The organism is Amycolatopsis nivea, from assembly GCF_004522235.1.
Lineage (GTDB): Bacteria > Actinomycetota > Actinomycetes > Mycobacteriales > Pseudonocardiaceae > Amycolatopsis > Amycolatopsis nivea.
Window position 1 is genome coordinate 1 of sequence record NZ_SDLT01000041.1, and the last position, 92,053, is coordinate 92,053.

The window sequence follows — 92,053 nt, forward strand, 5'->3', positions numbered from 1 at the left end:
CAAGATGCCGCACCGGAGCCAATTCAACTTGCCGAAACCAGCGGCGCGAGAGATTCGATGAGGTCGGTGGGATCCGGTTCGGTGCGAGTCAAATGCAGTCGGCCGAGCACCTGCAGGCGCAGCGGCGCGGCCTCGCAAGCCCTCGGCTGGACGGAGACGGAGGCCGGTGTCCGCGGCATCAGGCGATCGTCGCCCCCTGACGTGGCACGCTCGCCGCCCTCCGACGTTTCGACTTGCTGCGCTGTGCTCACTGCGTGCGGCGCGGGTTGTGGTTCGCCCTTGGGCTGAAGGTCTGTGAGTTCGTGCGTGGCAGTGCGGGCCGGGGAGGGAACGTCGATCACGACACGCGCTGGCGGGGTTTCGGGCGCGGGTTCGTGTGACTCCGCGGTGACGAACTCATACTTGGTGCAGTGCTCCCGGCTGTCCGCGCTGGCCGCGCGAGTAGCTGCAGTTCGTTCATTGCGCCGGGGATCGTCTTCGGTCTGGGAAACTGAGGTGCTCTTGGTCGCGGGCTGGTCGAAGCCAGCGGGTTCTGCGGCATGGAGCAACGCGAGCAGCTCAGCGGTGTCGGTTCCGGGCAGGGTGAATAAGCGGGTGCCGGCCAGGGCATCGGTCAGGCTCGGGCTGGTCGCTCCGATCGTGCCGTCATCTCGGACCCGGGCGGTGCCGCCGGGGTGCCATTGGCCGAGCAGCACGCCAGCCAGGCCGAAACCTGCGCCGTTGTCGAGGATGGCTTGCATTCGCCGGCCGGTGTCTGGCGTTGGCGATGCGACCAGCACCGCATGCACGGGGCTGTCGTAGGTGCGCGGCGCAAGCTCCTGGTCGGCTTCGTCCTCGTCACGGACGCGTGTCAGGAGTTCTGCTTCCAAGACTGACAGAGCGGCCGGCAGGTCGTCGACGATGCGGAGCCGCGCAGGCACTCGTCGCGATAGGTCGGTTCCGAGCACAGCTTCGGCGTCAGCGGCTGGAATGACCACGATGGCACCTTGGCCGTCGTTCGCGGGCTGCGCGAGCAGGGCGACGATCAGCGCACGTGCAGCGGCGTAGGCACCGGGGCCGATGAGCCCAAGACCGTTACTGCGGGCGAGATCGAGCGCGACGGTCTGTCCCTCGCGGAGGCCGACCGCGGTCGTCTCTTGCGTGGACAGCAGTGCGCGGGCGGTGGCTTGGGCGCGGGCGCGCGTATCGAGGTCAGCCGGCCTCATATCCTGCGAGGCGGGAGAGGTCGCCTCTTCGTCGTGGGGCAACCTTACGGAGTCGTGCGCGATCCGCAGAGCACGTACGACCGGGGCCACGCCCGGATCGTCGGTTTCCACGGTGCCGGGCCGGTAACGGCTGCGGCGGCGCAGGCGCACGCTGATCATTGCGACGGTGATGAGCGCGGCAAGACCCAGGCCGACGAACGCACCGGTAGACAGCGAGATGCCGAGGGCAGGACTCGCTGTCGCAGTGGGAGGAACGGCTTCGGCTGGGGTCCCGGGAGCGGACGATTGTTGCTTTGACGGCGCCTGCGTGTTGGGTTGCTTGTCGGGGCCAGACGCCTGTGGCGGGACGTACGGAGCTGGGGGTGCTACGACAGGTGGCGACGCGGGAGAGCTGGGTGCCAGCACGGGCAGCCGTAGTTGCCAACCTGGTCGGATGAGACTCGGTGTGGTGAATACCGTCCCGTCGGTCTGCGTGGTACCTCGGTTCAGCTTCCAGATCTCCGGCCAGCGATTGCCGTCACCGAGGCAACGTTGCGCGACCCGCCAGAGGCTGTCGTGCACCCCGTGCTCAGGTGACCGCACGGTTTCCAGGCCCCGCGGGGTCGCCGTGGCGGCTCGAGTGTGCACTGCAGCGGTGACGATCCCCGGCCCATCCTCGGCCACGGTCGCCTCCGTCGACGTTTCGACGTGGTGGAGCGCCGTGGCGATTGTCGTGTGTCCGCCTGCGGAAAGCGCGGTCGTGGCAGCCTGGGTCGGCGTGACCGAGGTGGGTGTCCGACTGCTGAGGACGGAGAACACGATCGCTCCGACGAGCACGCCCGCTGCTGTGCGTAGCGGGCCATGGCGGACGTCGTGCGCTGAACGGTGCCAGGGCGTGGAGTGCGCTGTGTGCAAGATTACGGCCAGCACGTCGAACGCGAACCGGGCCCACAAGGGCCACAGCGCACAGGCCAGGACGTCGAGCAGGAACTGTGGTGACATCGGTGTTAGCAGGATGCTCCGGATCTCGTCCCAGGCAGGGATGTGGTCAGGCAATGGCCATCCGATGAAATGAACCAAGGCTGCGGGCAGGCCGACCATCAGAGCAAGCAGGACGACGACCGCGAACAGGGCGCGCATCACACGCCGGAGCACCCGAGCTACGGCGGCGAGGAGCGACCAATAGCAAGGACCAGTGCTGAACGATCGGTCCGTTTGCCGCTGCGCCAGGTCTGATGTTGCGGTCATGACGTGCTCGATTCCTTGGTGGTGCGGGCGATGTCAGGACGGCGCGAAGGTCAGGTCACCGTTGCAGACGTGCCCACCGAACTGGCGCTAGGTACTGCCACCTCTTGACGGGTCGCTGGCGTCTTCGTGGAAGCCGGCCGGTGGTCGGTGCCTGTCTTCGCAGCCGCCGCGCCGGCAGTCGATCGCTTCCGTTTGGCGCGGGATGGCTTCCGGCCATCGAACCATTGAGCCAGATCCGCGGCCGGCACATCAGTGAACTGCGCAAGTTCATCGATGCCAATAACGTCGTTGGCGGCGGCCAGGGTTTCGCCGAGTTCTCTTTCGATTTCGTTCAGCTGGTCGGCGACGCCGGCTCGCCGCTGCGCCAGGTCTCCGATCCGTTTCGCTGTGGCTGCACGCCTTGCGCTACGAGCAGAATCAGCTTCCACGACGCGGCGCTCGATCTCCTCGCTGGTGGCCATTTTCCTCCCCTCTCCGTTGACGCGCCGTACTTCCTGGCTTGACCAGTACGACATGTCGACAACCTCGCTGGCGGTCGATACCAAGGGGCTGCTGTCGCGCGCTCCTGGTCCAGGACAGGTCACTGCGGGCCCTTCTCTCATTGGGCTCTCCCCAGCAACGCGCTCACCGGCCCTGGGCCGATGCCGTGCCCGCAGCAAGTCGCTGCGACGCCACGCTGTTAGACCAGAACGATGCCGGTTGTTCCCATGGAAACTCTCCGGCATCGACCGTGTCGCGGGCGGCCGTGATGTAGGCGAACACTGTCTGCGGCAACGCTTCCGCCGCCTGCGGGAGCCGACGGACATCGCCACGGCCGGGCAGCACTGCGAGGGCAGCCTCTGCGCGGGCGGCCAGCTCGACGTGGCGGAGTTTCCCTTCCCAGGCCCTGACAAGCGCGATGCAGCAGTCCACATGCTGCGCGACCTCGCCGAGGGCGTCGTCGACCTCGGCGATCGCCGCACGGGCATCGGCGGCCAGCTCGCTGGCCGCGTAGTCGGGGTCGGCGGCGAGTTCGTCGGCCACGCGCCGGGCCGTACGAGTGTGGTCCAGCAATTCCAGTGCCTGCCAGACGATGCGGTGCACCTCGCGCGGAACGGCGGGGCCGAGCCAAGCACGAGCCGGGCTGCGGTGGAGTTCGTCCACGCCTGCGATCAGTGCCCGTACCGCAGTATCGGCACCGAGGCCAATGAGATCGCGTCGGCGGACGAAAAACTCTCCCCGCCGGACTTCCAGTCGGCACGACGATGCGTCATGATGTCCGTGCTCGGCGAGCAGCCCTGCGGCGCGCTCCCAGCCGACGATCGCACTAAACCCCACGACCAGGCCACCAACGCAGATCACAGCGACTCCCACCTCCGCTGTCACCGCAACGACCGTCCCCGCGATACCGCCCAGCACGCCGACTACCACCCACGGGCGCAGTGCCGCACACATACGCTCGCGACGCCATCGCGACGGCGCGACATCGGGGTTCAGCAGAATCGCGTCGGGTCCGTCCGGGAACGTAGCCGCGCGCACTGGTGTCGGCGTAGCGCATTGGTTCTGTTGTTTCATCGGAGGTTTCCTTTCGACCGCATCAGAATTCGCTGGCTAGCCGGAGGTGTCGGATATCCCTCGCTGTGGCCGGGCCTGTCCAATCCCTGTGACTGTGATCGAGCCGATTCCCACGAACCCGAGCAGTTGAGTCGATTGGCTGACGGTGACGGTCACTGTGACGGTGTTGTCAGCGACGGACACACTGCCGCCGTGGCCGGTAGCGGCGAGGTACTGGTGCGCCAGAGCGGTTGCTTGGCCGGGAACCAGGCGCAAGGTGCCATTGGAGCGATAGGCAGACAAATCGATGGCTTGCGCTCCGGCGCGGGCAGCTTCTTGGGCCTCACCGATCGCTCGAATTTTGCTTGCCAGGGCCAGACCGCCGTCCAACACCAAGCCGCTGAAGGCGATGACCGCCGTAACCAGCACGACGACGAACGCGGTGACTCGTCCGTCTTCGTCCTCGCGCAGTCGCCGCAGCCACGCCGGCAATGTGGCAAGCATCAGGAACCCCCTGCGTTCGCTGCGACGCCACGGTATGTGTCCACAGGGGACGAGAACGACGCGGAAATCCGGACACTTCCCGGCACGCCGAGAAGTGCAAGGTCCGACAGTCCCACCGTGCACCTGACTTCCACGCTGGCAACGGCACCTGGCCGGAATCCCGCCGTATTGACGGTGACAGCCAGGCCCTGACAGGTGATTCCGGCGTTGGCCAGGGCCGCGGACGCGGTGTTGCGCGCGTCGTTCTGCGCGTTTGTCATGCTGCGGGCGAGAGACGCGGCGCGTGCTGCTTGATGTGCGGCGTCTTCGAGCCGAAGGTTGGCGTCTGCCAATCGTCCGCAGAAGACGACGAACAGCAGCATTATGATCAAAGCCGGAGTAAGCAGTACCAGTTCTGCAGTGGCCGATCCTCGCTCGTCGTCGCGTAGCGAACGCCACCACTGTCCATATCGGTTCTTCTGAGCGCTCACGGCTGTGCTCCGCTGCGGAATCGTTCGACCGGTCCAGCCGCGTCGCCGTCGGCCATCAGCGTCAAGAAGGGAAGGACTTGGATCACGGCACCTTCCACGTGCACGGACGCTCGCTCCGGGCTACGGATTACGGTGACGTGCGGATCACGCAGCGGGCCGCGGCCCAACTGCTGAAGGATCTGATCGGCTGCGTTCTGTCCGCGCGCGGCGGTACCGCCTTGCACGCGTGTGGCCGACAGCGCTTGAGATGCGGCAGCCTGGGCGACGTGGGACGCGTGCATCCATAACGCGAACTGCGCGATCGACATGATGAGCAGCAGCAATAAAGGTGTCGCGAGCACGAGTTCTGCCGTGGCCGCGCCTCGTTCGTCCGCCATGAGTCGACGCAAGCCTGCGCGCGACACCAGTCGCGGCGTCGAAGGCGTCGTCGCGACCGGAGAGCCGGAACCATCGATAGCCATCGTCGAGTTCACATGTGGATGCTGTTGGCCTTGTCGGTGACCACTTTCACCAGCAGCGCGATCACGACCAAGGCCAGCGCGACGAGCGCGGCAGTGACGAGTACGGTTTCAGTGGTGTATCCGCCTTCATCCTCGCGCAAGCGCCGCACGTGCTCCTTGGTGAATGTCCACAACAGAATAATGGGCGTTAACATCATTTTCCTCTCATGAAATGTCCACTGTGGATAGATAAGTCAGAATCCTCCTAGCACTGCGGCCACAGCCGGGTAGCCGATGAACAACAAGAACCCGATGAACAGCACGATCACGGGCAAGCTCATCCGTTCCGTAGCGGCTTGAGCATCGCCTTCGGCATCGGTGAGCTCCCGTGTCCGCAAAGCGGAAGCCTTCGCCTGCAGGGACGCGCGGACGCGGGCGCCCTCAGTGCCCGCAAGGCTGACCGAGGAGGAGAGCTCGGCGAGTTCGCGGACATCGAGTTCATCGCCGAGCGCACGAAGAGTGGCCCACGGAGTAACGCGTGTGACCTTCGCGATGGTCAGCGCACGTCGGATCTGGTTGAACGAGCGGCCACGTCCGACTGTGGCGGCATCGGTGAGCGCGCCTTCCACTCCAGCACCTCCGGCGAGGGTGACCCGGATCAGGTTGAGATAGGCGCTCAGCGCGAGACGGAAGTCAGCACGACGACGGGCGGCATCGCGCCGAACCGTGATGTCCGGCAGCAGAAAGCCCATGAACGCTACGAGCAGGCTCGCGATCAGCGATGCCTCCCAGGCCAAGGGCATACCCAGCAGGGCTACTGCGATCGAGACGAGGGTCGGCAGAAGCAGTCCTGCGATCGCGAGTGCTGCTTTGTCGGCCAAGTGGGAGGGAACGGGTTTACCGGTGATAGCGAGGTCTCTGCGCAGGCTGGGGCTGGGCAGACCGAGTGCAGTCAGCAGCCTGACGAACGGCTTCCCCAGCGTGGCCGCCCATCCGGGCCGTTCCTGCGGCGTGATCGGTGGTGGCGCTGGCGTGTTATCAAGTTGCCTCAGTAGCGAGGCCAGTCCGGGGCGCGGCGGCACTGCCCACACGAAGATGGCCCAAATGCCCAGCCCGAACCCAACACCGATTACCAGCGCGGTGATCATGCTTGCACCTCCTCGGCAGACGCCGTTGCTCCGTCGTGGCTGTGCAGTGCGTCTAGGCCGGTCAGGAATCGGTCTGGGGTTTGGTAACGAGCCATGCGTGCGAGCCACAGGAAGGACAAGGTGAATAGCGCTCCGACCACGGCGAGCACGATCTGTCCGAGAGCGGAGTCGAAGGGAGCGAGGTAGCCGCGGTTGAGCACGGTCAGCCCCGTGGCGAATGCCATCGTGACGCCGACGATCATCCGGACGCTGGTCCGGGTGCGAGCGCGGCCGGCTTCGACCCGCAGCCGCATGGACACCTGCTCACGGGTCTCGGTCGCGAGTTCGCCGAGCAGCTCGGCCAGCTGGCGAGCTTGCTTCTCGGAGGCCAGAACGAGAGCACTGATGAGCAAGTCCGCCGTCGGATCGGCGAGCTGGTCGGCCAGGTGCCGGAGGCTGCGAGCGAGCCGGTCGCCGCGTTCGAGGCGGAACGTCAGCTCGTGAATCTCCGGGCGAATCGCCTCGGGCACGGTTTCTGCGGTGGCGACTATGGCTTGCTCCAACCCTGCCGCCGCGGCGAGAGTGTCGCGCAACATCTCGCTCCACGAAGCGATCGCTTCGATGCGCGCCACAGCTCGGGCGTGCTGCTTGTTCGAGCCGAGCACACGCGGCAGGCCCCAGGTCGCCATCGCCGCAAGGACGCCGCCGACGAGCCATCCTGTGCCAATGGCGACCATGATGCCCGCGGCCCCGGCCGCGAGCAGCCACCGCGCCCGGAGTGGATCGCGTCCGGTCTCTCCGCTGTTGCGTCCACCCCACCGGGGCCAGCGCATGGTGATGCCCCGCCAGCCGGCCGCAATCAGCAGCAGGCCGAGTCCGACACCAGTGCCGAGCAGCCCCATCAGCGCGGTGGTGGTGTTCACGGCTTCCACCACCCTTCCGCCCGGTCCAGCAGATCCGGGTCGAAGCCCGCGTCGATGAGCTCATCGACTGTGGCCGTGCGCAGCGGGACACCCGGAATCGCGCGGAGGTCAACTGCTGGACGCCACACCTCGTTCGAGATCACTTGAGTGCCGTCCGCGCCGACGACTTCGCGGATCGAGGACACGACTCGTTTGCTGTCCGCACCTCGCGGTTTCTCCAGGTGGACCACGAAATGCAGCGCAGAAGCGACCAACAGGTTCGTGGCTTCCAGCGACAGGCGTTCAGGCCCTTGGACCGCGTAGGCGGCGAGTTTCGTGAACACACCACTGGACAGGGACGAATGGAGCGTGCCCATCGAGCCGTCGTTGCCCATGGACATGGCGTTGGTGAGGGGGATGACGACCGGCCCGCGGACCTCGCCGACGATGACCCGGTCCGGGCTCATCCGCAACGACTGCCACACCAGCTCGGACTGTGAAATCTCGCCCTGGCCTTCGACGTTGGCTTCGCGGGCCTGCATCGCGACCACATCCGGGTGGCCGGGATCGTGATCCAGCCCCAGTTCGAAGACATCCTCGATGGTGACCAGACGCTCGTGCGGCGGGATCGCCGAGGCCAGCGCCCTCAGGAGGGTCGTCTTGCCAATCGCGACGCCACCGGTCACGAGTACGTTCTTGCGAGCCCGCACCATCGCGCCGAGAAAGTTCTCCAGCGCCAGGTCGAGCGTTCCGTTCTCCCTCAGTTCCCGCAACGTCACCCGGGCGAACCGATGGTGCCGGATCGACAGCGACGGCCTGGCGGTCACTGCCATCACTGCCGACGCGCGTTCCCCGCCAGGCAGGGAGAAGTTGACGATCGGACTGCCGCGGTCGAAGCGCCGTTCCTCCACGCCGGAGCGTGCGGCGAGGTCGCGGATCAGCTCTACGAGTTCGGCATCCGAGCCGGTAATCGGAGCCAGGCGTTCCCGCCTGCCCGAGGCGTAGCGGACGAATACCCGGTCTCCGTTGATGTTGACGTTCTCGATGTCCGGGTTGGCGAGCAGCGGCTCGAGGCCGGCCATGCCGAAAATCTCGTCCAACACGGCGGAAAGAACGCGACGCTCGACGTCCTGCGGCACCACTGCTCCACCGGTGTCGAGTTCGTGCTGCGCTTGCTTTTCTGCGGCATCAGCAAGAATCGCTTGAGCCATCCGGCGCCGTTCGCCCGCTTCCAGCGCGGGTCGGCCGGCATCGTCGTCAGCCTGGATGCGCGAGGACAACTGCTGAGACAATTCGCGGCGAAGACGAACACGCAGCCGCTCCATTGCCGCGGCCACGTGAGGATCGACGCCGGGAACACTCGCTGGCCCTGGAACGGAGGACGTGGACGGTGCCAGATCTGGTCGCATGACCGCACCGTTACGGGAAGCACGCTGGCCGGGTTGGATGTGTGGCGAGGTCATGGGCGCGTCCCGTCCGCCGACGACTGCCATTGCTGCGGAGGCTGCGGCGTGCCGACTGGCACATCGGGCTGATTTGCTGGTGCTGCGGCGGCCAGATGCCCGCCGACCCGAGGTGACGCGCTCGGCGCGCCATGCGGACGGTGCATGAAGCCGAGCCCACTCGCTAGCCGCAATGCCGCACGCCCCAGTGCTGAGTGGTCGGGACTCGGCCCGCTTCGGCGGTACCCGCACAGCACTGCGGCTCCCTTGGGATCGTGGGGAATCCTGTCCAAGACCCCGATGTGGAGTTCGTGCTCGACCTCGGTCGTGGGGTAGCCGTCACCGACCAGTACAAAGCCTGGTCGTGGATTCCAGGTTGCGGCGGTCCGGATCTTGCTAGCGACATGAGACAGCTCGTCGTCGCGGGCATGGGCAAAAAGCACCATCGCATCTGCAGCTCGGATGATCGGCAGCGTCGTCGAACCCGGGTCTACTCGGCCACAGTCGGCCAGGACCACCACGCCTGGCTGATCGCCCGCAGCGCGCAAGACCGATGTTCCCCGCGGTGCCAGAATGCCTAAGGCAGCGCGAGCTTGCTCCGCCCCAACCGGACCGGCGACAACTGTTAGGCCAGCGGGTAGCCGTTGGACGTGCTGCCACAGGACCGATGCTTCCATGCTCTTGCGTGCCGCGGCAGCCAAGCTCACCAGCCCCGGCGTCGAGGGCAATCGGAACCGCGCAGCCAGGTCACCGCCTGCAGGATCGCACTCGACTACGACCGGGGTCTGCTCGGCCGGCCACCGCGCTGCCAACGCGAGAGCGGTAGTCGTCACCCCAGGCGATCCCTTCAGGGAACACAGCGCAATCAACATCAGCCGCCGCCTCCGCTCAACGCGACGAGACTGATCTGACCCGCCGGAGCTGCAGCGAGCTGGCGTGCGTTCGCCTCCGGCAGTTGCAACGACACGACCGTGCTTTGCTGGTCCGCTCCAGCGCAGACGTCGCTCACCGTCGCAGTCCACTGCGCGAGCGGGGGCGCGACCTGCCCGGCGGTGCTCGGCGTCCCTGTCGCAGCTGCACCAGGTGACACCAGTACAGCGACCCGCGCACCGGGTGCGAGCGCTGGCGGGAACTGCCCGGCCTTCAGCGCCACTGCGGCGACCGCCTGGCCGGCAACCGGGATCGCGGGCGGCCCCAGCGAACCACGGGTCAGCAGCGCTCCAGCAGGCAAGCTGAACGCCACCGGGCGGCCGACCACAGTGGACGATTCTGCGGCCGGTACCGCGTCGAGTCCGACATCGGAGGAAACGGACAGCTGCCGGAAGTCCTGTCCGGACAATAGATGACCAACGGTCACCGGACGAGCCAACACCAGGACCGGCTGGCGGTTATCAAGCTGCATGGACACGATCACCGCCGCCGCTGCGCAAGCAATCACTAGTACGACGCCGAGCAGCAGGTACGGAACCCGGCGTGAGGGGCGAACGGTCTTCCAGCGCGACGGCGGCTCCTGTTTGCCGCTTCGCTGTGCCCAGGCGTCCGGCGGCGCGGTCGCCCTGTCAGCGGTGTCCGGGTGGGTCGAGACGGACGTGCTCATGGCCAGCCTCCCTTCTGGTTTCGGGCATGGGCCACCGCGCCGCGACGCCGTCTGCTGCGCGGTGGCTACACGGATTGAGTTCTGTGGTTGTCAGCGCAGGGGCTGCGCCCCATGCGAATCACCGTCTGCCGGTGTTCAGCGCCTGGCTTTCCGCTACCCGGAACGCCGCATTGGCTGCAGTCGTCATGTCAGGAAAGGTTCCGGATTGGTCGGCCCCAGACCATGAGATCGACCAGTGCACGGTGGCTGTCACCGGGTACGCGTTGTTCGGTTGCCCAGCCGAAGACGTCCGGTAGGTGTGCCCGCAATCCGGCGACGCCGCCTTCGGATCGCCTCCAGCCGGGAACGGAGTCCCGCCGTTTTCGCACGTCACTGTCGATCCGTCGCCCATGGACCACACGAGCGAAGTCGGCTTCGCGATCGCAGTCACTGAGACGCCGGGGACAGCGGCCGTGGCCGATTGCTGATCCCAACCGCTCGACAGCCACAACCACGTCGGCAGGGTCACCAGTTGGTCTCCGCGCGGGTTCGCCGCGATCGACGGGCTCGGCAACCGAAGCTGGCTGCGCGCCGCCTGCGCCAATTCTGCGGGCGACGGCGGCGGCACCGGCCCAGGTGCAGGTGCTCGTCCGTCGGGAATCCAGATCGGCGTCCGGTACAACGCGTCTGAGAAACCAGGACCGGAGCACTTGTACAGGTACCACGCGCCTGGCCCCTGACCCGGCTGTGCTTGCGCCGGCCAAGACCGCGCGACGGTGAGCGCCAACGGTGCAGTCCGTAGGCTCGCCGGGCGGAAGACTGCGGGCTGAACCTCAGTGCCTCGGTCATGGGTGGATGGCCGGTACGCGGCCGTGATGGTTCCTCCTGCCGGGGGCTGGTAATCCGAACGCTGGTATCCGCAGTCAGCGGTCTTATCGCTCGGTCCGATGACGCGGTCCCCGGCATCCGGCCGGTCGTCGCCCTGGTTGCCACCCCGCGGCTTCGGCTTCTTGCCAGGCGCCGACGGGACGCGCCCACGACCGCCGTCGGTGCCGCCTTGGCCCGCGCCGAGCTGGCACGCCGGGGACGGAGTCTGCTGGCAGTCCGCCGATCCCCAAGGACCGCCCGCCAGCGCCGGGGCTGCTCCTGCGAGCACCAGCGATCCCGTCGTTCCAGCGATCAGCGCGATTTTCCTCAGCATGATCCGACCTTGTGGATTCCGAAGTCGGTCACACGCCATGTGCCGTCTTGCTGCCGCTCGACAACGGCGTTGATCTGCCGGCGCCCGCTAGGGCCGTCGTTGGCCAACTGCCCGTTGTCCGCGCGATAGTGCTGCCAGTTGCTGTCGTCGCCGCAGTCGGCGACGATCACCTTTATCGGGGCCGAGGGTGGCTCGACGGACGACACCGTAGGTGAATTCTTGGGCTGTCCCTTGGTAACCAGGCCGTTTGCCTTGTCCGCGTATAGGCCGCGGGTGATGTTGGTCAGGGCGGTGGCAGTGGCGTGCTGCCCCAACCGCGCGTCCTGCCAGTTTGATGTCTCTGCCGCGACGGCCATGTCTTTCCACATCCCCAGATATGCCGAGATCGCACCCTTGCGCGCGACGTCCGCCGGTGATGTCGATGCCGGCGGTGCGCTCGCCGACGAAGACGCCTGAGCGGAATCCGCGGAGCTGGCAGGAGCAGGGTCAGACGGCGAGCCCGAGCTGCATCCAGCCGCCAGTACGGCGACAACGAAGCTCGACAGCGTCATTGCTGACCGGCACGTCCTTGTAGAGACCACTGACTCCACCCCTCACTCCACTCACCCGAACCGTTAATGGGTGCCTAGATCAGGTCTACCCCGTGATCCCATACCGACTGCAAGGTGTGAAAGCACCAACCGGAAGCCGGGATGGCAATTCCGCCCAATATTCACCTACTTGGCGTAAATTTTGGCGCGATTCCTCACCGTCGAGCAGCAAGTCTGGTAGTGCTGAAATGGCCTGTACCGAACCATTCGGCCGCCTCCTGAACCGCCAGAGTCCAAACATGACGAATTTTCGCAGAATGTGATTCTTATGCAGACCGCTACGGTCCTGGGCTGGGCGCTTGTCGGCGCAGCACTCGCAGTGGCTCTGCGCCCGTTCGTCGTCCGATATGCCGCCGCGACCGAGCCGGCTGCAGGACCGCCACCCTACGGTGTTCTCGAAGCCGCGACAGCCGTCGTGTTCGCCGCGCTCGCGTACCGCTTCGGCCAGTCCCTGGAATTGCTCGCGTACAGCAGCCTTGGCGGATTCGGCATACCCCTGGCGACAGTCGACCTGATCGCGCGCAAGCTGCCGAACATGCTTCTCGGCGGGGCAACCGGCGTTCTCGGAATCGCACTGGGGGCGGACGCTGCCCTCAACGCGCACGGAGGCGACCTGACTCGGGCAGCCATAGCTGCGGCCATCGCCCTGGTGGCCCACGGAGCCCTGTATGCCGCGGGCATGATCGGCGGAGGCGATCTGAAGCTGGCCGGGCTGCTCGGGGCTGCACTCGGCTGGATCAGCTGGGAAGCGACCTGGCTCGGCCTCTCGGCGGGCTGGCTCCTCGGAGGTATCACCATTGGAGTCGCGAGAATCGTGAAGAGTCGCGGAGCAATTCGGGATATCCCGCTCGGACCGTTCCTGTTAGCTGGAACTCTGTTATGCGTCGCGCTTTCCGGGTTTTGGCCTACTGCGCATTGACTGTTTTGACGCTTTTACCTGCTCTCGCGTGCCCGATGACATGCGGTTTCGGACTGACACGGGACGGAGCCCGACCATGCCGCCGCTCGTCGGCCACCGACTCTTGCAGCGCGGGAGAACCTTGCGACCTTCAGCGCTCGCTGTCGCCTAGGCTGTGCATCGTCGTTCACGGGAACGTCGGATGAGGTCAGCATGCTTGGTCGCCCAAGCGACCATCGGCATCATCGCGTCGAGAGCTTCAGCTGTCGCGGGGCTTAACGAGTACTGCACAGAAGGCGGGAACGCCGTGGACTCCTGGCGGCGAATGATCAATCCGTCAGCAGTCATTGTCTTGAGCGTGCGCGCGAGGACGCTTTCATGCAGAGTGCGGCGGCGCCCCTGAGCCTGTCCTGCGTCGGACAAGGTCCTGATCGTGTCGAGAAGCTCTGTGTAGTGTTTTGGCCCGGTGGCGAGAGCGACGATGACCGCGTGCATCCAGTCACCGCTGAAGAGCCGCTTCACATCCGACAGCTTGCGCAGCTGTTCGGCCTCCCAGCCCTCACGCCAGGCATCATCGTGCGGGACGCAAGCCGGAGCGTTCGCGTCACCGCGAGCCAGTCGGCAGTGCTTCACAGAGGACCGCATGGTGCGGCCGCGCACCAATTGGTTTTGTCCTGCCCGGTTCGACAGCTCGGTCATCGCTTCCTCCCGGCGGCTAGATCGCATATTCGATGACGGGCTTGCCCGTTCGTGCAGCCGGCCGGGAAGGGAGATCAGACCGCAGAACGCGCAACGTCCATAGAGCGAGCGTAGGCCCCTTCGAGCTGATCTTCAACTGTCAAAAAGACGCAGGCACGGTGAACTCTTACCTGAGTCTGGCGCAGCACGTGCCTCTCGGCAGGCCGCGGTCTCCCGCTATCAGCACGCGGTCCTTGCCGAACCGCTTTGCGCGCAACAGGTTTGAGTCCGCACGCCGGAAAAGGTCTGCAAGGTCGACGCCGCCGCGGAGGTTCAGGGCGACGCCGCCGACTGACGCGGCGAGGCCCTTGATGACCACCCGGCTGCCATCCGCCGACAGCACCTCGACGACCGCACTCCGTATTCGCCCGCAGATCCGTTCCGCGATCGCCTTCGCACACGCCTGGTCGGCACCGACAAGGAGCGCCATGAATTCGTCGCCGCCATACCGACCGACAATGTCCTCGCGGCGCACCGCGGCCGCGACCGTCGCGGCGACAACGCGAAGGACGGCATCGCCGGCGGGGTGGCCGTATCGGTCGTTGACAGCTTTGAAACGGTCAAGGTCGAGGATGAGCAGCGCGATGGAACGATCGAACAGCCCGCCGAGCGCTGACATGGCCCGGACGTCCCACCCTTCCCGGTTGAGCAGTCCGGTGTACTTGTCGATGCCCCACGAGCCGAGCGGCTGTCCGCATGCGGAGCAGCACTGGCCATGCCCAGCAACGGACGCCGAGGTAGATGCCATTGTCGATCTTCCTCCGAACGAGTGGCTTTGACTGACGTGAAGGCGTCGAGTTCGCTACCGTTGTTCTGGAGTTGAAATGACTATGGCCGCGAGTTTAGGCTGGTCGCGCGGACGAGTTCAACCAACATCAGGAGCACCACTCGTTCGGGTGTTCACCTGAGTGAAAGCAGTCGGGGTTGGAGGTCGCATGGCCACGCCGGCGTATCCGGACGGGCATCTTCCGGCGAGCCTGCCGGACAACTTCGCGGAGATCCTTGCCGCGAGATTGAACCGGCTGTTCGCGACGATGAAACCGCGCAGCGGCCAGGAGTACACCAACGACTTCGTCGCAGCGGAGATCAGCGCCACGGGCGTCGGGATCTCGGGGAGCTACATCTGGCACCTGCGCAAGGCGCGTAAGGACAACCCGACATTGCGCCACCTTTACGCCCTGGCAGCGTTCTTCGGCGTGCCGGCGTCGTACTTCTTCGACGACACGGTGACTGACCGGGTCGACGAACAGCTGCAGAAGCTGCAGGCCGCACAAGAGAGCCTGACCGCGATCGCGAACACAAGCGAGGCCAAGCTGATCGCGATGCGCGCAGACGCGCTTTCGCCCGAGCGGCGGCGTCTGGTGATGGACCTGCTCGACGTGGTCTATCGCGACGAGCAGGCCGAGCGAGGTCAATCACCAACGGGGTGAACACGGTGGAAGGCTCCGGAACAGTCCGGCACCGTTGTCGTAGGTGCCGTCTCGTCCTGAGCTTGGAGGGAGGGAGCAGGTGACGTCTGAACGGCAGCTGCGCCGTCGCTGCCGGCAGCTCTTGACCGACCTCGACATCCAACCTCCGTTGGATGTCGCCGAACTGTGCCGCCGTGTCGGGATCCAGCGCGGCAAGCCGATCAGGTTGCGGGCGCACCCGATCCCAGTCCCCGGCCCCTTCGGAGCCTGGATCTCCGCGGCATCAGCCGATTACATCTTCTACCAACAGGAAACGAGCAAGCCGCACCAAGACCACATCATCCTGCACGAACTTGGCCACATGCTGGCCGGGCACGACAGCGGTGAACCCGACAACACGCTGCTCGCAGAGCTGTACCCGGACTCGTCGACCGAGTCTCTGCGCACCGAGTACCCCGACCTTGCACCGGACGCGGTCCGGCGCGCACTCCGCCGCACCTCTTACGACACCGTCCAGGAATACGAGGCAGAAACCGTCGCCACCATCATCCTGGAATGGGCGTCTGTCCTCGACCGTGTCTGGACACCCGCCGCGCGCAGCAACACGGCACACCGGATAGAAACCGCGTTGAGCGACCGGCTGGGGTGGCTGTGACCTACCTCGTCCTCGCCTACGGCATCGCCGCCACCGCGGTGCTGGCCTGGCTGGGCTTGCGACTGAGCCGGACACCACAGAACCTTCCGCTGCGCGCCCTCACCGGGCTCGCGGCCTGCCTCGCTATCGCCTTCCCCTTCGGCCTCGCCGCCGACCGCGAGGCGACCGTGGTCGGACTCCCGCCGATGATGTCCCGCCTGATTCAGCACGGCGCACTGCTGATTGGGGTGACGTGCCTCGTTTTCTTCTTCCTCTTCTCTGCTCTCGAACAGCACAAGGCGTGGCCGCGAGCGCGCCGCTTCGCCGTGCCGCTCGTCGCGGCCGAAGCCATCTTGGTCGTCACGGCGGCACTCGCCCCTCCCAGCGTCCACAGCAGTTCATCGCCCGCGGGCGCGGTGTTCACCATCACTGCGGACCTGTATCTGGCCTTTGGCTTCGCCACAGCGTTCCTCTGGGCACGCCGCTACGCTCGCGAAGCCAACCCACGGCTCGCGCGCGGCTTGAAAATCGCTTCAGTCGGGCTCGCGGCAATCGTGGTCGCGAACTGCGTGTTCATCCCGGAGATCATCCTGCGCTGGGCAGGTGCATCGTCCCCCTCCGCGCTGGCTGAGACCAGCGGTGCCGCCGCCACCGTTCTCGGCGCGATAGCCGCAGCCGTCTTCCTTCTCCCGGGCGTGGTCATCTTCCTGGCCGGCATCATTTATCCCGCCGCAGCGATGCGCGTCACCGCCCTTCGGGTCTGGGCAGGCCACCGTCGCGTCTACCGCCAGCTCGGTCCATTGTGGACGATTCTGCACAAACACTTTCCCGACGACGAGCTGCGACGGGTCACCCCGAATCCTTGGCGCGACGTATTCCGGCTCCGCGGCATACACCGGCGCTACTACCGTCGTGTCGTGGAGTGCCGCGACGGCCTGGTACGCATCAGCCCGCACCTGCCGTCTCGCGTCCGCGAAGACAACCACCGCTACGAGGATCTCGCGCGCTCGCTGAAGCACGCGCTCGCCGCTCGGGCTGCGGGCCAGCCGGCCCGGTCGAGCCACGCGATGCCAGTCGTCGTCGCGACCGCGGATGGCCTCGACGCGGATGTCCGCGAACTCGTGTCCCTCTCGCTTGCCATGACTTCGACAGGAGACAAATGACCACGGCCTTGATCATCGGCGGGGGAATCGCCGGGCCCGTCACGGGGATGGCGCTGCAGAAAGCCGGGATCGACTCGACAATCTACGAGGCGTACCCGACCAGCGCGGACGGAGTCGGCGCGTTTCTCAGCATCATGCACAACGGACTCGACGCTCTCGCCGCCGTCGACGCGGCGGACGTCGTGCGCGAAAATTCGTTCCCCGCCAGCAAGGTTGAATTCTTCAACCACCGCGGCACTCGGCTCGGTGAAGCCCCAATCGGCGGGTCCGCTGGCGACCGCGGACCGCGAATGATCAAACGGTCCACGCTCTACCGCGAGCTCCTCGACGAAGCCAGCCGCCGCGGCGTCACCGTCCACCACGGCAAACGCCTCACCCACGCGACCACCACACCCGGCGATCCAGTCACCGCGGAATTCGCCGATGGCACCGAAGCGGAGGGCGATCTGCTGATCGGAGCGGACGGCATCCATTCCGTCACTCGCGCGCTCATCGACCCAGCTGCTCCGAAACCGCGCTATACCGGAGTCATCACGGTCTGCGGATACGCGAGCCACGCTCCGGCCACGACCGAACCCGGCACCTTTCGGATGACCTACGGCCGCAAGGTATTCTTCGCCTACCTCACCGCACCGGACGGTCAGACCTGGTGGTTCGCCAACCTCCCCCACCACAGCGCCGAACTCACCAAAGAACAACTCGCCAGCACCACCTCCGAGGAATGGCAACAGCGTGTCGCCGGACTCCTCGCACGCGACCGGACACCAGCTGCCGACATCGTCCGGGCCAGCGACAGGAGCATCACCGGTGCCAACGGCTACGACATCGCGACTACACCCACCTGGCACACCGGAGCGACAATCATCATCGGCGATGCCGCCCATGTCTCCGCACCCAATGCCGGCCACGGCGCCTCCATGGCGATCGAAGACGGCGTCATCCTCGCCCAATGTCTGCGCGATCTACCTGCTGCACAAGCCTTTAGCGCCTACGAACGCATTCGCCGCCCCCGCGTCGAACGGGTCGTCGCTACCAGTGCTCGCATGGGCGGCAACGCAACTCCCGGCCCCGTCAAACGGATGATCCGAGACGCCGTCCTCCCCCGGAAACTGAAGAAAGGGCCGCGCAACACCGCGTCCTGGCTCACTGACCACCACGTTGACTGGAATCAGTCCATCAGGCAACCAGACGACACCCGGGTCGAAACGCCGCCGCACCGTTCCTGAACGACGCTCGAGTTCATCAGCGACGCCGACGGCCGCCCATTCGTCTCCGCGCGGTTCACCGTTCCAGGCCGTTGACTGCCGTGGTGTCGTGCGTCACGATGGGAGCAACAAGAAGCAAGTTGCTCGAAACGGAGGCATGATGCACGTCAAGTTCCTCGGCAAGGACCCCGAATCGCAGGTCGACAACTCGCCGACGCTCTACGCCACCGACCGGACGGACCGCGTCACCTACATCGCACAAGGATGGAAGGTGACGGACCCGCAAGCGCTGGCCTCGATCGGCCCGGTCCCTGACCATGAGACCCTGATCGAGATCCCCGAAGACGTCCTGAAGTTCTATGCTCGTCGCTACGCGTCGGACAAGCCGGAGGAGGAGCACGCTGACTGAGCTGATCAAGCCGGGACCAGAGTTCAGGCAGCTCTTCCACACCTTCGAGCACACAGCTTTCCGCTTGGAGACCTTCGACCAGTACGACGCGACGTACGAGAACGAGTCGCTGCGCAAGTTCCTCGCCGGCGAGCCGGACGACCTGCCTTGGATGCAGAGCTGGCTCGACATGATCCGCGAGGCGAAGGCAAAGGGACGGATCTTCAGCCGTGTGCGCATCGTCTCGATGCCGCTCACGGACTACAGCCGCTTCGGCGTGTGGTGTTCGCAGTTCACCGGCGGGGCGGGCGAGGACATCCGCTACCTGCCGCGCGGCCTTGCCGACCGGTTGCCGAAGCACGACTACTGGTTGTTCGACTCACGCAAGCTGGTTCGGATGCACTTCGACGATGACATGGGATTCTTGGGCGGTGAGGTCGTCGAAGACCCAGAGCAGGTAGTGCACCATAACTACTGGCGCGATGCTGCCTGGCATCACGCCATACGGCGGGACGATTTTGCCAAGCAACAAAGCCTCTGACCCATCGAACGTCCATGAGGCGCGCATGGCGCTCGGCGGTCGGCTCCGTGAGCTGCGCGAACAGGCCGGCCTGACCGGCAGGAAGCTCGCGGAGTCGCTGTCGTGGCACTTCTCGAAGGTCTCCAAGATCGAAAACGGGAAGCAGAAACCCAGCGAGAGCGACATAACGGCCTGGACAAAGGCAACTGGGCACGAGGGCGAAGCACCGGCGCTGCTCGCCTCGCTCCGCACGCTGGAGGTTCAGCACGCCGAGTGGCAGCGAATTCTGCGCGGCGGCATCCGGCCGCGACAGAACTCGCTTGCCGAACTGGATCAAAAGACACAGCTGTTCCGGGTCTTCGAATCCACCGTGATTCCCGGGCTGCTGCAGACCTCCGAGTACGCTCGCGCGCGCTTCGCGGAAAGCATCCGCGTCTTCAAGCTTGCCAACGACATCAACGACGCAGTCGCGGGCCGCATGAAGCGCCAGGACATCTTCTACCGGCCGGACAAGCGCTTCCACTTCGTTCTCACCGAAGCTGCTCTGCGCTTCCGGCTGTCGTCTGTGCCGGTCATGCTCGGCCAGCTGGACCGCCTGGTCTCCATCTCCGCACTCCCCAACGTCAAGCTCGGGATCATCGGCTTCGACACTCAGTACACCGCGGCGCCGTGGCACGGGTTCTGGTTGTACGACGATGAAAAGGTCCTAGTGGAGACATACTCCGCGGCTCTCAATCTCGCCCAGCCCCAGGAGATCGAGCTTTACTCGAACGTCTTCGGCGAGCTGGCCGCCGTCGCAAGCTACGGCCGGGCCGCCCGCGCCGTCATCACGCGCGTCATGGACGACCTGGCAGGGCAGCTGCCCCAGGACTAGCGCTGAGTTGCACTGATAGGCGACGGTCTCGTTTGTTGCGAGCAACAATGAGCAACTTGCTTCCGTTGCGATCGTATCTCCTCCTACTCTCCCTGAGTCCGCCCCGGCCGACCTTGGAGACGAGCGACGTGATCACCCCAGTACCTCTGCTCAGCAAGGACCGGATAGACCAACTCTCCGACCGCGCACGCGAGGTGGTCGAATACCGCAAGAGCGGGCTGAGCCTGAACCACATCCAGGGATGCTCGCTGGGATGCGCCTACTGCATCCGGCATACCTACGGGTTGTGGGACAAGGATCAGCCGGTTGCGCTGATGTCCGATGCGCAAGCAGTGGAAGAATTGGTCCACCACCAGTATTTCCGGCCGCACGTCACGCCGGTCCAGTTGTTCAACCGGGCCACTGAGCCCTTCTTGCCGAGGGTCCGCCCGCACACCTTTGCGGTGCTTGAAGAGCTGGACGAGCGCGAACTGACCAATCACGTGCTGGTCATCACCCGCCACCAGCTCAAGCCCTACGACATCGACCGGTTGAACCAGCTTCGTCACCTCAAAGTGACGCTGCTGTTCACCTATTCAGGGATCGGCGACCCGAAGATCGAACCGTACCCTTCGCACGTCGCAGCCGAGTCGTTGAAGATGATGAGCGCGCCCGCATCGCGGATGTACCGGACGATCCTCTACTGGCGTCCGCTCGTCCCGGGTCTGAACGACACCGATCAGCATCTCGCCGTGGCCCGCGAATTGAGCACGCATGCCGACGCTACGGTGTTCACCGGGCTCTTTTACCGCGACCAGATCGCCGCGTACTACAAGGCCAACCGCCTCCCCGAACCCTACCCGGACACCGCACGACGCAAGATCGTGCCCGAAACGCTGGAACGTCGCGTGCTCGACGCGTTCGCCAGCTCGACTGCCTTGTTCCGCAAGACTTCCTGCGCCGTCTCGTACGTGCACGGCCTGCCCGACTACAACGGTCACTACGGCATCCGGGAGCTCTGCGACATCTGCCCGCTGTCCCAGCTCGAACTATGCGCCGGGGCGCACCGGGTGCCAAGAGCGGAAGACGTACACCGTTGCGCCAGCGTGTTGCCAGAGGCGGGCGGCGTCAACGTCGTAGACATCTCTGACCGGGCCGTCGTCGTGTCCGGTCTGGAAAACGAGCAGCCGCGGTACTTCCTGCAGCACGCGTTGGGATTCCAGGTGCACGACGTGAAGCATCCGCACCGTGCGCACCGGCACGGTCGCGCCGACATCGGATGGACAGGAGTTCCTGCATGACCGACTGGGCTGCGCTCAGCTACGTCGTCGTCGATGTCGAGGGCAACGGACAGCGACCGCCGGACCTGGTCGAGCTTGCAGCGGTACGGATTGAACACGGGCACCTCGGCGATCCCGCCTCGTGGTTGGTGCGGCCGCCCCGGCCGATCACGCCTTTTGCGAAGCAGATCCACGGGATCGCCAACGAGCACGTAGCAGCGGCTCCCGCGTTCGCCGAGGTCAGCGCCGAGGTGCGGAAAGCTCTGGACGCCCCAGCGCTCGTCGCCCACAACGCTCATGTTGACGTCGGTGTGCTGGAACGCGAACTCGGCGATTGGGAATGCCCTGAGGTGTTCGACACGCTCAAGCTCGCGCGACGCCTCCTGCCCGGCCGGCCGAGCTACAAACTCGGCTCGCTCGTCGAGGCATTCGGGCTTGACCACGGGCTGGCCGACATGCAGAAACCGCATCGCGCGGAGTACGACACGATCGTGACCGCTCGGCTCTTCGCTCATCTCGCGAGCAGCCGGTCACTCGAGGAACTCCGGGGCCAGTCGAAACGGGGAGGCGACGATGAACCGTCCCTCTTCTGATCCCCGTCGCGGCCTGCTCGTCAGCGTCGACGGCCCGGGCGGAGCGGGAAAGACGACGATCGTCCGGCATCTGGCACAGCTGCTCCTCGCGGAGGGCCGGCAGGTGCACGTGACGGCGGAGCCGTCGAGCGGTCCGATCGGGAAGCTGGCCGTCGAGCTGACGCCGACTGTTACCGGGCACGCGCTCGCGTGCCTGTACGCGGCTGACCGGTACCACCACGTGGAAACGGAGATCAAGCCGCGCATCCAGGCTGGCCACATCGTGATCTCCGACCGATTCCTGGCATCGGGGCTGGTCGTCCAACGCTTCGATGGCGTCGATCCGGTGTTTTTGTGGCAGCTCAACGAAGAGGTCGAACGACCGGACCTCGCGGTCATCCTCGATGCCGACCCCGACGTAATCGCCGAGCGGTTGGAAGCACGCGGGCCGCACAACCGATTCCAGCGCCAGCAAGGCAGCAGCCTCCTCGAAACCAGGTTCTACCGGCAAGCGCACGAAATGCTGGACGAGGCGGGTTTTCACACTCTGGCCGTGGACTGCTCCAACCGTCCGCCCGAGCGTTCGGCCGCGATCATCCGCGACGAACTGAATGCCCTGATCGAACCCGTTGACGCAGCAAACTGATCGGTGACGGCAATGTCCGGCTTCGACGCAGCAGCCACCCCGGCGGCCTCTTGCGCCTGCTGCACGGCGCGCACGCCTTCCGGGGACATCGGCGGCGGACGGGTGCGGTCGAGCCCGACGGCGTGCCCATTCTGCCCGTAGCAGCACGCCCAGGCACCCTCTCCCGTCCGCCGCCCCCTTTGCCGCGGCGGAGGCGGCTGACCCCGACCGGTCGCCTCCGCCGCGTTCCACCCTGAACGAGAGGTGTCCGGAATGGCCGGACCAGCAACACGACGCCTGTGGACCACGCCCTACACATGCGGGCGCGATGGCCTGCAGCACGAGATCACCGATGAGGCGTTTCGAGCCGCTCGCCAGCGCGGCGTCGCCCTCGTCGCCGTCTGCGGTCGGGAGTTGGAGTGCTCGCTTGCGATCTCGGCACCCGGTGCCCCGTGTGCGGCGTGCGCTCGAATCGTTCAGCAGTCGCGTGAACGGCAGTGCGAGATGCAGCGTGCCGTTCTGGTGCTCATCAAGGACGGGCAGGAAGGGCGGCATCGCCGGCCCCGGTCGATTCGCTGGCCACGCCGCGTTCACGGGCGAAGCCAGCATGCTTGGAGGGCGTCATGACCAACGGCGACAAGCCAACGCAGACCAACCGCGCACGCGAGACTGCCGCGCCGATTCTCGTTCGGGAGCGGGACTGCACCGCGGAAGGCGAAGCGAAGTTCCTGAAAATCCTCGGCAGGGCGCGGGTGTACAACGAGGCGACCACCGATGGCATCCTGGTTCTGGACTTGGCGGAATTGGCACGGTCCAGGCACCTGCTCGCATGTTGGGCTGATCTTCGGTTGCGGGAGCTTCCCTCGTACTCGACGGGCCGACTGCCCGTTAGCCTGCCCGCGCAAGACATGCTCGCCGAACTGTTCGGACGCAACAGGAACCGACTGCTCGCTGAGCTGAAGGCAGCCTGACATGCCCGGGACCAGCCCTCCTGCGGCGTCTTACAAGGTGTGTCTCGGGTTTCTCCCTTTCGTTCTTCGCCGCGAGGCAGTCATGCACAAGGTTTCGCAGAAGCTCCTCCGGATCCTGTGCCGCGGACACACCTGGCTCGGGACCAGCGAATGCGGAGTCATGTGCCTTGCCGACGGGGAGCCTCCCGGCGGCCTCGTTCCGATGTGGTGCATCAAATGTTTCCCGGCGGGCACTGTGCCCGCCTCGCGTAGGAGAGGAGCCAGCAGCCGTGACCGCCTGGCCCCATACCGCGCAGGACGCGGCACGAATTCCCCCAGGACGCGCAGAACCCCCGGGCCAACCGGACGAGATGGAGCTGCCCTCCGTGACGTGCCCGCGCCCTCTGGACGACTGGATTGCCACGGGGATCGCGTGGCCGGTCGGAGATTTCGACCTCCTGCCGGTCACCCGCTAACAGCGAGGGTTGCCTGCGCTGCGCCGAGGCCGGGGGCACCTGGAGATTTCGCGACAGGAACTCTGCCTCCTCCGTCCACAACGAGGAAGGCACCGGCATTCGTTCGTTTGCCCCAGGAATACGGGCGCTCGTACGGCTTCGTGCACCGGTTTTGTCCGAGTCCGGAATCCGCATGCGCAGCCGAGGCGGCGTTGTCCGCCAGCTTCGCCCGGACACACCTATCGGCTGAAGCCCGCACGACGTGATCGGAGACCAGTTATGCGCAACGACGCCATCCACGAGCATGGTCCGCGTGTCGTGGCCTATGCGCTGATCGGCCGTGAAGAAGACCTCCTGTTCATCACCGACGACACCGGCGCGCTCGTCTTGCCGGGCGGCCCGGTCCCCGACGGCGAACCAGTCGAGCACGCACTCCGCCGCACCCTGCGCGACCAGATCGACGGAACGATCGCCGGACTGGAATTCTGCGCCGTGATCGAACACGAAGCTAGCAAAGAGCCGCCCAATTCGTTGTCTGAGCTGGCGTTCTTGTTTGACGTGACGCTCGACGACACCGACCGCATCGCCGCTCGCCGGCCTCATGCGCATCGGTGGGCCGGCGAGACTGATGTCGCATTGCTGCGTCCGGCAATGATCGCCGACGCGCTCAGGTCCGGCGACCTATCCGCAGGCGCTCCCTGGCGGGCGTGGACACCGTGACCGCATCCAGAACCGTCTCCTGCCGTCGCTCACGGGCCGAGGCAGGACAACGGATTGCCCGCACTCAAGCACGCAGGAGGAGCCCAATTGACGTCACCTTCAGCGACAGGGAACCGTCGACGCACCGCCGCGACGGACGTCCTTCCGGACATCGCAAAGCTGACCCAGCTCAGCGACGAGCAACTGGAAGAACTGGTGCTTGCCAACCTCGGCCCGGACGCAGCCGGGCTGTGGGAGTCCCTGATCGCCCCACCGCTGCTCGGCCGTGTCCGGGCGATCTTGGTAGCGACACAGCACAGAATCGACAACGACCTCCGCACACGACGATCGAGACGCAGCGAACGGCGCAGCAAGCTGGGCCTCGACCTGACGTCGCCCTACGAACAGAGATACGACCAGTGGCGTGGCCGCGTCACCGTGTTCAAACGCCTCGTCGAGACCAGGCTGTCCCAGACACGCGCCGCCACGGCCGACGAAAACCACAGAGCAGCCGCTCTGAACCATCGGCACCGCAACGCCGTGCGGATGCTCGCCAAGGCCATCGACTGCCACCGCCGCGCCGTGGGCACCGCCTTCGATCCCGAGCCGGCCGATCGGGCGCTGTGGCAGGTCCTCGACGACGTCACCGTTCCCCTGGGGCCACAAGGAGTTTCGGTGCCAGTCCGCGACATGCTCGACACGTACTGGTCGTTCGACGAGAACCACCCGAGCCCGCCGCTCAACCTGTTCTCGCAACACGCGCAGAAGGACACGGCTATGGACTCCGCTGAGGACGACGGCCCAGACATGACCGAACCCCCAGCGCCCTGGCCGGAAGACCTGGAGGTATTCGCCGAGGCCGTCCGGCCGACGACGAATCCGGTGCGGGCAACCGACGGCAAGGACTAGCACGCTGCCGTCCGGACGGCAGCCGCTGGGCTGCTGTCCGTGCCAGATCCTGCGTGGCCCGCCGGAAAAGGACAGGAGGAGAGAAACCATTGCAGCCACTGGCAAAGACCGCCGGGACACGCCGTCTGCGCGACAGACACGATGTCCCGCGACAGGAAGCACTCGGTCACCGAAGGCCGGCAACGGCCAACGAGAGCCGACGGGACCCGCTGAACGCCTGCCGCTGCGGACTGCGCTCCTTGTCCCAGGAAATCAAGGCGGACGCGGAATCCGACCGCGCCGAACCCAGGACGATCCGGCTCGCCTACCTCGAGATCACCAGTGTCCACGGTCCGAACGGCTGGACGTGCAACACGCACCACAAGGAATTCTGCACCAACAACTTTGACGAACCCGATGCCTCGATCTCGTGCGCGTGCGGCCTCTACGGCCTCGGCGATGCCGCGCAGACAGTCACCGCGGTGTGGTCGCGCACGACCGACAGGGCAACCGGATGGAACACGACGGAACTGACCACCACAAGACACGGACTCACGAAATGCCCGACCAGTACACGCCGGATCAGCTGCTGATGGCCGATCACGGGACCCCAGTTGCGAGGGACCGAACCGCATCGCTGGCATGGCGACGGCTTTACGACGCTCCCGGCTTCGTCCACGAAACCCCCGACCATTGCGGACGAACATGGCGGATGTGGTTCGCCGACGCCGGCACGTCCCGCGACCCGCATCCCCGAGGATGGCGACTAGCCCCGCTCGCCGCGCTCGATCAGATCGCCTTCGTTCCGCACACCGGAGACGGCCGGGAATTCGACGCCGCCGCCGCGCTGATCAACGCGGACGCGCGCGACCGTGCGAGACCACCGCGGCGCGCCGGAGCGCGTCCCTCGACCGAAGCACGAATCCAACTGCTCAACGAAGCCGCACCGACCAGTCTGCACCGGCACCTCCCGGGCCGACAGCACGCCTCAGGCGTCGCGGTGACCCTGCACCTGGACACCGGCGACCTGACCGCGTGCATCGCCGAAGGAGACCTGCCGGACCGGACCGCCTGGTGGGCGATCCCGTGCGTGACCACCGCCGCCGCGAACCGCGCACTGCACGAGATCGCCGGCCTGGCACCACCGCTGCTCGCCGCTGACCCCGCAGAGCCGTACCAGGTCCGCGGCCCGGGCGAGCTGGCCCGCCGCCGGATCCGCGAGCACCTCGCGTCGGCTTTCTCCGACGACGACCTGGTGCTCGGCATGTACGCCGGCGACTGGTTCGAGAAAGACCCCGCATCCTCCGGAATCACCGCCGCAACCCGCAACGACGAGCTGACCGCGTGGGTCGCTGCCTACGAAGAAAACGTCGCTTCCGGACGCTGGCGGAGGTTCTTCCCACAGGGCTTGGACATCGGCGGGTGTCGGCACGTGGTGCTGCGCGGCACCCTACAGTGGGCCCGCACGCACCGGGACCTATTGCGCGAAGGGTCGCGCGCACCGCGACACCAGCCGTCGCGGGATCGCACCGAGGACCGGCTGCCGTGATGCCGACCCGTATCCCTGAGCGGCAGAGCCGTAACGAACAAATGGCGCAGGACTACCGGGACGGCAAAACGATCACGTGGATCGCCGCCGCCTACGGGCTGTCGCTGAGCTGGACCGGCCGGATCCTCCGGCAGCAGGGCATCGCCATGCCTCCTGTGCGACAAGGGGTGAAACGCAAACTCAACGTCGCGCAAGTCGTCCGCGACTATCAGCACGGAGCCACCATCCAGACCGTTGCGGATACCCACCACGCCTCCTACGGCACGATCCGCCGACTGCTCCTGCGCGAAAAAGTCGCCATCCGGCCCCACGGCGGACAAAACGCAATCACCCCGGCGGCACGGTGCCAGCCGCCTCCGCCGGTCGCAGGCGGCGAAACCGGTAAGCCGCACCGCCGCGGGACCGGCCCGCGCAAGTCCGACGTCGACAGCAGCGCAAGAACATGGACATATTCGTGACGAAGAGCCACAACACATCTCAGCCATCGCCGCGGCACCTGTTGCTCGGCGCCGTCCTGCACGCACAACGCAGCACGACCAGGATGACTCTGCGCGAGGTAGGGAACTTGATCCACAAACACCACGCGCAAATCGCGCAGTGGGAACTCGGCGTCCGCAAGCCCGACGCCGAGCACGTGGGAGGAATCCTGTGCGCCCTGCGCATCTGCCCAGACGACCATGCCTACATCTCCAGCCTCGCAAGGACCACCGACCCCAGCGTGGTCATCCTCCAACCGGCACACCACCGCCACCATGCCGAGGCACGAAAACACTTCAACCAACTCGCCAGGTCCTTCGTGGACTACCATCCCACGCTGATACCCGCGTCTGTGTGGACATCCGACTACGCACGCGCCGTCCTGAAAGACCACGGCGCCACCCCCGGAGAGATCGGGGAGTTCGTCAACGCCCAGGCGGCACAGCGACGGCTTCTGCAGACCCCGACCACGCAATCGCGCAGGAAACAAGTCGAGATCTTCATCGGCGAACCCGCCCTGTCCGGCCCCGCCCCGGCACCGGACATCATCCTCGGCCAGCTCCGATTCCTGCGCGCACTGGGAAACGCGAACCCCATGGTCAGGGTGCGCGTCCTTTCACCGGAAATCTGCGCCCGCCCGACGCTGGGGCACCCGTTCACCTGCTACGAGACATCCGCCGGCCCGGTCGCCTACTTCGCGCACCACAGCGCCGGCGTCTTCGCCCCCGACCACGGAGCCTACCGACGACTGACCGCAGACCTGCGCCTGCTCGCACTGTCCACAAACGACTCTCGGCAGGCGATCAACGACCGCATCCAGGAACTCGACACACCCTCCCCGGCGACAGAACCTCCCTGCACGCCCGCGGCGAGCGAGGCCCGCTCATGACACCCCGCTCCGCCGTCGGTGACACGGGCACACCGGATGCTGCTGGCGAACCGGTCGAGACAGCGGGAGCGTTCGTGCGCAGGCACCGGCAGGCGTTAAACCTGAGCATCGACGACCTCGCCGGCCGCTCCGGAATCAGCGCTTCCACCATCGGGATCCTCGAACGGGGTCGCACCCCACTGCGATCGCTGTGGACCACGGCCGCCTTGGCCTATGCCCTGAAAGCCGACCCGTACTCGCTCGTGATCGCCGCAGGCCGCGGTTTCCCGCCAGCTTCGCACTCAGACCGCGGCCGGGAACACCGCCCCACGACCGTGGCCGACATCGCGAGCCCGCGCCGATCCGCGGTCTGCTTCGGCGAAGTGCTCTACCTGTGGCGCACCAAGCACCATCGCACTCTGACCCACGTCGCCCGACTGTCGGACACCGACCGCTTACGGCTGTCACGAATCGAACGCATGACGGCCGCGCCGTCAATCCCCACCGTCGTGAAGATCGCCGACGCCCTGGACCTGCCGCGCACGGAGCTGCTGATCGTGGCCATGTGCGACCAGCTCCGCCGTGACCGGTACGCCCACGAAGGCAAGGCCTACACACCCCACGTGCGCGACCCGTACACCCGATCCGTGTGACGGCGGCACCAAACCCAAGCGCATCGCCGCCGGCCAAGGCACGCCGGGACCCTTGCGGACAACCGGAATCCTGTCCGCAGACTCGGTCTGTCTGGGCGGCCCGCCGACGCGCATTGCAGCACACGCGGATCCCGGGACCAGCGCAGCTGCCCGTCGCGGGCCCTCAACGTCAAGCTCGTCTACATCGCCGAAACCCTCGCCGACCCCACATCGACCTCCTGTCCGAGCACGGCGACTATAGGCTCGCACGACCGAATTCGAAGCATATCGCTCGATTGTGGTGTGCCTGCCACGCCTGCCAGGCTCGCCAGCCGCTCATCGACCTACACGGCCAGGAGGATCGGCCAGCGCCTGACCGGCGGTGGAATAGATCTCCAGGCGCCTTCGAGCCCGGACAGCTGCACTGGTCGCAACGCCGCCGACGAAGCAACAACGCGCACCCAAGTCCCCTCCTCTGCCCCGCTCTTTGCCTCGACCAGCAAGGTCAGCCCCGCCGAGCCGAAGAACGTCACCTCCTGTAAATCGATCACACGCGGTGCCGGACGCTCAGCCAGCGCCGCAGGAACGCTGCCTTGAGCTGCGGCATCGTCACATTGTCAACGTCGCCCGACACGCGCAGCAGCACAGCCCCCTCGATCCTCTCCAAGACAACTGGCATGTCGAACTTCGCCTCCGCCGGCCGGTCGTTGGGGAACGTCATCGGCCACAAAATGGCCTTCCGGGCAGCCATCCGCGACTAGAGCCGTCCTGGCGCGCCTACTGCCAGCGCCAATTGCCGGTGAGGCGGAAGACCGGACTTGCGGCGCGACTCCGGCACCGACCTGCTCGCGCCTCGCCTGAAGCCAGTAAAACTGAGCAAGGCCGTGAATATGACTGACAAGGCCCGTCGGGCGAACGGCGCGCCAACACATTCGCAGAAATGGCCCGCAAGGCGATTTAACTGTGGAAGCAGAACCTGCTCACCCTGATCCCAATGGCCCTCGTTCAGGACGAGTGGGAGCGGTGTGCTTGGCGGAGGACGGCGACAGCTTCGTCGCGCCAGGCTCGTGCGCTCGCCATCGTTTTCGTGAAGGGAGGGCTGATGTGGATGTGGCCTCGGCCGAGGGTGAATGTCGCGGGGACGCCGGCGTCGTTGAGGCGTTGTGCGTATGCTTCGCCGTCGTCGCGCAGTGGGTCGTATTCGGCGGACATGATGTGTGCCGGCGGCAATCCGGAGAGGTCGGGGGCCAGGAGCGGCGAGACGTACGGCGCGTTGATTTCCTCGGGGGACGGCAGGTAGTAGTCGAGCAGCCTCGTGATGTCGGCTGTGGTGAGGCCGTACCCGGTGCCGTTGGACCGGTGGGACGGCAAGCTGCCGGTGAGGTCGACGCACGGCACTTCGAGCAGTTGGAAGGCGATCCGCGGGCCGCCCTCGTCGCGCACCTTCAAGGTCAGTGCCGCGGCGAGGTTGGCGCCTGCGGAGCCGCCGCCGACGGTGATGAGGTCGGGGCGGATTCCGATTTCCTCGGCGTGCTCGGCGGTCCAGAGCAGTGCGGCGTAGCAGTCGTTGAGTTCGGTGGGGTATTTGTGTTCCGGTGCTTTGCGGTAGTCGACGGCGATGACGACGCACCCGGCGCCTGCGGCGCGTTCTTGTCCCAGGATGTCGATGAAGGGGTTCTTGGCGCTGCCGCCGATCCAGCCGCCGCCGTGGAGGTACAGGTGGGCGGGCAGGCGAGTGTCGGCGATGGGCCGGTGGATCACGAGGTCGACGGTTCCGCCGTCGACCGGGATGGTGACCTCGCGGCGTTCCTTGATCGGGGGCCCGGGTTGTGCGAGCTGCTGGGCGAGAGCGGCTGCTTGGGCCGCTTCTTTCGCGCGGAAGGCGGGGAAGTCGATCTGCTCCGGCAGCGGTTCGAGCGAGAGGAGCAGGGATTCAGCGAAGGGATCGAGCGGCATCGTGCCTCCTGGTCTCGAGCAGTGACAGGCGGTCCCGGACCGGGTTGACCGGGGTGAGGGATCCGTTGGCGCAGCGGACGCGGACGGGGTCGGACAGTTCGCCGGCGAACCGGCCCTCGCGGCGCTCGACGAAACCGAGGAGGCACCAGGAGCCGGCTGCGTCCTGCACGAGCCGGGGGGCGTACAGGTTGGGCACCGGCACCGGCCGGGCCAGCGACAGGTCCCACGGGCCGGTGACCGAGGCGCCGGGCACCGTCCACAGCAGCTGGTCGGCGTCGTCGCGTTCGGACAGGTTGCTGCAGAACAACAGCAGCGGCTGGCCGTCGACGACGGCGGCCTGGGGGACCTCGAGGTGGCCGAACCCGGCCGGTTCGGTCAACGGCGGACCGACGTCCCAGTGCAGCAGGTCTGCCGAGCGGGCGTGCCCGACGACGCCGCGGCTGCCCGGCGGGGCGTCCTTGGCGTGCGCGGTGACGAGCATGTGCCAGCCGTCTCCGGCGGGGTCGGGGAAGACCCAGGGGTCGCGCCAGGCCTCGCCGGCCCAGTCGCTCGCGTCGTGGTCCTCGTACCAGGCCGGGTCTGGTTCGACCAGCGGTCTGTTTCCGTGGCGGTGCCAGGTTTCCAGATCGTCGGAGATCGCCAGCCCGATGCGCTGCACGGCACGGTCGCGGGACTGGGTGACGCCGGTGTAGAAGAGGTACCACCGCTGGTCCGGTCCGCGGACGACGTTGCCGGTCCAGGTGGCGAGGTCGTCCCAGGCGGGTCCGTCGGACGGGACGAGTGCGTCGGCGCGCAGGTCCCAGGTGCGCAGGTCGTCGGACACGGCGTGGCCGATCGAGGCGCGCCGGTGGCGGCGCTCGGGATCGAGCAGGGCGCGAGAGGCGCGGAGGAAGAACGCGTGATGGCGTTCGTCGTCGTCGCGCGTGTACCAGCTGTCCCAGATCCACGAATCAGGCAGGCGCAGCATCGCAGTTCTCCTAGATTAATCGATTTAGCACAGGGGTGCGTGAGATCGGCAAGCGGCGGGCGGCGCAGCTCAGCCTGCCGGAGGGGCTACGGAGGAGCGTTCGCGCAGCGGCATCGGCACCCAGCGGATGCCTGGTTCGGGGTTCGCGTCGAGCACGAGCTCGGCCGCGAGCTGGCCCATTGCCTCATGGGGCAGCGCGGCGGTCGTGAGCCCGGGGCGCAACGCTTCGGCGATCGGGTCGTCGTCGAAGGACACGACCGAGAGATCGGCGGGGATGCTCAGCCCGGCTTCGCTGGCCGCGTTGTACGCGCCCACGGCGAGCCGGTCGTTCATGCAGATGACTGCCGTGGGGCGGTTGGGGCGGCGCAGCAGGGCGGTCATGCCGTCGAAGCCGCCGGGAACGTCCCAGTCCTCGGTGTACTCCGATGCGGCGAGCCGGTGGCCGTGATCCGCCAGCGCTTTCCGGATACCCTGCATGCGAAGTTTCGCCGCGAGGGACAGGTGAGCATCGCGTTCGTACGCCTCGTTGCGCCCGAGGACCGCCACGTTCCGGTGTCCCCGATCGAGGACTGCCGAGGTCACGGCGTAGGCCGCTTCCTCTTCGGCGGGCAGGACAGCGGGGAGTCGGCGGTTGCTGGTGGCGTTGAGCAGTACGGTCGGCAGCGTGAGCAGCTGGGGCGGCACGGTGATCCGCCTGCTGGACATCGCCGCGTAGATGACGCCGTCGACCTGCCGGTGCAGCATCGCGTCGATCGCGTCGCGCTCGATGTCGGGATCGCCCTGGGTTTCGGTGATCAGCACGACGTGGTCCCGTTCGCGGGCGGCGTTGAGGGCGCCGCGGATCATCGCGCCCGCGAAGCGCGTGGTGACCACCGTGTCCGAGATCAGCGCGATGGTCGCGGTCTTGTTCAGCCGCAGGCTGCGGGCCGCGGGATTGGGCCGGTAGCCGAGCTCTTTGGCCGCCGCGAGCACGCGCTGCCTCGCGTCCTCGGAGAGCCGGGTGCCCTCGCGTCCGTTGAGCACCCGCGAGGCCGCGGTGGTGGACAGCCCGGCCCGCTCGGCCACGTCCGCCAGCGTCACCCTTCGCTGAGCCATGCACCTCTCCGCCCTTGTCGTGCCCCGAGGTCGTGAATCCCGCACATCCTACGCGGGGTTGACATCCCGGTTCCCGACACGCATCCTTCTGCTAAATCCATTGCGCAAACCGTATCACGGCCCGCTACCGCGGGGCAGCAGCAAAAACGAAGGACTTTCATGGCCGCGAAGAAGTGGTCGATCGCAGTGCATGGCCGCCCGCCGGGAAGGCGGGCCGGGGCGGCTCGCCGCCGTCCGTCCATTGCGGACGGTCGTGTCTTCGTGTCGCGCGGCTCGTCCTTCCTCCGCCGTTGTCCGGTTGCCACCTGCGACCGGCTCGGGCACGACCCGGGGAGCCGGGGCTCAACTGTTTCAGCACCTATCTCGATGTGGAGATGACTGTGTCTGGTCTTCTGTCCCAAGGCGGGCGCCGAGTCCGCCGAACCCGGCTGGCCGCGGTCGCCTTGACCGCCGCCGTGGCACTGGCCACCGCTGCCTGCGGGGGAGGCGGGTCGTCGGCGAGCGGCAGTGCGGCAAGCGGCGAGCTCGTCTTCGGTTCCCCGCTGTCGCCGCCGAGCCTGAACCCGGCCGTCGGCGATCCTGCTTACGACGCCTTCTACCAGTGGGCTTACGACCCGCTCGTGGTGATGCAGCCAGACGGCACGTTCGGCCCCGGGCTGGCGGTCAAGTGGGGCTATGTCGGCGAAGGCAACCGCACCTACGAACTCACGCTGCGGGACGGGGTCAAGTTCAGCGACGGCACTGTGCTCGACGCGCAGGCGCTGAAGACCTTTCTGGACTACGAGCGGACCCAGAAGACCGGCTCCACGGCCCAACTGCTGGCCAATGTCTCCTCGGTCGAGGTGACCGGACCGCGGACGGTGCGGCTCAGCCTGAGCAAGTCCGACCCCAGCCTGACCTTCAACTTCGCGCAGGCGTTCGGGGCCGGGAACATCGCGAGCCCGAAGGCGGTGGCCGCTCCCGCGGCGCTCGACAAGGGCACCGCCGGCGCCGGCCCGTACATGCTGGACGCGGCGCGGACCGTGGCGGGGGACCACTACACGTTCGTGCCGAACCCGAACTATTGGAACAAGGGCCGCCAGCACTGGAAAACGGTGACGATCCGGGTCATTCCCAACCCGTCGTCGATGATCCAGGCGATGCGGGCCGGCCAGGTCCAGGCCGCCTTGGGCGACCCGACGACGTTGCAGGCCGCGAAGGGCGCCGGGCTCACCGTGCTGGCCCCGCCGCAGGCGATGACCGGGCTCAACCTGGCTGACCGGGCGGGAACGCTGGCCAAGCCGCTGAGCGACGTGCGGGTGCGGCAGGCGTTGAACTACGCGGTCGACCGCAAGGCGATCGCCAAGGCCCTCTACGGCGACGAGAACCTCACGATCAGCCAGTACGCCCTGCCCGGCCAGGCCGGCTACGACCCTTCGCTGAACAACACCTACCCCTACGACCCGGACCGGGCCAAGCAGTTGCTCGCCGAAGCCGGGTACGCCAACGGGTTCACGTTGCCGGTCGTGGATTCCACGCTCGTCGGGCTCGACAAGATGGTGCAGGCGGTCGGCGGCCAGTTGGAGAAGGTCGGCGTCAAGCTGCAGGTGACCACGAAGGCGACGGCCAACGACTTCTTCGTCGCGCTGCAGTCGGGACAGTTCCCGGCGACCGCCATTCCGTACGGGCTGGCGAACATGGCCTCGCTGTACGTCGGGTTCGTCAACCCGAAGGGACCGTTCAACCCGTTCCACACGGCCGATCCGAAGCTGGACGCGTTGTATCAGCAGTACTTCGCGGCCAACGCGCAGAAGGGCGCCGCGCTGGAAAAGCAGATCAACGCCTACCTGGTGCAGCAGGCCTGGACGCTGCCGGTGGTGGGTGCGCCGCTGAGCTACTACCTGGCCAAGGGCGTCACCGGTCTCGACGCGACGGCGGCGAATTCCGGCGTCCCGTGGCTGACCGAGCTGCGGCCGGGCGCCTGAGGCGGCCATGATGCTGAAACTCGTCGCACGCCGGCTGGCGTGGTCGGTGCCATTGGCTCTCGTGGCCTCCGTGGTCTCGTTCGTCCTGGTGGCGCTGCTGCCCGGCGATGCCGCCCGCTCGCTGCTGGGCCCGAACGCGACCCCGGAGCAACTGGACGCGGCCCGCCAGCAGCTGGGCCTGGACCAGCCGTTGTGGGTCCAGTACGGGAAATGGCTGTCCGGAGCCGTGCGGGGCGACCTCGGCAGCTCGCTGATCAACCGGCAGCCGGTGGCCGAGCAGCTGAACGACCGGCTCGGCCCGTCGCTGTCGCTGATCATCGGCGCGGTGCTGGTCGCCACGCTGGTGGGCGTCCTGCTCGGCGTGCGGGCCGCCCGCCGGGGCGCGCTGGGGAGGATCGTGCAGACCGGGGCCATCGTCGGGCTCGCGTTGCCGGACTTCTGGCTGGGCCTGATGCTGGTCGTGCTGTTCGCGGTCAAGCTGGCGGTGTTCCCGCCCACCGGCTACGTCCCGCTCGGCGAGAATCCGGCGGGATGGCTGAATTCGCTGGTGCTGCCGGTCGTCACGCTCGCGGTCCCGGCTACCGCGGTGATCGCCAAACAGACCCGGGACGCCGTCGCGAGCGCGCTGGACCAGACGTTCGTGCGGACCTTGCGCGCCGCGGGCGTGACGGAGTTCTCAGTGGTCTACCGGCACGCGCTGAAGAACGCCGCCATCCCCGTGCTGACCGTGATCGGAATGGTGTTCGTCGGCGCGCTCGGCGGAACGGTCGCCGTCGAGTTCATCTTCGCCATCCCCGGACTCGGCGGCACCGCCGTCCAAGCGACCTCCGCGCACGACCTGCCCCTGATCCAGGGCGTCGTCGTGTATTTCACGCTCATCGTCATCGCGGTCAACCTGCTCGTCGACGTGGCCTATGGCTACCTGAACCCGAGGACCCGCCGGTCATGACCACCACCCTCACCATGGACGTCCGCCCTGCCTCCTCCGGAGCGGGCCCGCACTGGCTGCGGCGCGCGCTGCGCCACCAGCCGCTGGGCGTGGCAGCGGTCGGCTACCTGATCCTGCTCGTGCTGGCCGGGCTGCTCGCCCCCGCGCTCGCGCCGTACGACCCGCAGGCGCAGGACCTCACCACTGTCCTCAGCGGACCGTCCGCCGCGCATTGGCTGGGCTCCGACAGCCTCGGCCGGGACGTGCTCAGCCGACTGCTGTACGGGATCGATCCTTCGCTGGTGAACACGGTCACCGCGCTGGTGGTGTTCCTGGCGCTCGGCGTCCCCTTCGGCATCCTCGCCGGTTACCGGGGCGGATGGATCGACGCGACGATCAGCCGGATCGCCGAACTGGCCCTCGGCATCCCCGCGATCATCATCGTGCTGGTCGTGCTCGCCGTGTTCTCCTCCAGCCCCACCGCTGCGATGGTGGCCCTCGGAGTGCTCGGCGCGCCCGGCCTGACTCGCGTCACCCGCGGCGTGACTCTCGTGGTCCGTGAGGAGCTTTTCGTCACCGCCGCCCGCGTGGCCGGCGTGCGGCCGTGGCGGATCATGAGCGGCCACGTGCTGCGCCGCACGCTCGGACCAGTGCTGGTGCAGGCGTCGGTGTTCGCCGGCATCAGCCTCGCCTTCCAGGCCGCACTGGCTTTTCTCGGCGTGACGTCCGGGGGCGACCGCCCGAGCTGGGGCGCGATGATCGGCGACGCCTCGACCGTGATCACCACGAACCCCTGGCTGCTCGTCCCCCCTGGTCTGGCGATCGCGTTCACCGTTCTGGCGTTCGGCGTGCTCGGGGACTCCATTCGCGACCTGACATCCGGAGAACCCGCGACCGTCACCAGGCGGACCGCCAAGCAAGCCCGTGATCCGAAGCCGAAGTTGTCTATTGTGGACGCGACGAGCGATGCCCTGCTGAACGTCCGGGGTCTCAACGTCTCCGCTGGGGCAGGCACCGCGCTGGTCAGCGATGCGACCTTCCAGGTTCGGGCCGGCGAGACGGTCGCGCTCGTCGGCGAGTCCGGATGCGGCAAGACGATGACCGCGCTGGCCGTGCTCGGCCTGCTCCCCGCCGCGGTGCGGGCGGACGGCGGGGAAGTGATCTTCGACAGCACCGACCTCGTGGCCGGCGGGCCGAAGGCGTACCGCGCGGTGCGCGGATCCGGCATCGCCTACATCGCCCAGGACGCGCTGGGCAGCCTCGACCCCACGCACACGATCGGCAGCCACCTCAAGGAAGTCATCGGCTGCCACGACCGGCTCTCCGCGCGGGACACCCGCGCCCGGGCCGTCGAGCTGCTCAACCAGGTCAACCTCACCGACACCGACCGCGTGCTCGCCTCCTACCCGCACGAGATCTCCGGCGGCATGGCGCAGCGGGTCAACATCGCGCTGGCGCTCGCCGGACGGCCCAGGCTGGTGATCGCCGACGAGCCGACCACCGCGCTGGACGTGACCGTGCAGGCGGAGATCCTGCGCCTGCTGCGCGAACTCCAGGAAGACACCGGCATGGCGATCCTGCTGATCACCCACGACTGGGGCGTGGTGGCCGACATCGCCGACCGCGCCGTCGTCATGTACGCCGGCGAGGTCGTCGAACAGTCCGATGTGGACACGCTGTTCCGAGCACCCCGGTTCCCTTACAGCGCGGCGCTTTTGGCGGCCGACCCGAACAGCGCGCCGGAGGGCGCGCGCCTGCCCACGCTGCCCGGTCGGGTCCCGCCGCCGGGCTCGTGGCCGTCCGGCTGCCGGTTCGCGGCACGGTGCGCCCACGTCCGCGACGTGTGCACCGCCGGAGAAGTTCCCCTGATCCCCGTCGGCGCTCACGCGGCCACCCGATGCGTCCGGGTCGACGACCTCGTCCAGGAAGGAGCGTTGCCCCAGTGACCGAGATTCCTGTCCTGGATGTCCGCAACGTCCATGTGGAATTCCGGCGGCGCCGCCGGGCCCCGGTGTTCCGGGCGCTCGACGACGTCAGCCTGGTCATCCCGCGCGGCAAGACCGTCGGGCTTGTCGGCGAGTCCGGCTCCGGAAAGTCCACTTTGGCCAAGGCCGTGCTCGGCCTGGTGCCGGTCCAGTCGGGGAGCGTGCACCTGCTCGGCCGGGAAATCACCCATATCGGGACCGCGGAGCGACGCAAGCTCGGACGGGTCCTGCAGGCAGTGTTCCAGGACCCGAACAGCTCGCTGAACCCGTCCTACACCGTCGCGCGGAGCCTCGCCGAACCCTTGCGCGCCCAGGGAACCCGCTCTCGCGCCGAACTCGCCAAGCGCTCCGCCGCCATGCTCGAGGACGTCGGCCTCGACCCCGCCGCGGCGGCCCGGTATCCCCGCGACTTCTCCGGCGGGCAACGGCAGCGCGGACGCTGGACTCCGGACACCCGCAGCGTCGTCTTCTCCGTCAGCAAGGGCGTCACCACCGTCTGCGTGCTGATGGCCGTCGAGCGGGGCCTGATCGAACTCGACGCCGCCGTGGCCAAGTACTGGCCCGAGTTCGCCGACAACGGCAAGGAAACCACGACCGTCCGGCAACTGCTGGCCCACCAAGCGGGTCTCGTCGCCCCCGAGGCGGACTTGACCGCCGACGACCTGCGTGCCTGGCACCCCGTCGTCGACCGGCTTGCCCGCCAGGCCCCTGCTTGGATACCCGGCACCACCTTCGCGTATCACGCGATCACCTTTGGCTGGCTCGCCGGCGAGGTGCTCCGCCGCGCCAGCGGACAGCGGCCGAGCGAATGGCTGCGCGACCACGTGGCCGGGCCCCTGAACCTGGCGATGACCTACGGCGCCGATCTGGCGGACCCGGACTTCTGCCCGATGCTTGAACCCCTGCCGAACACCGAGCCCGCCGAGGCTATCGACGAACTGCTCGCACAGCCGATGGCCGTCCGCGCGATGAGCCTCGGCGGGCTGTTCGACCCGGCCAACATGACCGAGTCGGCCAACGGACCGGACTACCTCACGCCCGAGATCCCCGGAGCCAACCTCGTTGCCAACGCCCGCAGCCTCGCCCGGCTGTACGCCGCGACCGTCGGCGAGGTCGACGGCATCCGCCTGCTGGCACCCGACACCGTGAGCGATGCCGCCGCCGTGCGCTCGAAGGGAAAACCCTTCATCGGCCCCGCCGAGGGCAACCGCTGGGGCACGGGCTTCATGCTTGCCTCGACCCGCCGGGGCATGGCCGGTCCGGGCAGTTTCGGCCACGACGGCCTCGGCGGCCAGCTCGCCTTCGCCCACCCCGAAACCCGGATTGCCTTCGCCTACCAGACCGCCCGGCCCGGCGGCGTACCCGATGACCGCGCCGAAGCCCTGTGCCGCGCCCTGCGCACTTGCCTCTGATTCGACAGGTCGACAGCTCGGATACCCCATCGCCACGAGACAGGAGTAACGCAATGGCGCGTTCCCGTCCCCACTTTTGGATGTCGACGCGAAACTTTCTGCTGGCCGCCTGCTTGATCTTCGGGGTGGTCGCCACCGCATCGCCGGCGTCGGCCACCGGCGCTCTGCCGCCCGTGCAGGGAACGGCGGCGACCGCCGGGGCGACAATCGTCGGGGAGCAGTGGCTCACCCAGCGCACCCTGCAGCTGACGGTCGCGACCGATGCGTTCACCGCGCCGGTGCCGGTGGAGGTGAAGTTCCCGACCGGCTACGACGCGAGCGCGACGCGACACTGGCCGGTCACCTACTACCTGGCCGGCACCACGCACGACCAGACCACCTTCCGCACCGCCTACTACGGCGAGGGCTTGACCGCCTCGTATCCGTCCATTGTGGTCTCCCCGCGCGGAGACAGCGGATACTGGAGCGACTGGTTCAACAACAGCACCGGCGGACCTCCCGAATACGAGACCTTCGTGACCCAGCAGCTGGTGCCGCTGATCGACGCGAACTTCCGCACCATTCCCGACCGCGCGCATCGAATGGTGATGGGCGAGTCGATGGGCGGCTACGGAACCGCCATGTTCGGCGCCCGCCACCCCGACGAGTTCGCCGCCGTCGCGAGCCTTTCCGGCGCCAGCGACAGCAACTGGCCCGCTGGGGCGACGGTGCTGTCGGCCAGCCCGACGCTGCAGGGAGCTCCACCTGACTCGATCTACGGTCCGCTCTCGACCGAGGCGGTGCGCTGGCATGGCCACAACCCCACCGATCTGGCCGAGAACCTGGCCGGCGTCGATGTGCAAATCTTCACCGGCAACGGCGTGCTCGGCACCGCGGAAGGCGAAACGGCGACCGATGGCGGCGGGTGCAGCCTCGAGTCCGGCATCATCCGGCCGGAAAGCGTCAGCCTGCACAACACGCTGCTCGCCCTCGGCATCCCACACGGCTGGCACGACCTGCCCTGGGGCTGCCACAGCCCCACCCTATTCGAGTACGAGATCGCCCAAGCGATCCAGCGCTTCGACACCGTGCTCGCCGACCCGCCGGCACCGCCAGCCACATTCGACTACCGCTCCATCGAGCCAGCTTTCTCCGTATGGGGCTGGTCGGTCAACGCCGATCCGAACCGGGCGCTGGAGTTTCTGGACCTGCACGACGTGAGCGCGAGCGGCCTGACCGTCACCGGAAGCGGCACCACGAGCATCACCACCCCACCGTTGTTCAACGGCAAGGACACGGTGACCGTCACCATCGACGGAACCGCGGCCACTGTGCGACCGGACAAAGCCGGTCGCATCAGGTTCGCCGTCAACCTCGGACCTGCCGACCAGCAACAGCAGTACAACGCCGGCAACGTCACCGATTTCCGCACCTCCGTCGTGACGTTCAGCTGACGCCATCCGCCGCACGGCACTCATGGGAAGGCAGATCCGATCATGAACTCCCTCCATCGAATGGCGTGGAAAGCGATGGCCGTCGGCCTGGCGTTGCTGCTGGCAGTGGTCGCCACCCCCGCGAGCGCGGCCGGGGATGCCAGTCCGACCGAGACCAACGTGACGAACGGCTTGGGCGCCGGCGAACCGGAGACGGCGCTCGATGCCGTGCACCACACCATGGTGACCGCGTTCACCACGACGAACTCGGTCTGCGGAATCGCCCTGTCCGCCGACGGTGGCCAGTCCTGGCAGGTCAGCACGGCCTTTCCCGCTGATCCCGGGCCGACACTGGGAATTCCGTACCACAACTGCTCCGACCCCGTGGCGGCCTCGGGACCAGACGGCACCCTCTACGTCGGTGGCGGATGGTGGGACCAGCCTGCCGGCGCGATCGACTACTACAACATCTACGTGGCGCGCTCGACCGACGGCGGGCGCACGTGGAGCAAAGCAGTGTTCGCCACCGGCGACAGCGACGCGGCGGACATCCTCGCCCTGGGCCGTAACTCCGGGCATTCCGATCGAGCGTTCATGACCGTCGACAGCACCTCCGGCACGGTGTACGTCAGCGCTGTCGACTTCCCGCGCAATCAGCGGTGGGTCGTCGCCTCGCACGACCACGGCGCCAGCTTCGGCAAGCCTCACGCGATCGACTCGGCGGACTACCCGGAGGCGGGCGGCCAGCCGATGGGCGACTACATCCCGTCGGCCGCAGGCGACCGGCTCGGATTCACCTACGTAGCCGCAGCTGTCCCGGGCGTCAACAACTGCCCATGCAACATCTTCGAGACCAGCGGCGACGACGGTGCCACCTGGACGCGGCACTTCACACCGCTGGCCGCGAACTGGGTCGCAGCCGACCCGTCACGCCCGGATCACTTCGCCATCATGAGCGGTTCGGGAACGACCGCCGCCACGTCGACACCCGACTACGTGACGGTCAGCGTGACCCTCGACGGTGGCCAGACCTGGTCCACGCCAACCCTCATCGGACAGGCCCCGCCGAACCCGCGCAGCCAGCCCTGGATGAACTTCTCGGCCCGAGGTGTGCTCGGCGTGGGCTACAAGACGGTGTACGGGACGAGCGTCAACACCGCCCCCTACGACTTCTGGTCGGCTGTCTCCTGCGACGGTGGATTCACCTTCAGCGTTCCGGTGCGGATGAGCCACGACGTATCCTCCGCAGAAGACCTCGGCGGCGACGACTTCTCTTTTGTCGCCCTGGACGCGAAGAACCTTTACGCCGGATGGGGCGACATGCGCACAACTCCCGCCGATCCCACACCCGGGGATCGCTCGGTATACCTCGGCACTGTCCCGCTCAACGCCTACACCACAGCCGACGGCAGCCCACTGATCTGTTCCACGCAGCATTGAACTGGTGGCCTGTCGTCCGTCGAACACGCAGTGGCGGGTGCGCGCATCGCCGTGAGCTGGATCGGCCGGATGTCGGGGCGACCTCGGCTGAGGTCCGGGTCAACGCCGACAGCATCGACACCAAATGCTTCCTGCTCACGCTGCGAATGTCGTTCTCCGGCAAGCAATCCACTGTGACTCCACCTCGCAGCACCCGGAAGCGTCTTCGCAGGGCGTGTCACCGCGTTCACCGAGGAATGGAGCTTCTCTCCCGAAGGCGTCAGTCCTCATTCTGGAGGTCCGTCAAACGCTCTGGCCTAGCCGATATCAATGCCCCAGGGCTCGCCAGAGGCCTGATGCGAGCCGGGACGGCTGACCGGAGCGGCGCTCCAGGCGATCGGCGGTGCCGAACGCCACTGTGCCGGCATTGACGCCGAGCCACCGCAACGGCTCTGGTTCCCATTTCGGCGACTGGTGCCCGACCCACGGCAAAGAACGGATCTCGCTGTCGAGATCGAGAATCTCCGCCGCCAGTGTGCGCCCGGCAAGGTTCGCTGTGGCAACACCGTCGCCCACGTATCCACCCGCTTGAGCGAACCCGGCCCGGCGATCGTAAGAGACAGACGGCAGCCAGTCCCGCGCGATGCCCAGGTTCCCGCCCCACGCATGCGTGAATTCGATTCCCCTGAGCGGCGGGAAGAGTTCGCCGAGGATGCTGCGGAGCATGGCGTGAACACTAGGGTCGTTGTCGAAGCGAGGAGCAACTCTGGAAGCGAAGTGGTAGGGAGCACCGCGCCCGCCGAAGGCGATCCGGCCGTCGGCGGTTCGTTGCCCGTAGATTCGCAGATGGCGCTTGTCGCTGAACGTGGGGCGATCCTGCAGGCCGATCTCCTCCCACACCGCTGCAGGCAGCGGAGCGGTCGCGACCATCAGCGAGTACATCGGCAAAATGTCCCGTCGTGCGCCGGCGAGCCGCGCCGTGTACCCCTCGGTCGCCCGCACCACGACTTCAGCGGTCACGCGTGCCCGTTCGGTCTCGAGTCGGCGGGATTCAACCCCAACGACGCGAGTGCCCTCATAAATCTGCACGCCGGCGGCGCGCGCGGCGTCCGCCAGACCGCGGACCAGCTTCGCCGGCTGCAACGCCGCGCAGTGCGGTGTGAAGGTCGCACCGCGGGCGTCGGCCATGCGTATCTGATCGACGAGTTCGCGCGGCTCGATCAGCCGCATGTGATCGGCGCCGAACCCCCACTCGCGCCAACCGGCCACCTCGTTGCGCGCTCTCGTCCACTGCGCCGCGTTTCGCGCGACGGAAAGGTACCCGCCAGCTCGGAAATCGCAGTCGATGCTTTCAGCCTCGACGACGTCACGGATCTCCCAGACGGTGTCGTTCATCGCCCGTTGCATTCGGACGGCCGCGGTCCTGGAACTGATGCTCGCCACCTTCCGCATGGTGGCCGGGAAGATCGCCGAGCACCATCCGCCGTTGCGGCCCGAAGCTCCGAACCCGACGAACTCGCTCTCCAGCACTGCGACCCGCAGCGACGGATCGGCCTTGGCGAGGTAATAGGCCGTCCACAAGCCCGTGTACCCGCCGCCGACGATCGCCACGTCGACGTCGAGATCGTGATCGAGAGTCTCTTTGGCACTCCCATCGCCACCTGCGTCGTCGTGCCAAAAGCTAAGACCGGCACCGGCACGACCGTTGTCGTCCACGATGGCTCCTTGGTTTTCGCGTAGTCTTCGGGTTCATCAAGCTGGTTAGATGCCTAAGTCGCGAAGAGTTGTTCCCGCTCCGCAGCTACAGCGAGGGAGGGATGTTCTTCAGCCGCGCTGCTACAGAAATGGCACGGCTTACGAGATGGTCAAGTGCATCGGTCTCGGTGGAACCCAGCGGGTTGTCGTTGTCTGGCCCCGTCACGTGGCCGACTCCATAGGGGTTGCCGTCGGCGAACTTGACCGAATCGGTATAGCCGGGCGAGACAACAACGCCACCGAAGTGATGGATGCTGTTGTACAGGGCCAGCAGCGTCGATTCCTGCCCGCCGTGGGGCGTCTGGGTCGCGACGAAGCCGGCGTAAACCTTGTCCGCCAGTTCTCCGGCTGCCCATTGGGGACCGAGCGTGTCCAAGAACTGCTTGAACTGCCCAGCGACGTTGCCGAACCGAGTCGGTGTACCGAACAGTACGACATCTGCCCAGGTGATATCGGCCGCGGTCGCCGCGTGGTGCCCTCCCGGCGTTCGGTCCTCTTGCGGCCGGAAAGACTCGTTGCTTTCCAGCCAGCCACCTGACGCCGCTTCCGTCACCGGACGCAACCGCGCCTCCGCACCCTGGTCCTCAGCCGCCTTGTACAGGTGCTCGGCCATCGACCTGACAGTGCCGGTCCTCGAGTAGTAGATGATGCTCAGCTTAACAGCAGACATTGAGGTCCTTTCTAGGTAACGCCGGACGAAGCACGGCCGGTTGTCAGGCAGCTCCCCGGCGGCGGTCCGCCAACACGGGGAAATCGGCGCGCATTCGGCGCAGGGCAGTGATGTCGACGTCGGCGACGATGACCTCCTCGCTGTCGCCTGCCATCGCCACGACATCGCCGTTGGCGTCGATGATCTGGCTGCGACCGCCGAGCACAACACCGTTGTCGACGCCGACGAGGTTGCACTGGGCAACCACTGTCTGGTTCTCGATGGCACGCGCGCGACCCAGCGCCGCCCAGTGAGCGATGCGAGCCTCCGGCCATGCCGCCGCGACCAGGTTGAGCTCGACCCCCTGGTCGACGAGCTCCCGATAGAGCTCGGGAAAGCGCAGGTCATAGCAAGTCGACAGGCCGGCACGGACAGTGGCGGATCCAGGCACGGCGAGGTCAAAGGCGCTCGTGCTGGTGCCGGCAGTCAGCAGACGTGGTTCACCGGCGGCGAAACCGAACCGGTGGATCTTGCGGTAGCCGGCGCACTGCGAACCCGACGGATCGAAGACGGGCGCGGTATTCCACAGACGTGGTTCACTGACGCCCGCCTCCCGTTCGATGAACGAACCGCCGTGAAGCCAGATGCGTCGCCGACGCGCCAACGCCGCCAGTTCGCTGCAAAGCGCACCGTCCAGCTCTTCGGCGTGCCGGGCCCAACTGGCGTAGGCGAACCCGCCATGCGCCCAGAGCTCGGGCAGCACGACGAGGCTGGCATCGCCGGCGCTGCAAACGAGGTCAGCTGCTCGCCGCAGCCTTGATGCCACCGGCTCATCTTCGACGTATCGCATCTGGATCACCGCGACGCGCAGGATCTGCGGTCCGGTCGGGCTCGCAGTTGCGGTCATCGCTTGCTGCGGCCCAGCGAATAGCCTGCGGCGAGCGATCCGATGCTCGCCGCGATGACGCTCACCACCGCCGGGCCGGCAACATTGGCCGCGGCGGCCACGCTGACGCCGGCTGCCGCCACGCTGACCACGACCGCCGCCCAGCCTCCGGTGGACCGGCTGCGTTCAGCTCGCGCCTTTCGCGCCACCTTGATCAGATCCAGCGCTTCGTCGGCATCCGCCTGCCGATTCTGAGCAGCCGACGGAACGGCGGCGACCGGGGCACCCGTGTCACCGGCGGGGCTGCTCGTGGCGGGTGCGCCGGCCATGAGCTCGGCAAGGCGCTCGGCGAAGGTGCCGACGATGGCCGTTGCCGCGTCCTCGATGACACCGCGTCCGAACTGAGCCACCTTGCCGGTGATGTTCAAGTCTGTCTCCACCACCACCTTCGAGCCCACCCCGTCCGGCAGCAGGCGTGCGGCGATGCTGGCTGAGACATTTCCTTGCCCGCGGGCATCCCTGCCGGTCGCCTTGATCACCGCACGGTGCGCCGATTCGTCTCGTTCCACGAATTCTGCGGAACCTTTGTACTCTGCCGTGATCGGGCCGACTTTGATCTTGGCCTTGCCTTCGAAGGTGTCGCCGTCCACACCGGTGATCGCCGCACCCGGCAAGCACGGCGCAATTCGCTCGAGGTCCATGAGGACCGGCCATGCCTGTTCCGGCGGAACCGGAAGCTTCAGCTCGTTCATGATCTGCATTGAGGACACCTTTGTCTGGTTAATGCGATGACGTAACTACGGGAGACTTGTGGAGTTACGGCTCGCGCGGCAAGCCGAATCGGAATTCTGGATCCCCAGGCGCGAAATCCCCGCCGTATTGCAGTCGGGATGCCATTTTGCGCACCTTCTTCAGGTATCCGCGCCCCACCGCGAGTTGCCGGCGCTCCCATTCTTTGAGCCGTTGCACCCGACCCTCCGCCGAACCGGCCAGCGCGTCAGTCAGAGTCCAACCGTCGTAGGCAGCCTTGGCGGCACCGGCCGCAGCGTGTGGCCGCGGAGTGATCGCGGCGTCGCCGACAAGAGCAACCCTGCCGTGCACCGTCGATTTGACGTTTGCGTCGCTGACCACCGTGACGAATGGGAGCGGGGAGGCTTTGACGACCTCACGGAACATTGGAGCCAGTGTCTCGCTTCGTCGATGAAGTTCGGAAAGGGTCCGAGGACACAGCGCGTGCGCATGGACCGACACCGGCAGCCGGATCCCGTGGCAATCGCTCATGATCTCGTCGAGTTCCGGACCAGTCGGCACATTCCAATACCACTGGAAGTTCAGCCGCTTGACAACGCCTGGCTCTTCCCCGGGGATGGGGTACGCGATCAAATGCCCATTCGGAAGATGACCGTAGGTGAAGGCGTTGTCGAAGAAATTCCAGGTGGCCTCGGGAAGATCGGCGGGTTCGACCATGCCCCGCCAGGTCACGTAACCGGCGTACTGCGGCGTCACGCCCGTCAAGCGCTGGCGCACAGTCGACATCCCGCCGTCCGCGCCCACGACGAAGCACGCGTTCACGTCACTGCCGTCGGCGAACCGCAGCTGGACCGATTCGCCGTCCTGGGCGAGACCGACCAGGTTCTTGTCGAGGTGGTATCGGTCGGTGCCGAAAAGTTCAAGGAGCCGACGATAGATGCTGTCGTAGCTGGTGAACCGCCACTCGGCCGAGACAGCCCCTCGTTGCTCCCCCGTGATGGCGTCGACGTACTGCATCGTCGACGACGACACACTCACCGCATCGATGTCAGTCGACGCCCGTTCGACCAGGTAGCGGACAAGCTCGGGTTGCACGACGATGCCGTTGCCGAGACCGGAGAGCACACGGCTCGACCGCTCGTAGACGTCCACCGTGAATCCCGCATCGCACAGCAACAGCGCAGTGGTGAGGCCGCCGATCGATCCGCCGATCACAGCGACGTGGGTGATCTCCATTGTACGGTTCCCTCAGTTGCGCAAAGCCATTGCGATCGGCCGCATAGGCGCGCCACTGGCGCCGCGCAGCCGGATCGGTGCCGCGATAAGGCAGAACTCGGTGACACCATCGGCGGCGAGCTCTTCCAGGTTGAGCAGCTCGATCATCGGCACGCCTGACTCGGCCAGGAAGTGACAGTGTCCCGGAAGCCAGTTGTCCTCGTGCTCAGAAGGGCCGACCTCCACGCATTCCTGGTCCGAGCCCACAATCGAAATGCCCTGCGCGGTGAGCCAGCGTGCGGCGTCAAGGCTCACGCCGGGCGGATTGCCCAACGTCTTCGAGCCGTCGGGCCAGTGCGACATCCGCCCGGTCCGGACGAAGGCGACGTCGCCCTCGTTCAGGCTGAGCCCGGTCGCGCCGAGCGCTTTCTCCAGGTCCTCCACGGTGATCGCGTACGAGTCCGGCAAGCACGCCACCTCATGCTGACCGGCGACGTCGAGCAGGACACCGCGGGTGATGACCGGCGGGATCTGTTCGGCTCCTCCCTTGGTCCACGCACGGCTGCCCAGGTTCGACTCGACGTCGAAGTTGTTGTAGATGCGGCCGTCGATACCGAAGTGGTTCAAGGCGTCGATGTGCGTACCGGTGTGGGTGTACATGAAGATGACGTCGCCGGAATAGCACACGTGCCGGTTGACGGACTCGCCGACGCCGTTGAGGTTGTCGACGGCAGTGCCTTGAGGTGTGTGGCTCATGAAGATCTGGTAGCTGGGGTCGCCGGCCCCCTGGAAGCTCGGCATTCCCACGAAATAGTCGATGCTCAGGTCGTACACCCGGCTCGCGTCCGCCCGGGCCAGCACGTCGGCCCGGACGGTCGGGCTGAGCCGGTTCAACGCACCCAATTGGTCGTCGGCTCCCCATTCACTCGTGCCGACGGCGACTCCTGCCTGCTGCCCCATCACAGGTCGCCGATCTCGAAGTCGACCACCGCGCGGTCGGCGAACATGGGCAGCAGCTTCTCGACGACTTCGAGGTGGAACGGGTCGTTCGAGTACCGGTCCAGATCCGTCCACGAGTCGAAGTCGGTGATGAGCGCGCCGTCCCACGGTGCACCGTTTTCGCCTGTGTCCCCCTGGTGGGAGCCGACGGACCAGCCCTTGATCACCGGGAGTTTGCCCGGCAGCTCATTCAGGATGCCGACAATCTTTTCCTGAGAACTTCCGCTGGCGACGCGCCACACGAAGACATGACGAACGGCCACAATGAATTCCTCTCGTTACACTGCATGGGTTCCGTGCTCGGGACTTCAACCAGTCTTATCCGCTGACGCACGGAGTTGTATTGCGTTGACGGACAAGTCAGCTGCGGGGTTTGTGCGTCAGCTGACATCGCATGAAGATGTCCTCCGGCCGCAGCGGCAGGCGATCAGTGTGGGACCCGTCGCCAAGAGCGTCGTCGAACGCACTGGCCACCGCGGCTCCGACCGCAATGATGCCGACTTCGCCCAGGCCCTTCGCGCCGAGCGGATTGTCCGGCGATGGTGCGTCCTCCGTCGTGAAGATGTCGACGTCTGGCATCTCCAGCGCGGCGGGCAGGAGATAGTCCATAAAGGACGTAGCGGTCGGCTGGCCATCGTCCTCGTAAGTGAATTCCTCGTACAGCGCCCCGCCGATGCCTTGGACGGCCGCGCCGATGATCTGGCCGCGAGTCGTCATCGGGTTGATGATGCGTCCCGTCTCCGCGGTCGTGAAGAAGCGCAGGAACTCGTGGCCGCCGGTCTCCGGATCGACCTCGAGTTGTACGAGCGTGACGCCGTACGGGTAGTTCATCAGATTGTTCCGGTAGACCGCGTCCGCACGCAGACCGGGTTGATCGTCGGCGAGGCGTGCGGAGTATGCATCCCAGCGACCGGCGATCTCGAACAAGCTGAGCCGGGAGTCCGCCCCCCTGACTGTCACCGCTCCGTCCGCCAACTGCAGATCGGCTTCATCGACTTCCAGCATGGTGCTGGCGAGTCGCTTCGCCTTCTCTACGACCTCGATCGCCGCCATCCGCGCGGCGCCCCCGGCCAGGACGGTCGACCGGCTCGACCACGAACCGATGCCGTCGGGAACCAGTTCGGTGTCGCTGTGCTCGACGTCGACCAACTGGGGATCGAGCTGGAGTTGCTCCGCGACGATCTGGGCGAGAACGGTTTCGACCCCCTGGCCCACGGAGGACGCGCCGGTGAGCACACGGACCCGACCGACGGGACTGACTTCGACAGAGCCCGTCTCGTAGAGACCGAGCCCTCCCTTGTCCATCAGCACGCCGAAGCCCACGCCGACGTACCGTCCCTCGGCCCGCAACGCAGCCGCCTCGGTGACCCATTCGTCCCAGCCTGCCTCGGACAGAGCGCGATCGAAATGATCGACAACGTCGCCGGAGTCGAAGTGGAAGGGCTCGTGCACGATGTCGATCCCGGGCGTCCACGGCAAATCCTTCGCCCGCAGCAGGTTTCGTCGGCGGATCTCGACCGGGCTGATTCCGACAGCGGCCGCGGCCAGGTCGAGCAGCCGTTCACGGGCGAAGGTCGATTCGTACCGTCCAGGAGCTCGATAGGCGGCCAGCGGCGTCTTGTTGGTGAAGACGGCATGCAGCGTCGCCTCGTAGCTCGGAACGCGGTACGGACCGAACACGATACCGGTCGTGATGTCGCTGACCAGTGGCTCGGTCTGCCGGAAGAACGCGCCGTGGTTGTGGAAGATCTCGTCCCGCATGGCCAGGATCTCACCTGCGCCGTTCAGCGCGAGCCCCATGCGATGCACCTGCTCGCGCGCGTGCGACGTGGCGACCATGTGCTCCTGGCGGTCCTCGACCCATTTGACCGGCCGCCGAAGGCGCCGCGCAGCCCACGCGGCAACGACGTACTCCGGGAAGACATCGCCCTTGACACCGAAGTTTCCGCCGATCTCCACGTGCCGCATGCGGAGACTCGTCTCGGGCATGCCGAGGATGCGCGAGAGAACCCGCATGTTGCCGTGAACGTGGACGGTCCCCCAGATGTAGAGGATGTCGCGACTCGGGTCGGGTTGGACGACAAAGTTGCGGGTTTCCATCGGGACGCCGGAATGCCGGCCGACGGTGTACTCGTGACACACGACGTGGGCGGCCTCGGCGAACGCGCCGTCGACGTCACCGTAAGCCTTCTCGATTCGCGCGCCTTCATTGCCGTACCCGGGGAAGAGGTCGATCTCCGATTCGAGCGAGCTGACCGGATCCAGCAGGACAGGCAGCGGCTCGTAGTCGACGCTGACCAGTTCCGCGGCGTCTTCGGCCAGGTAAGGATCGTCCGCGAACACCGCCGCGACCGGCTGACCGACGTAACGCACCCGATCCACGGCCAGCACCGGCTGGGTGAAGGCCTCGAGGTTCGGATAGATTTCGTGGTAGCCCGCCTCCTCCAGCGGCACGGTGCCGATGCCGGTCAGATCCTCGCCGGTCAGCACGAGGCGGACCCCGGGCTGGCTTCGGGCCTCCTCGACGTCGATCCCGGCGATCCGGGCGTGCGCCTGGGTCGATCGGACGATGCGTAAGTGCAACTGTCCGGTGAGATCGATATCGCCGGCGAAGGTCGCCGACGCGGTCAGGAAACGCTCGTCTTCGCGGCGCCGAACCGGTTTGCCGATCCAGCGTTGGGGGCATCGCTGCACTGGCGGCTGCCCGGTATTGGATGAGTTCGTCGTATCCGGCACCACCTCAGTATCTAGAGGAATGCCGCCGCCTGCGTTTGCAGACAACGACAAATCGGCCCGGCGAATAGACGTCATGTGCAGACGCGCTGCCCCGGGCACGCCACCACAATGGCGGAGGCAGACCTTCTGCCCACTCCACTTCACAGGACTCACCCAGGGAGCACCGTGTCCGCCACCGACGACGCCGCACCTTCAGACCAGCAGAGCCTCACCCCGGAGCAGGAGATGCTGAACTGGGGTCGCCTCCTCCTCGACGGCGTCCCGTTCGCCGACCTCATCGGAGCCCGTGACCGCCCCAAGGGGATGAGCTGGCTCAATTACTGGCTGGGCCGCTCCAAGGAGTACGAGGAGCTCGCGAACAAGGCGTTCTCCGAGGGGCACCACCTCTCGGCTGGCGAGTACTTCTACCTCGGCACCCTGGCCGCCCAGTACGGCCAATTCCTCTGGTTCGGGCCTGAGCGCGGCGTGGCGCAGCAGCGCAAGGCCGCGCTGTACCGCCAGGCCGCGCCTCTCCTCGACCCGCCTGCTCACGAAGCAGATCTGGTCATCGACGGCGTCCCGGTGCGGGCATACGTCCGTACGCCGAACCGGCCGGCGCCCCATCCTGCGGTGATCATGCTTGGCGGCTTGGAAAGCACCAAAGAGGAGAGCCGCCACATGGAGGATCTCGTGCTTGCGCGCGGGATGGCCACCGTGACGTTCGACGGTCCGGGCCAGGGAGAAACGTTCGATTCCCGGGCCCTGGCAGGAGATTTCGAACGCTTCACCTCCGCGGTGGTCGACTACCTCACCGACCGGGACGACATCGATGCCGCCGCGATCGGCGTGCTGGGCCGAAGTCTTGGCGGAAACTACGCCTTGAAGTCCGCCGCCTGCGACGACCGGATCGCCGCCTGTGTCAGCTGGGGCGGGTTCTCCGACATGGACTCCTGGGAGGCCGAAACGCCCATGACCAAGGAGAGCTGGCGATACGTGAGCAAGGTCGAGACCCTCGACGAGGCCCGTGACCACGTCCAGAAGGCGACGGAGACCCGCCATGTTCTCGGCAAGCTCCGTTGTCCCACCTACATCCTGCACGGAGCGCTCGACGAGGTGCCGCTCAGCTTTGTGGACACTGTCCGCAACCACGTCACGAACGCACCGCTCACCATCGTGGTCGAGAACGAAGGCGATCACTGCTGCCACAACCTCGGACTGCGACCCCGACTGGCGATGGCCGACTGGATCCACGACCAGCTCGTCAAATAGCCCATCCAAGTACGCCGAGAAAGGACTACGCCGATGACCGCGATCCGTTCCGTTACGACGTCCGAAGCTCCGCTGGAAGTGTGGCAGCCGGAGGGGGTCACCGTCCTCGACGGCAACCCTCATGGGCACGGATTCACCCTCTTCGAGCAAACCGTCGGCCCGGCGTTCGCCACCGGCGTATTCGCCTGCCAGCCGTCGACCACTACGTATGAACTCACCTCGAACGAGATCATTTACGTCTTGCAGGGGTCGGTAAGCATCGCACTCGATGGCCAGGAAGCGGTCGAGCTCACCACCGGTGACCTGGCGCTGCTGCCCAAGGGACATCAATCCACCTGGACCTTCCACACTCCCTTCAAGGAAGTGTGGTTCTTGGTGGACTGACAAGACAGTCGGCAAACTGATTCAGAGCGCGGGCGTCGGGAGGCTGGGATCGGTCGTCGAAGACGGCTCATCCCGGCCGATCGACGCCACGAGCTTGGCCAGCCGCAGTGCGATCGGCAGCTCTTCTCGATGCATCGCCTCGGCACCGATCTTGGACTCCGCGGAGCGCAGCCGATACGCGACTGTCCGGCTGTGCACACCGAGTCGCTGGGCAGTGGCCACCGCGTTCTCGCCGACCGCGAAGTACATGTGCAGAGTCTCGACCAGCACATTGTCCGGGTCGAAGACGTCGCCCAGAGGCTTGAGCTCGTCCAGGACGAATGCGCGCGTCGCAGGCAGATCGTGCATCGCCAAGGTCTCGAGCACGACGTCGTCGTACCAGACCTCTGCCAGCCCCAGTGCCTCGGCCACGATTCGCGCCTCGCCCGCCTGCCGATGGCTCAGCCGGAATCCTTCGAGCCCTGCACCAACAGCACCGAACGCCACTCTCGCGCCGGCAGGCCAGTCGATGCCGGCCAGCCGCTCGGACGGCTTGCCCTGCCGAGCCGACCACGGCAACCATACGTAGCTGTCGCCCTGCGCGGTCACGCCGAGCAACGGCCGACGCCCCTCCTTGACCCCGATCAACCGGGCAACCGCGTCAGGCTGCGCGCCCCATACCTGAGCTGCCAGGTGAAGGCCGTCGAAGGTGTACTCGAGTTCTGCGGTATCCACCGGCAAGCCAGCGAGCAGCGCGTTCAGCGTCGACATCTTGCGCCGTTCGCGGCTCTGCAGCGCGTAGACCGAGCTCTCCTGCTCGAACGCTTCGATAATGGCACCCGAGATGATCTCGTTCCACCCGTAGTGGTGTGCGCTGGCGCGGCGCAGAACCGCTACGCGCTCCTCAGTGTCCTCAAGCAGGCGATGCGCCTCCTCGAGCACGAAATCCCAGGTCACTGACTGCGCGACACGCGAGGCCTGCAAGAACAGCGGCAGGCTTATCCCGGCACGAGCGGCCAACCGCACCTCGCGCAGGGCCTCGTTGGAGGCCCGGACGGATCCGGCGCTGCCGACGGCGATGTAGTCGAGCACGTCGCGCAGCGACGCCGTGATTGCCTCGGACTCCGCCACCGACAACTGCTCATTGCCGGCCAGCCTGTACTCGGCTGGCTCGGTCTGCAACCGCCGGCGGATCACGTCGTACAGCTCGGGTACGCGTTCCCGCACCGCGTCGGTCACTTGCCGAAGTCCGGATTCAATCGACACGTTCGCATCCTAGGACCTGCGTGAACGCCGAGCACAGGCTCGGACCGGTCCGGGGTTCAACTACGCTGCAGGTTGTGTTCGACGTCGACCCTATCCGCGCCACGAGCCGCGCACTGGCCGAACGGCTGCCGGAGCTGACGGCACTGGTCCGCCGCCGCTTGCGCGAGAAGGTTCCGACCTACGCGGCCGACCTCGACCCGGCATTGAGCGTCCACGAGACAGAGCGCATAGCCGCCGCACTGCAGTCGTTCAGCGACGGCATCTCCGGCACGCCGGAGCCAAACGAGGACGTGATCCGCGAAGCCACCAGCGAGGCGCGCAGCGCCGCCCAGGCAGGACTCGATCTCAACAGTCTCATCCAGACCTATCGCGTGGCGCAGGCCGTGATCTGGGACGTAGTACTGACCGAAACGGCGTCACTGATCCCGGACCCGGACCAGCAGTTGATCGTCCAGAAGCACATGTCGCAGTTCCACTTCCGCTGGAACGACACCGTTGTCTCCGCCGTGGTGCGGGCCTACCAGGACGAGCAGCGCCGGTTCTTCTTCCAGTCCCGCGATCGGCGGCTCCGCTCGGCGCTGCGAGAGCTCATCGCTGGCCGAACAGACGCGCTGCCGGACGTCGCCTATCCGCTGGCCGCGACCCACCTTGCTGCCGTGGTCTGGGGCGACCGGCCCGAACGCACCATCCAGGACATCGCCACCGCGGCTGGTACTGAGGTGGTTCTCTCGGTCGAGAGCATCTCGGCAACGACTCTGGCCTGGTTCGCACTGGACGACCACATGTCGGCACAGGAGCGTCTGCGCGCCGGGTTCGTACCGGCTATCGGCACCGGGGTCGCCTTCGGCAGGCTGGCGGCCGGACTGGCGGGCTTCCGCACAACCCATCATCAAGCCTGGCGCGCCTATCGTGTCGGGTGGCTGACGAATTCCCCGGTCACCCACTACGCGGACATCGCACTGGAGGCGTTGTTCCTCCGCGACCTGCAAGCCACCCGTGACCTGGTCACCCAAGAGCTCGGCCCGCTCGACCTCAGCGACCCGCGGACGGAACTTCTGTGCGAGACCATGCGGGTGTACTTCGCGGCGGGCTGCAATGCCGCGAAGGCCGCAACCCAGTTGCAGGTGCACGAACGCACCGTCGCATATCGGCTGCGGACTGTCGAAGAACGACTCGGCATGGATGTCATCAGCCGTCGCAACGAACTCGTTGTCGCGCTGCGGCTGCTCACCGCCCTACGAGCGATATCAAGCACTACATCGCCGGTCGGTCCGGTGGTCCGGATCTGACCGACGCCAGGACCGAGCAGCCAGGCGATACTCAGATGTGCGCAACGACGGCACGGTCGTTGTCGTGCATTGTGGAGCGTGAGCGGCTGCGAGCGAGTCATAGTGAATGCATGAACAGTTCGGCCATCGGGACGCCGCTATGAAGCCGCCGTCGTTCGACTACGCCGTCGCCGATTCCGTGGAGAGCGCAGTCAGTCACCTGCGCGAGGCGGGAGAAGACGCGAAGCTCCTGGCCGGCGGTCAGAGCCTCGTACCGCTGATGAACTTCCGGCTGGCTCGCCCCTCGTTGCTCGTCGACGTCAACCGAATCCCGAGACTGTCCGACATCGTCGTTGACGACGACTTTGTCCGGATCGGTGCGCTTACCCGGCACCATCGCCTCGAAACGTCCTCCACGATCGCCAAACACATACCGCTGCTCCGCGAGGCCGCGGGCTGGATAGCACATCCGCAGATCCGCAATCGCGGGACTATCGGCGGATCGCTGGCACATGCCGATGCGTCGGCGGAACTGCCGGTCGTCCTGCTCGCCCTCGACGCGACGGTGACGGTGAAATCACCTGATCATGACCGTCACCTCGCGGTCGGAGACCTGGCGGTCGGTCATCTCGTCAGTTCCCTGAACCCGGACGAAATGATCGTGAACGTCGAGGTTCCGAGGTTGCCGGCGCGCACAGGTTGCGCCTTTACCGAGTTCGCCCGCCGCCACGGCGACTACGCCGTGGGCGGCGCGGCGAGCGTGCTGACCTTCGACGAGGCAGGCATCTGTACCCGAGCACGGATCACCGTACTCGGCGGCGGTGCCACGGCGACCCGGCGCGATGAGGCGGAAGCCGCCCTCGTCGGCACGTCGGTCACGTCGTCGGACGCGCAGACGGCCGGGCATCTCGCCAGCGCGGACCTCGAACCGATGCCCACGCTGCACGGCGGCTCCGAGTACCGCCGGCACATCATCACGGCAATGGTGTGCCGGGCCGTCAACACCGCTGCCAGCCGAGCGAGGAGCACTCTGTGAACGGATACGACGTCACTGTGGTCGTCAACGGGCAGACGTACGAAAAGCGGGTCGAACCGCGCCGTCTTCTGTCTGACTTCCTCCGACATGACCTGCACCTGCGCGGCACCAGGGTGGGCTGTGAGCACGGCGTGTGCGGGTCGTGCACCGTCTTGCTCGACGGCGAGCCGGTGCGGTCGTGCACCACGCTGGCCGTCCAGACCGACGGCTGCGAGGTTCAGACGGTGGAGAGCCTCGCGGAGTCCAGTGGGTCCGATATGCACCCCTTGCAGGAGGCGTTCTCCGAATGCCACGCGCTCCAGTGCGGGTTCTGCACGTCCGGTTTCCTGATGACCTTGAAACCGGTGTACGACAGCGGGGCATCCTTGAGCCGCGAGCAGGTCCGAGAGACGATTTCGGGAAATCTGTGCCGGTGCACTGGATACCAGCAGATCGTCGAGGCGACCGAGCTCGCCTTGCAGCGGCGTGACGAGGACAGCTGATACGCCATTTTCATCGTGTATGAGAAAACGGGCCCCCGGTTGCGGTGGCCCGTTTTCTCATACACGAAACAATCAGGTCCGGCCGAGGATTTCCGCGACGACCTGATCCGCTGTCTCCAGCGCACCCTCTATGTATCCCGGAAAGCGCAGCGAAACATCGGATCCCGCGAAATGCACTGCGCCGTGCGGATCGGCCAGGGACTTGTGCACCTTGCTGAACTGGCCGACCCTGGGCGACACCCACGGACCGAGAAACAACGGATCACGAGACCAATCGTGGTAGTCCACTCCCGTCACGACGGCTTCGGGCAAGTAGTACTTGACCGCGGCAGCGACGGCTTCGCCGTCGGCAGGATCCAGCGAGCTGGAGTCGGTGAACCCCACCAGGATTCGGCCTCCGTCTTCGGCGGGCAGGTAGTCGTAGAGGGTCGGCAGTACACCGTCGCCGGTACAGGACATCCCGGCCGGCACGTTGCTCACCTGGATCAGCAGCTTCAGCCCCCGGCAGCCGTGTCCGTCCTTCACCACCGCGGCCGGTCCGGCGGGCAACGGCGGATCGAACTCGACGTTGCGCCAAGTGTTGAGAGGCGTGGCGACGACAACGTGGCGGGCGTGGAGGAGTTCGCCGCCGTCGATCACGACCTCCGCTCCCTCCGGTCGTTGCCTGATCGCATTCACGACAGCACCGAGCCGCATCGAAGGAACGTCGGCCGCCATCGCCTCGACCCACGCGGAGGTGCCGTCGGAAAGCACCTCGTCGAGGGACAACACGATTCCTAACACGCTATAGCCGTGTGCGGCGATGAACTGCAGGGCCCATAGCGCCGACGCCTCGGAGACAGGTTGCCCCAGCATGTTCCAGCTCCATGACAAGACGAGCTGGCGCGTCACGGGAGGCAGCTTCAGCGACTCGACGTAGTCGAGCAGCGGGATGTCCAGGTCGTCGAGGCCCTGGCGATCCAAGCCGGCATCGACGTCGATCCGGTGCGCGTCGCGCAGCAGGCGATACAAGCCGCCTTCGGCTTCGGCCGCCTCCTCGATGGGAATCGGGAACGCCGAATTATGGCCACCGGGACCGAGCCTGTTCTGGAATACGGTAGCCGGTGCCGCCGGCTCGGTCCGCAAGCTGTAGCGGTCGATCTCGGCTGCGACGCGCGGATGGTGGTGCCGTGAGATGTAGGCGCCGCCGAGTTCCACCCACACCGACGGGGAAGTCCGCGATCGGCGGCGATACGCGCGGCCACCGACCCGATCGCCCCCTTCGAGCAGAAGCACGGACTGACCCGCCGCGGCAAGTTCGCGCGCCGCGCGCAGACCGGCGAATCCCGCACCGACAACGATCGTGTCGTAAACCATCACGCCTCTTTTCCGGTATCGCTGCGACGTGCTACCAGCTGCCGTGCCGCCATGATGAGCATCATGGCGGCGATCGCCGCCGGAGCTACCCAGGTCATGTAGTCCAACGGGGTTCCGGTCGGGTTCACGATCGAGTTGACATACGAACCTCCGATGCCGATGACCCCGACCACGCAGGCGATCGTCCTGGCCACGGTCAGTTCGCCGGCACGCCTCAGCAGCACCATCGAGCCGATGCAGATCAACACGTACGGCAGCACCCACAAGTAGGGGAACAACGTCGCGAGATACTGATACACCTCGAACGGCGTCGCCTTCGTCACCGCGCTCAAGACGATGGGAAAGACCAACGCCACAATCCCGATCGTGAGGATCGCGGCCGCCGGAGTGTGAGTCCGGCGATGGACGCGTCCGATGCTCGCCGGCAACAGCCCTTCGCTGGCCATCGTGGCCCACACGCGGGAGGCGTAGTTCAGGAAACCGACTACGATGGCGTAGGAACTGAGAACCAGCGCAACATCGGCGACTGGCGCGAGAAAACCCAGCCCGGACTTCTGTGCCATAGCCGAAATCGGCGATTCGCCCGCGGCGATCTGGTCCCCGATCGCGCCGAGCGAAGGCACCGACAGCAGCGATGCCAGGACCGCGATGCCACCCACGATCAACGGGACCCTGATCATCAAGCGCGGCACGGTGCGCATGGGGTCCGCGGTCTCCAGGGCGGTGGCCGCGCTGGCCTCGAACCCGACGAAGAATGTTGCGCAGAGAACGAGACCGAGAGTGAACCCGCCCATAGAGAAATCACCGAACGTGAACTGGCTGCCGAAGTCGAAACCCGGCGTGAACAGATTCGCGACGAGCACGACAACGACAACGGGAGCCGACAGGATCAACAGCCAAATGCTGATCTTCACCGAGGTGTCGAGACTGCGAAATGCCAGCAGGCCAGCCGTCGTAATCGTCACCAGGTAGATGACTACTTGGCCGGGCAACGACGTGGCGCCCGAGAACCCGAACACCGAAGACATCATGCTGCTGGCATAGAGGCCCAGGACGCCGAGCATCACCATCATTCCCACCGCATAGCCGACCGCGAGCGAGGCACCGGTCACGAACTTCGCGGAACGACCGAAAACGTGACCGATGTACGAGTACAGCGCACCCGACACCACGAACCGCCGGGCGAACGGCACAATGGCCACCCCCACGCACGCCATGACCACGGCCCCAGCGAGCGCGGACAGCCATCCGGACGAGCCGGCGGCCCCGCCGACGAACGAACCCACGGTGGCCGCAGTCAGGACTGGGCTGAAGACCACGATCGCGAGTCCCATGGCCTTGCCCATGCTCAACGTGCCGCGCTCGAGGCCTTCGAGACCGTCCTGGCCGCCGTCAACGGCGCCTGTCAAGGGAGACGTCTCCGCTCCGGTTTGAGGTGAATCCATCCGGTTCTCCTTCTCTGCATCTCGGTCGCGGTACCGTCTGACCGCTTCGAGTGACCGAGATAACTATTGACGCTGCGGATGGGTATTCCACCGGCGAAGCCTCACAAAGCCTCGGACGAAGTTGTCGCAGTCTGCATATGATCAAATTGCAGCGACTACAGTGCCGCAAAACACCGGAAGAGTTGATGCTTCCGGTAAACGTTTAACAAAAGATCGGCACGGCTCGCAAATTGATCGTTTCGACTATTTTCGTGGTCTTGCTGGAGCACTCGGCTTGACGCTGAGGTCATTTGACCTCAGCGTCAAGGCGACTGCTCAACTGACCGACTGCGCTTTCGGCTGTTCACGGGATTTCCTGATCGCGTCGAAGATGCGCTCAGGGGTGGCGGGCAGTTCTCGGATGATGGCGGCGAAGGGCGTCAATGCGTCGTTCACGGCATTGAGGACCGCTGCCGGGGCTGCGATGAGCCCAGATTCGCCCATACCCTTGACGCCATAGGCGGTGTGCGCGGAGGGCGAGCACAGATGGGCGATCTCGAACGGAGGCGAGACGTCCATGGTCGGGACCTGGTAGTCGAGCAGCGTGGTGGTTTGCAACTGGCCGTCGCCGTCGTAGACAAGCCTCTCGAAGAGCGCCGCGCCGATTCCCTGGACCACCCCGCCGCGAATCTGGCCGTCGACGATGTCGGGATTGATGATGGTGCCGGCGTCCTCCACGGAGTAGACCTTCTCCACCTTGACGAAGCCCGTGAACGCGTCCACCTCGACGATCACCGCGTGGCCGCCGTTGGAGAACATCGGCCGGGACGGATCGTAGGCAGCCGTGGCTTCCATCGCCGGGTCGAATCCATCCGGCCAGACAGTGGAGTCGAAATAGATGGACGTGCAGATGTCGGTCACACTGACGGAGGCGTCCGGTACGCCCGCGACACGTGCGCTGCCGTCCTCCAGCTGGATGTCGTCCGGGGAGGCCTCGAGCATCGATGCGGCGACAGCGATGATCTTCTCCCTCAGTACGTGGGCGGCGCTGCTCACGGCACCGCCGGCTACCACCGCGCCCCGGCTGCCGAGGGTTCCGCTGCCGTACGCGTGCGAAGTCGACTCGCCTGCCCGCACAGTGACGTTCTCGTACGGGATTCCGAGCATGTCCGCGGCGACCTGGGCCATCGTCGTCCGGTTTCCCTGGCCCTGCGTCGTCAGTCCGATGGTGACGGTGGCGCATCCGTTGGGATCCATCCGGACGGTCGCGGTGTCGTGATAGACGTCGGGGAGGCCGTGAACGGCTCCCATGGCCGTGCTCTCACCGCTGCTTTCCACGAAGACGCTCAACCCGAGGCCGAGGTAGCGGCCCCGTTCCCTGGCCTCGGCTTGCCGGGCGAGGAACGCCGGATAGTCGACCATCTTCTCCAGCATGTTGATGGTCTCGAGCCAGCTTCCTTCGTCAAAGCAGATTCCCTGTGGATTGACCCAGGGAAATCCCTTGACCACGTTCTGGCGCCGGAACTCGAACGGCGACATGCCGCACGCCCGTGCCGCCTCGTCGGCCAGCGCCTCCCGAGCAAGCGTCCCGGCCATGTATCCGACTCCGCGGTAGGCGCCGACCGGGCACTTGTTGGTAGCAGTCGCCTCGTACACGTAGGTTGTCGCGGGAATGTCGTAGACGCCGGTCGGCGTGACGGCCGCCGCGCACCAGGGCTCGACGGCCATGGACCAGGGCACCGAATGGTAGGCACCGCCGTCTCCGAGAGCGTGGGTTCTCACGGCGGAGATCCGCGCCTGCTCGTCGAGGGCGTAGGCGATCGTGACGAACTGCTCGTGCGCGTGGGTCGCCGCCATGAGGTTCTCGCGGCGGTCCTCGACCCAGGAGACCGGCGATCCCAGTTCACGTGCGAGCAGCGGGATGATCAGTTCCTCCGGGTACAGGTGCGCTTTCTGCCCGAACCCGCCTCCGGTGTCGGGGGTCAGCACCTCGACCCGGTGTTCGGGGAACTCCAGGTAGGCAGTCAGGCAGTACCGCACGTAGTGCGGCACCTGGCTCGACGTCCAGACCCGGAGGTTCTGGCTTGTCCAGTCGTAGTCGGCGATACATCCGCGGGTCTCCATGGGCAATGCCGCCAGCCGACCGGTGTAGTAAGTCGCCTCCACGACTCGGTGTGCCTCGTCGAATGCGGTATCGACGTCGCCGAACGTCGCTCCTCCGAGCAGGCCGATGTTGTCGCTCAGCTGCTCGTTGGCGGCCGGGCCTCCTTTGCGGGCCGTCAGTGGGTCGACGACGACCGGCAGCTCGTCGAAGTCGAGGGAGACCAGATCGGCGGCATCTTCGGCCACTGCACGGCTGTCGGCGACAACGACCGCCACCGACTCGCCGACATACCGTACGACGTCGGTGGCCATGAGGGGCATGACAGTCGGAACGCAGCCCTCGACGTTGAGGACGCCTTCGACACCGCTGCAGAACCGGGCCGCATCGGCACCGGTCCATACGAGGTGGACGCCGGGAAGACCGGAAGCTGCGCTGGTGTCGATTCCGGTGATCCGGGCATGAGCAACCGGGCTGCGCACGAAGGCCGCGTGCAACTTTCCGGGCAGCCGCACATCGGCGAGATACTGCCCGCGGCCGGTCAGCAGCCGAGGGTCTTCATGCCGTTGTACGCGCGCCCCCACGGCCCGTGCCGCGACCTGCGGTGTCTTCGAGTGCGGCCCGTTCACCTGGTTCGTCTGGTCAGCTGCGGTCATTGGCCGACCTCGTTCGCGTTGCCGTGCGCCGCGTCCAGAACAGCTTCGACGATCTTTTCGTAACCGGTGCAACGACACAGGCAACCGGACAGCCCGTCCACGACTTCCTCTCTGGTAGGCCGCGGATTGTGCTCCAGAAGTGCCGTCGCCGACATCAGGAACCCGGCCGTACAGAAGCCGCACTGCAACGCGTGCTGCCGACGGAACGACTCCTGCAGCGGAGACAGCGAGCTTCGTCCGGCCAGGCCCTCCACCGTGCGCAGCTCGTGGCCGTCCGCCTGTGCTGCCAGCATCAGACATGACCGCACCGGCTTGTCATCGAGCAGCACGGTGCATGCTCCGCACACTCCGTGCTCGCAGCCCAGTTTCGTGCCGGTCAGCCCGAGTTGATCTCGGAGGTGATCGGCCAGGCTGTCCCGTGCGGCGACCCTGGTTGTGGTCTCCCGCCCGTTGACGCGAATCGTCACGTCGAGATGCTCGGCGGGTTGGGCTTTCGTGGTCATCGACGACCTCCTGCGTCTGCTACGGCGCGCTCGACAAGTCCAGCGACGAGATGAGCGCGGTACTCACGGGATCCGTGGATGTCCGAAATGAAGGACAACGAGGCAGCTGCTGCCTCGCCGGCCGATCTGGCGGCATCTCTGTCCACATCGGACCCGATGACGGCCTCCTCGGCGGCCGTCACACGCTGGAGAGTCCCTACCGCCGCGCCCACGGTGATCGTCGCCGCAGTGCACGTATTGGCGTTGAACTCGAGGCGCACGCCGACCAGCGCCAGGCCGTAGTCGCCCGCCCTGCGCGCCACCTCGTGGAAGCTCCAACCACGGGCGTGGGTCGGCAACCACACGTCGGTGAGGATCTCGTCCGGCCGGATACTTGTCATGTAAGGGCCGAGGAAGAGCTCTTCGGCCGGAATCGTCCGGCGTCCCCGCACGCTCTGCACCTCGACCGCGCCGCCCAGGGTCAACAGCGCAAGCGGCCACTCGCCCGCGTTGTCGCCGTGCACGATCGAGCCGCCGATGGTGCCCCGCGACCGGATCTGGACGTGCGCGATGTTGCGCCCTGCTTCGATCATCAGCGGCAACCGCTCGCGCACAAGGGGCGACGTAATCACCCTCTCGTGCGTGACCATCGCCCCGACACGCAGATAGTCGCCCGCTTCCTCGATCCGGTCCAGGCCTGGTATCCGTCCGATATCGACCAGCGTCGACGGGATGGCGAGCCGGATGGCCAGCAGCGGCATCAGGCTCTGGCCACCAGCGACGATCTTGGCGTCATCGTCTGCGTCGAGCAGGGCACACGCCTGTTCGATGGTTCGCGGTGCGACGTACCGCAGCGCGGGTAGCTTCACGGCGCCCTCCTGTCGGGTTCGGCTGATTCACTGTGCCGCACCTGGAGAGATTGCGCTCTGACCGACAATGACAACCGAAGAAGCTCCTTTGTGCACATCATGCTTATTTCAGGTAAGCTGCTGCCGCGTCGATGGGTCTTTGCAACGCTTCATCCCGGCGAGCGGCAGGGCAGGTCGGAAAAATACGGGGCCATGGGCCGGATCAGCCTGGATCCTGTTGAGATGCCGCCGGCGTCGCGACCAGGCACCTTCGGCGGCAAGAAAGTCACACACGTCGGAGAGTTCGCTCACGGGAGCCTTTTTGCCGCCAATCGGACATTGTCGGCGTCGTCCCGGCTGACGTGGACGATCACATACGTCTTGCGAAGGCTCTCGTGGACGCGCCAACTGCCCTTCCACCCGTCGGGCAGTACGACGATGGAACCGGGGACCAGGCGGACAACTTGCCCGTCCTCGCCCGTGAGAGTGGCGGAACCGGCCAAGATCTGGCAGATCTCGTGGGAACCGTTCCGGGCGGTGGTAAATACACCCGGCTCGCACTCCCACACCCCGGTTTCGACGGTGCCTGCGGACCAGACGGGGAGGGTAGCCTCACGTTGGTCGCTCAGGCTGGTGGATTTCGGCGTAGACGCGGGAAGTTGCGTCGTCACGGCATCTTCGAGGTGTGTCATCGTCATGGTCGTCCCTAACGTTCGGGTGGTCAGGTTGGCGCTCGGCGCGCGAAGTCGGCCGTGCGCTGGAAGCTGGTCACGCCGGATCTCCCGGCAGCCGGCTCTCCGCGAAGCCTCCTACCGCCGAAAGACCACCGTCTTGTTTCCATTGATCATCACCCGGTGCTCCGCATGCGCTGCCACGGCGCGTGCCAGCGCCAAAGCTTCCAAGTCTTTGCCGATCTCCGTCAGAGCAGCCGCGGAATGACTGTGATCGGCGGGCGCGAACCCCTGCTCGATGATCGGTCCTTCGTCGAGATCCGACGTCACGTAGTGGGCTGTCGCGCCGACTACCTTGACGCCCCGAGCGTGAGCTTGGAAGTACGGTCGGGCGCCCTTGAAGCTGGGGAGGAGACTGTGGTGGATGTTGATGGCACGCCCGCGCAGTTCCCGGCAGAGGCTGTCGGACAGGATCTGCATATAGCGAGCGAGGACCACAGTCTCCGCAGAGTATGCGGTCACGAGCTTCCGCAGCTCGTCCTCCGCCCGCTGTTTCGTGTCCGGTGCCACCGGAACGTGGTGGAACGGGATCCCGTGCCAGTCCACCAATGGTCGCAGATCCTCATGATTGGACACCACGGCAACGATCTCCGCACGCAGCGAACCCGTCCGGACCCGGTGCAGCAGATCATTGAGGCAGTGGCCCTGTTTGGACACCATGACGAGCAGCCGGTGACGGTGACCGGGGTCGTGAATTGCCCAAGTCATGTCCAACGGATCAGACACGGAGCCGAATTCCGAGCGCAGCGACGAGAGATCGACGGGTGCGCCCTCCGCGGCGTGGACCCGCATGAAGAACAGACCGGTAGCTTCATCCCCGAACTGCTGGCTGTCTCGGATGGTGAACCCTCGGTCGGCGAGGAATCCGGCGACCGCCGCGACAATCCCCGGCCGATCGGCGCAGGACAACGTCAACACGATTTCACTTGTCACGACTTGGGCCTTTCCGACTTCGGGTCGTACAGGGGACGCAAGGACGCTCGCGCCCGCACTCGGCGATTGCCTGTCTCGATCTCGTAGTCCCCTTCCTCGAACCAGGTCCGGGCGACGGCTTCGGGGGCACTCACCCAGCCGAGCGCCACGGCGGCTCCCAAGGTGTGGCCGAACTGAGCAGACGCGACGCGGCCGACGAGATGTCCGTCCCGGAAGATCGGCTCGTCGTGGAAGAGGAGCGCGTCGGACTCGGTCAGCGTGAATTGGACGAGCCGGCGCGAGACTCCCGCCGTTTTGGCCTGTGCCAGGGCTTCCCTGCCGATGAACCCACCGGGCTTGTCCCACTTCACGGCGAAACCGAGTCCTGCTTCCAGCGGGTTGTCGCCGGCCGAGATGTCGTGGCCCCAGCTGCGGTAGCCCTTCTCCAGCCGCAGGGAGTTCATCGCGTGATACCCGGCGGGCTTGATCCCGCACGACTGCCCGGCTTCGAAGAGCACGTCCCAGACATGGTGCGCGATTTCGGCGGGGATCAGCAGCTCCCATCCGAGCTCGCCGACGTACGTCACGCGCGTTGCGCGCACGAAGCCGAGGCCGAGGTCGATTTCGGCCGATGCGCCGAACGGGAATGCTTCCGATGACAAGTCGGCGTCCGTCACCTGCCGGAGGAGCCGACGGGAGTCCGGGCCCATGACCGCGAGCATCGCCATGGTCCCGCTTACGTCGGCAACGGTGCAGAAGTCTTGATCGGTGAGGTGCCGCCGCAGGTGGGCCAGGTCCCGGTTGACCGTCGCGGGTCCGGAGAGCACGAGGAACCGGTCCTCGTCGAGCCGGGTCACGGTGACGTCCGCTTCGATCCCGCCATGCTCGTTGAGCCACTGTGTGTATGTGATCCGCCCGGTTCGGGTATCGACATCGTTCACCGACAGCCGCTGCAGCACACGCACCGCGTCCCGTCCTTGGACCAGCAGCTTCCCAAAGGAGGAAGTGTCGATCACGCCGACGCGTTCCCGGACGGCGCGATGTTCGGCCGCCGAGTGCTCGAACCAGTTTTGCCGCTCGAAGGTGTATTCGTAGCGTCGCTCCGCATCGGACGGCGCGTACCAGTTCGCCCGCTCCCAGCCGCACAGCTCGCCGAAAACCGCACCCGCCGCCGCGGTCTTGCCGTGCAACGGGCTGATCCGCAAAGGGCGGGCGCTGGTGCGCTGTTGGAACGGCCAATGGATTTCGTAGGCCAGATCCAGTGATTCGAGCGCTCGTTGTTCGAGAAACCGCCGATTCGTCTCGTGCCGCTGCACCCGGCCCAAGTCGGTTTCGGGCAGGTCGACCGGACTGCGGCCGTCCACGATCCGATCGGCCAGCACCGAGCCGGCACCCGGTCCCGACAGGAAGCCTACGGAGTTGAACCCGGCGGCGACGAAGTAGTTGCGCAGGTTCGGGGCTTCGCCCAGATGGTACTGGCCGTCCGGGGTGAAGCTTTCCGGGCCGCAGAAGTGGAGGCGGATTCCCGCGTCCTTGAGGACGGGCATCCGGTGGATCAGCTTCTCGTAGTAAGGGCCGAGGTGATCCCAGTCCTCGGGCAGCTGCACGAATCCTTTGTCCGCCGGGATTCCCTGGCTGCCCCAGGCGTAGCTTCCCGGCTCGAAGAACCCGACCATCAGCCCGCCGGCTTCGTCCTTCACGTACGCGTACTCGTCGCCGCTTTTGACCGTCGGCAGGTTTCGCGGCAAGTCCGGAATCAGGTCGGTGACGACGTAGTAGTGCGCCAATGCCTGCAGCGGCACTTCCACACCCGCTTTGGCGCCGAATTCCCGCCCCCACAGTCCGGTCGCGTTGACTACGTACTCCACCTCGATGTCTCCCTGCGCCGTACGGACGCCCACGACCCGGTCGTGAGACGTGAGCACGTCGACGGCCGAGATGCCTTCCAGTACCTGCACGCCGCGGCGCGTCGCTCCCCGAACCAGCGACATCGTCGTGTCGGTCGCGGTTCCTCGGCCGTCTCGCGGGAAGTGGAGACTTCCGTGCAGCCCGTCGGGATTCAGCAGCGGATGGACCCGGATCGTCTGCTCGACGTCGAGCAATTCCGCTTCGATCCCGTTGCTGCGAACGACGCTGGCCTGGTGGCGCAACTCATCGATGCGAGCCGCAGACGTCGCGATGTTGAGCGTGCCGGTCTCGACGAAGCCGGTCGAGAACCCCGTGTCCTCTTCAAGGGACTTAAAGATCTCGAGGCTGCGTCGCACGATCGCGCGCGTGCCGTACGTCCCGCGTGCCTGGGTCACGAGGCCGGCCGCGTGCCACGTGGTGCCGGACGTCACTGTGTTCTTCTCCAGTACGACCACGTCGGTCCAGCCGCGGCGCGCGAGATGGTACGCGGTGCTGGCGCCGACGATGCCGCCGCCGACGATGACGACCTGTGCCCGCGCGGGCAACCTGAGTCCCATGAAATCCGCCCTCCCTTGGACACCACTTTGCTGGTCGCGTTGCCGCCTCTCCATGCGACGATCGATCGAACAGGCCCATTGCACCTGTTCGATCGATCAGGGTGAAAGGCGCCGGCTACCTCATCCGCCACGCGAGGCCCGCGATTCGGACGATCGATGCAGTGCTGCCGCGTATGTCGTGCGATCGGCCAGTACCGGTCGCAGTCGGCCTCGGACAGTCTTCTTTCGCGATGTTTCACTCAGGTCGGACGCGGACGAAAGGGCAACCCAGTGCGACATTCAGCGGCTGTGATCAACGGGAGTCTTGCCGCGCAGGAGGTCAAATGCGAGCTGGCAGGGCGGATCGATCGGCTCGCCGGCATGGGTCAGCGTCCTGGTCTCGGAACGATCCTCGTCGGCGACGATCCCGCTTCGCGTGCCTACGTCGCGGGAAAACATCGGGATTGCGCGCAAGTCGGGATGCAGTCCATCCAGGTCGAGCTGCCCGTCGACACGACTCAAGAACAGGTGCTTGCCGAGGTCGCTCGTCTCAACGAGGATCGGGAGTGTTCGGGCTTCCTCGTCCAGCTGCCGCTGCCGTCGCACATCGACATGCGTGTGGTGCTGGAGGCGATAGATCCCGACAAGGATGCAGACGGTCTTCATCCGACCAACCTCGGTCGTTTGCTGCTTGGCAGGCCCGGCACGTTGCCGTGCACGCCCCGAGGAATTCTCGAACTCCTTCGGCGCGACCAGGTGCCGATCACCGGCAAGCAATTCTGTGTGATCGGATGCGGGACGACGGTGGGCAGGCCGCTCGGGTTGATGCTGACCAGGCCGACCGAACACGCGACCGTCACTCTCTGCCACGAGGCGACCGTGGATGTCGCCGCGCACACCAGGGTCGCGGATGTGGTGATCGCCGCGGCAGGCGTTGCGCACCTGGTCAAGCCCCACTGGATCAAACCGGGGGCGACTGTCCTGTCGGTGGGTATCACCCGCACCGTCGAGGGCGTTCTGGGCGATGTCCATCCTGACGTCGAGCACGTGGCCGGGAAGTGGACGCGCGCGACGGGTGGCGTCGGGCCGATGACGCGGGCCATGTTGCTGAGCAATGTCGTCGAACTGGCTGAGCGGTCCGCTGGCCTGTGGGGCCAAGACCAGCTTCCCCAGTCGGCTGGCTCGGCATCCTGAACGTGAGCTTGACACCGAACAGCCCGGATTTCGTCCCAGGTCACCCCAGTTGAAGAAGGGACCACGTCCGTATCGCGAAGAACAGTTCTGCCTGGCACCCGAAGTCCCGCAGATCCGCGGCAGTCAGCTCCTCAACTTTCTTCATGCGATAGGCCAGCGTTTGCTTGTGTATTCCGAGTCGCTTCGCACCCTCCTGCCAGGACCGGTTGACCTCGAAGAAGACCTTGAGTGTTTGCAGGAGCTGCGTGTCGTTTTTGGCATCGTATTCCATGATCGGGCCGAGCAATCTGGACACGGCAGCTTCGCCTTCCGCGACCGTGCGAGGCAGGAAATGCGAGCTGTGCGTTCCATACACTGACAGGTCGATCTGCAACGCGCGCGCACCTTCGAGAGCCCACTTCGCCTCTCGGAAAGCATCGGGAAATCGCGTGGACGACAGGACCGGCTGGCTGAGGCCGACCCTTGCCGGCCAGGGCGACAGCGATGACTGCAAGGCATCCGGCGAAGCATCTTCCCGTAGAACGAGCAGGTGGGCATCGCCGCTCGCAAGGTAGAGATTCGGAACTTCCAGCGCCACAAGCTCCGCTTCGAGGCCGGCCGCATCCTCTCGTGCCACGGCCTCCCACATGGCGACTCGCCACGGGCCGGTGCCCAGACCCAAGAACTCGAGTTGGGAGACGGCAGCTTCGGGCGCGAGTGCGCCGTCCACGAGCCGTCTGGCCAGCGCGCTGCGGCGCTCCCGGGTACGCAACGCCTTGGCACATCGACGTTCGACGTCCATTTCGGCGATCATCGCCACGTGCTGCGCCAACACGGGGTCAGGCAGATCGTCGGCAGGCGTAGCGCGGGCAACGAGTGCGGTGGTGTCATGGCGGCCGACCGGTAACACGAGAGCTTCCAGGTTTTTCGTCGACACCCGGCTGAACGCTGGAAGCATGCCGGCGTGCTCTTTGACCTTGGCCAGTACGGCAGCGCGCAGGTTCTCAGCCATCGGCTCCCGGGTCGGCATGAGCTCACGACCTCGTACGACGTCGATGACGTGCAACTCTGCGTTGACCTCTCGCGCGAGGTCGTCGAGCAGGTTGACCGCGTCTCGGTCGCGGAGGTGGGAACGGCGCAAGACGTCGTACAGGCGCAGCACGCAGGTCAGCCGCGCGCCGGACCGACCGCTGTTGCTGTCGGCGACCAGCCGGGCGATCGTGACGAACGGAACGCTGCGTTCGGTGCTGAGCACCGGGAACGCGCGTTCCTCTGCCGCGTCCCTCGCCGACTGGCTGAGCGTCGGCGCGACGAAGCCCTCGGCGAGAACCAGTCCGGCAATTCCCACCCGCGCGAGGTTGTCGATGAACTCGATCTGCCGCGCGGGTTCCGCCGGGAACCCGTAGCCGTCCGTCAGCAAGAGGTCGCCGCTTCCGAGCCAGTTCCAGGGGTCGCGCAACTCACAGGTGTGCGCCCAGGCAACGACCCGGCCACCGCCACTTTTCCCCGCGACGATGCGGGTGCGAATGAGCGGATTCTCCACCAAGGAGTCGACGGTCAGGCTCACCTTGTCCTCTGTTCCTCCCACGGCTGCCGACCAGCGGCGCCAGCTGGTCCCCGAGGTCCCGCTTCATGTGCTCAGGCCGGTTTCGCCGTCTCCGGTGATGACGACGCGGCAAGGATTTCGGCCACCACCCGGTCCGCTGTCTCGAACGCCCCCTCGATGTACCCCGGGAAGCGCAACGAAACGTCGGAGCCCGCGAAGTGCACTGCGCCGTGCTTATCCCCCAGCGCCTTGTGGACCCTGCTGAACTGCCCGACTCGCGGCGACACCCACGGGCCGAGGAACAGCGGGTCGTTCGCCCAGTCGTGGTAGTCGACCCCGACCACCGTCACGTCCGGCAGATAGTGGTGCACCGCGGCTTCGACGGCCACGGCGTCCGCGGGATCGATCGAGCTCGAGTCGGTGAACGCCACGAGAATCCGCCCACCGTCCTTGGTGGCCAGGTAGTCGTACAGGGTCGGGAAGACTCCGTCGCCTGTGCATGAAATCCCCGCCGGCGCACCTTTGACCTCGATGAGCAGCTTCAGCCCGCGGCACCCGTGGCCCTCCGCCACCAATGCGGCCCGTGCGGACGGCAACGGAGGATCGAAATCGAGGTTCCGCCACGTGTTCAAGGGCGTCGCGACCACGACGTCGTGCGCTGCGAGGACCTCGTCTCCGTCAACGATCACCTCCACGCCCTCCGATCGCTGCCTGACCGCGTTGACAAAAGCGTTCAACCGTAGATCAGGCACGTCGGCGGCCATCGCAGCTGCCAGCGCCGAGGTTCCTTCGGCCAGGACTTCGTCGATCGATAGCACGACGCTGAGCAGACTGTGCCCGTGCGCAGCAACGAACTGCAGTGCCCACAAAGCCGAAGCTTCGGCAGGCGGCTGGCCCATCATGTTCCAGCCCCACGACAGCACGAGCTGGCGCGTGACTGGAGGAAGCCTCAGTGCATCGACGTATTCCAGCAGCGAGATGTCCAAGTCGTCCAGGCCCTGGCGGTCCAAACCAGCCTCGGCGTCGATGCGGTGGGCGTCGTGGAGGATCTGATACAGGGCCGCCTCGGCTTCGACGGCCTCCTCGATCGGGATCGGAAACGCCGAGTCGTGGTTCCCGGGGCCCAGCCTGTTGCGGAACACGGTTGCCGGCGCGGCCGGTTCAGTACCGAGCCCGTACCCGTCGATCGCCGCAGCCACGCGGGGATGGTGGTGCCGTGAGATGTAGGCGCCGCCTGCCTCGACGAACAAGGAAGGCGAAGTCGCCGATGGCCGCATGAAGGCCCGTCCGCCGACACGATCGCCGCCCTCGAGCAGAAGGACAGTCTGTCCGGCCGCGCTCAGTTCACGTGCAGCTCGGAGCCCGGCGAAACCCGCTCCGATCACAATCGTGTCGTAGGTCATGAGAGCTCCTTCGCCTCGGTGGCCGGCCTGGCCGGCAATCGCCGTACACAGGTTGAACATCATGGCGCGATTGCCGTCCGAGCAACTCGGGTCAGGTCGTCGGCGCGCTGCCGACGCGCCGCGAACGTGACGGCCAGCCAGGTGCTGCTGCCCGTCACGCCCGTGAGCGGAACGGCGATCGGCCGCAACATGCCGTATCCCTGGGCGGGCAACGACCCGGCTTTCCGGCTGCACACCAGAAAGCCTGCCGGGGCGCGCTGTCGGTACTCATCTGGTGCTCCCTCCCCGCCGAGCGCACCGGTGCCCGCTCCAGACGCTGTCCCAGTATGTGCGAAGCACAACGGCAGGAACATCTACGGAACCTTGCAAGGGCTTACCCGCGGTGCTCCCGATACGACAACCAGGTCAGGGCGGATGGTGCGGTGGTGATCACCTCGACGTCCGAACCTCCGTGCTTTGTCGCGGTACGACAAACCGGCGCGCCGTTCTGTCCCATTCGCTGTAAGAGCTCCGGCAGCAGGGTCGAACACACTTGCCTGATGAGTGAACCGCTCCGCCATCCGTCACCGCGGGTCGTCACGGTTTGGTCGGACATCGGCTGCCCGTGGGCGTCTCTCGCCCTGGACACCCTGCACACGGCAGCCAGCCGGCGCGACATCCCGCTCGTCGTCGACCACCGGGCATTTCCGCTGGAGCTGTTCAACAGGCGAGGGACGCCGAAACCGGTCATCGACGCCGAGGTCATCGCGATCGCAGGACTCCGGCCAGAGCTGGGTTGGCGGCCGTGGACGTCGCACGAGCACGCCTATCCGGTCACCACTCTGCCCGCGATGGCCGCAGTCCAGGCCGCCAAGGCGGAGCATGTTGGAGGCATGGCCGCCAGCGACGAGCTGGACGCGGCCCTTCGCCGCGCGTTCTATACCGACCAGCGCTGCATCAGCGTTCACTCCGAAATCATCGCCGTCGCCGCTGAATGCCAGTCCGTGAACCAAGACGCACTCGACCGTGCGCTGAGCCAGGGATCCGGGATGCGCGAAGTGCACGAACACTGGCGAACGGCACGGCGCCCGGAGATCCAGGGCAGTCCCCACCTGTTCACCGCGGAAGATCTTGCCGGGCTGCATAACCCGGGCGTCGACTACCACTGGACAGCCCCGCCCGCCGACGGAGGGGTCCCGCGGTTCGTCGCCTACGAACCGCAGTGGGCCGACGATCTCCTGACGTCGTTGGCCACGGTCGGGAAGGTTGACCGATGCGACTGAACAGCCTGCCCACAGCGGCGAGCCAGTCCAGCCACTGGCTCGCTCACGCCCTGCGAGAGGACGACGACCGCAGTCCGGCGCTCCAGAGCCGGATCCGAGCGGACGTCTGCATCGTGGGCGGCGGATACACCGGGTTGTGGACCGCCATCGAACTCAAGCAACGCGACCCTGGCATCTCCGTTGCCGTCGTCGAGGCGCAATTGTGCGGAAGCGGGGCCAGCGGGACGAACGCCGGGTTCCTGATGAACCTTTGGCCGAAATACCCGGCGTTAGTGGCGCATGCAGGCGCGGACGAAGGTGCGCGCCTGGCCCGTGCATCCGCTGAAGCGGTCGAGGACGTCATCGCCTTCGCCGGGGCGCACGCCATTGACGCGTCAATCCGGCGGTGCGGCTGGCTCTGGACTGCGACCGCCCCGGACCAGGACGACGCCTGGATGGACACCCTCGATGCGCTGGCGGACGTGCCCGGGGCTCCCTTGCACGAGGTCTCGCGCGAGCGGGCCGCCGAACTGGCTGGCTCTCCGGCTCGCGGAGGTGCCTTCGATCCCTCCGCCGCAGTGCTGCAGCCCGCCGCGTTGGCACGAGGACTCCGCCGCGCCGCCGCCGACCTGGGTGTGGATGTCTACGAACAGAGCCCGGTCCGAGCCATCGAGGGAACCGGCCCGGTCCGGGTGCGGACCGATGGTGGTGTGGTGACCGCGGACCGGGTAGTCCTGGCGATCAACGCCTGGGCGTCGAGCCTGCCGTGGGTCCGCCGGCACCTGGTGATGACGGCAAGCGACAACTTCGTCACCGAACCGCTTCCCCCCGAACTCCGAACAGCTGCAGGGGAGGGCACCGGTGCCTCGGACTCCCGGCGCCTGCTCAACTACTGGCGGACGACTGACGACGGTCGCCTGCTCTTCGGCAAGGGCGGGGTCGGCCTCGGGTTTCGCGACCGCGGCGCGAGTTCGATGTTCGGCCCGGTGCCCCATCTGGCGCTGCTTGGCCGCCACTTCGAGCGTTCATTCCCGCAGCTGTCCGGTCTGGCGATATCGTCGTGGCGGGCACCGGTCGAGTACTCACTGACGTCCTTGCCGTTCTTCACCGCGCTGCCTGACAATCCCCGCGTCTTCGTAGGCACCGGCTACTCAGGCGACGGCGTCGGCCCTTCCCGGCTCGGCGGGCGCATCCTCGCCAGTCTTGCGACCGGAGCCGACGACGAGTGGAGCGACTGCGGCCTCACCCGGCTCCCCACTGGATGGCTCCCACCGGAGCCGATCCGCTTCCTCGGTGGTCAACTGGTCCGCTTGGCATTGATCCGGACCGAAGAGGCGAGCGACACCGGGCGGCGCACCGGTCCGGTGACCGCCGGCCTGACCCGGCTAGACCCGACCTCCTGGGTCTGACCACCGTTTCCGGACTGACCGGCCGCGTCGCTGCACGGCGACAGGCGGCGATCGCAACAGCGGTGCCGGCAAGCCTCGAACACGGGCTCGGCAATCGCCTCAACTGGAAGGCTCCATCCGCAGGACGGTGGCAGATTGTTGGTATTGAGCCAAGTTCCAACGGGCAGGCGTCCGCAAGTGTGCGCTTCCACGCAACCCGGCCCTCTCCAGAGCCGGCGAGAACCGGGTTCAGCGGGGAATGGCAGAGCGGCCAGATCGTCGGCGGCGACGTGACAATCGCGAAATCGCACCCTGAGCAGCCTCCACGGGAGGGACGAACATGTCGATCGAACACGACCTCCGTGCGGTGGCCGATGTACTGGCCGACGACATCCCCGCCATCGGCGAGGCCATCCGGCAGCGCATTCGTTCGGGAGCGCCGAAATATTACGGTCGCCACGATCCGATGCTGCTGGAGTCCGAGTCGCCGAGCATCTTCGGGGCGCTCAACAGCATCATCCGCGGACTCCGCCACTCCCGGCAGCTGCCAGACGGAGCCTCGGAAGGCGCGTTGCAGGAAGCGCGGATCGCAGCGCAGGCAGGCGTCGAGCTCTCGGACCTGCTCTTGACCCGGCGGATCGGTCAGGTCGTTCTCTGGAACTGGATCCTCGACACCGCGGTGCGCGTTGTTCCGAACGGCCCGCGCCAGGTCGCGGTCCTCAAACAGGCAGCGGAGTACCAGTTCGCCTGGAACGACCAGGTCACCCGCGACGTCGTGGCGGCCTACGAGGAGGAGAAGTCGGCGTACTTCTTCCACAGCCGTGACAGGGTGCGTCGAGCTATCGTCACCGACCTCCTCAACGGAGTCCCGACCGACACAGAGCAACTCGGGTACAACCTCAAGCTCGAACACATCGCCGCTGTCGCCTGGGGTTACGCACCACATGCGGGGCTCCACGCCCTGGCCAGCCTCCTGGATGCTTCGCTGCTCGTCGTAGAGGGCACCGGGGGCACGTCACTGGCCTGGTTCGGCAGCAGCCGGGTCGGCGAGTCGTTCGAGAAGCACATAACCTCAGTAGAGCTACCTGCTGCGACCTATCTGGCCGTAGGCCGCCCCGGGGCAGGCCTCGAGGGTTTCCGACTCGGCCATCGGCACGCATGGCAGGCCTACCGGGTCGGTCGCCTGCGGCCGCGGCCGGTGACCTGCTATCACGACGTTGCCCTTGAGAGCCTGGTACTGGGCGACCTCCCGGCCGCCCGAGACTTCATGACCAGCGAACTCGGCGCGCTCGGCTACGCCGACGAGCGCGCCGAGGTCCTGCGCGAGACGCTGAAGGCGTACTTCGCCACCGGGGAGAACGCTGCAGCGACCGCCATCCGTATCCACATCCACGAGCGAACCGTCGCCTACCGGCTGAAGTCAATCGAAGAGCGGCTCGGCGTCCCGATCAGCCGCCGCCGCGACGAGCTCGCGATCGCACTCCGCCTGGCCGACATCCTGAGCGAGGGCAGCGAACCCCGTCCGGCCTTGGCGGGCGAGGACGGCCAGCCAGATGGGCGCCTTAGCCCCGTACTGGGCACAGCCAGCCGAACTGTTCGGAGTATACAGAAGCGAAGCGGGACAATCCTTCCAGACTGAGGCAGCGCAGCCGCGCGATGCCGAACGCAAGCACCGCTCAGGTAGCCGTCTGCTCGACTGCTTTGTCGAAGGCCGTGGGGTCGAAGTAAGCGTGCTCGGAGACGATCTTCCGACCTACGATCGTGTCCACGAGCGTGGCGTACCACTCAACCGGCACGCCGCCCTCCGGCGCGCCGGTGCCAACGTAACGTGCCCGACACAGCAACTCCCCGACGACGTTGGCGCTGGAGGCGACCAGCGTCACGATCTCCACCTCGACCTGGCTGCCGGCGAACAGCGCGTTGTAACCCGCCATGTACTCCCGGAAAGCAGCCTTGCCCCGGACCTGCTGATCCGCAAACGGCATGTCCGTATAGACCATGTCATCCGTGTAGCAGTCGATCAGGTCATCGAGGTCGTTTCGCGCCCATGCGGAGATCTGGCGACGGAAGAGGGCCTCGTTTTCACGCGCAAGCTGATTTGCGTACTCGGCGTCCAGCTCGGACTTCACTTCCCGAACAGGTCGCAGCTGCGCTGCGTGCTCCGCCAAAAACGCGTCGATGTTGCGCGGCGGACGGCCGGTCACCCGTTCGACCTCACCTGTGACGGTGGCCGTGTCCCCCGCGACGATGCTCTCGACTATCCGGGTCATGTATGCGACGAAGCCCTCGTCTAGCCCCTCGGCGCGCATGCGGCTCTTGGCCTCGAGAACGCTCTCTTCGACACCCTTGACGGGGTCGCCGGCGGCTGCGGTGATGCGCTCGGCAAGCTGGTCGAGGGTCAGTGCCTCAGGACCAGTCAGGTCAAGTGCCCGGCCCACCTCCCCACCGTTGACGAGTATCTCCGCCGCGACGTCCGCGATGTCGCGAGCGTCGATCCATGCTGTGGCCGAACCACCCGTGGTCATCACGATAATCCGGTCATCGCGGACCATGGAGCCAAAGAACTCCGCATCGACGATGTCGTCCATATACCAGCTCGGGCGAAGGATCGTCCACTGCAGACCGCTGGCCTCCACCACCCGCTCCACGTGCCGCTCGGTGATGTCGTCGGACCGGGTCTGGGTGGCGCTCTCGGAGAGGAACACGAGCCGGGCTGCGCCAACGGCCTTCATGGCGCCCAGGAACCTGCCGACCACCTCGACGACGTCCGAAGACTCGGGCTTCACGAGGTATACGCCGTCAACGGTCTCGAGTGCGGGGCCCCACGTCGACTCATCGTGCCAGTCGAACCGGGTGGGATCGGCTCCCGGGGCGTCGAGTTGCTCAGGGGTGCGCGAGGCTGCCCGGACCGTGGCGCCTCGGGAAACAAGTCCGGCAACTACGTGTCGCCCGGTCTTGCCGCTGGCACCGATGACCAAGACTCGGCACATGGAGAGAGAGTCCTTTCGTCGTGGTGCACTGACCGCACATCCTCGGCGGCGAGTGCCCTGGTGGAATTAGTCCGACCGCGGGGGCTGTCGAATGTCCCGAACGACAATGCCGCAGGTCGCCGTCAGGTGAGTTGTGCGATTCCGAAGACTGCAGCGGCAAATCTTCGGATCCCTGCATACGGGCGCCCGGACGACCAGCCCGCGGCGCTTGACGATCAGGGCCGTGCACGCCGCTCACCGACCGGAGACGGGGCACCTCCCTGATCCCGAGCCGCCGCGAGCTCGTGTCTGTCGCGTGAAGGCGCACCGGCAGGCGGCTCATCCGTACACCGCCACCTGTTGAAGGCCTGCAGAGCAACGGCAGGCCGCTGAAACGGCACAGCCGAGGAACTGAATCCGACGGATGTCCGACCCGGAACCTTATGACTGGCTTCTCGGCTTCTCGGCTTCTCGGCATCGCCCCCGATACGCAGACCACAACTCCGACTGGTGGCAGCAGAACATCGGCCCTTGACGTGGTCACTCCGGCGATTTGTTGTCGGTTGACGACTCCGCCGTACGGGCTCGCACGGATACATCTACATCGACGTCAACGACGCCCCGGGAGGGATGCTGTTTGTGCCCCGGAGCTAGGCAAGGCCACCTCTATCTCGGCGCTGGTCATCCTTGCCGGTGCATTCTCAGGACGAATCACCGCCACGAGAGTCCTCGAAGTCGTCGCACCGACCCGAAGCTGCTTACGCAGTGTCTCCGCGGAGATGGGACGCTGGTAACGTTGCCAATGTTCAGCGTCCGCCCGACGTGCTCGCTCCACGAGTTCCTCGTCGAGGTCGGTGGTTTTGCGGGTTGCTCCCCCCAATTGCTTATCACACCTGACGGACCTGGGGTTTGCTGTCTCCCCGCTAGCCTCCATCGGGGCCAACGACGACGGCGTGGACGACTGCGCTACTTCGAGACTGGTATTTGCGGCGCTCAGCGCTCGAAGGAGGCCGGGACCCGCTTCGGCCCACCCGATCAACAATAGCGGGCCGACCGCGTCGAACGCTGCCTTACCCCACTGACCAGCGCACACCGGATCGGCGACGTTCAACAGCAGAGTCACCACGCTGGCCGCCAGCAGCAGACGCCGGGCTGGGCGCAGCACGTCGTCGCTGGCCCCGGACAAGGCAAGGTGCCGCGTACCGACGAGCAACCCCAGCACCGTCAGGTCCACAGCCGGCGCCACCAGCGGCGCCACGAACACGGGCACCTGCGGCTTCAACGCCAGATTCAAGACGTTCCCGAACCCAAAGAGGAAAGTGAGCCCGATGACCAGCCCCATCGTGACCGTGACAAACCGAGCAACTGCCTGCGAGTTCGCGCTCATGACGGAGTCCCGCCCGAGCGCGCAAGCTCGAAGCTCGCCTCGACCACCAACGTCCCGGTGAAGATTCCCTGGCCAGACCCGTTCCCATCCTTTGGTAGTCCTGCCCAGGGCTCGAACCTGCGACCGAATTCACGGCGACGATGGCAGCCCGCTCGGCAACGCTCGCCTCCAGCAGAAAAGCGGCGTATTAACTCCGAACCGATCGTTGTTCAAGACTGCTCGTCGGCCAGCGGGTTGAGGTCGCGGATCATGGCCCGTGCTTCGTCTCTGCACAGCTCGCTCCATCGGGCGAGGTCACGGGCAGCGTGCCGCCGAACGTGCGACGGAGCCGTTTCGTCGCGGGCCACAGCTCGCGCGACCCCGGCAGCTCTTTCCCGCCAGTCGCGCCGCAATGCGACCAGCGCCTCTGCACACCGGACACGGACTACCCCGCCGAGTCCCTCGTCTCGAGCCATCGCGCTGAGAGCTGCCTCTGCCGTCACAGGATCAATGGTGGCGGTGGCGAGGAGAATCTTTCTGCGGCACAAGGGTGCCTCCGCCCTCATGCCGTGCAAGGCACTCAAGACCTCGCGATGACCGCTGGGAAGGAGATCGGCGAGCGCTTGCGCTGCTTCGGCTCGCACGGCGGTCGCCACAGTTGTGTCGTGCATGAGCCCGCGGAGCACAGTCACTGCTCGTTCGCGGCCCGGCACTCCGAGCGTGGCGAGCGTGCCTGCGACGAACCGGCGCAACGCGGGCCTCACCGCCACGTCCGCGGCGATCCCGTGGAGAAGCTGCAAGCCTGAGGCTCGGTCCTCGACGGTCCTGTCAAGGAGTTTCTCGGCTGCTCGCCACCGGACGACAGGTGTCTGCCGCAGGTCGTCGCGCAATGCCCGGAGCCTGTCGAGACCGTCGATGTGCCCCAGCGCGAAGACCGCATCGACGCGGTCCCGGTCCGACGACCGCTCGTCCTGCGCGACCTGCCGCATCAAGTGGACCACAGAATCGGGCAAGTCCGTGGTGATGTCCATGGCGAGGCGGGCTGCGCGCAGCCGGTCCCGCAATGGCAGCGTTTCGTTACGGAGCTGGTTCTCCGCCCAGTCCTGCACCTCCCGCCGGACTGACGGGCCGAATGCGGCCAGTTCTTTCCGGGCCTGGTATGCGGCGTGTTCCTGCTGGGCAAAGCGGTTGAGCAGGCGGATCCCTTCAGGCAGATGCCGCCGCGACAGGCGCGCGAGCGCCGCTGCGGCGCTGACTCGTTCGGACGGCAGGGACTCGACTGCGGCAAGCACGTCGCGCACTTCCGTCTCTGCTTCTGCCGCCAGCGGCAAATCTCCCCACACGTCGCGTTGGGGCAGGCGATCCTCGATCGCGGCGGAGCGGTCGGCCAGCAAGGCCCGCTCGATCTCGGTGCGCACCTTTCTCGGGAGCCTCTCGGCGAGGCGAAGTCGATCATAGGGTTCGGTCCAGGGGTCTTGCACGACAGCGATCAACAGGGGGTTGAGCTCGTAACGCCAGGAGAGGAGGTTGTCCAGCCATGCGGCGCTTGCGCGCCGCGCGTTCGACGGCATTCGGGGGTCCTCGGCGTTCCGGCGGAGGAAGTCGATCGCCAGTCGTTTGCCGCCCCGGTTCAACTGCGCGAGGAGGTACGCGGCAGCGGCTCGGTGGGCAATGTTCTCCTGCTCGTCCTCGATCACCTGTTGGTGGTAGCGGGCCGCTGGTTCGCGGAGGGCGTGGTCGAGTTCGACGAGGACCTGCCAGATGTCGGAGCGCGTGTCGAAGGCGAGGTGGTCGTCGTCGACCCAGCGTTGCAGTTCCGCTCGCACCTTGTCGGCGGAATCAGGAGCCAGAGCCGCGAGCAGTGCCGCTGCGGCGCTGCGAGCGGTGATGTCGACGTCGCGATCCCCGGCGACGGCTTGAAGCTGGGGCACCACCTCGGCACCGAGTTCGGCGAGATCGAGAACAGCGGCGCGCCACCCGGGCCGCCACGATTCGGAACGCATTTGAAAGACGGTTTCTCTGGCTTCCGCCAGGAAGCCGGGGTTCATTCTCGCCAGCGCGAGAGCTGCGTCGGTTCGCACCCGGAAATCCGCTGATTCGTCCCGGGCGATGCACTGCAGGACGGTCGCCGTCTCGTGCCTAGTTCGATCACCGAGCATAGCGAGAGCTTCGGTGGCGTCCCATTTTTCCTCGGACGACGAATGCGGATTGAGTATCAGGTCGCGTAGCGCTTCGCCGACCTCGGCGCGTATTCCAGTCCCCGTCGCGGTGAAGCTCTGCACAGCAGCGGTGAGGTTCACGTCAACGTTCGTCGGCGAGCGCAACAATTCGCAGAGGGCACCGGCAGCGCCGCGATGAAACGTGCGTCCGAGTGCGACCAGTTCGCGGGTGGCGGAGATCCGGGCGCGCAGGCTGCGTTCTTCGCTGGTCTGGACGGCGTTCAGCGCTCGCGCTACCTGCTCGACGTGCTTGCGATCCGTCGATGCCACCGCAGAGGCAACGTGGAGCGAAAGGGCTCCGGCAGGTCCTTCGGACGACGCCAAGTCGAGCAGAGCTTCGCACGCCTGGTCGTGGACCGATGCATCGAGCATGAGGAGTTCCCGCCAGGCCCTCGAGACGATTTCGGAGTCGAGGCCGCTCGCGGCCAGGGCGCGCAGATGCGAACACGCTTCGGCGTGGAACTCGGGGCCGATGTCGGCTAGGAGTTGCGCTGCGCGGAAGCGTGCCCACGGATCCGCGGCGCAATCGGATGCGATGGCGCGCAGCCGGTCCAACGCTTGTTGTCGGTGTGGATCGCTGGTCAGCCGGGCGAGTTCGCCGAGCGTTTGCGCGCGGTCATCGCCGTTGGCAGCGGGGTCGTCGAGAAGTTTCCACATCGTGTCGGCCGCTTCGCTCTGCAGTTCCGGGCTGATTTCCGCCAGGTAGCGTGCGGCGAACAGGATGTTGTTGGTGTTCGCCTCGGGGTCCGTGATCACCGAACGCAGCTCGGCAACGGAGCGGAGCTTGAACTCTGCGCCCAGTTGGGCCAGTTGGTACGCGCAAGTTTGTCGTTCGAACGGCATGATTCCTCGTTCTCCGAGGATCTCGGTCAGCAGTTTGCCCGCGGCGATCCGGTGTTGCGGGCCGAGTTCGCTGAGTATGTTCGCAGCTGTTGCCCGGTCGAAGCGGTGGCGGCGGCGATCGGTGATCAGCGCGGTGATCTCGGTGGCGGCGTCGGCGAGGCACTGGGGTCCCAGGGACGCCAGCCCGAGCGCAGCGTCGCGCCGGCCGGCCATGCTGTCCCGGTCCACCGGGTCGCGCAATACAGCGCGGAACACTTCAGCGCAGGGTTCGTGGAACTCGGTGCCGATTTCGACCAGGCCGGTGGCCGCTGCGACGATGTCGTCGGTCGGCGTGTCGGGGTCTGCCAGCAGCCGCGACAAGGTCTTCACTGCGTCCGCTCGAGCGCGGGCGCCGAAGGCGGACAGGACGATCGCGGCTGTGCGGCAGTTCTTTCCCGACGCGAGCGGGTCGCGCAGAACCGAGCGGAGGCCTCGTTCTGCGGTGTCGCGTTCGGCGGTGCCGCTGTGGGCCAAGGCTTCGGCGGCGGCGAGGCGATGGTCGATCGGCACGCCGTCGTCGTCTGCGACGGTGCGCAGCAACGCCGTCGCCTCGGAGCTGTGGGTGCTGCGCACCCTGATCGCCAGCGCCGAGGCCGCCTCGACCCGGGACGGCCATGGAGCGTCGTTCGTTCTCATCAAGTCCAGCAGCCACTCGACAAGTCCCGGATGGTGTACGGCGCGGCAGGTTTGCCGCAGAATCTCCCCGGCGGCGTACTGGGTCGTCATGGCCCAGCCACGGGCCGTCGCCATGAACGCGTCGGTCGTGTCAGCGCCCGCCGGGATATGGCGTGCGAGGAGCCGCGCGGCGAGCAGATGCTGGTCAGAGCTTCCGGCGTGCAGGCGGCTCATCAGCGGGTCCGCCTGATCGGGACGCAAGCGCGCGTAGTGGAGCAGCACGGCGCGGGCGTGGCGCCCGGCGTCCTTCGGCAGAGCGCTGTGCAGGAGGTTCGCGAACCCGTCGTCGTCCGGATCGAACTGCTCCGGCAGGGTGCGCGCGGTCGCCGTGGCGGCGAGATGCTCGGCGAAGCTGTGGTGCAGGAACGCCAGATCGCCGCCGCGGACGACCAAGGGACCCGTTGACGCCAGGAACACGCGCAGCTGTGCTTCCCAGCCGTCCGCGAGCTCCGGTGCCGGGACGTTCCGCAGCGCCCAGTCGCGTGCCGCCTCGACGAGCGAGGTGTCGCGCTCCAGCCGCACCAGGCCCAGGTGTTCGAGCAGCGCCGCGCGTCGACGACCGAACGGTCTCAGTGCGCAGGTTCGCGCGGCCCCCAGGAAAGCGAGGTACGCGTCGTAGAGTTCGTACTGGTTGTCCGGCAGGGGTTGTCCGTCGGACTGCTCGTAGGTGATCGCCGCGATCGTCGCGAGCAACGGCACCGAGACAAGTTCGTCCAAATGCGCGTCGCGGACGTCCCGCAGGAAATGCTGGGCGCGTTCAGGACCGACCTCGGCGAACCAGTTCTCCGCGAAGCGTCGCAAGGCTTCGTCGTCGAAAGGCTGGAGCTCGTAACGCGCCGCCCCGATGCGCTGCAGCGGAGCCAGCGCGGCACCCTCGATCGGCCGAGTCGTCACCACCACGCGGTAGGCCGAATCCGGCGAACTCGACGCCCACGCAGCCAGAACCGACACCAGCCGATCCCGTTCACCACTGCCGGCCACCTCGTCGAGACCGTCCACCAGCAGCAGCCAGGGACAGCCGAGGACCCGGTCGTTCAGCGCCGAGCCGGTCAACGGGACACTCAGCAGCGCGCCGTACTCGACGCGCGCGCTCGCCGCGAGCGCCTCCGCGAACGGCAGATCCAACCGCGCGGCCAGCTCCCGGGCGGTGAGCCGCAGCGGCACCACGGCGTCCGGCAGCGGAGCAGCGACGTCGCCCGACACAGTCCACTGTTCTGCGATATCCGCTGCCAAACGCAGAGATAACGTCGATTTTCCTTGCCCCGGACCGCCGGTGATCACGAGATGCCGGTCGGAGTCCAGCACTTCGCGGACCGCGCGCGCCGGCGGCCGCACCACCACACGGGCATTCCATGCACGAGACACGTCCACGATCCGCCCGCGGTCGTCGAGCATCGGGGCCGGGCTCGGCTGCTCCGGCTGTGTCGTCTCCGCGCCGGCACCGAGTTCCTGGCGCACATAGACCGTGGCCAGCGACGGCCGACGAGCACCGGGTAACCGGTACGGAAGCTCCGTAGCCGCCTGCACCTGGGCGCGCAGCAACGACCGGACCTCCGGCGGAAGATCGCCCAGGCGAGGGTTCCCGCACGAAGGCGCGGGATTCCCCTCCGCCGACGAGGAATTCCGATCGAATTCGTCAAGGTGCAGGTGGACATGCACTCCGCCCTGGATGGAGCCGGCCTGCACAGTGGGGCCGGAGACGGTCCCTTCGACACGGTTGGTGTTCTCCCAACGCTCGTCCCGGCCCACCAGTTCTCCCTCCGCCGCCACGACCGAATGTTCCCACGCGCGGAGCGGCACGGAAGACTTCTGGCGTCTCGAAATTCGCCGACATCGCCATCAACCCGCGCACGCGACGCGGGGTTCTGTCGACGCTGTCCCCGCGGCAGCCGACCAATCCGGTCCGCCGAAATCGGGGTCTTCGCTGGAATTGTCGGTTGGTTCTGGTACCCAGTCCACATGTACGTCTACGGGGGAACGGTCCGCGCGGCCGCCGAGGAGATGTCGGCGTCCGCGACAGCATTCGTCGGCGCGTGTGCACGCCGGTTCGAACAAATCCACGAGGAGCCAGCGGGGGACGCGGAGCGCCGGAGCTGGCACGCGAGCTGGCCGCCGATGCTCGACGCGCTGGTGGACGCGGGCCTGGGAGAATTGTGGCTGTGCCTGGAGTACACGCTGACCGGCAGCAGCGAGCGGGTCGACGCACTGCTCTTGGACACAGCGGACGACGGCCAGCTCGCCGTTGTCGTCGTGGAACTCAAGCAATGGGACCGCTGCAAGAACATGGGCGGCTCGCAGGTGCGCATCCGGGGCGAGGTGCGGCCCCATCCGGCCGCGCAGGCCGCCGGATACATCGCCTATCTCCAGCAGTGGGTACGCCGGACTGAACTGAAGTTCGACGTCCGCGGCACCGCGATCCTGCACAACGCCCCGCCCGGCGAGATCGAGCGGCTGCGCGCATCCTCGCCCGTGCCCGAAGTGTCCTTGCTCGGCCGCGACGACCTGGCCGCGACGTCCGCGTTGGCGGCGCGGTTGGGCCTCGCCGCGCCGGCTCCGGACGCGGTCGAGGAGTTCCTGACCGCCCCGCACGCCGCGCCGGTGTCCCTGTTCGAGGACCTCGAGAATACCATCGACGGCGGCTCGTCGTTCACGCTCACCGGCGAACAGCAACACGCGCTGCTGGAAGTCCGCAGTCCTGAACTGCCTGTCCTGGTTGAGGATTCCGGCCTTCAGGAATGCCTTCACCAGAGCCAGCATGCGTCTGTCTCCGACTCGACGTCGCACCTGGTCCATCAGGGTCGTGTGGTCGATCGTGTCGAAGCACGCCTCGATGTCGCCCTCGACCACCCGCTCGTAGGAGTGCTTGGCCAAGAACCATGTCTCGGCGATCGCGTCCTGTGCCTGGTGTCCGGGGCGGAACCCGTAGGAGCATGGGTGAAAGTTCACCTCGAAAATCGGCTCCAACACCAGCTTCAGGGCCGCTTGGACCACCCGGTCGGCCGTGGTAGGGATTCCCAGACGACGCATCTTTCCGTTCGCCTTGGGAATCACTCCGCCTCCAGCGCGACGCCATCGACACGCTCGGCACTGCACTCAACGGCTCGTCGATCACCGAGACGGCCGGCTCCGACGGCGACGAACCGCCACCTTGTGCCGCCTTCGTACGCTGACGTTGCCGTCAACTACTGCCGTCAAGACCCGCTGAAGGCCCACCAGGAACTGCTTTATGGGCCTTCAGTTTTGCACTTCTGACGCCCAGAAATCGAGCGCTGCTACCTGAGTGTCACGCCTACGCCGAATTCTCTCAGAACGTCTATAGCGGACGCCGCCAGCGAGGCACCCATCCTTTCTTGCGCACCGGAAAAGTGTTCCCATACCAACTTAAACGAAGCACTAGCGTTTCGGGACGACGCAAGGCAGTCAGCAAGGCCGTCAAGAGTGGATCCAAAATATCCGCCGGGACCATTAACCGCTTCGCCAAGCGCACAATAGAAGCTGCCTTCACCAAAGATCTGACTTCCATCGATTACGCAGATTTCGCCAATGCCGTACCTCTTAGCCGCATGTCCAGTTTCGAACCAAGAATTCTGAACCACATGAAGCCAGCTATCATGCGATTTGATGGGATACCCCACCCACTCCCCCTTCATAAGGGGATTCCCTGAAGACCATCGACGCCAGATCGCTCCCGCTGCGACATACGGGCAGGTATAGCCATAGAAGGTCGCAACAAAGCCACCCCGCCCGGGGCTTTCCTTACCCTCGAACGTAGAGAGCAGCCGTACCCGCCCGATGTAATACGACCCGATCGCGTTGCCGAGTGAGTTGACCACGCGCAACTCTACGCCTGACAGGTCTTTGCCGAGGCGGACCGGTTCTCGCGCAGACCCGAAGATCAAGACGTCCTCTGACTGTGCGTGATCCGTCTCCACAAAGAACCCGTTGATTTCATGCGCCGCGATAATGACCGTTCCGGACTCTTCTTCGACTAGGCGATAGAGCGGAATATCCGGGCCGCGTTCACTCATCTCGCACCTTCCCACTGTCAACCAGGTGAATTCTAGCGGAGAGTCCGGAGAAGTCTGACGGAGACCTCTCCGGACTCTCCACTGCATGCACTTCTACCTACTACCACCCAGCGTCAGGGAAGTGTGGCGCGCTGAAGGTCTTGATCGTCGCGTAGTGGTCAGTCGTCCACCCCATCACTGTCCGACCATCGGGCAGGGTCTTCGCTAGAATCCGAGATCTGTCACCCTTAGATCCGGGAACTCGATACTCCAAGGCACCCGCCCACCGCCTCTCGTGAGGCGCCCTACCTTCGAATACCTTCTGCGCTCCAGTGGCAGGATCCGTCTGCGGAACGCCTCTCCCGGCTCTGATTTCGTCATAGGCATCGAGGAACAGCCTCGACATCCCCTGTGGAAGCGGATCCGACAGCTTCCCGGTAGAACAGCCATCGCTGTTGTGAACGAGGACCGGAGTCTCGCCCGCCAGCACATAGTACGCGTGCAAACTTTCGACAGTAAGGTCGTAGGTCAACCCGACGCCTCGATACCGCGAAACGCGCTCGATCGTGACGGGACCGCCAGGAGCCGACACCTGATCACCCGGCCGCAACTGCCCGGCTTCGACCCAGTGTTTCGTCCGGAGTTCCCAGATTTGATGGTGCTCAGTCGTCCGCAGCGAACGACCCTCGGCATCGGCGAGGTCCAGTTCGACCCGGTCGCGGTCGTCACTGGTCACGTGGACCGCTGTCACCGGGTGCTGTTGCACACGACCCGTCGTCGGGTCGCTGTCGGCAACGATGTCGCCGACCTTGATCTCGGAGATCGGTTTGGTCGAACCGTCCGCCAGCAATACCAGGGTGTCGCCGGTGAAACTGTGCGCGATCGGACAGGAAAATTCAGGGGTGATCGCCCCTTCAGCGGCCTTGCTCTCGTCCTTGACGACGTCGTCCACGATGCGGACGGCTTGTGCCGCTTCGGAGAAGCGGGCGGACTCGGCGATCGCCTCGATCGCCTTGGCTCCCTTGCCGATCGGTATGAGCGAGGCGAGGGTCGCCAGGCACGGGCCCGCCGCACCCTCGGTGAAGCATTCGATGGCGTCGGGGATTCCGGTCATCTGCCAGCCCGCCTGCAGGATCTCCTTGATCGTCATTCCCTCGTGGTGGAATTCGTGGTAGATGTGCAGGGCTCGGTCCCGAATTGGCGGTTTTCTGTTTCGTTCGGTGACGTCGCTGTACTTGGTCAGGCAGTCGCGGCTCCAGTTGCACATCCGGACGGAGGACCTGCGGTACTTGTTGTAGAAGGCGTCGTCGGACGCGCTGCCAGTGCTGGCGGTGTAACCCCAGTTCTCGCAAGCAAGCCGGTCGTCCGCACCCGCGCACTCGGAAAGCATCGGCTCGAGGCCGGTCGGGTCGGTGTTGGCGAGCGGGTTGTCGAAGCCGTAGGTGTAGGCGTTGAAGTGCAGCGGGTTCGTCGGGTCCAGGACCGGGTCCGGCGTCACGAACGTCCCGGTGGCAGGGTCGTAGTCGCGTGCGCCGAGGTGAGTGAGGCCGGTGGTGTTCTGGTAGCCGCCGAGGAAGCCGTGGTTGTCGGCCCAGGGTCCATCCGGTGTGCCGCGGGGAACGCCGTAGGGATCTTGGTATCGCTTGTGCACGGTCAGGTTCGCCGCGTCCACCGTGGCGTACGACGTGCCCTGGTTGTCCGTGATCAGCCATGACACCCCGGCGACGGCATTGCGTTCGGCGACGGGCTGACCGTTGTAGCTGTAATAGCGCGTCCCGACCGGGGTAGCGCTGCCCGCGGCGACGTGAAGTTCGGTGTCGCCGACGGTCAATGTCACGCCGGTCGGGTCGCGGGTGATGAGGCGGTTGCCGTCGGCGTCGTAGACGTAGGTGCTGGTTTTGCCGTCGGCCTCGGCGATCGAGGCGATGCGTCCTTCCGCGTCGTAGGTGAAGGTCTGGCCGGCTCCCGCCGGTCCGCGGGTTTTGGTGCGGCCGGTGTTGTCGTAGCCGGCGGCGCTGGCACTGGTGGCGTTGCCGCTGACACGGGTGACCGTCTGGGGAGCGTGCGGTGACGCTGCGCCTGGGTTCGGGTAGGTCGTTGTGGTGGTCGCGTCGCCGCCGGTCGAGTGCTGGACCTGCTGGACGCGGTTGTCGGCGACGTCGAATGCCCACGACGTCCAGTACGGCGCCGCACCGCCCAGTGCGTTGGCAGCCGGGTCGGGGGCGCAGTCCGCGGAAGCCGGGGTCCAGGCGGTGGTGAGTCGCTGGCGGCTGTCGTAGCGGAAGCACTGGACGTCGGCGGCGCCGTCTTGCGGGGTGTCGGCCAGCTTGGCGAGATTTCCGGCCGGCAGGTAGTTGTAGGTGCGGTTGCTGATGTCGTGCGCGGTCGTGGTGGCGCGCTGCACGAGAGTTCCGGTGAGTCGGCTGGTGCCGTCGTCGTAGTCGTTGTGGATCGAGACCTGGTTGGGGCTGGCGGGGTCCTGGAAGTCCAGGCGCATGACCTGGCCTTGGGTGTTGTACTGGGTGTTGGACACCAGGTACAGCGATGTGCCCGAAGTCGATGAGGAGCGCAGGCCGGTGGGCTGGCCGAGCGGCCCGTAGTCGTGGAAGATCGTTTCCTGTGGCAGGCCGCCTTTGCCCGGGCTGGTGGTGTTCGTGACAGCGCCGCTGAGCGGGTCGTAGGCGGTGGCGAAGCTGTACGTGCCGCCGAGGCCGGTTTCGAAGTTGGGAATGGTGTAGCGGACCCCGGTGGCCCGGCCGGCTGTGTCGTAGCCGGTCACGGCCGTCGAGTAGGCGCGGCCGTCGGCGTAGCGGGTGGAACCGGTCGGCTTGCCGGGAAGGACGGTGTCGTAGGTCCAGGCGGCCAGCTTCGTGCCGCTGGGCGAATCCTGGTATTCGGCGGTCTTGCGTCCGAGGTTGTCGTAGGCGAAGGCGAGCGTGCGGTGCTCGGCGTCAGTGGTTGTCGCTAACTGGTCGGCGTCGTCGTAGGTGTAGGTCGTGGTCCCGGTGTCGGGGTCGGTGGTGCTCGCCTGATGGCCGTGCAGGTCGTAGGTGGTCGTCCAGGTGTTCTTGCCGGTGGCGTCGGTGATGGTCGCCAGCTGGCCGTTCGGCGCGTAGGTGTAGGTGGTGACGTCCGCGGCGTCGTTCGCGCCGGTGTGGTCGCGATCGTGGTACTGCAGGGTGCGGACGTTCTGGCCGAGGCCGTTGATCACTGTGCCGACGGCGCTGCCTCCGGCAGGCGGGATGGTGACAGTCCGCTGGCCGTCGTAGACCGTGGTGGTGCGCCATTGTTCGGTGCCGTCGTGGACGTAGGCGGCCGCGATGCTGCGGCCAGCGCTGTCGTAGGTGGTGAAGGTGCTGTTCGGGACAGCGTTGTCCTGTACGACGTGCAGCGTCTTGTCCGGGCCGGAGTCGCCGTTCCAATAGTTGTTGTGGTCGATGTATACCCGGCCCTGGGAGTCATAGAGTTTGTCGGTCAGGAGCCTTCCGCCTTGCGCATACGGCGTCGGACCTTGCGTCTGCACGGTGCGACCCAACCCGTCGACGAGCGAGTAGCTCGTGGAGTAGTGCGCGTTGGAGAGCAGCGCCGCTGTAGCGACGTAACTGATTTTCCCGGCGTCCGCGGTGACGAAGTACTGGTAAGTCGTGGTCGCCGGAGCGTTGCGGGTTTTGTCGTGCCCGGGTGCCCAGACCGCGGTGATGCGGCCGAGCGGGTCGTAGGCGGCGTCGGTGCGCAGACCGCTGTTGTCGGTCTCGGACAGAACCGACCCGGATACCGGGTCGATCACCTTTGTCGAGGTGAACGTTCTGGAGTCGGTCGCGCTGACCGGCGGTGTGGTGGTGGCGATCTGTGTGACGGGCCCGCCGGTACGGGGTGTGTAGGACGTGGTGGTCGCGCGGCCGCGATGGTCGGTCACCTTCAGGCTGCGGCCGTACTCGTCGAACGTCGTGGTGCTGTCCGGGCTGCGGAAGGTCTCCGCTCCCCCAGCCGGCCATGTGTCCAGTTCGTCGGATTGGGTGACGTCCCCGATGGTCGGAGGCGTGCCGTAGGGCTGGGAGTCGTAGGAGTTCTTGGTGTCCGAGACGATGGTCGATGCACTAGGCCCGGTGGCGCACGTAGCAGCGAATTTGGTTTCGCGTTGCACGGAGTTGAGCAGCCAGGCACCGGTGTTGGCAAGATAAGTCGCCTTGGTGCAGGTGCTCTGGGCCGGATCCGGCGTCGTTCCGTTGAACGCACCGACTGTTTCGGTCGCGGTGGCCAGGCCGTAGTCGCCGTAGGTCGTGGTCGTGCGACTTGCCTGCCATTGCTGCGCGGAGTCGCTCCAGACCCGGGACCGGTCGACCGCGGTGCCGGTGTAGAAGGACTGGAACCCGTCGGTGTCGGTCGCGGTGGCGGCCGGGCTGCGCCATGGGTCGCTCAGGTGGTCCACGATCACGCGACCGTCGAGGTAGGTGAGGCTTTCCCGGGTGAATCCGGCGTATTGGTCCAGATCGGTGACGTTCTCGCCCCAGTAGCTGGGCACCGAGACGCTTCGCCGTCCCCCTCCGGGCAGGGTGTCGCCGTCCATTCCGCGCAAGTACCGGGTGTCGCTGATCGTCTGCGGACCGGACGGGTCGCCGGCCGCGGCGCCTTTGGTCGTCTTCACCTCGCCGTATCCGCGGAATTGCGACCAGGTCCGGTACTTCGGGTTGATGAGCGGGGTGTCCTCATGGTGCCAGGCAGCGCCGCCGAGGTAGTCGTAGTGCGTGACGATCTGCTGGGACAGCGCGGTCCGGCCGTCTTCTTTGACTTCGGTGACCGGGTATTTGTTGAACCAGTCGAGGATCGGGTCTTCCAGCCCTCCGGGGGTCCAGTAGACGGGGTAGCAGGCGAGCGTGTTGCTTTCCGGGGACGCGGGCATTTTCGTGCCCGTGACGCATTCGGGTTCGGCGTATTTCACGCTGGTGACGCCGCCGGTCGAACTGGTGATCGCGTCGATCCGCTGACGCGTGAGTGCTGTGTAGCCATGGGTGGCGTCAACGCGGTTGGCTTTGGGAACGCCGTGGAACAGCGTCGGCGGCAACGAGATCGCGGGCTGTGCGCTGGAGGTGTTGGCCAGGCCGGTCTGGGTGATCGAGTCGAGCCACAGTGCCGGACTGCCGCCGTCGCCGGTGGTCGGGTAGGACTGCCCGAGAGTCCAGGACACTGCCGGTTTCCAGCCGCCGTTTCCGTCGGTGACTTGCCCGGTCACGGCGGTGTAGCGCTTGCGGCTGAAGAACGTGGGCGAGGCGCTGAGGCACGTGGTTCCCACCGTGCAGATCCGGTCGAACGGCACATCCGGCCAGTGGGTGGCGTTGGTTTTGGTCAGCTGTGCCGGGTCGCAGGCGAAGGTCGGGGTCGTGGGCCTGACCCGTTTTGACGGACATCCGAGATCAGGGGG

Annotated in this window: 78 protein-coding genes; 34 read left to right on the forward strand and 44 right to left on the reverse strand. The window is 66.5% G+C overall.

Annotated elements, in window-relative coordinates; all coding sequences use genetic code 11:
- Positions 1-23: 23 nt before the first annotated feature.
- The 12 genes from EIZ44_RS35490 to EIZ44_RS35555 all read right to left on the reverse strand — a co-directional run bounded on the left by EIZ44_RS35490 (position 24) and on the right by EIZ44_RS35555 (position 12,178).
- The gene (locus EIZ44_RS35490; RefSeq protein ID WP_134733555.1) at positions 24-2,324 is read right to left on the reverse strand and encodes a LysM peptidoglycan-binding domain-containing protein; all 2,301 of its coding nucleotides are present in this window, start codon (positions 2,322-2,324) and stop codon (positions 24-26) included.
- Between the two features lie 158 nt (positions 2,325-2,482).
- Positions 2,483-2,893: a hypothetical protein gene (locus EIZ44_RS35495; RefSeq protein ID WP_078870645.1), complete on the reverse strand. Its 411-nt coding sequence runs from the start codon at positions 2,891-2,893 to the stop codon at positions 2,483-2,485.
- A gap of 163 nt (positions 2,894-3,056) precedes the next feature.
- On the reverse strand, positions 3,057-3,986 hold the full coding sequence (locus EIZ44_RS35500) for a hypothetical protein (RefSeq protein WP_134662601.1): 930 nt from the start codon (positions 3,984-3,986) through the stop codon (positions 3,057-3,059).
- A gap of 36 nt (positions 3,987-4,022) precedes the next feature.
- Complete coding sequence (locus tag EIZ44_RS35505) at positions 4,023-4,469, reverse strand: hypothetical protein (RefSeq protein WP_051172783.1); 447 nt, start codon at positions 4,467-4,469, stop codon at positions 4,023-4,025.
- On the reverse strand, positions 4,469-4,939 hold the full coding sequence (locus EIZ44_RS35510) for a TadE family protein (protein ID WP_078870644.1): 471 nt from the start codon (positions 4,937-4,939) through the stop codon (positions 4,469-4,471). Before EIZ44_RS35510 ends, EIZ44_RS35505 begins: the two co-directional genes overlap by 1 nt.
- Complete coding sequence (locus EIZ44_RS35515) at positions 4,936-5,412, reverse strand: TadE/TadG family type IV pilus assembly protein (RefSeq protein ID WP_235146976.1); 477 nt, start codon at positions 5,410-5,412, stop codon at positions 4,936-4,938. The genes EIZ44_RS35510 and EIZ44_RS35515 overlap by 4 nt, the downstream gene beginning before the upstream one ends.
- Positions 5,409-5,540 carry a hypothetical protein gene (locus EIZ44_RS46015; RefSeq protein WP_255443401.1) on the reverse strand — a complete coding sequence of 44 codons (132 nt, stop codon included), beginning with the start codon at positions 5,538-5,540 and terminating at the stop codon, positions 5,409-5,411. Before EIZ44_RS46015 ends, EIZ44_RS35515 begins: the two co-directional genes overlap by 4 nt.
- A 93-nt stretch (positions 5,541-5,633) precedes the next feature.
- Positions 5,634-6,527 (reverse strand): type II secretion system F family protein, encoded by an 894-nt coding sequence (locus EIZ44_RS35525; RefSeq protein WP_037817356.1) that lies wholly within the window; start codon positions 6,525-6,527, stop codon positions 5,634-5,636.
- Complete coding sequence (locus tag EIZ44_RS35530; RefSeq protein ID WP_199817965.1) at positions 6,524-7,429, reverse strand: type II secretion system F family protein; 906 nt, start codon at positions 7,427-7,429, stop codon at positions 6,524-6,526. Before EIZ44_RS35530 ends, EIZ44_RS35525 begins: the two co-directional genes overlap by 4 nt.
- Positions 7,426-8,901: a TadA family conjugal transfer-associated ATPase gene (locus EIZ44_RS35535; protein WP_235146977.1), complete on the reverse strand. Its 1,476-nt coding sequence runs from the start codon at positions 8,899-8,901 to the stop codon at positions 7,426-7,428. The genes EIZ44_RS35530 and EIZ44_RS35535 overlap by 4 nt, the downstream gene beginning before the upstream one ends.
- Before the next feature lie 820 nt (positions 8,902-9,721).
- Positions 9,722-10,447 (reverse strand): hypothetical protein, encoded by a 726-nt coding sequence (locus EIZ44_RS35545; protein ID WP_037817354.1) that lies wholly within the window; start codon positions 10,445-10,447, stop codon positions 9,722-9,724.
- Positions 10,448-11,620: 1,173 nt separating this feature from the next.
- Positions 11,621-12,178 carry a hypothetical protein gene (locus EIZ44_RS35555; protein WP_199817964.1) on the reverse strand — a complete coding sequence of 186 codons (558 nt, stop codon included), beginning with the start codon at positions 12,176-12,178 and terminating at the stop codon, positions 11,621-11,623.
- Positions 12,179-12,485: 307 nt separating this feature from the next.
- Between EIZ44_RS35555 and EIZ44_RS35560 the strand changes: the two genes are divergently transcribed.
- The gene (locus EIZ44_RS35560; protein WP_051172788.1) at positions 12,486-13,136 is read left to right on the forward strand and encodes an A24 family peptidase; all 651 of its coding nucleotides are present in this window, start codon (positions 12,486-12,488) and stop codon (positions 13,134-13,136) included.
- 147 nt (positions 13,137-13,283) lie between these two features.
- Here EIZ44_RS35560 and EIZ44_RS35565 read toward each other — a convergent pair whose 3' ends face one another.
- Both EIZ44_RS35565 and EIZ44_RS35570 read right to left on the reverse strand, forming a co-directional pair.
- On the reverse strand, positions 13,284-13,814 hold the full coding sequence (locus EIZ44_RS35565) for a winged helix-turn-helix transcriptional regulator (RefSeq protein ID WP_199817963.1): 531 nt from the start codon (positions 13,812-13,814) through the stop codon (positions 13,284-13,286).
- 166 nt (positions 13,815-13,980) lie between these two features.
- Positions 13,981-14,601: a GGDEF domain-containing protein gene (locus tag EIZ44_RS35570; protein WP_081685026.1), complete on the reverse strand. Its 621-nt coding sequence runs from the start codon at positions 14,599-14,601 to the stop codon at positions 13,981-13,983.
- 187 nt (positions 14,602-14,788) lie between these two features.
- Here EIZ44_RS35570 and EIZ44_RS35575 point away from each other — a divergent pair, with 187 nt between their 5' ends.
- The 18 genes from EIZ44_RS35575 (at position 14,789) to EIZ44_RS35660 (ending at position 29,041) form a co-directional block, all read left to right on the forward strand.
- Positions 14,789-15,283 carry a helix-turn-helix domain-containing protein gene (locus tag EIZ44_RS35575; protein ID WP_235146979.1) on the forward strand — a complete coding sequence of 165 codons (495 nt, stop codon included), beginning with the start codon at positions 14,789-14,791 and terminating at the stop codon, positions 15,281-15,283.
- A gap of 79 nt (positions 15,284-15,362) precedes the next feature.
- On the forward strand, positions 15,363-15,917 hold the full coding sequence (locus EIZ44_RS35580; protein ID WP_037817345.1) for a hypothetical protein: 555 nt from the start codon (positions 15,363-15,365) through the stop codon (positions 15,915-15,917).
- Positions 15,914-17,059: an MAB_1171c family putative transporter gene (locus EIZ44_RS35585; protein WP_043836227.1), complete on the forward strand. Its 1,146-nt coding sequence runs from the start codon at positions 15,914-15,916 to the stop codon at positions 17,057-17,059. The genes EIZ44_RS35580 and EIZ44_RS35585 overlap by 4 nt, the downstream gene beginning before the upstream one ends.
- Entirely contained in the window at positions 17,056-18,285 is a 1,230-nt protein-coding gene (locus EIZ44_RS35590; RefSeq protein ID WP_051729333.1) for an FAD-dependent monooxygenase, read from the forward strand. Before EIZ44_RS35585 ends, EIZ44_RS35590 begins: the two co-directional genes overlap by 4 nt.
- A gap of 136 nt (positions 18,286-18,421) precedes the next feature.
- Entirely contained in the window at positions 18,422-18,673 is a 252-nt protein-coding gene (locus EIZ44_RS35595) for a hypothetical protein (protein ID WP_240690585.1), read from the forward strand.
- Between the two features lie 64 nt (positions 18,674-18,737).
- Positions 18,738-19,193 (forward strand): DUF6879 family protein, encoded by a 456-nt coding sequence (locus tag EIZ44_RS35600; protein WP_235146981.1) that lies wholly within the window; start codon positions 18,738-18,740, stop codon positions 19,191-19,193.
- Complete coding sequence (locus EIZ44_RS35605) at positions 19,135-20,046, forward strand: helix-turn-helix domain-containing protein (protein ID WP_051172796.1); 912 nt, start codon at positions 19,135-19,137, stop codon at positions 20,044-20,046. The genes EIZ44_RS35600 and EIZ44_RS35605 overlap by 59 nt, the downstream gene beginning before the upstream one ends.
- 128 nt (positions 20,047-20,174) lie before the next feature.
- Positions 20,175-21,326, forward strand: a complete 1,152-nt coding sequence (locus EIZ44_RS35610; RefSeq protein ID WP_063697754.1) for a hypothetical protein — start codon at positions 20,175-20,177, stop codon at positions 21,324-21,326.
- Positions 21,323-21,898 carry a 3'-5' exonuclease gene (locus EIZ44_RS35615; protein WP_037817339.1) on the forward strand — a complete coding sequence of 192 codons (576 nt, stop codon included), beginning with the start codon at positions 21,323-21,325 and terminating at the stop codon, positions 21,896-21,898. The genes EIZ44_RS35610 and EIZ44_RS35615 overlap by 4 nt, the downstream gene beginning before the upstream one ends.
- Positions 21,879-22,523, forward strand: coding sequence for a dTMP kinase (gene tmk, locus EIZ44_RS35620; RefSeq protein ID WP_037817337.1), 645 nt, complete (start codon positions 21,879-21,881; stop codon positions 22,521-22,523). Before EIZ44_RS35615 ends, tmk begins: the two co-directional genes overlap by 20 nt.
- Positions 22,524-23,125: 602 nt before the next feature.
- Complete coding sequence (locus EIZ44_RS35625) at positions 23,126-23,473, forward strand: hypothetical protein (RefSeq protein ID WP_037817335.1); 348 nt, start codon at positions 23,126-23,128, stop codon at positions 23,471-23,473.
- Between the two features lie 713 nt (positions 23,474-24,186).
- Positions 24,187-24,627: an NUDIX hydrolase gene (locus EIZ44_RS35630; protein WP_037817333.1), complete on the forward strand. Its 441-nt coding sequence runs from the start codon at positions 24,187-24,189 to the stop codon at positions 24,625-24,627.
- Between the two features lie 54 nt (positions 24,628-24,681).
- Positions 24,682-25,515 (forward strand): hypothetical protein, encoded by an 834-nt coding sequence (locus tag EIZ44_RS35635; RefSeq protein WP_134662602.1) that lies wholly within the window; start codon positions 24,682-24,684, stop codon positions 25,513-25,515.
- A 239-nt stretch (positions 25,516-25,754) separates the two neighbouring features.
- Entirely contained in the window at positions 25,755-26,087 is a 333-nt protein-coding gene (locus tag EIZ44_RS35640) for a hypothetical protein (RefSeq protein ID WP_037817329.1), read from the forward strand.
- On the forward strand, positions 26,054-27,043 hold the full coding sequence (locus tag EIZ44_RS35645) for a hypothetical protein (protein WP_134662603.1): 990 nt from the start codon (positions 26,054-26,056) through the stop codon (positions 27,041-27,043). The genes EIZ44_RS35640 and EIZ44_RS35645 overlap by 34 nt, the downstream gene beginning before the upstream one ends.
- The gene (locus tag EIZ44_RS35650) at positions 27,043-27,501 is read left to right on the forward strand and encodes a helix-turn-helix domain-containing protein (RefSeq protein WP_199817962.1); all 459 of its coding nucleotides are present in this window, start codon (positions 27,043-27,045) and stop codon (positions 27,499-27,501) included. Before EIZ44_RS35645 ends, EIZ44_RS35650 begins: the two co-directional genes overlap by 1 nt.
- A complete protein-coding gene (locus EIZ44_RS35655; RefSeq protein ID WP_037817326.1) occupies positions 27,498-28,409 on the forward strand; it encodes a Scr1 family TA system antitoxin-like transcriptional regulator in 912 nt (303 codons plus the stop codon). The genes EIZ44_RS35650 and EIZ44_RS35655 overlap by 4 nt, the downstream gene beginning before the upstream one ends.
- Positions 28,410-28,483: 74 nt before the next feature.
- On the forward strand, positions 28,484-29,041 hold the full coding sequence (locus EIZ44_RS35660; protein WP_037817324.1) for a transcriptional regulator: 558 nt from the start codon (positions 28,484-28,486) through the stop codon (positions 29,039-29,041).
- Between the two features lie 526 nt (positions 29,042-29,567).
- On the opposite strand, the gene EIZ44_RS45800 is transcribed toward EIZ44_RS35660, so the two are convergent.
- From EIZ44_RS45800 to EIZ44_RS35680, 4 genes are all read right to left on the reverse strand, one after another.
- Positions 29,568-29,741, reverse strand: coding sequence for a hypothetical protein (locus EIZ44_RS45800; protein ID WP_199817961.1), 174 nt, complete (start codon positions 29,739-29,741; stop codon positions 29,568-29,570).
- A gap of 284 nt (positions 29,742-30,025) precedes the next feature.
- The gene (locus EIZ44_RS35670; protein ID WP_037817323.1) at positions 30,026-30,976 is read right to left on the reverse strand and encodes an alpha/beta hydrolase; all 951 of its coding nucleotides are present in this window, start codon (positions 30,974-30,976) and stop codon (positions 30,026-30,028) included.
- Positions 30,954-31,943, reverse strand: a complete 990-nt coding sequence (locus EIZ44_RS35675; RefSeq protein WP_078870641.1) for a glycoside hydrolase family protein — start codon at positions 31,941-31,943, stop codon at positions 30,954-30,956. Before EIZ44_RS35675 ends, EIZ44_RS35670 begins: the two co-directional genes overlap by 23 nt.
- Positions 31,944-32,012: 69 nt before the next feature.
- Positions 32,013-33,038 (reverse strand): LacI family DNA-binding transcriptional regulator, encoded by a 1,026-nt coding sequence (locus EIZ44_RS35680; protein ID WP_037817322.1) that lies wholly within the window; start codon positions 33,036-33,038, stop codon positions 32,013-32,015.
- Between the two features lie 380 nt (positions 33,039-33,418).
- Between EIZ44_RS35680 and EIZ44_RS35685 the strand changes: the two genes are divergently transcribed.
- Genes EIZ44_RS35685 through EIZ44_RS35710 form a run of 6 tightly spaced genes read left to right on the forward strand, consistent with a single transcriptional unit; the run spans position 33,419 to position 42,179 of the window.
- Entirely contained in the window at positions 33,419-35,002 is a 1,584-nt protein-coding gene (locus EIZ44_RS35685; RefSeq protein ID WP_158242529.1) for an ABC transporter substrate-binding protein, read from the forward strand.
- Between the two features lie 10 nt (positions 35,003-35,012).
- The gene (locus EIZ44_RS35690) at positions 35,013-35,951 is read left to right on the forward strand and encodes an ABC transporter permease (RefSeq protein WP_037817424.1); all 939 of its coding nucleotides are present in this window, start codon (positions 35,013-35,015) and stop codon (positions 35,949-35,951) included.
- Positions 35,948-37,876 carry a dipeptide/oligopeptide/nickel ABC transporter permease/ATP-binding protein gene (locus EIZ44_RS35695; RefSeq protein ID WP_051171843.1) on the forward strand — a complete coding sequence of 643 codons (1,929 nt, stop codon included), beginning with the start codon at positions 35,948-35,950 and terminating at the stop codon, positions 37,874-37,876. Before EIZ44_RS35690 ends, EIZ44_RS35695 begins: the two co-directional genes overlap by 4 nt.
- The gene (locus EIZ44_RS35700; RefSeq protein WP_240691508.1) at positions 37,873-39,327 is read left to right on the forward strand and encodes a serine hydrolase; all 1,455 of its coding nucleotides are present in this window, start codon (positions 37,873-37,875) and stop codon (positions 39,325-39,327) included. The genes EIZ44_RS35695 and EIZ44_RS35700 overlap by 4 nt, the downstream gene beginning before the upstream one ends.
- On the forward strand, positions 39,318-40,760 hold the full coding sequence (locus EIZ44_RS35705; RefSeq protein ID WP_134733559.1) for an alpha/beta hydrolase: 1,443 nt from the start codon (positions 39,318-39,320) through the stop codon (positions 40,758-40,760). The genes EIZ44_RS35700 and EIZ44_RS35705 overlap by 10 nt, the downstream gene beginning before the upstream one ends.
- A gap of 60 nt (positions 40,761-40,820) precedes the next feature.
- Positions 40,821-42,179, forward strand: coding sequence for a sialidase family protein (locus tag EIZ44_RS35710; RefSeq protein ID WP_043829515.1), 1,359 nt, complete (start codon positions 40,821-40,823; stop codon positions 42,177-42,179).
- 306 nt (positions 42,180-42,485) lie between these two features.
- Here the strand turns inward: EIZ44_RS35710 and EIZ44_RS35715 are convergent, their stop codons facing one another.
- The 8 genes from EIZ44_RS35715 to EIZ44_RS35750 form a co-directional block, all read right to left on the reverse strand.
- Positions 42,486-43,874: an NAD(P)/FAD-dependent oxidoreductase gene (locus EIZ44_RS35715; protein WP_037817315.1), complete on the reverse strand. Its 1,389-nt coding sequence runs from the start codon at positions 43,872-43,874 to the stop codon at positions 42,486-42,488.
- 85 nt (positions 43,875-43,959) lie between these two features.
- Positions 43,960-44,583 carry a flavodoxin family protein gene (locus EIZ44_RS35720; RefSeq protein ID WP_037817314.1) on the reverse strand — a complete coding sequence of 208 codons (624 nt, stop codon included), beginning with the start codon at positions 44,581-44,583 and terminating at the stop codon, positions 43,960-43,962.
- Positions 44,584-44,626: 43 nt separating this feature from the next.
- On the reverse strand, positions 44,627-45,469 hold the full coding sequence (locus EIZ44_RS35725; protein ID WP_051171846.1) for a carbon-nitrogen family hydrolase: 843 nt from the start codon (positions 45,467-45,469) through the stop codon (positions 44,627-44,629).
- Complete coding sequence (locus EIZ44_RS35730; RefSeq protein WP_037817313.1) at positions 45,466-46,209, reverse strand: SRPBCC family protein; 744 nt, start codon at positions 46,207-46,209, stop codon at positions 45,466-45,468. The genes EIZ44_RS35725 and EIZ44_RS35730 overlap by 4 nt, the downstream gene beginning before the upstream one ends.
- 55 nt (positions 46,210-46,264) lie before the next feature.
- Positions 46,265-47,434 carry an FAD binding domain-containing protein gene (locus tag EIZ44_RS35735; protein WP_037817312.1) on the reverse strand — a complete coding sequence of 390 codons (1,170 nt, stop codon included), beginning with the start codon at positions 47,432-47,434 and terminating at the stop codon, positions 46,265-46,267.
- Positions 47,435-47,446: 12 nt separating this feature from the next.
- Positions 47,447-48,373, reverse strand: a complete 927-nt coding sequence (locus tag EIZ44_RS35740) for a cyclase family protein (RefSeq protein ID WP_037817311.1) — start codon at positions 48,371-48,373, stop codon at positions 47,447-47,449.
- Positions 48,373-48,675, reverse strand: coding sequence for a Dabb family protein (locus tag EIZ44_RS35745; protein WP_200864238.1), 303 nt, complete (start codon positions 48,673-48,675; stop codon positions 48,373-48,375). The genes EIZ44_RS35740 and EIZ44_RS35745 overlap by 1 nt, the downstream gene beginning before the upstream one ends.
- Positions 48,676-48,772: 97 nt before the next feature.
- The gene (locus EIZ44_RS35750) at positions 48,773-51,247 is read right to left on the reverse strand and encodes a xanthine dehydrogenase family protein molybdopterin-binding subunit (protein WP_200864239.1); all 2,475 of its coding nucleotides are present in this window, start codon (positions 51,245-51,247) and stop codon (positions 48,773-48,775) included.
- A 66-nt stretch (positions 51,248-51,313) separates the two neighbouring features.
- Here EIZ44_RS35750 and EIZ44_RS35755 point away from each other — a divergent pair, with 66 nt between their 5' ends.
- On the forward strand, positions 51,314-52,396 hold the full coding sequence (locus tag EIZ44_RS35755; RefSeq protein ID WP_276323840.1) for an alpha/beta hydrolase family protein: 1,083 nt from the start codon (positions 51,314-51,316) through the stop codon (positions 52,394-52,396).
- A gap of 33 nt (positions 52,397-52,429) precedes the next feature.
- The gene (locus tag EIZ44_RS35760; protein ID WP_037817305.1) at positions 52,430-52,780 is read left to right on the forward strand and encodes a cupin domain-containing protein; all 351 of its coding nucleotides are present in this window, start codon (positions 52,430-52,432) and stop codon (positions 52,778-52,780) included.
- A gap of 21 nt (positions 52,781-52,801) precedes the next feature.
- Here the strand turns inward: EIZ44_RS35760 and EIZ44_RS35765 are convergent, their stop codons facing one another.
- Complete coding sequence (locus EIZ44_RS35765; protein WP_043829521.1) at positions 52,802-54,025, reverse strand: PucR family transcriptional regulator; 1,224 nt, start codon at positions 54,023-54,025, stop codon at positions 52,802-52,804.
- Between the two features lie 74 nt (positions 54,026-54,099).
- On the opposite strand from EIZ44_RS35765, the gene EIZ44_RS35770 reads away from it, so the two are divergent.
- The 3 genes from EIZ44_RS35770 (at position 54,100) to EIZ44_RS35780 (ending at position 56,811) form a co-directional block, all read left to right on the forward strand.
- Entirely contained in the window at positions 54,100-55,314 is a 1,215-nt protein-coding gene (locus tag EIZ44_RS35770) for a PucR family transcriptional regulator (protein WP_037817417.1), read from the forward strand.
- A 106-nt stretch (positions 55,315-55,420) separates the two neighbouring features.
- Complete coding sequence (locus EIZ44_RS35775) at positions 55,421-56,329, forward strand: FAD binding domain-containing protein (RefSeq protein WP_205673407.1); 909 nt, start codon at positions 55,421-55,423, stop codon at positions 56,327-56,329.
- Positions 56,326-56,811 carry a (2Fe-2S)-binding protein gene (locus EIZ44_RS35780; RefSeq protein ID WP_037817299.1) on the forward strand — a complete coding sequence of 162 codons (486 nt, stop codon included), beginning with the start codon at positions 56,326-56,328 and terminating at the stop codon, positions 56,809-56,811. Before EIZ44_RS35775 ends, EIZ44_RS35780 begins: the two co-directional genes overlap by 4 nt.
- Positions 56,812-56,883: 72 nt before the next feature.
- Here the strand turns inward: EIZ44_RS35780 and EIZ44_RS35785 are convergent, their stop codons facing one another.
- The 8 genes from EIZ44_RS35785 to EIZ44_RS35820 all read right to left on the reverse strand — a co-directional run bounded on the left by EIZ44_RS35785 (position 56,884) and on the right by EIZ44_RS35820 (position 67,786).
- Positions 56,884-58,167 carry a flavin monoamine oxidase family protein gene (locus EIZ44_RS35785; protein WP_037817297.1) on the reverse strand — a complete coding sequence of 428 codons (1,284 nt, stop codon included), beginning with the start codon at positions 58,165-58,167 and terminating at the stop codon, positions 56,884-56,886.
- Positions 58,167-59,501: an APC family permease gene (locus EIZ44_RS35790; protein WP_205673408.1), complete on the reverse strand. Its 1,335-nt coding sequence runs from the start codon at positions 59,499-59,501 to the stop codon at positions 58,167-58,169. Before EIZ44_RS35790 ends, EIZ44_RS35785 begins: the two co-directional genes overlap by 1 nt.
- A 426-nt stretch (positions 59,502-59,927) precedes the next feature.
- Positions 59,928-62,348: a xanthine dehydrogenase family protein molybdopterin-binding subunit gene (locus EIZ44_RS35795; RefSeq protein ID WP_051171848.1), complete on the reverse strand. Its 2,421-nt coding sequence runs from the start codon at positions 62,346-62,348 to the stop codon at positions 59,928-59,930.
- Positions 62,345-62,851 (reverse strand): (2Fe-2S)-binding protein, encoded by a 507-nt coding sequence (locus EIZ44_RS35800; RefSeq protein ID WP_037817294.1) that lies wholly within the window; start codon positions 62,849-62,851, stop codon positions 62,345-62,347. Before EIZ44_RS35800 ends, EIZ44_RS35795 begins: the two co-directional genes overlap by 4 nt.
- Entirely contained in the window at positions 62,848-63,699 is an 852-nt protein-coding gene (locus EIZ44_RS35805) for an FAD binding domain-containing protein (RefSeq protein WP_037817292.1), read from the reverse strand. The genes EIZ44_RS35800 and EIZ44_RS35805 overlap by 4 nt, the downstream gene beginning before the upstream one ends.
- 287 nt (positions 63,700-63,986) lie before the next feature.
- Positions 63,987-64,376 (reverse strand): cupin domain-containing protein, encoded by a 390-nt coding sequence (locus tag EIZ44_RS35810; protein ID WP_063697534.1) that lies wholly within the window; start codon positions 64,374-64,376, stop codon positions 63,987-63,989.
- A gap of 111 nt (positions 64,377-64,487) precedes the next feature.
- Positions 64,488-65,342, reverse strand: coding sequence for a formyltetrahydrofolate deformylase (gene purU / locus EIZ44_RS45250; protein WP_037817289.1), 855 nt, complete (start codon positions 65,340-65,342; stop codon positions 64,488-64,490).
- Positions 65,339-67,786, reverse strand: a complete 2,448-nt coding sequence (locus tag EIZ44_RS35820; RefSeq protein ID WP_037817287.1) for a GcvT family protein — start codon at positions 67,784-67,786, stop codon at positions 65,339-65,341. The genes purU and EIZ44_RS35820 overlap by 4 nt, the downstream gene beginning before the upstream one ends.
- A gap of 270 nt (positions 67,787-68,056) precedes the next feature.
- Here EIZ44_RS35820 and EIZ44_RS35825 point away from each other — a divergent pair, with 270 nt between their 5' ends.
- Positions 68,057-68,959, forward strand: coding sequence for a bifunctional methylenetetrahydrofolate dehydrogenase/methenyltetrahydrofolate cyclohydrolase (locus EIZ44_RS35825; protein WP_051171849.1), 903 nt, complete (start codon positions 68,057-68,059; stop codon positions 68,957-68,959).
- A gap of 40 nt (positions 68,960-68,999) precedes the next feature.
- Here EIZ44_RS35825 and EIZ44_RS35830 read toward each other — a convergent pair whose 3' ends face one another.
- The 3 genes from EIZ44_RS35830 to EIZ44_RS46020 all read right to left on the reverse strand — a co-directional run bounded on the left by EIZ44_RS35830 (position 69,000) and on the right by EIZ44_RS46020 (position 72,078).
- On the reverse strand, positions 69,000-70,505 hold the full coding sequence (locus EIZ44_RS35830) for a PucR family transcriptional regulator (protein WP_037817285.1): 1,506 nt from the start codon (positions 70,503-70,505) through the stop codon (positions 69,000-69,002).
- A gap of 71 nt (positions 70,506-70,576) precedes the next feature.
- Positions 70,577-71,887: a flavin monoamine oxidase family protein gene (locus EIZ44_RS35835; RefSeq protein WP_037817282.1), complete on the reverse strand. Its 1,311-nt coding sequence runs from the start codon at positions 71,885-71,887 to the stop codon at positions 70,577-70,579.
- Positions 71,888-71,946: 59 nt separating this feature from the next.
- Positions 71,947-72,078 carry a hypothetical protein gene (locus EIZ44_RS46020; RefSeq protein WP_255443398.1) on the reverse strand — a complete coding sequence of 44 codons (132 nt, stop codon included), beginning with the start codon at positions 72,076-72,078 and terminating at the stop codon, positions 71,947-71,949.
- A gap of 348 nt (positions 72,079-72,426) precedes the next feature.
- On the opposite strand from EIZ44_RS46020, the gene EIZ44_RS35840 reads away from it, so the two are divergent.
- The 3 genes from EIZ44_RS35840 (at position 72,427) to EIZ44_RS35850 (ending at position 76,155) form a co-directional block, all read left to right on the forward strand.
- Positions 72,427-73,149 (forward strand): DsbA family oxidoreductase, encoded by a 723-nt coding sequence (locus tag EIZ44_RS35840; protein ID WP_043829523.1) that lies wholly within the window; start codon positions 72,427-72,429, stop codon positions 73,147-73,149.
- On the forward strand, positions 73,140-74,537 hold the full coding sequence (locus tag EIZ44_RS35845; RefSeq protein ID WP_037816910.1) for an NAD(P)/FAD-dependent oxidoreductase: 1,398 nt from the start codon (positions 73,140-73,142) through the stop codon (positions 74,535-74,537). Before EIZ44_RS35840 ends, EIZ44_RS35845 begins: the two co-directional genes overlap by 10 nt.
- Before the next feature lie 319 nt (positions 74,538-74,856).
- On the forward strand, positions 74,857-76,155 hold the full coding sequence (locus EIZ44_RS35850; protein WP_051171850.1) for a PucR family transcriptional regulator: 1,299 nt from the start codon (positions 74,857-74,859) through the stop codon (positions 76,153-76,155).
- A gap of 37 nt (positions 76,156-76,192) precedes the next feature.
- On the opposite strand, the gene EIZ44_RS35855 is transcribed toward EIZ44_RS35850, so the two are convergent.
- The 6 genes from EIZ44_RS35855 to EIZ44_RS35880 all read right to left on the reverse strand — a co-directional run bounded on the left by EIZ44_RS35855 (position 76,193) and on the right by EIZ44_RS35880 (position 91,924).
- On the reverse strand, positions 76,193-77,494 hold the full coding sequence (locus EIZ44_RS35855) for an NAD(P)H-binding protein (RefSeq protein WP_158691373.1): 1,302 nt from the start codon (positions 77,492-77,494) through the stop codon (positions 76,193-76,195).
- 601 nt (positions 77,495-78,095) lie between these two features.
- On the reverse strand, positions 78,096-78,872 hold the full coding sequence (locus tag EIZ44_RS35860) for a hypothetical protein (protein WP_043829525.1): 777 nt from the start codon (positions 78,870-78,872) through the stop codon (positions 78,096-78,098).
- Between the two features lie 209 nt (positions 78,873-79,081).
- Positions 79,082-84,427, reverse strand: a complete 5,346-nt coding sequence (locus EIZ44_RS35865; protein ID WP_043829528.1) for an NACHT domain-containing protein — start codon at positions 84,425-84,427, stop codon at positions 79,082-79,084.
- A 39-nt stretch (positions 84,428-84,466) separates the two neighbouring features.
- Positions 84,467-85,654 carry a reverse transcriptase domain-containing protein gene (locus tag EIZ44_RS45805; protein ID WP_081684743.1) on the reverse strand — a complete coding sequence of 396 codons (1,188 nt, stop codon included), beginning with the start codon at positions 85,652-85,654 and terminating at the stop codon, positions 84,467-84,469.
- 245 nt (positions 85,655-85,899) lie between these two features.
- Complete coding sequence (locus EIZ44_RS35875) at positions 85,900-86,655, reverse strand: barstar family protein (RefSeq protein ID WP_134662607.1); 756 nt, start codon at positions 86,653-86,655, stop codon at positions 85,900-85,902.
- Positions 86,656-86,755: 100 nt separating this feature from the next.
- Positions 86,756-91,924, reverse strand: coding sequence for an RHS repeat-associated core domain-containing protein (locus EIZ44_RS35880; protein ID WP_134733561.1), 5,169 nt, complete (start codon positions 91,922-91,924; stop codon positions 86,756-86,758).
- Between the last annotated feature and the right edge of the window lie 129 nt (positions 91,925-92,053).

What these genes read in the sequence shown, in the direction of transcription:
- EIZ44_RS35570 (WP_081685026.1), bottom strand. Translation starts at nt 14,601, where the DNA reads ATGGCATCTACCTCGGCGTCCGTTGCTGGGCATGGCCAGTGCTGCTCC.
- EIZ44_RS46020 (WP_255443398.1), bottom strand. Translation starts at nt 72,078, where the DNA reads ATGTTGCGGCCGATCGCCGTTCCGCTCACGGGCGTGACGGGCAGCAGC.
- EIZ44_RS35785 (WP_037817297.1), bottom strand. Translation starts at nt 58,167, where the DNA reads ATGGTTTACGACACGATCGTTGTCGGTGCGGGATTCGCCGGTCTGCGC.
- EIZ44_RS35560 (WP_051172788.1), top strand. Translation starts at nt 12,486, where the DNA reads ATGCAGACCGCTACGGTCCTGGGCTGGGCGCTTGTCGGCGCAGCACTC.
- EIZ44_RS35810 (WP_063697534.1), bottom strand. Translation starts at nt 64,376, where the DNA reads ATGACGATGACACACCTCGAAGATGCCGTGACGACGCAACTTCCCGCG.
- EIZ44_RS35800 (WP_037817294.1), bottom strand. Translation starts at nt 62,851, where the DNA reads ATGACCACGAAAGCCCAACCCGCCGAGCATCTCGACGTGACGATTCGC.
- EIZ44_RS35645 (WP_134662603.1), top strand. Translation starts at nt 26,054, where the DNA reads ATGCCCGACCAGTACACGCCGGATCAGCTGCTGATGGCCGATCACGGG.
- EIZ44_RS35555 (WP_199817964.1), bottom strand. Translation starts at nt 12,178, where the DNA reads ATGACGCTGTCGAGCTTCGTTGTCGCCGTACTGGCGGCTGGATGCAGC.
- tmk (WP_037817337.1), top strand. Translation starts at nt 21,879, where the DNA reads ATGAACCGTCCCTCTTCTGATCCCCGTCGCGGCCTGCTCGTCAGCGTC.
- EIZ44_RS35835 (WP_037817282.1), bottom strand. Translation starts at nt 71,887, where the DNA reads ATGACCTACGACACGATTGTGATCGGAGCGGGTTTCGCCGGGCTCCGA.
- EIZ44_RS35740 (WP_037817311.1), bottom strand. Translation starts at nt 48,373, where the DNA reads ATGGGGCAGCAGGCAGGAGTCGCCGTCGGCACGAGTGAATGGGGAGCC.
- EIZ44_RS35730 (WP_037817313.1), bottom strand. Translation starts at nt 46,209, where the DNA reads ATGCAGATCATGAACGAGCTGAAGCTTCCGGTTCCGCCGGAACAGGCA.
- EIZ44_RS35680 (WP_037817322.1), bottom strand. Translation starts at nt 33,038, where the DNA reads ATGGCTCAGCGAAGGGTGACGCTGGCGGACGTGGCCGAGCGGGCCGGG.
- EIZ44_RS45800 (WP_199817961.1), bottom strand. Translation starts at nt 29,741, where the DNA reads ATGACGTTCCCCAACGACCGGCCGGCGGAGGCGAAGTTCGACATGCCA.
- EIZ44_RS35575 (WP_235146979.1), top strand. Translation starts at nt 14,789, where the DNA reads ATGGCCACGCCGGCGTATCCGGACGGGCATCTTCCGGCGAGCCTGCCG.
- EIZ44_RS35650 (WP_199817962.1), top strand. Translation starts at nt 27,043, where the DNA reads ATGCCGACCCGTATCCCTGAGCGGCAGAGCCGTAACGAACAAATGGCG.
- EIZ44_RS35720 (WP_037817314.1), bottom strand. Translation starts at nt 44,583, where the DNA reads ATGTCTGCTGTTAAGCTGAGCATCATCTACTACTCGAGGACCGGCACT.
- EIZ44_RS35710 (WP_043829515.1), top strand. Translation starts at nt 40,821, where the DNA reads ATGGCGTGGAAAGCGATGGCCGTCGGCCTGGCGTTGCTGCTGGCAGTG.
- EIZ44_RS35735 (WP_037817312.1), bottom strand. Translation starts at nt 47,434, where the DNA reads ATGGAGATCACCCACGTCGCTGTGATCGGCGGATCGATCGGCGGCCTC.
- EIZ44_RS35630 (WP_037817333.1), top strand. Translation starts at nt 24,187, where the DNA reads ATGCGCAACGACGCCATCCACGAGCATGGTCCGCGTGTCGTGGCCTAT.
- EIZ44_RS35525 (WP_037817356.1), bottom strand. Translation starts at nt 6,527, where the DNA reads ATGATCACCGCGCTGGTAATCGGTGTTGGGTTCGGGCTGGGCATTTGG.
- EIZ44_RS35860 (WP_043829525.1), bottom strand. Translation starts at nt 78,872, where the DNA reads ATGAGCGCGAACTCGCAGGCAGTTGCTCGGTTTGTCACGGTCACGATG.
- EIZ44_RS35605 (WP_051172796.1), top strand. Translation starts at nt 19,135, where the DNA reads ATGCTGCCTGGCATCACGCCATACGGCGGGACGATTTTGCCAAGCAAC.
- EIZ44_RS35590 (WP_051729333.1), top strand. Translation starts at nt 17,056, where the DNA reads ATGACCACGGCCTTGATCATCGGCGGGGGAATCGCCGGGCCCGTCACG.
- EIZ44_RS35790 (WP_205673408.1), bottom strand. Translation starts at nt 59,501, where the DNA reads ATGGGACTCGCGATCGTGGTCTTCAGCCCAGTCCTGACTGCGGCCACC.
- EIZ44_RS35565 (WP_199817963.1), bottom strand. Translation starts at nt 13,814, where the DNA reads ATGACCGAGCTGTCGAACCGGGCAGGACAAAACCAATTGGTGCGCGGC.
- EIZ44_RS35875 (WP_134662607.1), bottom strand. Translation starts at nt 86,655, where the DNA reads ATGAGTGAACGCGGCCCGGATATTCCGCTCTATCGCCTAGTCGAAGAA.
- EIZ44_RS35795 (WP_051171848.1), bottom strand. Translation starts at nt 62,348, where the DNA reads ATGACCGCAGCTGACCAGACGAACCAGGTGAACGGGCCGCACTCGAAG.
- EIZ44_RS35615 (WP_037817339.1), top strand. Translation starts at nt 21,323, where the DNA reads ATGACCGACTGGGCTGCGCTCAGCTACGTCGTCGTCGATGTCGAGGGC.
- EIZ44_RS35625 (WP_037817335.1), top strand. Translation starts at nt 23,126, where the DNA reads ATGACCAACGGCGACAAGCCAACGCAGACCAACCGCGCACGCGAGACT.
- EIZ44_RS35850 (WP_051171850.1), top strand. Translation starts at nt 74,857, where the DNA reads ATGTCGATCGAACACGACCTCCGTGCGGTGGCCGATGTACTGGCCGAC.
- EIZ44_RS35775 (WP_205673407.1), top strand. Translation starts at nt 55,421, where the DNA reads ATGCATGAACAGTTCGGCCATCGGGACGCCGCTATGAAGCCGCCGTCG.
- EIZ44_RS35490 (WP_134733555.1), bottom strand. Translation starts at nt 2,324, where the DNA reads ATGCGCGCCCTGTTCGCGGTCGTCGTCCTGCTTGCTCTGATGGTCGGC.
- EIZ44_RS35495 (WP_078870645.1), bottom strand. Translation starts at nt 2,893, where the DNA reads ATGGCCACCAGCGAGGAGATCGAGCGCCGCGTCGTGGAAGCTGATTCT.
- EIZ44_RS35675 (WP_078870641.1), bottom strand. Translation starts at nt 31,943, where the DNA reads ATGCTGCGCCTGCCTGATTCGTGGATCTGGGACAGCTGGTACACGCGC.
- EIZ44_RS35505 (WP_051172783.1), bottom strand. Translation starts at nt 4,469, where the DNA reads ATGCTTGCCACATTGCCGGCGTGGCTGCGGCGACTGCGCGAGGACGAA.
- EIZ44_RS35500 (WP_134662601.1), bottom strand. Translation starts at nt 3,986, where the DNA reads ATGAAACAACAGAACCAATGCGCTACGCCGACACCAGTGCGCGCGGCT.
- EIZ44_RS35845 (WP_037816910.1), top strand. Translation starts at nt 73,140, where the DNA reads ATGCGACTGAACAGCCTGCCCACAGCGGCGAGCCAGTCCAGCCACTGG.
- EIZ44_RS35695 (WP_051171843.1), top strand. Translation starts at nt 35,948, where the DNA reads ATGACCACCACCCTCACCATGGACGTCCGCCCTGCCTCCTCCGGAGCG.
- EIZ44_RS35760 (WP_037817305.1), top strand. Translation starts at nt 52,430, where the DNA reads ATGACCGCGATCCGTTCCGTTACGACGTCCGAAGCTCCGCTGGAAGTG.
- EIZ44_RS35670 (WP_037817323.1), bottom strand. Translation starts at nt 30,976, where the DNA reads ATGCCGCTCGATCCCTTCGCTGAATCCCTGCTCCTCTCGCTCGAACCG.
- EIZ44_RS35690 (WP_037817424.1), top strand. Translation starts at nt 35,013, where the DNA reads ATGCTGAAACTCGTCGCACGCCGGCTGGCGTGGTCGGTGCCATTGGCT.
- EIZ44_RS35725 (WP_051171846.1), bottom strand. Translation starts at nt 45,469, where the DNA reads ATGACCGCAACTGCGAGCCCGACCGGACCGCAGATCCTGCGCGTCGCG.
- EIZ44_RS35545 (WP_037817354.1), bottom strand. Translation starts at nt 10,447, where the DNA reads ATGAGCACGTCCGTCTCGACCCACCCGGACACCGCTGACAGGGCGACC.
- EIZ44_RS35840 (WP_043829523.1), top strand. Translation starts at nt 72,427, where the DNA reads ATGAGTGAACCGCTCCGCCATCCGTCACCGCGGGTCGTCACGGTTTGG.
- EIZ44_RS35595 (WP_240690585.1), top strand. Translation starts at nt 18,422, where the DNA reads ATGATGCACGTCAAGTTCCTCGGCAAGGACCCCGAATCGCAGGTCGAC.
- EIZ44_RS35820 (WP_037817287.1), bottom strand. Translation starts at nt 67,786, where the DNA reads ATGGGACTCAGGTTGCCCGCGCGGGCACAGGTCGTCATCGTCGGCGGC.
- EIZ44_RS35535 (WP_235146977.1), bottom strand. Translation starts at nt 8,901, where the DNA reads ATGGCAGTCGTCGGCGGACGGGACGCGCCCATGACCTCGCCACACATC.
- EIZ44_RS45805 (WP_081684743.1), bottom strand. Translation starts at nt 85,654, where the DNA reads ATGCGTCGTCTGGGAATCCCTACCACGGCCGACCGGGTGGTCCAAGCG.